Source organism: Pseudomonas sp. NFACC14, assembly GCF_900106885.1.
Taxonomy (GTDB): Bacteria; Pseudomonadota; Gammaproteobacteria; order Pseudomonadales; family Pseudomonadaceae; genus Aquipseudomonas; species Aquipseudomonas fluorescens_AA.
The window spans coordinates 112,415-223,761 of record NZ_FNOA01000003.1 but is presented as its reverse complement, the minus strand read 5'-3'; the positions used below and the strand labels follow the sequence as shown (position 1 = coordinate 223,761).

The window sequence follows — 111,347 nt, the reverse complement described above, 5'->3', positions numbered from 1 at the left end:
CGTGTGCCAGCCCGCAGCGTCGCGTCCAGCTGGAAGCCCTGCTGGTCGGTCGCGATTTGCCGGTGACGTTGCTCGACGGCCGTTCCCATGACGCGTTGGCGGCCTGTGATGCGGTGTTGATTGCTTCCGGCACTGCTACCCTTGAGGCATTGTTGTATAAACGCCCGATGGTGGTCGCCTATCGCCTGGCGCCGCTGACGTTCTGGATTCTCAAGCGCATGGTCAAGAGCCCCTACGTGTCCTTGCCGAACCTGCTGGCCCAACGCCTGTTGGTGCCGGAGCTGCTGCAGGACGATGCGACCGCCGAGGCGCTGGCCACCACGCTCTCGCCCTTGATCGACGGTGGCGAGGAACAGACGCGGGGCTTTGACGAAATTCACCGTACCCTGCGTCGCGATGCCTCCAACCAGGCGGCTGACGCGGTACTGACCCTGATTGGCGCAAAACCATGAGCAACGTAAAGCTACAGATGGGCCTGGACTTCAACCTGGTCGCCGAAGTGGAAGAACTGGTGGCCGGTGTCGATGAAGTGGGGCGCGGCCCATTGTGCGGCGCGGTGGTGACGGCGGCGGTGATTCTCGACCCGAACCGGCCGATCCTGGGGCTCGATGATTCGAAGAAGCTCACGCAAGCCCGTCGCGAAAAACTCTACGACGAAATCTGCGAGAAAGCCCTGAGCTGGTGCATCGCCCGGGCCGAAGTCAAAGAAATCGATGAACTCAATATCCTGCACGCCACCATGCTTGCCATGCAGCGTGCGGTGCAGGGCCTGCACATCACGCCGAAGTTGGCGATGATCGATGGCAATCGCTGCCCGAAACTGTCGATGCGCGCCGAAGCGGTCATCCAGGGCGACGGCAAGGTACCGGCCATCGCGGCGGCCTCGATCCTGGCGAAGGTCAGCCGTGACCGGGAGATGAGCGCCTTCGAGTTGATCTACCCGGGCTACGGCATCGGCAGCCACAAGGGCTACCCGACCCCCGTTCATCTGGAGGCCCTGGCGCGCCTGGGGCCAACGCCGATCCACCGGCGCTCGTTCGCCCCGGTGCGGCTGGCTTATGAAGCCCGTGAAGGGTTGATAGAAAGGATTTAGCGGAAACGTCGCCATGCCATGCCGTGCCTTGTAGGAGCTGGCGAAGCCTGCGATCTTTGCACTCTCGACTCAATCGGCAGCGGAAAGATCGCAGCCTCGCTTCGCTCGGCAGCTCCTACATGTTTTACCCAAGGCCCGGTACAATCCGGGCCTTGTTGTTTTCATGACTTAACGCAGGATCACTATGCCGGCTTCATTCGTTCATCTACGCCTGCACACTGAATACTCCCTGGTCGACGGTCTGGTGCGGATCAAGCCCCTGGTCAAGACCCTGGTGGGCATGAACATGCCTGCCGTGGCGGTTACCGACCAGAACAACATGTGCTCGCTGGTCAAGTTCTACAAGGCCGCCATGGGCGCCGGGATCAAGCCGATCTGTGGCGCCGACCTGTGGTTGTCGAACAAGGACCCGGACGCGCCGCTGAGCCGTATCAGCCTGTTGGTGATGAACGGCGTGGGTTATCGCAACCTCACCGAGCTGATCTCCCGCGGCTTTATCGATGGCCAGCGCAATGGCTCGATCATCATCGAGCGCGAGTGGGTGGCCGAGGCCAGCGAAGGGCTGATCATGCTGTCGGCGGCCAAGGAAGGTGAAATCGGCCTGGCCCTGCTCAGTGGCAATCCCGACGAAGCCGAGACCCTGGCCCGTGACTGGATGGCGGTGTTCCCGGACCGCTTCTACATCGAGGTGCAACGCACCAACCGTCCCAATGACGAAGAGCACCTGCATGCCGCCGTGGCCCTGGCCGACAGGATCGGCGCGCCGCTGGTGGCGACCAACGACGTGCGGTTCATCAAGCAGGAAGATTTCGAAGCCCACGAAACGCGGGTCTGCATCGGTGAGGGCCGTGCCCTCGACGACCCGCGTCGGTCGAAGAACTACAGCGACCAGCAATACCTCAAGAGCGCCGAGGAAATGGCCGAGTTGTTCAGCGACTTGCCCGAGGCGCTGGAAAACACCGTCGAGATCGCCAAGCGCTGCAACATCGAAGTGAAGCTGGGCAAGCACTTCCTGCCCAACTTCCCGATTCCCGATGGCATGACCATCGACGAATATTTCCGCAAAGTCTCCTTCGACGGCCTCGACGAACGCCTCCGCGTCCTGTTGCCCAAGGACACCACCGAAGATTACGAAGCCAAGCGCCAGGTCTATGTCGATCGGTTGAATTTCGAGCTGGATATCATCATCCAGATGGGTTTTCCCGGTTACTTCCTGATCGTGATGGACTTCATCCAGTGGGCCAAGAACAACGGCGTGCCGGTGGGCCCTGGCCGTGGATCGGGCGCCGGGTCGCTGGTGGCCTATGTGCAGAAGATCACCGACCTCGACCCGCTGGAATATGACCTGCTGTTCGAACGTTTCCTCAACCCGGAACGGGTATCCATGCCCGACTTCGACGTCGACTTCTGCATGGACGGTCGCGACCGGGTCATCGACTACGTGGCCGAGAAATACGGCCGCAACGCGGTAAGCCAGATCATCACCTTCGGTTCCATGGCCGCCAAGGCGGTGGTGCGTGACGTGGCGCGGGTGCAGGGCAAGTCCTACGGTCTGGCGGATCGCCTGTCGAAGATGATTCCGTTCGAAGTCGGCATGACCCTGGAGAAGGCCTATGAGCAGGAAGAAATCCTGCGGGACTTCATCAAGGTCGACGAAGAGGCCGCGGAAATCTGGGAGATGGCCCGCAAGCTCGAAGGCGTGGTGCGTAACGTCGGCAAGCACGCCGGGGGCGTGGTCATCGCGCCGACCAAGCTGACGGACTTCTCGCCGATCTATTGCGATGAAGAAGGCGACGGCCTGGTGACCCAGTTCGACAAGGACGACGTCGAGGCGGCGGGCCTGGTCAAGTTCGACTTCCTCGGCCTGCGGACCCTGACGATCATCGACTGGGCGCTGAAAACCATCAACCGCGACCGGGCCAAGGTCGGCGAAGAGCCGCTGGACATTGCCTTCATCCCGCTGGATGACAAGCCGACCTACAGCCTGTTGCAAAAAGCCGAAACCACGGCGGTGTTCCAGCTTGAATCCCGGGGCATGAAGGAGCTGATCAAGAAGCTCAAGCCCGACTGCCTGGAAGACCTGATCGCACTGGTGGCCCTGTTCCGTCCGGGGCCCCTGCAATCGGGCATGGTGGATGACTTCATCAACCGTAAGCACGGTCGCGCCGAGCTGGCGTACCCGCACCCGGATTATCAGTACGACGGCCTCAAGCCGGTGCTGGCCCCGACCTACGGCATCATCCTGTACCAGGAACAGGTGATGCAGATTGCCCAGGTGATGGCCGGCTACACCCTCGGCGGCGCGGACATGCTGCGTCGAGCCATGGGTAAGAAAAAACCCGAGGAAATGGCCAAGCAGCGCGGCGGTTTCATCGAAGGTTGCGCGAACAACGGCATCGATGCGGACCTGGCGGGCAACATCTTCGACCTGGTGGAAAAATTCGCCGGCTACGGCTTCAACAAATCCCACTCCGCCGCCTATGGCCTGGTGTCGTACCAGACGGCATGGTTGAAGGCGCATTACCCGGCGCCATTCATGGCCGCGGTACTGTCGGCGGATATGCACAACACCGACAAGGTCGTGACCTTGATCGAAGAAGTGCGGACCATGAAGCTGCGCCTCGACGCACCGGACGTGAACGCTTCGGAGTTCAAGTTCACGGTGAACGACGAAGGCCGCATCATCTATGGCCTCGGCGCGATCAAGGGCGTGGGCGAGGGGCCGGTGGAAGCCATCACCGAAGCGCGCCAGGACGGGCCGTTCAAGGACCTGTTCGATTTCTGCGCGCGGGTCGATCTCAAGCGCATCAACAAGCGCACCCTCGACGGTTTGATCCGCAGTGGCGCGTTGGACCGGCTCGGGCCTTACTTCCAGGATGAGCCCAAGGCCTACCAGGCCAACATCGACCGCAACCGCGCGGTGTTGCTGGCGGCGATGGAGGAGGCGATCAAGGCCGCCGAACAGACCGCCCGTACCCACGACAGTGGCCACGCCGACCTGTTTGGCGGGCTGTTCGTCGAGGAGGACGCCGATGTCTACGGCAACCATCGCAAGGCCAAGGAACTGACCCTCAAGGAACGTCTCAAGGGTGAAAAAGACACCCTGGGCCTGTACCTCACCGGTCACCCGATCGACGAATACGAAGGCGAGATCCGCCGCTTCGCCCGCCAGCGCATCATTGACCTCAAGCCGGCGCGCGACACCCAGACGGTCGCCGGCATGATCATCGCCCTGCGGGTGATGAAGAACAAAAAGGGCGACAAGATGGGTTTCATCACCCTCGACGACCGCTCCGGGCGCATCGAGGCGTCACTTTTCGCCGATGCGTTCCATTCTGCGCAGTCGCTGTTGCAGACCGACGCGATGGTGGTGGTGGAAGGCGAAGTCAGCAACGATGATTTCTCTGGTGGCCTGCGGTTGCGGGTCAAGCGGGTGATGAGCATGGAAGATGCCCGTACCAACCTGGCCGAGAGCCTGCGCCTGAAGTTGCAGACCCAGGACCTCAAGGGCGATCAGCTACGCTGGTTGGGCGAATTGTTCAAGCGCCATCGCGGTGCCTGTCCGATCACCATGGAGTACGTACGCCCCGATGCCAAGGCCGTGCTGCAGTTCGGCGAAGGCTGGCGGATCGATCCGGCGGATGCGTTGATTCAAGCCTTGCGTGACCAGTTCGGCAAAGACAACGTCTTCCTCCAATACCGTTGACGGCCAGGGGCCACTGTTGAAACCGGAATGCCCCTGATCTCGACCCGAATTTTTAATCTCGACCTGAACGCGCCTCTCCCTTAAGGTAGGCGCGAATAGACAACCGGCCGGCCCAAGCTCTCTTGGACGTCGACCCAAGACGGACGCCTATGAACCCGAATTTTCTTGATTTCGAACAGCCGATCGCCGACCTGCAAGCCAAGATCGAAGAGTTGCGCTTGGTCGGTAATGACAATTCGCTGAATATCGGCGATGAAATCTCTCGTCTGCAGGACAAAAGCCGCACGCTGACCGAAGACATCTTCGGCAAGCTGACCAGCTGGCAGATCGCCCGCCTGGCACGTCACCCGCGTCGTCCCTACACCCTGGACTACATCGAGCACATCTTTACCGAGTTCGATGAGCTGCATGGCGACCGTCACTTCTCCGACGACGCCGCGATCGTCGGCGGTGTCGCCCGCCTGGAAGACCAGCCGGTGATGGTGATCGGTCACCAGAAAGGCCGCGAAGTCCGCGAGAAGGTGCGCCGCAATTTCGGCATGCCGCGTCCGGAAGGCTACCGCAAGGCGTGCCGCCTGATGGAAATGGCCGAGCGCTTCAAGATGCCGATCCTGACCTTCATCGACACCCCGGGCGCCTACCCGGGCATCGACGCCGAAGAGCGCAACCAGAGCGAAGCGATTGCCTGGAACCTGCGCGTCATGGCACGCCTGAAAACCCCGATCATCGCCACCGTGATTGGCGAGGGTGGTTCCGGCGGTGCGTTGGCCATCGGTGTCTGCGACCAGTTGAACATGCTGCAATATTCCACTTACGCAGTGATCTCGCCGGAAGGCTGCGCCTCGATCCTGTGGAAAACGGCCGAGAAGGCGCCGGATGCCGCCGAGGCCATGGGCATTACCGCCGAGCGTCTCAAAGGCCTGGGCATCGTCGACAAAGTGATTAACGAACCCGTGGGCGGCGCCCACCGCGACCCGGCTGCGGCGGCGGCACTGATCCGCGCCGAGCTGAGTTCCCAACTGTCGATGCTCAAGAAATTCGACAACGACGCGCTGCTGGCCCGTCGCTACGAGCGGTTGATGAGCTACGGTCTCTGATCCAAGCGCTGTACCCCTGTGTGGGAGCGAGCTTGCTCGCGACAACGGTTTAACATTCAACAGATAAGTTGACTGATACACCGCCATCGCGAGCAAGCTCGCTCCCACATTTGATTGGTGTGAAGGCCAGTTTCTATGAATCAGCCCAGGATCGACCTGCCAACCCGGCTCCTCACACAGCTATCCCCCTGGCGCAACGCCGCCACCTGGCGCATCGCCTTCTCCGGCGGCCTCGACTCCACCGTCCTGCTGCACCTGCTCGCCACCCTCTCACGACACCACGCCCTGCCCGCGCTGAGTGCTATCCATGTGCATCACGGCCTTCAGGCAGTGGCCGAGGCGTGGCCGGATCATTGCCGTTCGGTCTGTGGAGCCCTTGGTGTGACTCTGGAGGTGGTGAATGTGCAAGTGCGCCCTGGCGCCAGTATCGAGCGTGCCGCCCGGGAGGCACGTTATGGCGCGTTCGTGGCGGCCCTCCAGGGCAATGAAGTGCTGCTCACCGCCCAGCATCGTGATGACCAGGCCGAAACCTTGTTGTTTCGCCTGCTGCGGGGGGCAGGGGTGAGGGGCCTGGCGGCGATGCCACGGCAGCGGCCTTTGGGGCTGGGGCATCTGCTGCGGCCCTTGCTCGAGGTGCCCCGTGCCGAGCTGCAAGCCTATGCGACGCAACAGGGCTTGAGCTGGATCGACGACCCGTCCAACGATGATCACCGGTACGCGCGCAACTACCTGCGCCAGCGGGTTTTTCCAGTGCTGGCCGAGCACTGGCCGCAAGCCTCGGCGACCTTGGCCCGAAGTGCTGCGCACATGGGCGAAGCCCAAGGCTTGCTGGACGACTTGGCGCGGATCGACTTGGCCCAGGCCGCGACGTCAGATGCGTTCGACTGGCTTGGGCTGCAATCGCTGGTGCTGGCGCCATTGCGGGCGTTGTCGCCGGCCCGTCAGCGCAACGCATTGAGCCACTGGCTGGCGCCACTGACCCTGCTGCCCGACAGCGATCACTGGGCCGGCTGGGACTCGTTGCGCGATGCCGCGGACGATGCCCGGCCAATCTGGCGTCTGGCCGGCGGCGAGCTGCACCGGGCCGCCGGGCGGGTCTGGTGGTTATCCGACCACTGGCTATGTTCGCTGCCAGGCCCCGTCGACTGGGCGGATCCGGCGCTGCCGCTGCCCTTGCCGGGCAACGGTCGGGTGGCGCTTATCGGCCAGCCGCCTGCGGGGCCGCTTAGCGTGCGCTATCGTCAAGGCGGCGAGGTGCTGGCGCTAGCGGGTCGTGGTCATCGTGATCTCAAGCGTTTGCTCAATGAAAAGGGTGTGCCGGCGTTTGTTCGCGGCCGATTGCCGCTGCTTTATCAAGGCGAGCGATTGCTGGCGGTGGCCAACCTGGCCGGGCTCGATGCACAAGCTGATGGCAGTTGGCGATTGATCTGGACGCCAGGAAACCAAGATCTGGGTTTGAGCTGAAAGGGGCTTTCCGGTAGACTACGCTCCCTTCTTGATACAACTTCTGTGGATTCGCCTGAATTGCAGGAGTTGCCGATTACCAAGCAGTCTTTGCTGGGCGATTCCAAAAAATGTGTAGCGAGCAACGTACCGGTGATTTCACTTCCGGTCTGTCCCAACGCGGCGGTTTTTTTGAAAGGTGCACTGTGATTAATGCAGGTGATCGGGGGCTTCGGCCTTCCTTCGCTTTCCCCGGCGGCTCGGACCGCTTTAACGCAGACTTCTAGGGTTTTTCATGACGCGCTACATATTCGTCACGGGCGGTGTTGTTTCTTCATTGGGGAAAGGCATTGCCTCGGCTTCATTGGCGGCCATCCTGGAGGCGCGGGGACTTAAGGTCACCATGCTCAAGCTGGACCCGTACATCAACGTCGACCCGGGCACCATGAGCCCGTTCCAGCACGGTGAAGTGTTCGTCACCCACGACGGCGCCGAGACCGACCTGGACCTGGGCCACTACGAGCGGTTCATCCGCACGACCATGACCCAGAACAACAACTTCACCACCGGCCGTGTCTACGAACACGTGCTGCGCAAGGAGCGTCGTGGTGACTACCTGGGCGCGACCATCCAGGTCATCCCGCACATCACCGACGAAATCAAGCGCCGCATCATCAAGGGTGCCGGCGACGCCGACGTGGCGATGGTCGAAATCGGCGGGACCGTGGGCGATATCGAGTCCCAGCCGTTCCTCGAAGCCATCCGCCAGTTGCGTTTCGAAATCGGCGCCAAGCGCGCGATGCTGATGCACCTGACCCTGGTCCCGTACATCGCCACCGCCGGCGAAACCAAGACCAAGCCGACCCAGCACTCGGTCAAGGAACTGCGCTCCATCGGCCTGCAGCCGGACGTGCTGATCTGCCGCTCCGACCACCCGATCGACATCTCGTCGCGTCGCAAGATCGCCCAGTTCACCAACGTTGAAGAGCGCGCGGTCATCGGTCTGGAAGACGCCGATACCATCTACAAGATCCCGGGCATCCTGCACTCCCAGGGCCTGGACGATTTCGTCGTCGAGCGTTTCGGCCTGCAATGCGCCAGCGCCGACCTCTCCGAATGGGACGCCGTGGTCGATGCCAAGCTCAACCCGGAGCACGAAGTCACCATCGCCATGGTCGGCAAGTACATGGAACTGCTGGACGCCTACAAGTCGTTGATCGAGGCGATGAGTCACGCCGGTATCAGCAACCGCACCAAGGTCAACCTGCGCTACATCGATTCCGAAGACATCGAGAACCAGGGCACCGGCCTGCTCGAAGGCGCCGATGCGATCCTCGTGCCGGGCGGCTTCGGCCTGCGGGGCGTGGAAGGCAAGATCACCGCGGTGCAATACGCTCGCGAAAACAAGGTGCCTTACCTGGGCATCTGCCTGGGCATGCAAGTGGCGGTCATCGAGTTCGCCCGTAACGTGCTGGGCTGGAAGGACGCCAACTCCACCGAGTTCGATCGCGCCAGCGGCCATCCGGTCGTGGGCCTGATCACCGAGTGGGAAGATGCCACCGGCGCCGTGGAAGTGCGCACCGAAAGTTCGGACCTGGGCGGCACCATGCGTCTGGGCGCCCAGGAATGCCTGCTCGAAGCCGGCTCCAAGGTGCACGATTGCTACGCCAAGGATGTGATCGTCGAGCGTCACCGTCATCGCTACGAAGTGAACAACAACCTGCTGCCGCAACTGATCGAGGCCGGCCTGAAAATCTCCGGTCGTTCCGGTGACGGCGCGCTGGTGGAAGTGGTCGAGTCCCCGGACCATCCATGGTTCGTCGCCTGCCAGTTCCACCCCGAGTTCACCTCCACGCCTCGGGACGGTCATCCGTTGTTCAGCGGTTTCGTGAAGGCCGCGTTGGCTCAACACCAGAAAAAGGCATAAGACGATGGCCCAGAAGATCATCCGCGTCGGCGACATCGAGATTGCCAACGACAAGCCCATGGTGCTGTTCGGCGGCATGAACGTGCTGGAAAGCCGCGACATGGCGATGCAGGTCTGCGAGGAGTACGTGAAGGTGACCCAGAAACTGGGTATCCCTTACGTGTTCAAGGCCAGCTTCGACAAGGCCAACCGTTCGTCCGTGACGTCCTACCGTGGCCCGGGCCTGGAAGAGGGCATGCGGATTTTCCAGGACATCAAGCAAGCCTTTGGCGTGCCGATCATCACCGACGTCCACGAGCCTGCCCAGGCCGCGGTCGTCGCCGAGGTCTGCGACATCATCCAGTTGCCGGCTTTCCTGTCGCGCCAGACCGACCTGGTGGTGGCGATGGCCAAGACCGGTGCGGTGATCAACATCAAGAAAGCCCAGTTCCTCGCGCCCCAGGAAATGAAGCACATCCTGAGCAAGTGCGAAGAGGCCGGCAATGACCAGTTGATCCTCTGCGAGCGTGGCTCGAGCTTCGGCTACAACAACCTGGTGGTGGACATGCTCGGCTTCGGCATCATGAAGCAGTTCGAGTACCCGGTGTTCTTCGACGTGACCCACGCCTTGCAGATGCCCGGTGGTCGCTCCGATTCCGCCGGCGGTCGTCGCGCCCAGGTCACCGACCTGGCCAAGGCGGGCATGAGCCAGTCCCTGGCCGGCCTGTTCCTCGAGGCCCACCCCGATCCGGACAACGCCAAGTGCGACGGCCCTTGTGCCTTGCGCTTGAACAAGCTGGAACCTTTCCTGTCTCAGCTCAAGGCATTGGACGAGCTGGTCAAGGGTTTTCCGACGATAGAAACCGCGTAACGCGGTTTTCTCCGGTAAAGTACCGCTCGATTATCGCTCTGGCCCGCTGGCCGCACTGCTCTTGTGGGAGCATGGCTTGCGATGGTGTCCTTCAGGGCTCATCGTCGGCAAGCCTTGCTCCTTGTGGCGAGGGAGCTTGCTCCCGCTGGAGCGCGAAGCGCTCCCCATCCAGGCTCTAGGCTGCATCGCAGCTGAGCGTGAGCAAGTTTTCTGCAACGTTCTAGTCAACTTTGGAGTGTTTACAACAATGGCAAAAATCGTCGACATCAAAGGTCGTGAAGTTCTCGACTCCCGTGGCAACCCCACTGTTGAAGCGGACGTGCTTCTCGACAACGGTATCATCGGCAGCGCCTGCGCGCCGTCCGGTGCTTCCACTGGCTCGCGCGAAGCGCTGGAGCTGCGTGATGGCGACAAGAGCCGTTACCTGGGCAAGGGCGTGCTCAAAGCCGTCGCCAACATCAACGGTCCGATCCGCGACCTGTTGCTGGGCAAGGACCCTGCCGACCAGAAAGCCCTCGATCACGCGATGATCAAGCTCGACGGTACCGAGAACAAAGCCTCCCTGGGCGCCAACGCTATCCTCGCCGTGTCCCTGGCCGCTGCCAAGGCCGCTGCCCAGGACCAGGACCTGCCGCTGTACGCGCACATCGCCAACCTCAACGGTACCCCGGGTGTCTACTCGATGCCGGTGCCGATGATGAACATCATCAACGGCGGCGAGCATGCCGATAACAACGTCGACATCCAGGAGTTCATGGTGCAGCCGGTTGGCGCCAAGACCTTCTCCGAAGGCCTGCGCATGGGCACCGAGATTTTCCATCACCTCAAGGCCGTGCTGAAGGCCCGTGGCCTGAGCACTGCCGTTGGCGACGAAGGCGGTTTCGCACCGAACCTGGCGTCCAACGAAGACGCGCTGAAAGTGATCTCCGAAGCCGTGGCCAACGCAGGCTACAAGCTGGGTACCGACGTGACCCTGGCCCTGGACTGCGCCGCCAGTGAGTTCTTCGAAGACGGCAAGTACAACCTGTCCGGCGAAGGCCAGGTGTTCACCGCCGAAGGTTTCGCCGACTACCTCAAGGGCCTGACCGAACGTTATCCGATCATCTCCATCGAAGACGGCCTGGACGAGTCCGACTGGGCTGGCTGGAAAATCCTCACCGACAAGATCGGCGAGAAGACCCAGCTGGTGGGTGACGACCTGTTCGTGACCAACACCAAGATCCTGAAAGAAGGCATCGACAAGAAGATCGCCAACTCGATCCTGATCAAGTTCAACCAGATCGGCACCCTGACCGAAACCCTGGAAGCCATCCAGATGGCCAAGGCCGCGGGCTATACCGCCGTGATCTCCCACCGCTCCGGTGAAACCGAAGACTCGACCATTGCCGACCTGGCCGTGGGCACTGCGGCGGGCCAGATCAAGACCGGTTCGCTGTGCCGTTCCGACCGCGTTTCCAAGTACAACCAATTGCTGCGTATCGAAGAGCAATTGAATGGCAAGGCCAAGTACAACGGTCGTGCCGAGTTTCGCGGTTAAGCGGTAAATGGTAAAAAGACAGCGGCTTAGGTCGGAAAAGTCGCCATGGCGGCGCTTTTCCCTCTAATCTGATGCCTTATCAAGCACAAGCCTGGTTTTTCCAGGCTTCGTGCTATCAGACGCTTCAAAGTTTGGCATGGCGGTCTTTTTTCACTGGATACCTGATATTCGATGCGCAGTCCCAATTGGTTGTTTCTTGTCTTGCTCCTGTTGCTGGCCGGCCTGCAGTACCGCCTGTGGGTGGGCAATGGCAGCTTGGCGCAAGTGGCCGACCTGACTCAGCAAATTGCCGACCAACACGCCGAAAACGAGGCGTTGCTGGAGCGTAATCGGGTGATGGACGCCGAAGTGACTGAGTTGAAAAAAGGCATGGAGACCGTTGAAGAGCGGGCTCGACATGAACTGGGCATGGTCAAGGAGGGCGAAACCCTCTACCAGTTGGCCCAATGAGTATGCGTTTGCCGGCCTTCTGGGCCGTGATTCCTGCCGCGGGCGTTGGCGCCCGGATGGCCGCCGACCGTCCCAAGCAATACCTGCAACTGGGCGGACGCACCATTCTCGAACACAGCCTCGGCTGTTTCCTCGACCATCCCACCGTCAAGGGTGTGGTGGTCAGCCTTGCACACGATGATCCTTACTGGCCGACCCTGGCCTGCGCCAGCGACACACGCATCCAGCGTGTCGACGGTGGCGAGCAACGTTCCGATTCAGTGCTCAATGCCTTGCTGCATCTGCACGGGCAGGGCGCCGACGATCACGATTGGGTGTTGGTCCACGATGCCGCACGGCCCAACCTGAGCCGGGACGACCTGGACACGCTGCTCAGCGAGTTGGCGAACGACCCGGTCGGCGGCCTGCTGGCCGTTCCGGCGCGCGACACCCTCAAGCGCGTCGACAAGCATGGCCGCGTGCTGGAAACCGTTGATCGCAGCGTGATCTGGCAAGCCTACACGCCGCAGATGTTCCGCCTCGGTGCCTTGCATCGGGCGTTGGCTGACAGCCTGGTGGCGGATGCGGTGATCACCGACGAAGCGTCCGCCCTGGAGTGGGCGGGGCAGGCGCCTAGGTTGATCGAGGGGCGAGCGGATAACATCAAGATTACCCGGCCGGAAGACCTGGAGTGGTTGCGCCAGCGTTGGGCGAATCGGCATTGAGCGGGATCTGTTCCCTCGTTAGATCTTCAGCATCTGGGCTGGCGCCATCGCGAGCAAGCTCGCTCCCACAATGGGGACCGGTGCCCATCATTCGACGATAAGACCCTGTGGGAGCGAGCTTGCTCGCGATAGCAATCGTTCAGGCAACATAAAATTCACTGTCACCCCCGATACTCCGGCCGCTGCGCCAACCCCTCCTTCAAATACTCCACCAACTTGCGCACCTTCGGTGACAGATGCCGCTGCTGTGGATACAACGCCCACACCGCCGTATTCGGCGGCTGATGGGCTTCCAGCAGCGAGATCAACGCACCACTGTGCAGATGCTCCAGCACGTAATAATCCGGCAACTGACACAACCCCACCCCTTGCAGCGCCGCATCGAGCACCGCTTGCCCACTGTTGCAACGCCAGTTTCCCTGCACCCGTTGGGAAAATTCCCGCCCGTTCTGCTCCAGTTGCCAGATGTCGGAGCTGCCGATCAGGCAATTGTGGCGGCTCAGTTCCGACACGCTGTGGGGCCGGCCGTAGCGTTCCAGGTAAGAGGGTGAGGCGCACACGTACATGCGCCGGGGGGCCAGGCGCGTGGCGACGAGACGGGAGTCCTGCAAGCGACCCAGGCGAATCGCCAGGTCCAGGCTCTCGTGCACCAGGTCCAGCGGGCGATTGCTCAGCTCGATGTCGACCCGCAACTGCGGGTAGAGCCCCATGAACCGCGTCACCAGTGGCACGATAAACCGTTCGCCATAGGCCACGGCGCAGGTCATGCGGAGCATGCCCTTGGGTTCGCTGGTCAGGTCGCCGACGGCTCGCAGTGCTTCTTCGCGTCCATCCTGCAGACGCTGGCAATGCTGCAAAAAAGTTTGTCCGGCTTCGGTCAGGGTCACCCGGCGGGTGCTGCGGTAGAGCAAGCGTGTCTGTAGACGCTCTTCGAGCCGTACGATTTGTCGACTGATATGGGAGGACGAAACCCCGAGACGCTCGGCGGCGGCGGTGAATTGGCTGCATTCGGCCACGGCCACAAATTCGTCGATGCCTTCCCAGCGGTTATCGGACATGAAGGATTATCCCTGTGCAGCAATAATGTTTTGCTTTTGGCTGGATTATTCATTGTCCGGCGGAGGATTACACTCCCGGTCTTGTATTTATTTGCTGGAGTACCCGAATGATCAAGTCGCGCGCTGCCGTTGCCTTCGAGGCCAAGAAACCCCTGGAAATCGTTGAAGTCGACGTCGCCATGCCCAAGGCGGGCGAGGTGCTGTTGCGCGTGGTGGCTTCCGGTGTCTGCCACACCGACGCCTACACCTTGTCGGGCGCCGACCCGGAAGGGATCTTCCCGTCGATCCTGGGCCATGAAGGCGGTGCCATTGTCGAAGCCATCGGCGAGGGCGTGACCTCGGTGGCGGTGGGTGACCATGTGATCCCGCTGTACACACCGGAGTGCGGCCAGTGCAAATTCTGTAAGTCGGGCAAGACCAACCTCTGCCAGGCGATTCGCGCCACCCAGGGCAAAGGCCTGATGCCGGATGGCACTTCGCGTTTTTCCTACAAAGGCGAGACGATTTTCCACTACATGGGCACGTCGACGTTCTCCGAGTACACCGTGCTGCCGGAAATCTCCGTCGCGAAGATCCCAAAAGAAGCGCCGCTGGAAAAAGTCTGCCTGCTGGGTTGTGGCGTCACCACGGGCATCGGCGCGGTGCTCAACACCGCCAAGGTCAAGCCGGGTGACACCGTGGCGATCTTCGGCCTGGGCGGCATCGGCCTGTCGGCCGTGATCGGCGCCGTGAAGGCCAAGGCCGCGCGGATCATCGCCATCGACATCAACCCGGCCAAGTTCGAAATCGCCAAGCAACTGGGCGCCACCGATTGCGTCAACCCGAAAGATTTCGACCGTCCGATCCAGGAAGTCATCGTCGACATGACCGATGGCGGCGTGGACTTCTCCTTCGAATGCATCGGTAATGTGCAGTTGATGCGCGCTGCGCTGGAATGCTGCCACAAGGGCTGGGGTGAGTCGGTGATCATCGGCGTGGCCGGGGCCGGGCAGGAAATCGCTACCCGTCCATTCCAGTTGGTGACCGGGCGCGTGTGGCGCGGTTCGGCCTTTGGCGGCGTACGCGGGCGCAGCGAATTGCCAAGCTACGTGGAAATGGCCGAGAAGGGCGAGATCCCGCTGGATACCTTCATTACCCACACCATGGGCCTGGAAGATATCAACAAGGCGTTCGACCTGATGCATGAAGGCAAGAGCATCCGCACCGTTATCCATTTCTGAGGTCGGTCATGAGTCTGGAAAACATTTCCTGCCAGAAAAGCTTCGGCGGCTGGCACAAGCGCTACCGGCACCGTTCCGAGGTGCTGGGTTGTGACATGGTGTTTGCCGTGTACCTGCCACCGCAAGCCGAGCAGGGCGGCAAGTTGCCGGTGCTGTATTGGCTGTCCGGGCTGACCTGCACCGACGAGAACTTCATGCAAAAGGCCGGCGCCCAGCGCATGGCCGCCGAGCTGGGCCTGATCATCGTCGCGCCGGACACCAGCCCTCGTGGTGCCGACGTGCCGGGCGATCCGGACAATGCCTGGGACTTCGGCCTGGGGGCGGGCTTTTACCTGAACGCCACGCAGGATCCGTGGGCGCGGCACTATCGGATGCATGACTACGTGGTGCAGGAATTGCCGGCGCTGGTCGAAGCGCATTTCCCGGCTTCTGACAAACGCGGCATCAGTGGCCACTCCATGGGCGGCCACGGTGCGCTGGTCTGCGCCTTGCGCAACCCGGGGCGTTACCGTTCGGTGTCGGCCTTTTCGCCGATCAACAATCCAATGGATTGCCCATGGGGCCAGAAGGCGTTCTCCCGTTACTTGGGAGAAGACCGCTCGAAGTGGCGGGAATGGGATGCCTGTGCATTGATTGCCGAGGCGCAGGAGAAGCTGCCATTGCTGGTGGACCAGGGCGATCGCGATGATTTCCTGGCCAACCAGCTCAAGCCCGAAGCCTTGCAACAGGCGGCCAAGTCCGCCGGCCATCCGTTGGAGTTGCGCCTGCAACCGGGCTACGACCACAGCTACTTCTTCATCGCCAGCTTCATTGACGACCACTTGCAGCATCATGCGCGCGCTCTAAACGCCTAATGCAGGTAGAATCACGCCCTGACAAAAATCGGGGCGTTTTTTTATGCGTATTGGCCACGGCTACGATGTTCACCGTTTCGCTGAAGGCGACTTCATTACTCTGGGCGGCGTGCGGATCGCACACGGCTTCGGGCTGCTCGCGCATTCTGACGGTGATGTCCTGCTGCATGCCTTGAGCGATGCCTTGCTCGGCGCCGCGGCGCTGGGTGACATCGGCAAGCACTTCCCCGACACCGACCCGCAATTCAAGGGCGCCGACAGCCGCGTGCTGCTGCGTCATGTGGTCGCGCTGATCCATGCCAAGGGCTGGAAAGTCGGCAATGTCGACAACACCATTGTCGCCCAGGCGCCCAAGATGGCGCCGCACATCGAGTCGATGCGTCGCCTGATCGCCGAGGATCTTCAAGTTGAGCTGGACCAAGTGAACGTCAAGGCCACCACCACCGAAAAGCTTGGCTTCGTCGGCCGTGAAGAAGGCATCGCCGTCCATTCCGTTGCCTTGTTGCTGCGCCCATGACCGAACTGGAACTGTTGGGACCGCGTGCCTACGGCCCATCGCTGGGCAGTGCGGTCCTCAAGGCCACCGCTGAGGATTTCCAGGTCGACGAAGTGCTCGATATCCCATTGACGGACGATGGCGAGCATTTGTGGATCTGGGTGGAAAAGCGCGGCCTGAACACTGAAGAGGCCGCCCGGCGCATCGCCAAGGCCGCCGGCGTGCCGTTGCGCACCGTCAGCTACGCCGGGCTCAAGGACCGCCAGGCCCTGACCCGCCAGTGGTTCAGCGTCCAACTGCCGGGCAAGGCCGATCCCGACCTGTCGGCGGCGCAGAACGACACGCTGAAGATCCTCAAGACCGGCCGGCATCGACGCAAGCTGCAACGCGGTGCGCACTCGGCCAATGGCTTCACCCTGCGCCTGACCCAGTTCAAGGGGGACGTGGCCGCCATCGAGGCGCGGCTGCAACAGATCATGCGCCAGGGCATCCCCAATTATTTCGGCGCCCAACGGTTTGGCCATGACGGCGGCAATGTCGCCGATGCCCGTGCCTGGGCCGTGCGCAAGGCCTTGCCGGAACAGCGCAACGTGCGCTCGCGATTGTTGTCCACCGCCCGCAGTTTCCTGTTCAACCGGGTGTTGGCGGCGCGGGTCGCCGATGGCACCTGGCAACAGGCACAGGTCGGCGACTTGCTGGCCTTCACCGACAGCCGCAGTTTTTTCCCCGCCGGTGAGGCTGAATGCAGCGATCCGCGCCTGGCCATACTCGACCTGCATCCGACCGGGCCGCAGTGGGGCGAGGGACCATCGCCTGCCGCCGGCGCGACCTTTGAGTTGGAACAGGCCATCGCCGAGGGCGAGGCCGATCTGCGGGACTGGTTGATAAACGCTGGAATGAGTCACGAACGTCGCATCCTGCGACTGCCCATTGGCGGGCTGTCGTGGCATTATCCCCAGCCTGACATTCTGCAACTGGAATTCGTCCTGCCGGCCGGATGTTTCGCCACTGTCTTGGTGCGCGAACTCGTTGATCTGGTGCCGGTGGGGCAGACGGACAGCCCATGCGTATTCTGATTTCTAACGACGACGGGGTGACAGCACCCGGTCTTGCCGCGCTTTATGCTGCGCTGGCGGATTTTGCCGAGTGCGTGGTCATCGCTCCGGACCAGGACAAAAGCGGCGCCAGCAGCTCGTTGACGCTCGACCGTCCGTTGCACCCCTGCTATCTGGATAACGGTTTCATCAGCCTCAACGGGACCCCGACCGATTGCGTGCACCTGGGTATCAACGGGTTGCTGGAACGAGCACCGGACATGGTGGTGTCGGGCATCAACCTGGGCGCCAACCTGGGGGATGACGTGCTTTATTCCGGGACAGTCGCCGCTGCCCTGGAAGGTCGCTTCCTGGGAAACACGTCGTTCGCCTTTTCCTTTGTTTCACGCCAGGTCGACAACTTGCCGACCGCCGCCTACTTCGCCCGTAAATTGGTCGAAGCCCATGGTGCGCTGGACCTGCCGCCACGTACGGTGCTGAACGTGAATATCCCGAATCTACCGCTCGATCATATCCGTGGCATCCAGCTCACGCGCCTGGGCCACCGCGCCCGCGCTGCCAGGCCCATGCACGTGGTCGACCCACGCGGCAAGGCCGGCTACTGGATCGCCGCCGCCGGGGATGCCGAGGACGGCGGGCCGGGCACCGACTTCCATGCAGTGATGCAAGGTTATGTCTCGATCACGCCGTTGCAGTTGGACCGCACCTTCAATGACGCCTTTCGAAGTCTCGATGGCTGGCTGGAGGGGCTGCGCTGATGGCTCGTGAGCAAGACGATATGATGCGCCGCGGGATTGGCATGACCTCCCAGCGGACCCGTGAACGATTGATCCAGCGCCTCTACGAAGAGGGGCTGTCCAACGCCCAGGTGTTGGAAGTGATTCGCCGCACGCCGCGGCACCTGTTCGTCGATGAAGCCCTGGCCCATCGCGCCTATGAAGACACGGCGTTGCCCATCGGCCACAACCAGACCATTTCCCAGCCTTACATGGTGGCCCGCATGAGCGAGTTGCTGCTCGAGGCCGGGCCGCTGGACAAGGTGCTGGAGATCGGCACCGGTTCGGGTTACCAGACGGCGGTGTTGTCGCAACTGGTCGAGCGGGTGTTTTCCGTCGAGCGGATCAAGGTGCTGCAGGATCGCGCCAAGGAACGCCTGGTGGAGCTGAACCTGCGCAACGTGGTGTTTCGTTGGGGCGATGGCTGGGAAGGGTGGCCGGCCTTGGCGCCCTACAACGGCATCATCGTGACCGCCGTGGCCACCGACGTGCCCCAGGCCCTGCTGGATCAGCTCGCCCCTGGTGGGCGGCTGGTCATTCCCGTGGGCGCCGGTGAAGTCCAGCAATTGATGCTGATCGTGCGCGAAGAACACGGTTTTTCGCGACACGTCCTGGGAGCGGTGCGGTTCGTGCCGTTGCTCAATGGACCGTTGGCCTGAGCATTTATAAACAGGCGCTGAATTCCGTGGCCACGCCTGTGTCTTACAGCGGCACCGATTCGCTGAACAGAGCCCAATGGCGTCGAGCAAACGTGTGCGGCGGCGCGTTGCGCTTCATTAATAGAGGCGCAGTCGTTGCCAGCTATATTTGTATGAACGCTGCCTGGACAGGCAGCCTCCAATTTTTCAGCCACCACAAAGGGAGCGGCGGGTGAGTCTCACAGTCATTGCGCAGCGTATGGGTATCACGAGCTTTCAGCGCCTGGTGACTGGCCTTGTCTTGAGCACTTTGCTGGTCGGTTGTTCCAGTACGCCGTCGAGCAATGTCCGGGTTGTCGATCGCAACAGTGCAACACCTCAACGTCCTACGGTAACGACGGGCCAATATGTAGTCCGTCGCGGCGATACGCTGTTTTCCATCGCTTTTCGCTACGGCTGGGACTACAAGGCCCTCGCGGCGCGCAACAACATTCCTGCGCCTTATACGATTCACCCCGGTCAGACAATTCGCTTCGATGGCCGTAGCGGTTCAACGCCTACCGCAGTGGTGACACAGTCGGGTTCGACGGCTTCGTCGTCGAGCAAAACCACTGTCATTCGCCGGCCGGCGGGGTCTGGAACAGCGGTAATACCGTCCGTCGCGAGCAAACCGGCCCCTGCTCCGATGCCTCCTGCGGGTCCCGCCCCGACTGGCTGGGGATGGCCTTCTAATGGCGTTCTCATTGGAAAATTCTCTTCAAACGGTAGTTTGAATAAAGGAATTGATATCGCCGGGGATTTGGGACAGCCTGTTTTAGCCGCGTCTGATGGCACGGTTGTGTACGCCGGGAGTGGTTTGAGGGGCTACGGCGAACTCGTGATCATCAAACACAGCGATACCTACGTCAGTGCCTACGGTCACAACCGCAGGCTGTTGGTTCGGGAGGGGCAGCAGGTCAAGGTCGGACAGACAATTGCCGAAATGGGATCAACGGGAACGGACCGGGTGAAACTGCACTTTGAGATTCGCCGACAAGGTAAACCAGTCGATCCGCTGCAATTCCTGCCACGTCGTTGATTTGATTGTCAGCCTGTTCCGTCACGTAGAGGGAACAGGCTCCAGCGTTGCCAAGGATAAAGGCGTCGCTTGAGCTTGAGGTCGAACTCACCAAAGGACTATAACAATGGCTCTCAGTAAAGAAGTGCCGGAGTTTGACATCGACGATGAGGTTCTCCTTATGGAGACCGGCATCGCTATGGATTCGATGTCGAATGATGAAGGGGCGACTCCACCTTCCGTTCGTGCCAAATCCAGACACTCCGCTTCACTTAAACAACATAAGTACATCGATTACACCCGGGCGCTTGACGCCACTCAGCTGTACCTCAACGAAATCGGTTTTTCGCCACTGCTCTCTCCCGAGGAAGAAGTTCATTTTGCGCGGCTGTCGCAAAGTGGCGACCCGGCCGGTCGAAAACGCATGATTGAAAGCAACCTGCGCCTGGTGGTGAAAATCGCCCGACGCTACGTCAATCGTGGGCTTTCGCTGCTGGACCTGATCGAAGAGGGCAACCTGGGCCTGATTCGCGCCGTCGAGAAGTTCGACCCCGAGCGCGGCTTCCGCTTCTCGACCTACGCCACCTGGTGGATCCGCCAGACCATCGAACGGGCGATCATGAACCAGACCCGGACGATCCGGTTGCCGATTCATGTGGTCAAGGAACTGAACGTCTACCTGCGGGCTGCCCGCGAGTTGACCCAGAAACTCGACCATGAGCCTTCACCTGAAGAAATCGCCAACCTGCTGGAAAAACCGGTGGGTGAGGTCAAGCGCATGCTTGGGCTCAACGAGCGGGTCTCCTCGGTGGACGTTTCCCTGGGGCCGGACTCGGATAAAACCTTGCTGGACACCCTCACCGATGATCGACCTACCGATCCATGCGAGCTGTTGCAGGACGATGACCTGTCCCAGAGCATCGACCAGTGGCTCTCGGAGCTGACCGACAAGCAACGGGAAGTGGTGATCCGCCGCTTCGGCTTGCGGGGGCATGAAAGCAGCACCCTTGAAGATGTAGGCCTGGAGATTGGTTTGACCCGTGAACGGGTCAGGCAGATCCAGGTGGAAGGCCTCAAGCGTCTGCGAGAGATCCTGGAGAAGAACGGCTTGTCGAGCGAGTCGCTGTTTCAATGACCTGAATGCAGCGCAGCAAGAAAAGCCCCGACTGGTTCGGGGCTTTTCCGTTTCCGAAAGATTGTTTTTTCCATAGCCGCTCTATTTGTAGGTTCGACTTGTAAGCCTTTGCCTAGTGTTGCGTAAGCGATCGGTTTCTCATTGGCGGGACAGACAGCTATAAGTGTCGTGATTTTTTTGTACTTATATGATTTATAAAGACTTTTATTTTGTGAATGTGGCGTGACAGAGCCAGCCACCTGTATCAGCCGTGTTGCACTCGCCTGGGAAAATACTAATATCTGTCCTGTGTCGACGGACAGACACACCCGTCAAGGACGATGGGAAGGAAGGACATCGCAGGACGCGATTCATCAGGACGATGAATAGGATTAAAGGGATTAGGGAAAAAATGTGGGCGGGTCAAACCGCCCCTTTTTTTTGCCTGCGATTTCTTGAATCCGGAAAAGCAAAAAGGCCCGCAAGGGGCCTTTTCAGCGAACGATGGTAATCAGCGTTCCAGGTCTGCGATCTTGCCAGTCTTGCCATCCCACTCTGCGGCGTCCGGCAGCGGGTCTTTTCTCTCGGTGATGTTCGGCCAGATGTCCGCCAGTTCGGCGTTCAGCTCGATGAAGTTTTCCATGCCGGCCGGCACTTCGTCTTCCGAAAAGATGGCGTTCGCCGGGCATTCCGGTTCACACAGGGCGCAGTCGATGCACTCGTCCGGGTGAATGACCAGGAAGTTCGGCCCTTCGTAGAAGCAGTCCACCGGACAGACTTCTACGCAGTCGGTGTACTTGCACTTGATGCAGTTGTCGGTGACGACGAAGGTCATTTCTAATTCTCTCCTCAGGCGGCGGCAGCGGAACCCGTTCACGGTGGGCTCGCCAGGTTCGGGAGCGATAGTCTGCAGACCAGGCTAATTGCCTGCAGCATCCCAAACCGCGCGAGATTCTAACAGCTTGAAAGCCTGTGCGTTAGATCCGTGTCTTCAATGTATAGAGTAAATCCAGCGCCCGGCGTGGGGTCAGGTCGTCCAGATCGAGTTTGGCCAGCTCGTCGAGCACCGGATGTGGCAGGCTGGCGAACAGGTCGCTTTGCTGCGGTGCGGCCGGTTTGCCCTTGGTCGAGCGTGGCGCTTCGTGGGGCAGGCTGGTGGTTTCCAGGCGGCTCAGGTGCTCACGGGCCCGACTGATCACTTCGCTCGGCACTCCGGCCAATTGTGCCACTGCCAGGCCGTAGCTCTGGCTGGCCGGACCAGGCAGCACGTGGTGCAGGAACACGATACGCTCGTTGTGCTCGGTGGCGTTGAGGTGCACGTTGGCCACCAGCGGCTGGCTTTCCGGCAATACGGTGAGTTCGAAGTAGTGAGTGGCAAACAACGTGTAGGCTCGCAGGTGCGCGAGGCGTTCGGCTGCCGCCCAGGCCAGGGACAAGCCGTCGAAGGTACTGGTGCCACGTCCGACTTCGTCCATTAGCACCAGGCTGCGTTCGGTGGCGTTGTGCAGGATGTTCGCGGTTTCGCTCATTTCCACCATGAAGGTCGAACGTCCACCGGCCAGGTCGTCGCTGGAGCCGATCCGGGTGAAAATCCGGTCCACCAGGGACAATTCGCAACTGGCCGCCGGGACGAAACTGCCGATGTGGGCCAGCAGCACGATCAGTGCGGTCTGGCGCATGTAGGTGGATTTACCGCCCATGTTCGGCCCGGTGATCACCAGCATGCGGGTGTTGTCGTCCAGGCTCAGGTCGTTGGCCACGAACGGTGTGGTCAGTACTTGCTCGACCACCGGGTGACGCCCCTGGCTGATGCGCATGCACGGCTCGCTGACAAAGCGCGGGCAATTCAGGTCCAGGTTCAGCGCGCGTTCGGCCAGGTTGCTCAGCACGTCCAGTTCCGCCAGGGCACCGGCGGTGTCCTGCAACGGCGGCAATTGGCTGATCAGGTCCTCGAGCAGTGCTTCGTAGAGCATCTTTTCCCGGGCCAGGGCGCGGCTCTTGGCTGACAGCGCCTTGTCTTCGAACGCCTTGAGTTCCGGAGTGATGAAGCGCTCGGCGCCCTTGAGGGTCTGGCGGCGAACATAATCGGCCGGGGCTTGCTCGGCCTGCTTGCTCGGCAGCTCGATGAAGTAGCCGTGGATGCGGTTGTAGCCGACCTTGAGGTTGGCCAGGCCGGTGCGGGCTTTTTCCCGGGCTTCGAGGTCGATCAGGAACTGTCCGGCGTTTTCGCTCAGCGCTTGCAACTCGTCGAGTTCGGCGTCGTAGCCGGTTTTCAGCACACCACCGTCGCGGATCACCGCTGGCGGGTTGTCGATAATGGCCTTTTCCAGCAGCGCGGCCAGGTCCGGGTAGGTGCTGGTGGTGCGCGCCAATTGTTGCAGGTGCGGCGCTTCAAGGTCGGTCATCGCCACTTGCAGTTCGGGCAAGGCGCCGAGGGCATCGCGCAGGCGGGCCAGGTCACGGGGACGGGCGTTGCGCAGGCCGATACGGGCGAGGATTCGCTCGATGTCACCGATTTCCTTGAGCTGCGGTTGCAACTGCTCGAAGCGATAACGATCCAGCAGGCAGGTAATGGAGGATTGACGCGCCAACAGCACGGTCAGGTCCCGCAGCGGCCGATTCAACCAGCGGGTCAACAGGCGGCTGCCCATGGCGGTCTGGCAGCGATCGACCACCGATTGCAACGTGTTGTCGCGCCCGCCGGCCAGGTTGGTGTCCAGTTCCAGGTTGCGGCGGCTCGCGCCGTCCAACACCACGGTGTCATCCAGGCGTTCGTGACGCAGGCTGCGCAAGTGAGGCAGGGCGGTGCGCTGGGTTTCCTTGGCATAGGCCAGCAAGCAACCGGCCGCGCCAATGGCCAGGGTCAGGTTTTCGCAGCCGAAGCCCTTGAGGTCCTGGGTGGAGAACTGCTGGCAGAGACTTTTCAGCGCCGAATCACGCTCGAAATCCCACGGCGCCCGACGTCGCACGCCACGGCGTTTTTCTGCCGGCAGGTCTTTGGGCCAGTCATCGGGGATCAACAGTTCCACCGGGTTGACCCGCTCCAGCTCCGCCAGCAGGTTTTCCCAGCCCTTGATTTCCAGCACCGAGAAATTGCCGCTGGTGATGTCGAGCACTGCCAGGCCGAACAGGCGCTCATCGCCCAACACCGCGGCGATCAGGTTGTCCCGACGTTCATCCAGCAAGGCCTCGTCACTGACCGTACCCGGGGTGATGATCCGCACGACCTGGCGTTCCACGGGGCCCTTGCTGGTGGCCGGGTCGCCGACTTGCTCGCAAATCACCACGGATTCGCCGAGCTTGACCAGCTTCGCCAGGTAACCTTCCGCCGCGTGGTAAGGAATCCCACACATCGGAATCGCCATGCCCGCCGATTGCCCACGCGCCGTCAGGGTAATGTCCAGCAGCTTGGCGGCCTTCTTCGCATCTTCGTAGAAGATTTCGTAGAAGTCGCCCATGCGGTAGAACATCAGCTGGTCGGGGTGCTGGTTCTTCAAGCGCCAGTATTGCTGCATCATGGGCGTGTGGCTGGAGAGGTCGTTCACGGCTGTATTCATGGGGTGTCAGGCAAGCTCGTTGAAAGGTGTGGGGCAAAAGGAGGGGCATTGGCCCGGCTTTTCCGCGATGGGCGCAAGGTTAACATGGGTGGTCTGGTGCTACCCAGCGTTTGGGATTGTGTGTATATCCGTTGCTGCGGCAACGGCTACTTATGGTTCCGCCCTTACGGCGGCTCACTTTCGAAGAGCGCGAAAGTAAGCAAAGCGCTTTTGCCCCACCACTCGGTGCCTCGCCTAGGCTCGGCATGCCTGAACGAAGGCATTGCTCCGTGGGCCGCCGCGAAGGGCCATCCATGGCCCAGCGCGGCTAACCCGGCATCCATGCCGGGTTGCCCACTGCGCAATACCTTCGTTCAGCCAGCGTGGTTAATGGGGCGCCAAGATCAACGTCCACCGCGAGGCGGCCTGATAGCCGACCTGGTTCTTGGTGGGACCGCGTTTCCCCTGTGGGAGCGAGCTTGCTCGCGATGACGACTGCCAATACAACTTGGTTGTAACTGGACTACCGCTATCGCGAGCAAGCTCGCTCCCACAGTGATTACTCGGGCTTCTCTTAGAAGGCCTACCTCACTTCAACCACATCCAACGCCCGATTCGCCAGCAGTTGGCCCAGCTCAATCATCTGCTGGACCCCCAACGCGATATGTCGTCGTGAGCCCTCCAGGTCGAACGCCAGATCACTGACCATCGCGTTGGCCGAGGCCAGGGTTTCGCTGAGGTTGGCGAGCAGGCATTCGGCGTCGATGTCGGGGGCGATGATGAAAAGGGTGTCGGGTGTGTCGCAGGTGTTTTTGTCGGCTTTCGGCTTGAGGTAATAGTCCAGGGCGCGGGTGGCTGCGTCATCGAGTTTCTTGGTGTTGCGGGAGACGTGATCGTCCGGGGGATTTGGAGTGTTCTTCGGCATTCTATGGATCCTTGAAGTTGAGCCACCACTCACTCGCGACTAAACGAGGGGGGGCAGCTGTACGCAGGTTAGTCGACCGGGGATCCAAGAAACCGGCGCGCCCGAGGGCGCCCTGCGCACAGCTACCATCAAGTGCAGGAATAGAAGTACCTGACTGAATGGAGCAATGAGCACCTTGGAATACCGGGCGACTAAACCCGATCACTGATGGGCAGTGACGAGATCAAATTACCGATGGGATCCAAGGTGGACAAGCCGGCGGATTCTGGCGCAGTTGTAGGCAGAGGCGCAAGGCGATGTAGCCTGGTGTCGCACATTTGAAGGACGCGAATCGAGGGATTTCCCAAGAAGTTGTAGGGGAAATTCCCCGTGACCAGCAAGCTCTTGTGGCGAGGGGATTTATCCCCGTTGGCTGCGAAGCAGCCCCTAGAGTCAATTCAATCTGCCTGACACGCCGGCCGCGGGATTTGGGGGCCGCTTCGCGCCCCAGCGGGGATAAATCCCCTCGCCACAATGACTGAATATGCTTCAAGTGAGCCGTATCTCATATTTATGCAAAACAGCATTTGTCTTCTGCGAAAAGAACAAGCACTATGCGCGTTATGCAAAAACGCAACGTTTCTACCGTATTAAGAGCATTGCTCGATCAGCACGGGATCTCCCCCACGGAGCTTCACCGGCGTACCGGCGTGCCTCAGTCCACCCTCTCGCGGATCCTCAGCGGCAAGATCGTCGACCCTTCGGATAAACACATCTCGAAGATCGCCGAATACTTCGCCGTGAGCACTGACCAGTTGCGCGGGCGCGCGGACGTTGCGCCCGGTGGCAATGCTCGCCGCGATGAGCCGCATTCCGAACTCAAGGACATAAGCCTGTGGGACGACGAAACACCCGTCGAAGAAGACGAAGTGTCGGTCCCTTTTCTGCGCGAGGTTGAATTGGCTGCTGGATCAGGAAGATTCGTCATCGAGGAAAGCGAGCGCTCAAGCCTGCGCTTCGGCAAGCGCAGCCTGCGCCATAACGGCGTGCAGTTCGACCAGGCCAAGTGCGTGACGGTGCGCGGCAACAGCATGTTGCCGGTGCTGCGCGACGGTGCCACGGTCGGGGTGAACGCAGGCAAATGCGGGATCGGCGACATCGTCGACGGTGACCTCTACGCCATCAATCACAACGGCCAACTGCGGGTGAAGCAGCTTTATCGCCTGCCCACCGGCATCCGCCTGCGCAGCTTCAATCGCGACGAACATCCGGATGAGGACTACACGTTCCAGGAAATGCAGGACGAGCAAATCGTCATCCTCGGCCACGTCTTCTGGTGGGGCATGTACGCCCGTTAACCCCCCCCCCGCTGTCAGATAAAACCCGCCGTCGTGCGGGTTTTTTTTCGTCTCTCGAAAGCCCTCAACCCCTGTATCTACGAGGGGCTTATGCGTCTGCGCATTTTTAGCGCATAAATAAATGCATTTACGCATTGACTGTATATGCATCCATGCATATTCTGTGTCCAAGCCGCTCGACAAAGTGGCTGGCAACGAAGCTCTTTAGTTCCACCAACAGGCAGCGATGAACCGGCCTTAACGGTTCAGAGGGTTGGCAACTGACCCGGGTGTGCAGCGTAAAGCACCAGAAGCAGTTATCCGGCGGGCAGGGACCGCGGCCGGAGGAACAATTTGAATGGATCCGTACCGCGCCAGTCGCGCCGAAAGATCAAGCGCATTACTGAAAAGCCTGGGCAACCGGGCTTTTTGGAATGCCTGCACCGTGAGGTGCGTTCAACCACATCACCGCCGCCAATGGAGGGCTTTCAATGTTGAAGGATTTCAGATGCGGTCACTGCAAACGACTTCTGGCCCGCATGGGCGAGAACATCGAACTCCAGATCAAATGTTCCCGGTGTGGGACGTTGAATCATGTGAAGGCCGTTGAGCCTCGAGTGAGCGCCGGCGAGCGAACAGCGTGCGGAATAGACCCTGCACTCCGTGCTCAATGACATCCATCGAGGTAAGAAAAATGAAATTGCTCAAAAAAATCCTACTGGCGACTGCGTTTCTGTCGTCCTTCGTGTCCCTGAACACTTGGGCTGATACGGCCATGTCGTGGAACCTGGCCCGGGACATGTACCTGATGACCGAAGCCGCGCCCCCCGGTTCGCCATGGTCATTCATGCAAAACAAATCGGGGGTGAATGCCTCGGCCAACTACACGCTCTTTCCTACGTTCAAGGCGGGGACATGCAATGGTCAGCCAACCACCTGCTGGCGGGACGATGCTACGGGAGCGTGGATTTCCATTCCCAACGCAAATTTCACCTTCACCGGCTCAGGCACCAGTTTCGTATTCAAGCAGGGCGACGTAGCCACACATCCCGGTACCAACAGCCAGAGCATCTTCCGTTGGGCCAGTCCTGTCACCGGCAACATCAACGTGCTGGGTCGGGTCAACGACCTGCATAACGCCTGCGGGGATGGTATTGGCTGGTCGCTGAACCTGGGTGACACCGTGCTCCAGTCCGGGAGCCTGGCAAACGGCGGCAGCACTACGTTCATGTTGAACAACGTCGCAGTCACGCCGACGTCTTTGCTTTATCTGGTTATCGACAGGAAGGCTAACAACTCTTGCGACGCGACCAGTGTGGACATGCTGATTACTCGGTAGGCGTAACAGGGCTCCGGAGGTATCCAGTTAAAAGAGTTGTATTAACGCGCCTCAAAAACCTATTTATCTAAGGGAAGTAAGCTAATGAAAAAATTATTCAGCATGCTGCTCGCAGCCGTCCTGGCGACCCAGGCCCTCCATGCGTCTGCCGAAACCTCGCCTGTCGGTTCCTGGCAATTCGCTTCGTACCATGTTCCGGGCGGCGGTTTTTATGCCAACCAGACGATCTGTTTCAAAGAAGACAATACCTGGTACTCGAGCTCCCAGGCCGGTTGGAAGGGCGCATGGTTCCAGAACGGGGACGATCTCCAATGGAATGGAAGTGTGCCAATGCCGGGTGCAGGGAGCGCCAACAATCTCGCGACCATTGCCATGGGCAAGTTCGATGCCGCAGGTTCGATGTCGGGTAACTACGCGGAATGGGCAGCACCCAGTGCGCTACCGCTGCCTTGGGACAGGCACTACACCTACACCATGACTTACAAAGGCGCGACCTGCGCTGCGCCAAAGTGATGTCGATCTTCAATGACCTGACAAACGCTTGAACGCCGCCTCCAGTGACTTAACGGGTTGCAATGACCCACCTCTCTTTCAACTTCAAACAACTTACCGCCCAATCTTAATCACCCCAGGAAACGAGACATGACAAACGAGCAACAAGCGTTGCTGGACATGCCGATCTGGCTGGTCATCGTGCTCGCCCTGGTGGGCGGGGTGTCCGGCGAGATGTGGCGCGCCGACAAGGAGGGGGCCCGTGGCTGGCCGTTGCTGCGCCGCGTGGTCCTGCGCTCCGGTGCCTGCGTGGTCTGCGGGGTTTCGGCAACCATGCTGTTGTATGCCCTCGGCATGTCGATCTGGAGTGCTTGCGCCCTGGGTTGCCTGACCGCCATGGCCGGTGCCGATGTGGCGATCGGTCTTTACGAGCGTTGGGTCGCCAAGCGGATCGGCGTTTGCGAAGTGCCACCGCGGGACCTTCCTCCCGACCAGCCGTGAACCCATATCGCTGATCCATACACCAGGAGGCGATCAATGCCCGTCCTTATCGAAAAACCGTCGCAGCTGTTCGCCGCCATTGCCCAGACGCTGCGCATCACTTATCCCACCTTGAAAGTCGGTAGCCCCCAGGATTTCGATGGCACCGATGACCAACCCTGGGTGCTGATTGCCATTGAACGCGATGCGTCAGGCAACCGTGCCAATGACGGGCGTATCGCCCATGTCCTGACGGTTTCCCTGCAAGTGGTCATGGCCGTTCCAGGCTGGGAGGCCTGCGATCTGGCCGGTGAATTGAAGCACCTGGTCGTGGATAACCGCTGGGGCTTGTCGGGCGATCAATGCGATCTGCCCACGGAAATCGATGGCCTCGCCTCCACGTTCATCCACGAAGCACGGGCGTACAGCGCCTGGTCCCTTTCCTTCAACCAAACCCTGTACCTCGGCCCGACGCTGCTGGAGGACCCGTTGGGCATCCCGAAATTTGCCCGTACCTGGGAAGTGTCGAACATCGACGACCCGGATCAATACACCGCACTCGAGGGCTGAGCCATGTTCGATGGGCTGTTACGGATGCATCTGGGGCCGATCATCGAGCGTCTGGCACAGATGGAAACCGAGCTGGAAGACCTGCATCGGCGTGCGGAGAGTTTCTGCCGCATTGGCGTTTGCCAGGAAGTCGATGCGGCCAGCAACACCTGCAAGGTCAGCCATGGCGGGTTGGTGACACCGGCGATCCGCTTTTTCAATCCGAGCGCCGGCGCCCAGAGCGAGTCGCGGATTCCGTCCGTGGGCGAGCAGTGTCTGCTGCTGAACCATGGCGGCGGCGAGAGCGGCGGGCAGGCGGTGGCGTTGTTCGGCCTCAACGGCGGTCAGTTCCCGCCCGTCTCGACCCAGGCCTCGCTGACGCGGCGCCTCTATCAGGACGGTACGGAAAACGGCTACGACCATGCCAGCCATGTCCTGCACTGGCAAAACGGCCCGGCGGCGTTCAGCGGTTCTCGTGAAGCCCTGCAGTTGAACATTGGCCCGTCGCGGTTGGCGATGACAGCCGAAGCCATCGAATTGCAAGTCGGCGCCGTCGGCATTCGGCTCGACGCTTCCGGTGTGCACCTGAGCGGCCCGGTGGTGGATCACCAGGGACGCGTCATCAGTACCGCATAAGAGATTTCCTCATGATTGGAATCGATCGAAATACCGGCGCCACGGTCGACGACTGGCTGCAGTTCGTGCAGCGCGCCACCCGTGCATTAACCACGCCGTTGGGCACTCGCCAGAAGCGCCCGTTGTACGGCTGCGCACTCACGCAGTTGCTGGGGCAGAACCTCGGCGACGACCTGCTGATCCTCGCCCAGAGCCACGCGGCCCAAGCGTTCTACAACCCGGACAATGGCATCGATGATTTCGAGCCGCAGGTCATTGTCGCCAGCCGGCACGGTGCCGGATTGCTGCTGCGTTTCGCCGGCACCTGGAAAAACCGCAAACAGACTTTCGAGGTGGTGACATGAGCATGTTGATACCCGGCCAGAACCAGTTGGCCGAACCGGCCATCGTCACCGTCGAAGCATTCGAGGACCTTCTCGCGGAGTTCAAGACCTTTGTGGTCGAGTACGTCGCTGCACGCTCTCCCGCCAGCGCGGCGAAGCTGGTGGACAGCCTCGAAAACGAAAGCGAACTGCTGACCCTGGCGCTTGAGGCGTTCTGTGTCCGGCTGCAAACCCACGAACGCAAATACAACGCTCGCATCAAGCAGATGTTGGCGTGGTGGGCCACCGGGACCAACCTCGATGCTCGCCTCGCGGACATGGGGCTCGAACGTCAGTTGCTCGACCCGGGCGATCCTGCGGCGTTTCCGCCCATCGCCCCGGTCTACGAGAGCGACGATGACGCTCGCTTGCGTTACTACCTGGCACCCCATGCTCCGGCGGCGGGCTCGCGCATGCAGTATCGGCGAGAGGTCTTCACCCTCGGCGAACGGCCTGCGGTGAAGGTGGAAAGTGCCACTGGCGGTGTCGTGAACGTGACCTACACGTTCGATCCGGATGGTCTCGCCGCGCAAGTCAAGGACGGCAACGGACGCCGGACGGCACCGGGCGAAGTCACGGTCACGGTGCTTTCCCGCGAGGGCGACGGCACACCGTCCGAAGCGCTGCTGAACGGTGTTCGCCAGCACTTCGCCCGGCCTGATGTACGGCCGGAAACTGATCTGGTCATCGTGCAGGCCGCGCAAATCAAACCCTACAAAATCCGCGTCGTGGCGAAGATCAACGCCGGCCCGGATTCAGGCTTGACCCAGGTTGCCGCCGAACAGCAATTGCGGGAATACGCCGAGGCGTGTCATCGACTGGAAGGTCGGGTGGACCCGAGCTGGATCGACTACACGCTGCACAGTGCTGGCGCGGTTCAGCTCCAGATTCTCGAACCACTTGCACCGATTGTGACGACGGCTTTCCAAGCCCCGTATTGCACGGGCGTCGAGGTCGAGGTGGAGACGTTATGACTGACGACACACCCCGCCTGAGCCTGCTGCCGATCAACAGTTCGCCATTGGAACGGGCGCTGGATCTCGGTTTCGCCCGGTTGCTCGAACGCATCGATCCGCCGTTTCCCGAGCTGATGAACCCGGCGGCCACGCCCCTCGCATTCCTGCCGTATCTCGCGGCGGACCGCGGCGTCGGCGAGTGGAGCTCTGCGGCGCCTGAGACTGAAAAGCGCCTGACCGTTGAACTCGCCTGGCCCACCGCGCGGCAGGCCGGGACGCGAAAGGCGCTGGAAAATGCCGCCAAGGGTTTGCAACTGATGCCTGAAGTACGCGCCTGGTATGAGCAAACGCCACCGGGCCCGCCCTACAGTTTTTCCGTCAGGGCGTTTACCGAGCAGCCCTACAGCGAAGTCATCGATGCCCGTCTCGACCGTCGCCTGGCCGATGCCAAGAGCGAGCGCGACACCTTGACGGTGTCTGTCGGCTTGAGGGCTTTCGGCAGGCACGTCATCGGCGCCGCGACGCTGTGCGGCGAACTGACCACGGTTTATCCGGTTGTCATCGAAGGGCTCGAAGCCTCGGGCCAGGCCTTCATGACCGCCGGGCTCTACAGCGTCGAAACCTCCACTATTTATCCACAGGGGTCCTAAATGGCCGACTATTACACCCTGCTCACCGATGCGGGGATCGCCTACGAAACTGCCTGCAAGGCGGCGGGCACACCCATCAAGCTGTCGCAGATTTCCGTCGGTGATGGCGGCGGCGCGGTCTACAACCCAGCGGCCACTGCCACGGCGCTGAAACGCGAAGTCTGGCGCGGGCCGCTCAATGCGCTGTTCCAGGATGAGAAAAACCCGAGTTGGTTGCTGGCTGAAGTGACCATCCCGCCTGAAGTGGGCGGTTGGTATGTACGCGAGGCCGGGATCTGGACCGATACCGGGATTTTGTATGCGATTGTCAAATATCCAGAGTCGTTCAAACCGGTGTTGGCGACTTCCGGTTCGGGGAAAGAGTTTTACATTCGGTCGATTTTCGAGACCAGCAATGCTGAGTCGGTGACGTTGCTGATTGACGATACGGTGGTCAAGGCGACGCGGGCCTGGGTGCAAAGCTACGTTGCCGATGAGCTTGCCAAGCTCGACAGGAAACAGTCTGTGCGGGTGGCGACGACCATCAATGTTGTCTTGAGTGGCGCGCAAATGATCGATGGAGTGGCCGCCGTCGCTGGGGATCGGGTGCTTGTTAAAGCCCAGACGTTGGCGAAAGACAATGGTCTTTATGTCGTCGCCAATGGCACGTGGGCACGAGCGAAGGATGCTGACGTAAGTGCCGAGGTGACGTCCGGGTTGATTGTCTCGGTGGAGGAGGGGACGACGCTTGCCAATACGATCTGGCAGTTGATTACCGATGGTGTGATCGTGCTGGGTACCACGGCGCTGACATTTCAGAATGTGACTCAGGGATTTGCACCTCTCAATTCCCCTGCGCTGTTGGGAACCCCGACTGCCCCAACAGCCCCGGTCAGCAACAACAATCAGCAACTCGCGACCACTGCGTTTGTGCAGCGTGCACTGGGCAACCACTCAAGCGTTGGCGGACTGGACGCAAGTACCGTGCTGACCGCCGATGCGTTCGGTCAGTCGCTTATCATCAACTCGGCTAATCCGGTGAATATCACCTTGCCGAAGGCAAGCTCGGGGTTCAATGGCGGCACTATAACGCTGCTGAACGTGTCGACCGGTACTGCAACCATCGTCCTGCAAGGTACGGATTATGTGGCGGGTATTGCCGCTAATCAGTTGGTGCTCAGGACGATGGATAGCATTACGTTGTCGACTGGCGCGGGTATTACCTGGTATGCGGAGAACGGATTGGTTTCCGGCGCGCTGTCTACTGCATTCAATGGTGGGGTTCGAACTGTTCTGGACAAGTTCGGACTTGGCTCGGACGCAGCGAAAATCCCCCTGATCACTGATTTCTCCGCTGATATAAAGCCTGGGCTCTACCGAGCGTTCACGCTAGGGCACCCAGAAGCATCCATCGGTGGTCCACCAGAAACCAGCGTTATTGGCGGGACCTCCATGACGGTGCTTGTGGGCGGTGGTTATCTCACGTCCAGCTATAAGACTTTCTTAGCGATCATCAACCTCAATGCAAACAGTCCGACACGGGCTTACATCGGTCACAAGGTCACTGCCGGGGAACAGCCGATTTGGAATGAAATCGCGCAAAGTGTCCATCTGCCCTATCGCGCAAAAGTCTATTACAAGGCTGCTGGCGTCTATCAATGGACGGTACCAGCGAATGTCTGGAAGGTTTTCGCAGAGGTTCGCGGTGGTGGCGGAAGCGGCGCCTTCGGGGCATTGGACACCGGTGCAGGTGGCGGCGGTGCAGGAGGGGTCAGCAATCGACTCGTCTCTGTCACGCCGGGCTCAACAATCACGGTGACCGTGGGAGCGGGAGGTGCATACGTGACAGCGGCCAACACGCTCGGCAATCCGGGGGGATCGTCTTCCTTCGGTACTCATTGCTCGGCAACAGGCGGCGCAGGAGGGCTGGTGATTGGCGGTGCTGGCGCGGGCTACGGCTCTGGCGGTGATTTCAACGGCACGCTAGGGGCCGGTAATCCACCGGTGCGCAATGCGGCGTCTAATGGCGCGATTGGCGGTGCCGGAGGGGGCGGGGAGAGTATTTTCGCCGCAGTTGACACGACCACGCTGACCCAGCCCGGTATGGGGGGAGGTGGCCGAATCGGGACTCGATCTCAGGCCGGTGCCGACGGCAGTGTGTTCATTACTTATTGAGGGGCTTTTATGTCGTGGGCAAGAATTGAGAATGGGGCAGTGGTCGAAACGACCGATCTCGACCCCGCCGAGCGCTTTCACCCAGATTTGTTTTGGCAAGTTTGCCCAGCCAACACGCGGCCGGGCTGGACATTCATCGAAGGGGCGTTTTCCCCTCCTTCGATAGACGACTCTTTGGCGCTGGCCGATGCTGAGCGGGTATGGCGCAATTTTGAACTGGGAGCCACTGAGTGGCTGGTTGCGCGTCATCGGGACGAGCAGGACCTCGGAGCCATCTCTACGCTGACGCTCGAACAATTTTCAGAGCTGCTCGCCTATCGTCAGGCACTTCGCGATTGGCCGCAAACGCCTGACTTTCCTTTGCCAAAGGCGCGACCGACTGCACCGTCTTGGCTTTCCGAGCAAATCCAATAAACGCCCCGCACCGACGGGGCGTTTTCTTAACCGTCAAACACCCGACAACACCCAGTAGCCCCTTCCTCAAAAGGGGCTTTTTCGTATCTGGAGAACCCAAAAATGGCACTACGCCAAACCTACACCGTGCTCCTTCCATTTCCCACCGGAGATGGTCACTGGTCGACCACCGGCCAGGAACTCGACCTGCTCGACGTCGAGGCCAATGCCTTGCGCAGTGCCGGTCGCCTGGAGCTGAAAAAAACCGAGGCCGGCGAATCGGTCTCCGCATCCACCCCGGCCAAAAAGGCCGTCACCAAAAAGGCTGAATAACCATGGCTGAGGTTTTGAACTTCGAGCACAACGGCATTACCGTCAATGCCACTGAATCTCCCGAGGCCATGGGTGGCCTGGGTGACAACGTCATCGGGTTGGTCGGCACCGCACCGAACGCCAACCCGCTGATTCCGAAAAACACCCCGTTCCGTATCAACAGCTTCACCACCCAGGCCCAGTTGGACCCGACCGGTGCCGAAGCGGGGACGCTGTTCCATGCCGTCTACCAGATCCTCAAAGTGGTCAAGGTGCCGGTGTACGTGGTCATCGTCGAAGAGGGCGCCACGCTGGCCGACACGCAGAACAACGTGATCGGCGGTATCGAGGCGCAGACCGGGCGCAAGTTGGGCTTGGCCGCGTTGAGTGGGGTCGCTGAAGACCTGACCATCATCGGCGCGCCAGGCTTCACCGGCACCAAGGCCGTTGCCAGCGAGTTCGCCTCGTTCGGCAAGCGCATCAAGGCCCGTGTGGTGCTCGATGGCAAGGACGCCGCGGTCGCCGACCAGGTGACCTACAGCCAGGAACTGGGCGGCGCCGACCTCGGTTTCGACCGTTGCCTGGTGGTGCACAACATGCCGGCGGTGTACTCCAAGGCCGCGAAGAAAAACGTCTTCCTGGCGCCGTCGAGCCTGGCCATCGCCGCCCTCGCCAAGGTCAAGCAATGGGAGAGCCCGGGCAACCAGGTCACCTACGCCGAAGACGTTTCCCGCACCGTGGAATACAACATCCTCGACACCTCCACCGAAGGCGATCTGCTCAACCGCTACGGCGTCAGCTACTACGCCCGGACCATCCTCGGCGGCTTCTCGCTGCTGGGCAACCGTTCCATCACCGGCAAGTTCATCAGCTATGTCGGCCTGGAAGATGCCATCAGCCGCAAGCTGGTCAAGGCCGGCCAGAAGGCCATGGCCAAGAACCTGACCAAGTCGTTCATGGACCAGGAAGTCAAGCGCATCAACGACTGGCTGCAAACCCTGGTCGCCGACGAAACCATTCCCGGCGGCAGCGTGTACCTGCACCCGGAATTGAACAGCGTCGAGAAGTACAAGAACGGAACCTGGTACGTGGTCATCGACTACGGCCGCTACGCGCCGAACGAACACATGATTTACCAACTCAATGCCCGCGATGAAATCATCGAGCAGTTCCTGGAGGATGTTCTCTAATGTTTACCAACCGCGTAAGACAGGCCATCGCGGCCACCCTGCAGGGCCTGCCGTTGTCGGCGACCGTGGAAGATTTCACCCCGCCGAAGATCGAATTCGAGATGGAAGAGATGCGTGGCGGCCGTTTCATTGGCGAGGAGATGGCCAAGGCCGGCAAAGCGCTGACGGCCAAGCTGACGCTGCAAGGCCTCGGTCCGGAAATCATGCTGGCGCTGGGTGTGAGTGTGGGCGACGACATTCTGCTGAACGTGCGTGAAGCCGGCCAGGACCAGGACGGCAACACCTGGTTCACCTACCACACGGTGGGCGGCAAGTTGAAGTCCCTTGAGGAAACCACGCTGAAGATGAACGAGAAGCCCAAGACCATCCTCGATTTGTCCTGCCGCACCTACAACCGCCTGGAAAACGGCGTCCCGGTGATCGACATCGACGTGCGCACCCAGAAGTTCGTGCTCAACGGCGTCGACATCCTCGGCGATGCTCGCCGTGCGGTGTTGTTGCCGTAAACGAATGCCCGTCAGTTGCACCCAATCCCTGTGGGAGCGAGCTTGCTCGCGATAGCGGTGGTCAGCCCACATCGATGCTGACTGATCCGACGTCATCGCGAGCAAGCTCGCTCCCACAGGTTGTCCTCTGATTCATCAAGGAACCGATTCCATGTCCTGGACGCCTCCCGTTCACGTCTTGCTGTCGCCGATCACCGGTGACGACGAAACACAGATCGAGCAACTCCCCCTCAAGCCGCTGTACTACGCCGCGCAAAAAGACGCCCTGGCCCGCGCCGGCGATGACGAAGACGATCAGTTCTTCGAGTTGGCCAAGCTGGCCACCGGGCTGTCGGTCAAGGAACTCGACCAGCTCAAGCGCCCGGACTACGTGAGCATTGCGCAGTACGTGCATGAAATGTCCACCCGTCCAACGTCCCACTTCCTGGAACAGGTGGCCGGCGCACCCGCCGACCCTGACCAGGTACAGCTGCTGCAACCGCTCGACGTCGCGGGCCGCAGCATGACTTCGCTGACCCTGGAAATGCCGGTGCTGCGGGCCACCAAGGCGATGAAAAAACTGAAGACGGCCAAGGAACGCGCCGAGTTCATCACCGCCCATTGCACCGGTCTGATGATTCCCGATCTCGACCGGCTGACCGTGCCCGACTGGACCCAGTTGCAGGTGCGCATCGACGATTTTTTAAACAAACCGGCGGACTTCTTTCGGAGCGCGACATCGAAGTGATCCTCGATGTGGTGCCGCTCATTTACTCGGTAAGTGAGGCGGAAATCCTGGAGTGGGACGCCGGCAAGGCCTTGCGCCGCTACGACATCGCGATCACTCGCCTTGGCGTGAAACAGGAGTAGAGCGGGATGGCGGACGATAGATATTCGCTCAAATACGCAGCCTTCAACGAGAGTGGGTTGACGTTCGGTAATACCAGCCTCACCAGTGGCGTGTCGGCGCAAGGCGCGTTCGCCAGGGACCAACTGGCGAGCCTCGATCTGGCGCTGGAAACACTCGGGCTCAAGCTTGGCGTGCTGACCACGGCGATCGAATCATTGACCGTAAAGCTGTCGGCGCAACGATTGTTCTCCCAAACGATGGGCACCGACGCCAAGGGCGAGTCGGCCAGTGAGCCAAAGGGCAAGTCGAGTGGCGGTATCGAACCACCGGCGCTGCTCAAACCCGCAATAGCGATGGATTCGGCCATGGCCGATCTGAAAAAGGCCACCCAATTCGGGCCGCGCCAGATTCAACAGGTGGCTGAGTCAACCCAGCAGATCGCCACCGCACCGTTGGTGGCGGCCAGGGGCACCACGGCGGTTGAAGTGGTGAGGATGCAAAGCCTGGCGGCGGGGAAGGGCATCGGTAGTGACGTGCACGATGCCTCGGAGCGACAGTTGGCGCTGTCGCGTTTTGCCTCGGATGCTGGCGTCACTGCGACGGCGTTCGAGATGCCGGCCATGAAGGCCGCCGAAATGCTGGCCGACTGGCGCATTTCCATGAAGCTCAGCGGCGCCGAAGCCTTTGACTTGGCGGATGCCACCAACCAGTTGGGCAAGTTACCCGATGGTGCGAAACCGGCTGAGATCGGTGCGGTCTTGCAGCGTGACGGTGCGGCGGCGACGACGGCAGGCCTGGCCCCGGCACAAGCCGCAGCGTTGACGGCGGCGTTGCTCAATACCGGTACCCGACAAGCTGAAGCCGGCGTGGCGCTGGATGGTTTCACGACGGCCCTGGGCAAGGGTGACCAGATCTCCGCCACCGAACAAATGGCCTGGAAACAGTTGGGCCTGGAGCCCAATGCGGTGGCGGGCGGTTTGCGTGACAAGGACACGGCGCCTGGCACGGTGATGACGGTGCTGGCGGCCTTGAACGCGCAACCGGCCGAAAATCGCTCGACCCTTGCCGCCACGCTATTCGGCAATGGCGATGAGGCGGTGCTGCGCATGGCGCAGAAACTGCCCGATGTGAACGCCGCCTTCTTGCAGGTGAAAGACCCAGGCCAATACGCCACGTCGCAATTGGGCAACGACGGCTCGGTGCGGCAGGACGCGTTGGCGCTGTCGAACACCCGGCAAGGCCAGTTGAACATCCTCAACGCCCGCAACGAGCGTTTGTCGGTGGCCACGGGAAACGCCCTGATGCCTGTGGCGGATAACTCGTTTCAGTGGCTGGGCTCGCTGGCCGATGGCCTGAGTGAGTTGGCTGAGTCTTCACCTAAAGCCACTGCGGCCATTGTACTGCTGGGGGCGGCGATCAAACCGCTGGTGGGGGCGTTGCTCAAAGCCGTAGCGGATGAGATGTCCAATCAGGTGGCCAAGCGGGTGTTGGGCAAGGCTGCTGCGCACCTTCCCGGCCGATTGGGCGAGGTGATCTCAGAAGATTTCAGGAAAAATCCTCCTGGGGACAAGTTGGATACAAGCAATGCCAGCCAGCGTTCCGAATCCGCGAGAGGGCCGAAGATACGCGTCAGTGCACGGGGCTCGCGGGGAGGCGCAGGGCGTTTTTCATTCGGGCCCACGGCCTCATTACGCTCGATGACGCGCAACGCACCCGGCCCATTGAAAGCCGTCGGCGCCGTCGCTGATGTGGCCGAGGGTGTGCTGACCGGCGACAAACGGATGATGGGCGCAGGCCTGGGCGCCGCGGGTGGCGGCTGGGCAGGCGCTGCTGCGGGGTCTGCGGCCGGTGCCGCTCTGGGCAGTGTCGTTCCGGTGATCGGCACTGCCATCGGGGGGGTGATTGGCGGGCTGTTGGGCGGCTGGCTGGGGAGCGATGTCGGCGCGTCCCTGGGTGAAAAACTCGTCGCCCCCGTCGATAGGCTCGCCGCTCCAGACCAGATCAGCAAAGACCTGGCCGGCACCCAGACAACCACACAGCAGAACACCATGACCGCGAACATCTACATCAACGGCCAGGACCAGGCCAGTGCCAGTCAGTTGGCCAACCTGGTCGTGCAGCAGCTCTCGGGCCAATTCGGCATGACGACCATGCCCAGCTCACTGGCCATGCGCACTGACGCCGCCCTGACCGACGGAGGTACTTGATGCGTCAACAAATGGCACTCGGCAGTTTCATCTTTGGGCTGTCGAGAAAGTTCGCGTACCACCAGTTGGTACACACGTCGGACGGTGGCTGGAAAAGCATCGACATTCTCACCAGCAAACCCAAGTCCAGCCAGATCGGCCAGGGGCTGCAAGGGCTGACAATCACGGGCAAGTCGATGTACGCGACCGCCATGGATCGTCTCGATGAGCTGCGCGCATTGCAGGCGCAGCGCATCCCCCTGCCGTTGGTCGATGGCATCGGCCGCAACTGGGGCCTGTGGCAGATCAACAAGGTCACGGAAACCCAGACCGAAATCATTGATGACGGTACGGCGATGGTGGTCGGCTGGGTGGTTGAATTGATGGAGTTCGCCAATGCGTAGGGTTCGAAGTATCGCCGGTGATTCGGTGAATCTGTTGCTGTACCGAGAACTGGAGCGTTGTGACGATATCGTCGAGGAGGCGCTCTGGTTGCTTAATCCGGGACTGGCTGAATGGGGCCCGGTATTGCCGGCGGGCGTATGGGTTGTCTTGCCGGAAGTGGACCTCAAGCCCGTGGCAACCCCACCGGTTTCGGCCTGGGATTAAGGAGGCGACATGTCATTGGGTTTCACGCCTGCGGTGGAAATTTACGGGGCGAACGCCGCGTTGCTCAACGAACGCCTGCTCAAGTGGGTGCATGTCGATGCGGCGGGTATCGAGTCCGATCAATTGACCCTCACCATCAGCCTGGACGGGCTCGAAGGGCTGCCCAGCCTGGGCGGCAAGATTGGCCTGCGGGTCGGCTATCTGGAGTCGGGTCTGGTGGACAAAGGCGAGTTCGTCATCACCCGGCGCACGCCGCTCCTGTTTCCCCTGCAACTCGTGCTGGTGGCCACGGCAGCGCCGTTCAGCGCGGCGGACCAGACCGGGTTCAAGCAACGCCGATCCGTCAGCCATGGCCCGATGACCTTGGGGGCGCTGTTTCGTCAGTTGACCTCCAGGCACGGGTTCTCCCCCCGGGTAGCGCCGGACCTGTCGCTGATCAAGATCGAGCACATCGACCAGTCCAATGAAACCGACATGGGGTTCCTGACGCGCCTGGCCCACCGTTATGACGCCGTCGCCAAACCGGTCAACGAGCTATATGTGCTGGCCCGGCGCGGCCAGGCGAAGTCGCTGTCGGGCAAAGTTTTGCCCGAGATGAAACTGTCGGTGACAACCAATAATCGCCCGGGCGACCACGCCTTCATTTCGGCCAAGCTGGATGAAGGCGCCCGGGCCAAGTACCAAGGCTGCAAGACCTGCTGGTGGGATGCGGCGGCGGGCAAGCTGCAGGTCGAGGAAAGCGGCATCGCGCCGTTCAAGACCCTGCGCCAGCGCTTCCAGAGCGCCGACGATGCCCGCGCCGCCGCTGAAGGAGAGGTACGTCGGATGCTGCGCGAAGCGCTCAAGGTGACGATCGAGTGCCCGGGTAACCCGGGGCTGTCCGCCGAGGGCATCGTCCTGCTGGATCCCACTTGGCCGGATTTCATGCGCGGTCGCTGGTCGATCGACAAGGTCACCGCCAGTGGCGACCGGGAAAAAAGCTATCGCTGCTTGATTGATGCAACCTGCCTGGATGCCAGGGTCTGACCTCATCGTCCCTGTGGGAGCGAGCCTGCTCGCGATTGCGCTCTGACATTCAACATTTGCACTGACTGACACGCCGCCATCGCGAGCAAGCTCGCTCCCACAGTTTTTGTTCAGCGTTGCACATACCTTTGTGCCCAACCGAGTCCTCCTGTGGGAGCGGGCTTGCTCGCGAAGACGCCGGCACATCCGACATCAATGCTGCCTGACCCACCGCTTTCGCGAGCAAGCCCGCTCCCACAGGGGAGATTCGCACCTTCAGATACGGAGTCCCCCCATGAAGATCACACCGATCCTCACGCAGTTGCGTGAGCAATGTCCGACGCTTGCCCAGCGTGTGGCCGCAGGTTTTGACCTCGCCACGCTGCAAGCCGAGACCCCGCTGCAAACCCCCTGCGCCTATGTCCTGCCCACCGCCGACATCGCCAGCAAGAACGCGGCTCAGAACGTCACGCTGCAAGCTGTGCGTGATCGCTTCGATGCCGTGCTGGTGCTCGACGCCACTGACGCGACAAAAGCGCTGGATCTGTTGCACGACCTGCGGGCCGAACTGTGGCGGGCGCTGGTGGGGTTCAAGCCGGGCGCTGAGTACACCGGCGTCGAGTACGACGGCAGCGAGCTGGTTTCCATCAACAGCCGCCGGGTGTCGTACCGGCTGCGCTTTTTCGCCGAGTTCCAGCTGGGCCGCAATCTGGCGAGCCAGCCTGCCGAAAGCTGGCACGAGCGTGAACTGGACGGCTTGTCGTCCTTTACCGGGGCCACCGTGCGGGTCGATGCCATCGACCCGGCGGACCCCAACCTGAAACGTCCCGGCCCCGACGGGCGCGTGGAACTGACTTTCTCTGGAGACGTAACCCCATGAGCAAACGTATCACCGTGCTGCCGGCCCCGGGCCGTGCCGTACCGGACCCGGAAGCGGGCGATCTGTTGCCCCTCGAGGGCCGTGAAGTGCCGGACAACGCCTGGTGGCGTCGACGTCTGGCCGATGGCGATATCACTACCAAAGCCGTGAAAGCGGCCAAACCACAGGGAGCCAAGTAATGGCGATCGGATTCAGCAACATTCCCGCGGACATTCGTGTTCCGCTGTTTTACGCCGAAATGGACAACTCGGCCGCCAATAGCGCGTCATCGGCCATGCGCCGGTTGATCGTCGCCCAGGTCAATGACAATGTCGCCCCGGCCGATGTCGGCAAGCTGGTGCTGGTGTCCAGCGTCGCGCTGGCCAAGAACATCGGTGGGCAAGGCTCGATGCTTGCCTCGATGTACGAAACCTGGCGCAAGACCGATCCGCTCGGTGAGATCTGGTGCCTGCCGCTGCACAACGTCGAAGGCGCCATCGCCAAGGGCGTGCTGACCTTCACCGGCACCGCGACTGAAAGCGGTGTGCTCAACCTGTACGTCGGCGGTGTGCGCGTCCAGGCCGCCGTCGTCAACGGTGCCACGGCGGCCCAGGCCGCCACTGCGCTGGCCTTGAAGATCAACGCCGCCGCCGACCTGCCGGTGACCGCTGCGGCCGCCGAAGGCGTCGTGACCCTCAGCGCCAAATGGACCGGCGACAGCGGCAACGACATCAGCCTGCAGTTCAATCGCCTGGGCAAGAGCAATGGCGAAGACACTCCGGCGGGGCTGACCACCGCCATCACGGCGATGACCGGCGGCGCCGGTGTGCCGGACCAGACCGCTGCCGTCGCGGCCCTGGGCGACGAGCCTTTCGAGTTCATCGCCATGCCCTGGTCCGATGTGGCGAGCCTCAACACCTGGCAAGCGGTCATGGACGACAACACCGGCCGCTGGTCCTGGGCCAAGCAGTTGTTCGGCCATGTCTACAGCGCCAAGCGCGGCACCGTTGGCACCCTGGTTGCCGCCGGGCAGGCGCGCAACGACCAGCACATGACCCTCCAGGCGCTAGAGCTGGGCGTACCGCAACCGTTCTGGGTACAGGCCGCAGCCTTGGCGGCTCGCACGGCGGTGTTCATCTCCGCCGACGCCAGTCGTCCGACCCAGAGTGGCAGCCTGCCAGGCCTGGACCCGGCACCGGCCAGCGAGCGTTTCACCCTGACCGAGCGCCAGTCGCTGCTCAACTACGGCATCGCCACGGCGTATTACGAAGGTGGCTACGTACGCATCCAGCGTTCCATCACCACGTATCAGAAGAATGCCTTCGGCCAGGCTGACAACTCCTACCTGGACAGCGAAACCATGCACCAGTCGGCGTTCATCGTCCGCCGCCTGCAAAGCGTGATCACCAGCAAGTACGGTCGCCACAAACTGGCCTCCGACGGCACCCGTTTCGGCGCCGGCCAGCCCATCGTGACCCCGAGCACCATCCGCGGCGAACTGATCGCGCAATACGCCAAGCTCGAACTGGAAGGCCACGTGGAAAACGCCGAGCTGTTCGCCGAACACCTGGTTGTCGAACGCGACAGCCAGGACCCGAGCCGGGTCAATGTGCTGTTCCCACCGGACTACATCAACGGCCTGCGGGTGTTCGCGCTGCTCAACCAATTCCGCCTGCAATACGACGCCGCCGCCTGACGGTAGCACTCAGTCGCATGCATCCAGCCCACCTTGCGTGGGCTTTTTATTTGAAGGGAGAAACACCATGGGTCAACTGATTGCGGGCACCTGCTACGTCAAAGTGGACGGCGCTCAACTGACCATCAATGGCGGCTGCGAAGCGCCTCTGATGTTCACCAAACGCGAAACCGTCGTACCGGGTTTCTACAAGGAAACCGACATCGCCCCGTCCTTCAAGGTGACGGCCCTGCACACCGCGGACTTCCCACTCAAGCAACTGGTCGCCGGCACTGATATGACCGTCACCTGCGAATTCAACAACGGCAAGGTCTACGTGCTGGCCGGCGCCTACCTGGTGGAAGAGCCGGTGTCCAAGGGCGACGACGCCACCATCGAGCTGAAATTCGAAGGCATCAAGGGGACCTGGCAATGACCGATGTCGTGACGCTGCGCGTGGCCATCGAGGCCCACGGCGAGCCGCTGAGCGAACTGACCCTGCGCCGTCCGACGGTGCAAGAGGTCCGGGCGATCAAGGCGCTGCCCTACAAGATCGACAAGAGCGAGGAGGTGAGCCTGGACATGGACGTCGCGGCCAAATACATCGCGGTGTGCGCCGGCATCCCGCCGTCGTCGGTCAACCAGTTGGACCTGGCTGACCTCAACGCCCTGAGCTGGGCCGTCGCGAGTTTTTTCATGAGTGCGGCGTCGCAGCCATCGGCGACCTGATCGCCGCCGCCTATGACCTGGCCTGGTTCTGGAAGGTTGACCCCGAACAGATGATGGCCAGGCCACTGGACGTGCTCCGCGAATCCCTGGAGCACGCGCAACGGATCAATGCGATGCAGCAGGTGCAGTGATGGCAGACACACAAAAGGTAGAGAGAAAGGCGGTGCTGCTGACAGGCATCGACGAGCTGTCACCCAAGCTCGCCGGCCTTCGTGCGAAGGTCGCGAGTTTCAAGCAGAACCTCGACGCCACGGGCCTGGGCAGCCTGGATGTTTCCGGTCTGCTGCCCAGCGGCGGGCTGGCCCAGCCCTTTATGGACGGGCTCAAGTCGGCGCTGGCCTTCAAGGACGAAGCGGGCGCCGCGAGCGCGGCGGCCAGCGCCGTCCAGTCTCCTGAAGCGCCCCGTATGGCGGCACAGAACCTGGATGGATTGAAGACTTCCATCAGTAACGTGTCGGTGCAGTTCGGCTCGGCCTTGGGACCTGCGGTCAACGCCGTGGCGGTCAGTTTGCAGCCCATGGTCAGCGGCGTGGCCCAGGTGCTGCAGGACAACCCGCAACTGGTACAGGGCCTGGCGAATGGCGTCGTGGCGTTCAACGCGATTCAGATGGCGGTCAGCGGCGCGAGCCAGGCATTCGAAGTGGTGAACCTGGCCTTGAAGATGAACCCCATCGGCTTGATTGCCATGGGCATCGCCTTGGCGGCAGGGATGATCATTGCCCACTGGGCGCCGATTTCAGCGTTCTTCGCCGGGCTCTGGCAGAAGCTTGCGCCGATCGTCCTGCCGATGGTCGAGTTCTTCAAGACGATGTTCGCCTTTACCCCGATGGGGCAGGTGATCAGCAACTGGGGGCCGATCAGCAGCTTTTTTGGCGCCCTCTGGAATGTGATCGTGGCGGCGGCAACGCCGGTCATCGGTTTCATGCAGGCGCTGTTCGCCTGGTCACCCTTGGGTTTGATCGTTGCCAATTGGGCGCCCCTGACCGGGTTGTTCGCGGCGATCTGGGACCTGCTCAAGGCCTTGACCGTGCCGGTGATGGACGCCTTGAAAGGCCTGTTCGACTGGACGCCGTTGGGACTGATCATGGCCAACTGGGGCTCGATCGGTGAAGTCTTCGCCGGGATCTGGGAGGGCGTGCGCAACCAGGTGTCGATCATGCTGGCGGTGTTCAGCGGCCTGTTCGACTGGTCACCCATCGAGGGCCTCGTCAAGCAGTGGGGGCCGGTGGGCGAGTGGTTCAGCCAGTGGTGGAACGAGTTGCAGGCGGTGATCGCGCCGATCAAGGCGTTTTTCAACGGCGGCTTTGGCGAGATGATCACCTCGTTCACCGGCAAGGTCGTGGGCTTGACCGAGGCGCAGCGCGCCACCAACGCCGAAGGCAAAGGCGAGTTGGCGCCGGCGTTTTTTGGCGGGGCCAGCGAGCGGTCTCCGGACCTGTCGTCCGGCCTGGCGCCAGCGTCCGCCAACGTTCCAGCGAAAACCTCGCTGGCGCCGGGTTCGTTGCCGCAAACCTCCAGCGCCCTGGTGCAACAAAGCGCCGCCAATAACCGCACGCAACTCGACGGCGGCCTGACCGTGCGTTTCGAAAATGCGCCGGCCGGGTTGCGCGCCGATCCGCCCCAGACCAATCAACCGGCCCTGGCGGTGAGTTCGCGCATCGGCTATCGCTCACTGTCCACAGGAGGCTCCAATGAGCTGGCGTGATCGTTTGTTGCCGGCGTCGTTTCGTGGCGTCGGGTTCTGGGTCGACCAGGCGAAAACCCCGGTCGGCCACAAAGGCCAACTGCATGAATATCCCCAGCGTGACCAGCCGTTTTTCGAGGGGCTCGGCCAGCAGGCGAAGATTCATGAGCTGACTGCGTTCATCGTCGGCCCCGATTGCCTGGAGCAGCGCGACAAGCTGCTCAAGGCCTTGGAGCAGGGTCGCGGCGAACTGGTGCACCCGTGGCTGGGGCGCCTGCAGGTCAAGGTCGGCGAGTGCGACATGACCCAGACCCGTCAGGACGGCGGGTTGGTGACGTTCGCCCTGAAGTTCTATCCCGACCAGCCGCTGCAATTCCCTTCGGCCACGATCAACAGCCAGAAACTGCTGCTGGTCTCGGCCGACAGCTTCCTCGGTTCGGCGGTGCGGCGCTTCGAAGACGCCATGACCTTGATCAAGGCCGCACGGATCGGCATCGCTGACCTGCGCAACAGCCTCAAGGAGATCTACGGCGTGATCGAGCAGGAGCTCAAGCCGTTGATCGAGACCTATCGACAACTCAGCGATCTGGTCAAGGCGGTGAAAGCGTTGCCCAAGGAGGTGGTGGCCGAGTTCAAGGGGTTGCTGGGCGATATTCGGGAGCTGAAGGACTTTGCCCGTGACGGCTATCGCGGCGTGATCGCCAGCGTGTCGCAACAGGTGGAGGCCATTCGCAAGACTGACGCGCCCAAACTCACGACGGGCAAGGACACCACGGCGGCGGCCCAGGCCGTGGCCGACCTGGTGCAGGACACCCTGCTGGTGCAGGCCGCGCAATGGATTGCGGCGATGCCGGTAGCAGCGCCTGCGGTCAAGTTGGGCGCCACGCCGTCGGTGGCGCAACAGGCCGTGCAACCGGTCCGGCGCCGGGACGTGCCGGTGGCCGACGATGTGCTGGCCCTGCGCGATGCCCTTAACGATGCGATCTGGCAGGCCTCCCTCAAGGCCGATCCGGAGCACTACCAGGCGATGAACAACCTGCGCCAGCAAATGGCCGCGCACCTGACGGCGGTGGCGTCTTCGGGCGTCAGGCTGATCAACCTGTCGTTCAAGCAAAGCCTGCCGGCGCTGGTGGTGGCGTATCAGCAATTCGCCGATGCCACCCGGGTGACGGAAGTGACCCAGCGTAATGGCGTCGCCCATCCTGGTTTCCTGCCGCCCAATGACCTGAAAGTGTCGGGGGAGTAAGCCATGAACGAGCTCGACAACGCTGTCTCGCTTACCGTCGACGGGTTGGATTACGGCGGCTGGAAAAGCGTGGAAATCAGTGCGGACCTGGAGCGCCAATTCCGCACCTTCAAACTCGATATCACCTGGCAATGGCCGGGGCAGACCCAAGCGGTGCCGATCCGGCCAGGCGATGAATGCCAGGTGCGCATTGGTGCCGATCTGGTCCTCAGCGGTTATGTGTTCAAGGCACCGGTCAGCTATGACGATCGGCAGATCAGCCTGAGCATCGAAGGCGGTTCCAAGACCCAGGACCTGGTGGACTGCGCGGCGATCAACCGCCCGACCCAATGGCGCGGGCAAACGCTGCTGAGCATCGTCCAGGCCCTGGCATCGCAATACGGCGTGGGGGTTGTCAGCGAGATCCCTGAAACCGCGCGGTTGAGCGAACACAGCATCGTGCCGGGGGAAACGGTCTTTCAATCCATCGACCGTTTGCTGACGTTGTTCCGAGTGTTCTCCACCGACGACGCGCAAGGACGTGTGTTGCTGGCCAAACCCGGCAGCGGTGGGCGGGCCAGTGATGTATTGGAACTGGGCAAGAACATTCTGTCGGGCAACGCACCGATGGACTATAGCCAGGTGTTCTCCGAATACCGGGTCATCGGCCAGCACAAGGGCAATGATCAGCAGAGCGGGGCGGCGGTGAGTGAAGTCTCTGGCACTGCCACCGATCTGGGCTTCAAGCGCAAGCGGGTGACGGTGATCAGCGAGGGCGCGCAATTGACCTTCGAACTGGCCCAGCAACGGGCCGATTGGGAAAGCGCCATCCGCACTGGCAAGGCCCTGACCACCACCTACCGCGTGCAAGGCTGGCGCCAGGCCAATGGCGACTTGTGGCGGCACAACACCTTGGTACGGGTGATCGACCCGGTGCTGGGGTTCGACGGTGACATGCTGATTTCCAAAGTGACGTACTCGCTGTCGGCACAGGGCTCCGTCACCACCCTGCAAGTCGCGCCGCCGCATACCTTCGACGCCAACCCGGTGCCGCCAAAACCCTGAGCCCCACGCCGACGCCTGCCCACCACAGCCCCTTGTGGGAGCGAGCCTGCTCGCGATGGCGGTGGGTCAGCTTGCATGGATGTCGGATGTGCTGCCGCTATCGCGAGCAAGCTCGCTCCCACAGTGTTTCGAGAGCGCCCCAAAGTGTCCGCCCATCACAGATCCCTTGTGGGAGCGAGCTTGCTCGCGATGGCGGCAGTGCAGCCAACAGAGATTTGATCCGAACACCGCGTTCAAGTCCCCGATTCTCAAGGAAACCTCAATGAGCCTACTGACCCGTCTCCTGGCGCGCGGCACTGTCGTGCTCGCCAATTCGGCCACCAAGCTGCAGTCGCTGCAAATGCGCCTCACCGCCGGCGAAGTGAACGACGACATGGAGCACTTCGAACCCTACGGCTTCACCAGCAACCCGCTGGCCGGTGCCGAGGGCATTGCCACGTTCCTGGGGGGCGACCGCTCCCATGCCGTGGTCCTGGTGGTCGCCGATCGCCGCTTCCGTCTCCAGGCCCTGGCCCCCGGCGAAGTGGCGCTCTACACCGACGAAGGCGACAAACTCCACTTCAAGCGCGGTCGTGTCATCGACATCGAGACTGCAACCCTGAACATCCGCGCCAGTCGCGCGGTGAACATCGACAGCCCGGTCATCAACCACACCGGCAAGATCGTCTCCCAGGGCGACCAGATCGCCGGTGGCATCAGCCAGATCAAACATGTGCATGTCGGCGTACAGCCCGGCAACGGCCAGACCGGCGCGCCGGCGGGAGGCCAATGATGTTCATCAGCCAGAACCTGCACGCCGCGCTGACCCGCTCGGTGCTGATCAGCCTGTTCACCTGGCGCCGCGCCGCCGCCGACGATGCCGTCGATGATGACGAACGTTTCGGTTGGTGGGGCGACACCTTTCCCACTGTTGCCGACGACCGCATCGGCTCGCGGCTGTGGCTGTTGCGCCGGGTCAAGCTGACCCGCCAGACCCAGCTCGACGCCGAATTCTATGCCCGCGAAGCCTTGCAATGGCTGATCGATGACGGCCACTGCAGCGCCATCGACATCATCAGCGAACGCCTCGACGCCCAGCGCCTGAACCTGCGCACGGTCCTGACCCTGGCCGACGGCGAGCGCCTGGACATCAACCCCGATAACAGTTGGCAGGTGACCTATGCCGTTTGAAACCCCTTCGCTGCCGGTGCTGATCAAACGCGCCCAAAGCGACCTGGCCAGCGATTCGCTGCGCCAGTCCGATGCCCAAGTGCTGGCCCGTACCCTTGGCGGCGCCGCCTACGGCCTGTATGGCTACCTGGATTGGATCGCCGAGCAGATCCTGCCGGATAAAGCCGATGAGTCCACCTTGGAACGCATCGCGGCCCTGCGCCTGAACCAGGCGCGCAAAGCGGCCCAAGTCGCCAGCGGCAGTGTCAGCTTCAGCGCTACGGCAGGCGCCGTGCTGGATGTCGATACGCTGCTGCAATCGACTGATGGCCGCACTTATAAAGTGACCACCGCCCGCACCACTAGCAATGGCCTGAACACCGCCACCGTCGCGGCGCTGGAAGCCGGTAGCCTGGGCAATGCCGACGCCGGCCTGGTGCTGACACCGGTGCAGCCGCTTCTGGGCATCGACAATCGCTTCACCGTGCTGGCGCCGGGGCTGACCGGCGGTGTTGCCAGGGAAAGCCTTGAGTCCCTGCGGGCCAGGGTGATCCGTTCCTATCGCGTGATTCCCCACGGCGGTTCGGCCCAGGACTATGAAACCTGGGCCCTGGAGTGCCCCGGCATCACCCGTGCGTGGTGCCGGGGTAGCTACCTGGGGCCCGGCACTGTCGGCCTGTTCGTGATGCGGGACGACGATCCTCAACCGATCCCCAACGCCGAGCAACTGGAAGAGGTGCGGGGCTACATCGAGCCCTTGCGCCCGGTGACCGCCGAGCTGCACGTGCTGGCGCCGACGCAGGTACCGGTGAACTACCGGCTGCGCATCACGCCGGACACCAGCGCCGTGCGGGCGGCCATCGAGGCCCAACTGCGCGACTTGCACAATCGTGAAGCCGGTCTCGGCGAAACGCTGTTGCTCAGTCATATCGCTGAAGCCATCAGCAGCGCCACCGGTGAAACCGACCACAAACTCAGTGCGCCAGTCGACGATGTCGTCGCCGCCAGCAACCAGTTGCTGACGTTCGGAGGCTGCACATGGCTGGAATAAGAACCGCCGAACAGTACCAGGCCCAACTGCGCAGCCTGTTGCCCAGCGGCCCGGCGTGGGATCCGGAACGCGTGCCGGAACTGGACGATGTGCTGCAAGGCATCGCCCAGGAACTGGCCCGCCTCGACGCCCGTGCCGCCGACCTGCTCAACGAGATGGACCCGGCGGGCGTGAGTGAGCTGGTGCCGGACTGGGAGCGGGTGATGAACCTGCCGGATCCGTGCCTCGGGGCCACGCCGTTGTATGACGATCGCCGTCTGGCGGTGCGCCGACGGTTGTTGGCGGTGGGCAGCCAAGCCATTGCCTATTACGTGGAAATCGCCAAGAGCCAGGGTTACCCCAACGCCACCATCACCGAACTGAAGGCGCCGCGCATGGGCCGCGCACGGTTCGGCGAAGCGCATTTTGGCACCTGGCAGGCGCAATTCATGTGGACCCTCAATACCGGTGGCCGGCTGCTGCTGGGGCGGCGTTTTGGTGCGAGCTATTGGGGGGAGCGTTTTGGCGTCAATCCGGGCTCGGCCCTGGAGTGCCTGGTCCACCGCAGTGCACCGGCGCATACCAAGGTTCACATCAATTATGACTAGGGAGTAGACGATGGATTATCCGAAGAGTGTGCCCAGCGCCGGGCTGGTGAATGGGAAGTTCGTGGATGAAAACCCGCTGACCGGGACGCCGGGGTCGTTGATTCCGGCGGCATGGGGAAACGGGGTGACGCAGGAAATCGTGAATGTCATCAAGGCGGGAGATCTGACGCCGGATGAAACCCAGAGCGATCAGTTGCTCGAGGCGATTCAGTCGGTCACCGCCAAGGGCTGGAACCAGGACCTCGCGCTTCCGATCACCGCCTTGCCGCTGCCGACGATTGCGACGGCGGACGCCCGTCTGGCGATAACGCCAACGGCACTGTCAACCAGCGGCGGCCGTGTCTCGATTCCGGCGGGGGTGTACATCAGCATCGGACAAGAGGTGGTGAGTGGACGGTTGGGTCGGTCACGTACCTACGTGACGGCGGGCTGGAGCAGCGCCGATTTGTTGCCCAGCGCCAGTTACTTTCTACGAGCCCAGGTCATAGACGGTGTGCTGACGTTTTATATGCAGCGTGGAAGCCTGTATGACACCCCGCCGGAATCCTTGAAGGGTACGGCCAACGGAGCGTCCGGCGGCGGGTTTGCGTCCACCCCCCTGGACATGTGCCTGGCCTGGGTCATGACTGGGGCGCCGGGTTCCTTGCCAACGATTCGCACGATTTACAACCGTGCTCAATTGACCTGGACGCAAACGGTGAATGGCACCGGAGTGGTGTATCTGCCGCTGGATCCGCATGCGCGTGCGGCGCGGCTTGTGGCAGGGAATCCGACACCCGCGCCGAACGTCGTGACCTCGCTGGCGTTTGTTCAGGCTGGGTGGCTTGGGGGCAATTACAGCTACCTGTCACCCGTCGCTAGCACTCCCGGTAACAATGCCGTGGGCTGGGCGAATACCGCAAGTCCGTATATGTGCGTGCTGTTCTCCAGTAACGTCGTCAATGACGTGAGCGTCTCCACGGTCACGGCCAGTTTTGACCATACACAGCTGCGTTCGCTTTGGCAGTCGTACCAGGCCGAGCACACACTCGGCGCAACCAATGCAGACAGTGATGAGTTGCTATTGAGCATGGGGATCAAGGGACACCAGGCATTGACGGATTACAGCGTGGGTATCGCCGTCAACTTTACCAATGCAATCAATGTTCACCTGTCCTGGGAGCTGATCCGATGAAAGTCATTCAAGAACTGCATCAGTACGAAGATGGACTTCGCCCGCCTTCGCCTTCTCTCGCTCATACCTGGGAGGAGGGACAGTGGGTGCTTGATGAAGGGAACGCTGCCGAGCTGTTACGCCAGGAAGCCGAACGCCTGTGCGCCAACGTCGATGTCGCTGCCGACAGCGCGCGTCGCACGTTGGCCGGCGATCCGTTGCGGGCCTTGGAGTACCAACAAGCCGCCCTGCAGGCGCAGGCCTTCAAGGATCAGGGCTATCCGAAAAAAGCCGTCCCATTGGCCGTTTCCGCGTGGGTCGTCAAAGGCCGCACAGCCAGGCAGGCGGCGGATCAGATGCTCGCCAAGGCCGCCGAATTCGAAGCGAACCTGCTGGCGCTTCGTGAACTGCGCCTCAAGGCCAAGGCGCAGATTCGCGCGTACGTCGCCAAAGGTAACGCGGATCTTGCCGCCCAAGCCGCTGATGACGGGATCGAGGCCATCCGGGCGCTACGCCTTCGCGCGTGATATCCATCTCATAGAGAGAAACAAACATGGATTATCCAAAAAGTGTTCCCAGCGTCGGTCTGGTGAGCGGTCGGTTCGTGGACGAAAATCCGCTGGCGGGCACGCCTGGATCGCTGATTCCGGCGGTCTGGGGCAACAGTGTCACCCAGGAAATCCTTGGCGTGATCTCGGCGGCCGGTATGACACCCTCCGAAGCGGATACCGGGCAGTTGATCAAGGCGTTGCAAACCATCCTTGGACGCAGCAGCCCGATGCGTTCGGTGATTACACGGTTGTCGGCTTCAAAAGTGTTGACTGCCGAGGAGTTGGGGCTTGTGCTGATCGATGCCAGTGCTGGTGTGAACACTGTAACCCTGCCGGCAGCCAACGCGGCGCTTGGTGTTCGCGATGTGATTGTGCGACGTGTGGATAACAGCGGTAACCGCCTGACGGTGCGCGCTGCCGGAACTGACAGGATTAGGTTCCACACTCACTTGGCAGCCAGTGGTTATCCATTCTTGGTGTTGATGGGTAGCGGTGACTGGTGGCATTTGCGCAGCGACGAAGCTGGGGTCTGGTGGCCGGTAAATCGCTTTGATTCGACGGCGCTGGGACGCATTTCCTTCGAGAGCACACGCCAGGTTATCCCCGGTGGGTATGCGGTGCTTAACGGTAATCTGCTGGTGCGTAGCGATTGGCCGTGGCTGTGGGACTTTGCGCAATCGTCCGGTGCGCTAGTGACCGAAGCTGCCAGAGCGGGGAACGAAGGTGCGTGGACTAGCGGTGATGGTGCGACGACCTTTCGACTTCCCGATATTCGTGGCGAGTTCTTGCGCGTTTTGGATGAGGCCCGAGGGGTGGATATTGATCGTTCGGTGGGCAGCAGACAAATGTATGCCCTTGAAAGCCACAACCACTTTTTGCCTACCAGTTCGGGTAGTGCCAATCGTCCGGGGCCTGGTATTGCTGATGGCTCCTGGGACGTGACTCGTGACGTTAATGCTGCTCCTGCAACGGGGATAGTCGGGACGACGTATCCCAATCCGCTTTTCTTTTCCAGTGGGGAACTTGTAGGCAACATCGGCACTTTCAGCACTGAAACTCGCCCTAGAAACATCGCCTATCCCGCCCGAATCAAGCTGATCTGAGGCCATTATGTTTATTTATCTGTTTGACGGCTCCGGTGTTCTATCTGGCCCGATAGAACTTTTCGTAACCCCCGGCATGGGCATTCAAATCCCAAGTAACGGCATTCAGCTTTCCTTCGAATTACCCGCTGCCCAAGAGCATCATTCATGGGTCATGGTGAACGGCGTTCCGCGAGAGATGGTGGACTGGCGGGGGGCGGTTTATCGCAAGGACAACGGCGCTCATTTGCAATGGAACGAGTTCGGCGAATTGCCGGAAATGTACACCGCCGAGCCCTGGCCCGGTAACTATTACGTATGGCGTGATAACGCCTGGGTCTTTGATGAAACGCTGAAACTGGCCGACCTCAAGCGCGAAGGGTTATCCAAGCGCGACAAACTGCTGCGGGACGCGGTTCAGAAAATAGCTCCCCTCCAGTACGCCGAAGACATCGGCGACGCCAGTGACCAGGAACAGCTGACGTTGATGGAGTGGAAACTCTACAGCGTCGAATTGAACCGCATTCAACATCAAGCCGGTTTTCCAAAAGACATCATCTGGCCAATCGCGCCTGAGCCTGTCGCTTAAGCAATCAACAGAAAACTCTCAATTTTCCGTGCCATCGCTGAATGAACAACAGGCGAGTTTTTTATCGCCTTCGTTTTGGGCGCTGGCCAATCAGGAGCGAAAATTTGGATTATCCAAAAAGTGTTCCCAGTGCGGGTCTGTCGAACGGCAGGTTTGTGGACGAAGACCCCCTGGCAGGTAAGCCGGGGTCCTTGATTCCCGCCAGTTGGGGCAATGGCGTGACGCAGGAATTGCTCAATGTCATTCAAGCCGCCGGGATAGCGCCGTCGGAAGTCCTCTCCAACCAATTGCTCACAGCCTTGCGGGGTAGCGGGTTGTTTCTCACCGCACCGCTATTCGATAACAGCCGGGCCGTCGCCACGACTGAATACGTACTCCGCAGAGGGGTGCAATATGGTGGGTTCGATGTCTACAACACCGCTGTGACATTGACAGTGTCGGATATTGGCGGAATTGCCAGTTTCGCCAGTAATACTCCGGTTACCGCCAGACTGCCGGCCACCGCCGAAATCATACAGGGCGCCACAGTGACGATTGTCAATGCGGGAACCGGCATGGTCACCGTTTCAACGGCATCCGCTATTGATGTGCTATGCGCTTCGAATGGTGCGCAGGGGACAATCACTATTGGTCTGGGCGAAACGGCGGAGTTCATTAAACTCACTAACCAATGGCGTCTTATTGGCGGTACTGTGACCTTGAAGTATTCGGCCATGTCCATTTCGTCATTGCAACCCAATGGCTGGAAGCGCACGCCTGATGCAACGAGTCCGACGGGATATGTTATCGAGCAGTGGGGTATTTCTTCCAGCGGAGCGGATGCCAACGGCGTTATCGTAACGTTTCCAATGTCTTTCCCTAATGCCGTCAGAAACATCGTAGTGACCGATGGGGGCCCCACTTGTGCGTCTTTTGGTGTCTCTACAGGCTCGCTGAGCCAATTCAGGCTTTATGGGCGGGACTACAATGGCGCCTATTCAAATTGGACTGGGCTATGGCGAGCGATAGGTTATTGAAGGGGAGGTGAATATGTTGATTTATTACGCTCAATCCACGGGTGGGTTCTACAACTCTATAGATCACGCTGACAATCTTCCTGAAGACGCGATCAAGATCAGCGATGAAGAATATAGAACGTTATTTGCCGCCCCCTTTCTGAACAAATGTATCGAGTCCGACGATAAAGGTCGCCCGGTGCTCTCGGATATATCCGTTAATGAACTCACGGTACGAATGACCAGTGAAAAGAATTGGCGTGATGCATTGCTCACAGCAACCGACCGCCTCATAGCGAGAGATCGCGACGAAATGGATGACGGCGGCGGTACGACGCTGGATCAAACACAGTACACGCAGCTTCAGGCTTATCGCCGGGCTCTGAGGGATTGGCCGCAGGATGAGCGCTTTCCAGCCACTGCATATCGTCCGGTTGCGCCGTCCTGGCTGCTCGGACATCTTTGATCATGCACTTGCGATGACCTGAACATGGACCTTACGCAGCAGTAACTCATCAACATCGTGCACGACGCCTGGGAGCAGAACGGCTTGAACGAACTGGCCGACCGCGATCATCAACACTATTACCCGCCGTATCAACGGCGCCTTTTTTATCTGGACGCAAGCAGTCGCTTCGCATCATCGACGCTGACTTTCTGGATGATGTGCGTGGGAACCCGGGAGGTGGCGGATAAGTTGTAGACCTGGAAGCGTTCGTCGATGACGGCGTCCGCCATCAGCTTCAAGGACGGCAGGATTCGGGTGTGATAGTGCTGGTCCAGGCCGCAGGGGGAACGTTTGCCTTGGGCCGTTTCATAGAATCGGCCTGCGGCCTGGTTCAAGTCGAAGCCTACGAGGAACACCTTGTTGAACCCCAGGTGGTAGGCGATCTGCAGGGCCAGGTACATGACGGTTCGCGCATCGAAGCAGCCGGCGGCGATGTTTTTGCTGAAGCCGATGTCTTTGCTGCGCTTGCTCAGGAAAGATGTTTTCCGGACGAACGACTCCTCTCTGTCAAATAACGTCGCCATGAAGGAGGCCCTCGGGGCTTTCTTCAGGCTCAGGGTGCGTCCGCGTGGCTGGGTTTCAATGACTTCGAATTGGTCTTCCCATAAGGCAACGTTTTCGCTGAGCCCCATGGCCTTGGCAAACAGCTCGGGTTGCTGACGGGGAAAGTCATTATCGGAGCAGACATAGAAGAACGGTTTTATATCGGTGTCGGCGAACATCGATATGGCGCCATTCATGGTGATCATCGGGATGTCTGCAAACTCATGGATGGGGAAACGCTTCGCCGAATTGCCTGAGGCGATAATAAAGACCGGCCCGCTTTTTGTGTTTCTCAATTCACCAGGTGAGATTCGCCTTGGCAGGGAGGCGGGAGGATCCTTGCTACACGATCTATCTGAAATTTCCTTGCTCATCTGTCTTTCCTTGTTCAGATCATCGTTTGTGCGGTGACTATTCGAGTACGTGGCCTTGCCGTTGAAGGGTAGGGTTGGATGCTGGGAGGTTTCCAGATTTTCCTCGATATCTCAAGGTGTTTCTGGCGGTTACGATCTGCTAATCGACTGAAATCATTGCTTTTTGTTCAGCGCAGCTTCGTGCAGTTTCGCTCTGAATACAGTGCCGGTTCAACATCGCCATCGCCAAGATTGGATTTTTCGACGATGTTCGTCAAACGCGTCAAGGAGAACGCCATGCCCATCACGCCAGCACAACTGCTGCGTATCCTCCCCAATGCCGGCGCGAATGCCGGCATTTTTACACCTGTCCTCAATGCAGCCATGGGCTGTCGCCAGATCGTCGGTCCCAAGCGTGTCGCCGCGTTCCTCGCCCAGGTTGGTCATGAGTCAGGGCAGTTGCGTTATGTACGAGAGTTGGGCAACGCCGCCTACCTGGCGAAATATGACACCGGCCCGCTGGCCCTGCGCCTGGGTAATACGCCCGAGGCAGATGGCGATGGCCTGAAGTACCGCGGCCGGGGTTTGATCCAGATTACCGGCCGGGCCAATTACCAGGCCTGTGGTGAAGCGCTGGGCCTGGATCTGGTCAAGACCCCCGAGCTGCTGGAGCAACCCCAGTGGGCTGCACATTCGGCGGCCTGGTTCTGGTCGATCAATGGGCTCAATGCCCTGGCTGATGCAGGGCACTTCGACAAGATTACCCAGCGGATCAATGGTGGCCAGAATGGCGCGGCAGATCGTCGAGCACTGTATGCACAAGCGCTGAAGGTGCTCGAATGAGCCCGCTCCTGCTACGGCTCGCTCCGGCGGTCGGGCTGGCGCTTTCGCTGGCGGCCGCTGGTGTGGCGTGGAAAGTCCAGGACTGGCGCTATGGCAACACCTTGGCGGAGCAAGCCAGGCTACAGGCCGAGACCCTGAATCGATTGACCCTCGCAACGGCCGCTTCGCAGCAGCATGAAGCCGACAGGCGCCTGGCCCTGGAGCGGCAGCTGTCCGCCAGTGAACAAACCCATTACCGAGCCTTGAGCGATGCCCAACGTGACCAGGATCGCTTGCGCGATCGCCTTGCTACTGCCGATGTCCGGCTGTCAGTCCTCCTCGACGCCAACGATGTTGCCGCCGGTTGTGCAGTGCCTGCCGCCACCGGCGCCGGCGGCCTGGATCATGGCGCCCCACGCGCCCGACTTGACCCGGCGCATGCTCAACGAATTATCGCCATCACCGACGCCGGTGATCGCGGACTGATTGCCTTGCAGGCCTGTCAGGCCTATATCAGAGCGCTGGTCGGTAATCCGGCGAGCCTTGCAAGCGTCGACTGCTCGTGTACGGTAGGCCTCAATCGCGTGGAATCAGGAGAGCACCATGGACGACATTACCGAACTGGCCGCTGAATTGGGCAGACGCCTGCAGTTGCTCAATGCCCACGTCACCACGGCCGAGTCCTGTACGGGCGGGGGGATTGCCGAGGCGATTACCCGGATTCCCGGGAGCTCCGCCTGGTTCGAGGCCGGTTATGTCACCTATTCCAACCGCCAGAAGAGCCAGCAACTGGAGGTGCCAGCCCAGTTGTTCGAGAAGGTCGGGGCGGTCAGCCGCGAAGTGGTCGAGGCCATGGCACAGGGCGCCCAGCGCAAAAGCCTGGCGCGTTTTGCCGTGGCGGTCAGCGGGGTGGCCGGGCCGGACGGGGGTTCGCCGAGCAAACCGGTGGGCACCGTATGGCTCGCCTGGGCCGTTGGCCAGACGCTGATCAGCGAGCAGCGCTTCTTTTCAGGCAACCGCGACGAGGTCCGCCGACAAACGGTGAAGGCCGCGCTAGAGGGGCTGCTGCAACATGCCGCTGTAGAAATCTCAAATCAGGGGTAGGCGATCCTCGATCGCTGTGGAATAATACTGGCTACTTATACAGGTGTTGGCCGTCAGGCCTTATTGATTACGTGAGGACTTTAATGGACGACAACAAGAAGAAAGCCTTGGCTGCGGCCTTGGGTCAGATCGAACGTCAATTCGGCAAGGGTGCCGTAATGCGTATGGGCGATCAGGACCGTCAGGCTATTCCTTCCATCTCCACCGGCTCCCTGGGCCTGGACATTGCGCTTGGCATCGGCGGTCTGCCAAAAGGCCGAATCGTTGAAATCTACGGTCCTGAGTCGTCCGGTAAAACCACACTGACCCTGTCCGTGATCGCCCAGGCCCAAAAAGCCGGCGCGACCTGCGCCTTCGTCGACGCCGAACACGCCCTGGACCCGGAATATGCCGGAAAACTGGGCGTCAACGTCGACGACCTGCTGGTTTCCCAGCCGGACACCGGCGAGCAGGCCCTGGAAATCACCGACATGCTGGTGCGTTCCAACGCGGTCGACGTGATCATCGTCGACTCCGTGGCGGCACTGGTGCCAAAGGCTGAAATCGAAGGTGAAATGGGCGACATGCACGTGGGCCTCCAGGCTCGCCTGATGTCCCAGGCCCTGCGCAAGATCACCGGTAACATCAAGAACGCCAACTGCCTGGTGATCTTCATCAACCAGATCCGTATGAAGATCGGCGTGATGTTCGGCAGCCCGGAAACCACCACCGGTGGTAACGCACTGAAGTTCTACGCCTCGGTTCGCCTCGACATCCGCCGTACTGGCGCGGTGAAAGAAGGTGATGAGGTTGTCGGCAGCGAAACCCGCGTCAAGGTCGTGAAGAACAAGGTGGCTTCGCCGTTCCGTCAGGCCGAGTTCCAGATTCTTTACGGCAAGGGCATCTACCTCAATGGCGAGATGATCGACCTGGGTGTGTTGCACGGTTTTGTCGAGAAGTCGGGCGCCTGGTATGCCTACAACGGCACCAAGATCGGTCAGGGCAAGGCCAACTCGGCCAAGTTCCTGGCGGATAACCCGGAAGTTGCCGCTGCCCTCGAGAAGCAACTGCGTGACAAACTGTTGAGCCCGGTTGCAGACGTCAAGTCCGTGGCTAATCGCGAGACTGCTGACGATCTGGCTGACGCTGACATCTGATCGATCCGATGACCGCCGTACTCGATACCCTCGTCGCGGTGCGGCGAGCCGCGATGGACCTGCTCGCCAGGCGCGAGCACGGTCGGGTCGAGCTGACGCGTAAACTGCGTCAGCGCGGCGCGCCCGATGAGTTGATCGACACGGCTCTCGACCGTTTGACTGAAGAGGGCCTGCTGTCGGAGTCCCGTTACCTGGAAAGCTTCGTCGCTTATCGCGCCCGATCCGGCTATGGTCCTTTGCGCATTCGTGAGGAGCTGGGCCAGCGCGGTTTGCAACGCCCGGATATCGAACTCGCCTTGCGCGAAAGCGGTATCGATTGGCAGGAGCAACTGACGGACACCTGGCGTCGCAAGTTCTCAGGGCATTTGCCTATCGATGCACGAGAGCGAGCCAAGCAAGGGCGTTTCCTGGCGTACCGAGGCTACTCCATGGAAATGATCAACCGCTTGTTCAGCGGTCGCGGCATGGATGATTAATTAAAAAACGGCCCGCTATTTCGATAGCGGGCCGTTTTTTATGGGCTCAGGTTACCTTGATCGGCTCCCAGGTAAGGGGATGGGTCTTTTGGGCGGGTTGGGCCCAGTTTTCCGGCAGGTTGATGTAGTCCACCAACTCCCTCAAGCGACCATGATTACGGGCGTTGAAGGTGAACGTCAGACGTGTCAGGTGACTGAACCGGGCCTCGTCGTGCTCTTCACCGCTGTAGTCATGTTGATGAAAACAATCGTTCAGGCACAGGTCGGCGAAATCTACCTGCATCCGCTGCAGTGCCTGTTCGCTTAGCTTGTGATTCATGCGGATCACGAACTGATGCTTGAGCCAGCGACTGGAGTGGAAGTTGCGGTAGAACTGATTGATCTCTTCCACGGCCTCTTCGGCGTTGTACACCAGGCGCATGAGCTTCATGTCGGTGGGCAGGATGTAGCGATTTTCTTCCAGCTGTTCGTGGATAAAGTCCAGGGCGCTTTGCCAGAACCTGCCCCCGGGAACATCCAGCAGGACCACCGGTACCAGTGGGCTTTTGCCGGTCTGGACCAGCGTCAGGACTTCCAGCGCCTCGTCTAGCGTGCCGAAACCGCCAGGGCAGAGCACCAGTGCATCGGCCTCCTTGACGAAAAACAGCTTGCGGGTGAAGAAGAAGTGGAATGGCAGCAGGTTCGACGTGCCTTCAACGGTCGGGTTCGCGTGCTGTTCGAAAGGCAGGGTGATATTGAAGCCCAGGCTATGATCACGCCCCGCGCCTTCATGGGCAGCGGCCATGATGCCACCGCCGGCACCGGTGATGACCATCATGTCCGAGCGGGCCAGCGAAGCGCCCAATTCTCGGGCCAGGCCGTACAGTGGATGTTCGATAGGCGTTCGGGCCGAGCCGAAAACCGTGACTTTGCGTCGACCCTTGAATTGTTCGAGCGTACGGAAGGCGTGCTCCAATTCCCTCAGGGTCTGCAGCGTGATCTTGGCATTCCAGCGGTTGTGATCTTCCTGTGCCATGCGTAGCACAGTCAGGATCATGTCACGGTAAATGGGGAGGTTGGGGCTGTTGGGAGACACCAGGTTGAGTTGTTCTTCGACCTTGCGGGTAAGGTCGTGGCCGAGGTTCTCAAAATGACGACTGAGCAGGTCATTCGGTTTATAAGGCATTCAACTTCTCCTTCTTAACAGGACCCTGGCCCGGATGAGAGATTCATCAGGGCCACGACACTTCGTGTGTCGTCGTCAGCCCAGGCAGCGGCCTGGAAGTTGACCTGGCTTGATGCGGTCTGCAGCAAGGCGACCAAGCCATCCAGCGGGTTCTGTTTTTCCCTTTTGATAAAAACAAGCACGCCAAGGTGTTGGCCGGGCAGCCTCTTTCTGCCCGATGCAAATAGTCAGAACACTTCTGAATCTAGCCGATCTTTGCTGTCCTGATCATGGCGCTCAAAAGTGACCGTTGGCAACCGCTGGATAAGTGCACCGCCCTATAGCGCCGCTCGTCAGATTGCCGGCCGGGTGCGTGCCGCTCTGATTTACTGATAACAAGCGTGGCAATGCAATTTGGCGCTCAGGGCTGGTGCTACGTGATGGATTGAAGCGGATCGGGCATGGAGGCGGGAGAGATGACCAGGGTGACTCTGGAGCTCGACAGGCAGTTGTACTTGATGCTGTTGGAATCGGCGCAGGCCAATCGAGTGAGTCTTGAGGAGGAATGCTGTCGTCGACTGGGAGGGCGGGCATGGCGCTCGCGCTACCTTCAGGCGCTGGTGGCGGAACTGCGCGCCGACGATGAGCAGCGGCGCGCAAGCTCGGGTTGATTACTTCTTCGTCTTGGCAGGTTTCGGGCAATCCGATTCCTGGAAGCGCTCGGTCGCGACCGGGCGGTTGGTCTTAACCTCGGTGAATTCGTAGCGCATTGTCGCGCCCTTGGCCATCAACTTGCGAAAGCCCGGATTGGTGCACACCGTGGAACCCAACTGGAAATACACGGCCTTGGGGTCTGCGCGCATTTTCTGGGCATGGCTGCTTTGCACGCTGAGGTGGTTGATCAGCTCGGTGCCTTCGACGGTATACCCCTGGTCGAGAATGTCTTCGTTGATCGCCCGTGGCGTACCGACGCTACTTTCCTTGGCAACGTTCTGCAGCATCTTGTTCAGTTCGAGTTCTTTCAGCGACGCAGCCTGAGCGCTGAAGGACGTCGCCAGCAGAACGGCAACGGTAGGGACGATAAGGCGCAGCATGAAACTCTCCTGGTTCAGTGACTGGTGGTTCGACCGATCACATGACTGTGCGTTCAGTGGCCGGGGATTATAGGTGAGCCTGGGTGGACGGTACAGGCTCGTGCGCTCTGGTAGACTGCCGGCCTTTATTGCCCTGCCGAGTGTTGTTCGTGTCGAGTTTTCCTGTCTGCCGGCGTCGCCCGCGATGAATCACGCCCCTAACGCCGTAGCCCGCCTGCGCGATCAGCGCATCGATGAAGGGATCAAGCCGATCCAGGCCCGAGGCTGGCGCGCGCCCCGGTGCAGCGCCTGCCGGGTGATCGAGAGCCATTGCCTGTGCGCCTGGCGTCCGAGCGTCGAAACCCGTTCCGGGGTCTGCCTGATCATGACCAACAAGGAAGTGTTCAAACCGAGCAACACCGGTTGGCTGATCGCCGATGTGGTGCGCGACAACCATGCGTTCATCTGGTCGCGCACGGAGATCGATGAGCAACTGCTGGCGTTGCTGAACGATCCGCAATGGCAGCCGTACCTGGTGTTTCCGGGTGAATACGTCGAGCCATCGCGGGTCACCCACACGGTGGACCTCGATCAATCCAGGCGCCCGTTGTTCATTCTGCTGGACGCGACCTGGACGGAGGCGCGGAAGATTTTCCGCAAGAGCCCGTATTTCGACCGGCTGCCGATCCTGAGCCTGCTGCCCGACAAACTGTCGCGCTACCGTTTGCGTCGTTCGACCCGCAGCGAGCACCTGTGCACTGCGGAAGTGGCGGCGTTGTGTCTGGAGTTGGCGGGGGACAGCGACGCCGCGTCGGCCCTGGATGCCTATTTCGATGTGTTCAGCCAGCATTACCTGGGCGCCAAGGGTCAGCAGCAGGTCAACGTATCGACCCCGGCCCATGCCGAGTTGCAACCCTTCATTCGTACACCGCACACGGTATTGGCTCAATAGTGGCCCATACTGGACTCAGGGGCGGCCGTGCTGCTTGACCACCCCGGCTTCGCTGGGCATGCTTGGCGCCGACCAGGTCGCCGCCGTGTTTGAAACGTCATGTCTGGCGCTGCACGTGCCCCTGTGGATGGCGCCGCAGGGTGGTGTCTTGAGTTGTCTTGGCGAGGCGCGAATGCATCGAGCCTGCCATAAAAAAACAGGATCATTTGAAAAATGGCCACATACGAAATCCTGATTGCCGATGATCACCCGCTCTTTCGCAGCGCGTTGCATCAGGCAGTGACCCTGGGCCTCGGCCCGGATGTCCGATTGACGGAGGTGGCCAGTATCGCGGAACTGGAGGTCCAGTTGACGGCGAAGTCCGATTGGGACCTGGTGCTGCTGGATCTGAACATGCCCGGTGCCTATGGTTTTTCAGGGCTGGTGCTGTTGCGCGGCCAATACCCGCAGATCCCCGTGGTGATGGTCTCGGCCCAGGAAGAAGCGTCAGTGATGGTCAAGGCCCGGGAGTTCGGCGCCAGTGGCTTCATCCCCAAGTCCAGCTCCCTTGAAATGATTCAAAAGGCCGTGAAGGCGGTCCTGGACGGCGATGTCTGCTGGCCGCCCCAGGCGTTTGAAGCCGTGAGCGTGTCCGAAGAGGCCAAGGCCGCCAGCGCGGGCCTGGCCAGCCTCACGCCGCAGCAGTTTCGAGTGTTGACCATGGTCTGCGAAGGCCTGCTGAACAAGCAGATTGCTTATGAGCTGAACGTGTCGGAGGCCACTATCAAGGCCCACGTCACAGCGATATTCCGTAAACTGAACGTACGGACCCGGACCCAGGCGGCCTTGCTGCTGCAACAACTTGAGTCAATTTCGCCGCAGGCTTAAAGCGCCGCTTCACGCTTTTTTGACCGGGTTTGAATTAGTTTCTCCACTCCTTTTCGATCAGTTGCCCACTCTATGTCACCTTTTAAAGGCCAGACCGGCCTGAAACGCATCCTCAACGCCTCCGGCTATTCCTTGGACGGGCTGCGCGCGGCTTTTGTCGGCGAAGCGGCGTTCCGTCAGTTGGTGTTGCTCAACGTCGTACTGATTCCGTTGTCCTTCTTCCTGAACGTCAGCCGTGTCGAACAGGCGCTGCTGATTGCCGTGTGCCTGCTGGCATTGATCGTGGAATTGCTCAACTCGGCGGTGGAGGCGGCCATCGACCGCATCTCCCTGGAGCTGCACCCGTTGTCGAAAAACGCCAAGGACATGGGCAGCGCTGCCCAGTTCGTCGCCCTGACGATGATCGCATTGGTGTGGGGCCTGATCCTGCTGTAACGGCTCAGGCAATGGCCGGCAGCACGATTTCGTCGCTGCGCTGGGCCCCGGCGGTGAACGCCCGGCACAATTCGAGAAATTCGCGCATGGCGGAGGTCTGGTACTTCTGTTTGTGCCAGATGAAATAGAACTGCCGCGCCAGGTCCATGTCCGGTGTTTCCACCGCGACGAGGCTGCCGCGGCGGAAGGCGTCGCGCAGGGCCAGGCGTGAGATGCAGCCTATGCCCAGGCCGGATTCAACGGCGCGCTTGATCGCTTCGGTGTGTTCCAACTCCAGGCGGATGTTCAACGCGCTGCGGTGGTGGCGCATGGCCTGGTCGAAAGTCAGTCGCGTGCCCGAACCCTGTTCCCGCAGAATCCAGGCTTCACGGGTCAATTCCTCCATGGTCGCCTGGCCGCGCTCGGCCAGCGGGTGTTGAGGGGCGCAGAACACCACCAGTTCGTCCTCGACCCAGCTTTGCACTTCGATGTCCGGATGGCTGCAGTCGCCTTCGATTAGACCCAGATCAATTTCATAGTGGGCAACCTGGTGCACGATATTGGCAGTGTTCTGCACGTGCAGCTTCACCTGGCTTTCCGGATGGCGCTGCATGAACCCGCCGATCAACAAGGTCGCCAGGTAATTGCCGATGGTCAGCGTCGCGCCGACCGCCAGTGAGCCGAAACCGGACTTGCCATTGAGCAGGTCTTCGATCTCCTTGGCCTGGTCCAGCAGCGCCACTGCCTGGGGCAGCAGCTGTTTGCCCAGGGCATTGAGGCTCAGGCGTTTGCCGGCGCGGTCGAACAGCTGGCAGCTCGATTGCCGCTCCAGTTCGGTGATGGAGGTGCTGGCCGCCGACTGCGACAGGTTGAGCTGGCCCGCAGCGCGAGACACGCTTTCCTGCTGGGCGACGGCGACGAAGACTTGAAGTTGACGTAGAGTAAATCGCATATCGATATAACCGATAACCCTTATCTTAATAATCCATTTAACAGATATTGTCGCCGCCATTAGAATGCGATGCAATTGCGCAGGTTATCGGCGCAGGCATCATTCCCAGGAGTCCCCGTACATGAGCAACATGAACCACGAGCGTGTCCTCAGTGTTCATCACTGGAACGACACTCTGTTCAGCTTCAAGTGCACCCGCGATCCGGGCCTGCGCTTCGAGAACGGTCAGTTCGTGATGATCGGCCTGCAACAGCCCAACGGCCGCCCGCTTATGCGCGCTTACTCGATTGCCAGCCCGAACTGGGAAGAGCATCTCGAATTCTTCAGCATCAAGGTGCCCGATGGTCCGCTGACTTCCCAGCTGCAGCACCTGAAGGAAGGCGACGAGATCATCATCAGCAAGAAACCCACCGGCACCCTGGTGCTGGACGATCTCAAGCCGGGCAAGCATTTGTACCTGCTCAGCACCGGCACCGGCCTGGCGCCGTTCATGAGCGTCATCCAGGACCCGGAAACCTATGAGCGTTTCGAAAAAGTGATCCTGTGCCACGGCGTGCGTTACGTCAATGAAGTCGCGTACCGCGAATTCATCACCGAGCACTTGCCGCAGAACGAGTTCTTCGGCGAAGCCCTGCGTGACAAGCTGATCTACTACCCGACCGTGACGCGCGAGCCGTTCGAGAACGAAGGCCGCCTGACCGACCTGATGCGCAGCGGCAAGCTGTTCCGCGACATCGGCCTGCCACCGATCAACCCGCAGGACGACCGCGCCATGCTGTGCGGCAGCCCGAGCATGCTCGACGAGACCAGTGAAGTGCTCAACAGCTTCGGCCTGACCGTTTCGCCGCGTATGCGCGAGCCGGGTGACTACCTGATCGAGCGGGCGTTTGTAGAGAAGTAGGCCTCGGCATCTGCGGTGGCCTATAGACCGCCATCGCGAGCAGGCTCGCTCCCACAATGGAATCTGTGTGAACACAAATCTCGTGCTCACTGCGGATCGAATGTGGGAGCGAGCCTGCTCGCGATGGCCGCGACTCGGTCCAACTGACAGAACGTAAAAAAGCCCGCGCCGCCTGAAGAAGGCCATGCGGGCTTTTTCGTTTCCGGGTTTTATTGAACGGCAGGAACGACTTCCAATACCCGGATCATCCCCGGTTGCGGGTAATGCCAGCGAACGTCCACATCCCAGAACTGCGCGCCATATTCCCGTTCGGCTGTGGGAATCTGGTACGCCGGGCGTGGGTCTTGGGCCAGGCATTGTTCGATCAGCTCCACCAAGGGTTCCTGCAGACGTATGGCATGGTCCTGGGCTTGTAGCAGGGCAGTGTCCGCCCATTGCACGGAGATCAGCTCAGGCGCCGCACTGGCGATGCTGTTCGATGCCGAGCCGATGATGTCGGCGTAGGGCACGTAGGGCTTGATGTCGAGCACCGGCGTGCCGTCCAGCAAATCGATACCCGAGAGCCACAGGCGCCCGGCTTCGACCCGTTCCAGCTTCACGACCGACTGGCCAATGCCGTTGGGGCGATGGGTGGCGCGGGTGGCGAACACGCCCATGGACTTGTTGCCGCCCAGGCGTGGCGGTCGCACTTTCAAGCGTGGCTTGTCCTCCAGGGCCTGGTGGAACAGGAACAGCAGCCAGACATGGCTGACCTGCTCCAGGCCTTGCACCGCCTCGCCCTGGTCGAACGGCGCCACCAGCTCCAGCACACCGCGTGCGGCCGGAGCCAGTTGCGGTTGGCGGGGGATGGCGAACTTCTCCTTGAAGCAGGAGCGGACGAAGCCGATGGGAGAGACGCTGTAGGTCATGGGTTGGGATCGAGGCGGGATGGAGAGGGCATGATAACGCGAGAGCTGAAATCGACACGGTCCTCTGCGGCGAGGGAGCAAGCTCCCTCGTCACAAAAGCCCCCAGGATTCAGCTGTCCTTCAAAGTCAGCCGCGAACGCGCAGCGTCAGGCCCTTGAGGAAGTTGCGCAGCAATTGGTCGCCACACGGGCGGTAGTTGGTGTGGCCGAACTTGCGGAACAGCGCGCTCAGTTCCGGCTTGGACACCGGGAACTCGGCGGCCTTGAGGATGGCGTGCATGTCGTCTTCCTTCAGCTCGAAGGCCACCCGCAGTTTCTTGAGGATGATGTTGTTGGTCACTGGCACTTCGATCGGCTGGGGCGGACGGCTTTCGTCCTTGCCACGCTTGAAGATCACCAGGCCATCGAGAAAATGCGCCATGACCTCGTCAGGGCAGAACACGAAGCCTTCTTCCTCGTCTTTCTTGAGGTAGCCCGCCAGGTCCGCCAGGGAGACGTCCAGGCCACCCAGCTTGATGATCTCGATGACTTTCTTGTCGCTGATGTCGAGCATGTAGCGCACGCTGCGCAGTACGTCGTTGTGAATCATGTGTGCAGTCCTGATCAATCGGCAGTGGGCGCCTGCGTTCGGTGCGGCGCCGGAAAAAATTAGAATTTCTCTTTGGCGGACAGATAGCGCCACTGGCCCAGCGGCACCTTGCCAATGGACACGCCGCCGATGCGGATACGGCGAATGGCGACGACCTTGAGCCCGACCGCCTGGCAAAACAGAGCGATCACGCCGGGCTGCGGGTTTTTCATGGCAAAGCGCAGGCGGTTCTCGTTCTGCCAGCTGGCCTTGACCGCCGGCAGCTCCTTACCCTTGTAGGTCAAGCCATGGTTCAGGCGATTGAGGCCATGGGCGACCATGTCACCTTCGACTTCCACCACGTATTCCTGCTCGATCTTGGCGGCGTCGGCGGTAAGCTTGCGCAAGATCTTCCAATCCTGGGTGAACACCAGCAGCCCGCTGGCGTTGGCTTGCAGGTCGGCACTGGCGGTCAGGCGCAGGAAATGGCCCTTGAGCGGCCGCTTGCCGAAGCGATGTTCTTCGCTCAGGGTCTGCGGGCCAAGGGAGGCCATCGCGGCGTCTGCGTCCATGCCTGCCGGGGCGTTCAGCAGGAGTGTCACTGGCTCCGGCGCGGTGGCCTTGGCCCCGGGGTCGAGTTCGACCTTCTGGGTCGTTACCTTGAACTGCGGTTCGTCGATCACTTCGCCATCCACGGTGACCCAGCCGCCCTCGATGAACAGCTCAGCCTCGCGACGGGAACAGCCGACGAGTTCGATGAGGCGTTTGGAGAGACGAATCGGGTCAGTCATGACGGGGGCCGTAACAAAAAGAGGGTGGGCATTGTACCTGCCTGGGGCCGGTTAATCGCGGGTCCATTTGCCTCATGCAACTTTTAGCCGCGTCCGGCCTTCAGATCGGGCTGCTTGTAGCGCATGTGCAGCAATGGGTAGGGCTGGTTCATGCCATCTTTTGCCGAGCGCCCGACCACTTCGAAGCCTTGCTTGAGATAGAAGCCCAAGGCTTGCGGGTTCTGTTCGTTGACGTCCAGTTGATTGGCGTTCAGGTGTTCCATGGCGTAGCGCAGCAACAGCTTGCCCAGGCCCTGGCCACGGTGTTGCGGGGCGATGAAGAGCATCTCGACCTTGCCAGCCGCGACACCGGCGAAGCCGGTGATCCGCTGGCGCGCGTCCCGGGTGCAAATGAGCATCACCGCATCCAGGTAACGGGTGAGCACCAGGTTTTTCAGCAGTTCGATGTAGCTGTCTGGCAGAAACTCATGGGTGGCCCGAACCGACGCCTCCCAAACCTGGGTCAGTTCCTGGTAATCGCTCGGTTTCGGTGTATGGATGACCGAATGCTGGCGCATGTCCGCCTGTTCCTTGTGCTGGATGTGCTGGGTTTCTCCATACGATAGCCGTAAAAAAGCCCCGCATCCTGTGAGGATGGCGAGGCTTTTCAATTTTTTGGCGATGAACGAACCTGTGGGAGCCGAGCTTGCTCGCGATAGCGTCGTGTCAGCCAACATTCATGCTGATTGATGCACCGCCATCGCGAGCAAGCTCGGCTCCCACAAGTATTGCAGCAGCCTGTAAAGCGCGGCAGATCAACCGATCTGTTCAGCCCACAAGTCATACTCATCGGCATCGGTCACCTTGCACCAGACCTTGTCCCCTGGCTTGAGGTTGCTGCCGTTGTCGATGAAGACGTTGCCGTCGATTTCCGGCGCGTCGAAGAAGCAGCGGCCCACGGCGCCTTGCTCGTCCACTTCATCCACCAGCACTTCGATTTCACGGCCGATGCGCATTTGCAGGCGCGCCGAGCTGATGGCCTGCTGGTGCGCCATGAAGCGTTCCCAACGGTCCTGCTTGACGTCGTCCGGCACCACGTCCAGGTCCAGATCGTTGGCCGGTGCGCCTTCCACAGGGGAATACTGGAAGCAGCCAACACGGTCGAGCTGGGCTTCGGTCAGCCAGTCCAAGAGGTACTGGAAGTCTTCTTCGGTTTCCCCGGGGAAGCCGACGATGAAGGTCGAGCGGATGATCAGGTCCGGACAGATTTCGCGCCAGTTCTTGATGCGGGCCAGGGTCTTGTCTTCGAAAGCCGGGCGCTTCATGGCCTTGAGGACTTTCGGGCTGGCGTGCTGGAACGGGATGTCCAGGTACGGCAGGATCTTGCCGGCCGCCATCAGCGGGATCAGCTCGTCGACATGCGGATACGGGTAAACGTAATGCAGGCGGACCCAGACGCCCAGGGTGCTGAGGGCTTCGCACAGTTCGGTCATGCGGGTTTTCACCGGCGCGCCGTTCCAGAAGCCGGTGCGGTATTTCACGTCGACGCCATAGGCGCTGGTGTCCTGGGAGATCACCAGCAGCTCCTTGACGCCGGCCTTGACCAGGCGCTGGGCTTCGTCGAGCACATCGCCCACCGGGCGGCTCACCAGCTTGCCGCGCATCGACGGGATGATGCAGAAACTGCAGCTGTGGTTGCAGCCTTCGGAAATCTTCAGGTAGGCGTAGTGGCGCGGGGTCAGCTTGATGCCCTGTGGCGGCACCAGGTCGATCAGCGGGTTGTGGTCCTGGCGTGGCGGCACCACGTCATGCACGGCGTTGACCACCTGCTCGTACTGCTGCGGCCCGGTCACGGACAGCACGCTTGGGTGCACGTTGCGGATGTTGCCTTCTTCCACGCCCATGCAGCCGGTGACGATGACCTTGCCGTTTTCCTTGATGGCTTCGCCGATCACTTCCAGGGACTCGGCCTTGGCCGAATCGATGAAGCCGCAGGTGTTGACCACGACCACGTCGGCGTCCTGGTACGTGGACACGACGTCATAGCCTTCCATGCGCAGCTGGGTCAGGATGCGCTCGGAGTCGACCAGAGCCTTCGGGCAACCCAGGGATACGAAGCCAACCTTCGGATTGGCTGGCGTGGTAGTGGTGGACATGTCTAACCTCGGTGTAGGGGGATCGTCTCTTGCCGAGACAGGGCGCCTGGCGCGCCTCTGATCAAAAAGTGCGCAATTCTATCCAGGGTCGACGCACTTGACCAGCTTTATACCGGGAAATGCGACGAGTGCTGCGCTATGCTTCGCGCCTTTGCGTTCTGGCGATTGCTACAGTCAATAAAACGTCTGTAACAATGCGTAAAACAGCGCATGCTGCCTCAACAAAGCATAGTGCTTCGTTCGAGAAGACAGGTCTGGGAAACGGGAGTGTTGGATGGGTCATGCAAGTAGTCAGGTGGCAGGTGCCGAGCATTCGGCAGCGAAGCCGCTGAGCATGCTGGTCGCGGCGGTCGGAGTGGTTTATGGCGACATCGGTACGAGCCCGTTGTACACCCTCAAGGAAGTGTTTTCCGGTGCCTATGGCGTGCCTGTCAATCACGATGGGGTGCTGGGGATCCTGTCGCTGATTTTCTGGTCGCTGATCTGGGTCGTGTCGATCAAGTACATGATGTTCGTGCTGCGCGCCGACAACCAGGGCGAGGGCGGGATCATGGCGCTCACCGCCCTGGCGCGGCGAGCCGCGGCGGGAAGGGCGCGACTGCGGACATTCCTGGTGATCTGCGGCTTGATCGGCGCGGCGCTGTTCTACGGCGACAGCATGATCACGCCAGCGATCTCCGTGCTCTCGGCCATTGAAGGTCTTGGCCTGGCGTTCGAAGGCATCGATCACTGGGTGGTGCCCTTGTCGCTGGTGGTGCTGGTGGGGTTGTTCCTGATCCAGCGCCACGGCACTGCACGGATCGGCACCCTGTTTGGCCCGATCATGGTGACCTGGTTCCTGGTGCTTGGCGCCCTGGGCGTGTACGGCATCGCTCAACATCCGGAAGTGCTGCAGGCGGTGAACCCGGCCTGGGCCGTGCGTTTTTTTATGGTTCACCCGGGCATGGGGGTGGCGATCCTCGGTGCCGTGGTGTTGGCGCTGACCGGCGCCGAAGCGCTGTACGCCGACATGGGGCACTTCGGCCGCAAACCGATTGCCCGTGCCTGGTTCATCCTGGTGTTGCCGGCGCTGGTGCTCAATTACTTCGGCCAGGGTGCGTTGTTGCTGGGCGACCCGGAAGCGGCGCGCAACCCGTTTTATCTGCTGGCGCCGAGCTGGGCGCTGCTGCCGTTGGTGGGCCTGTCGACGCTGGCCACGGTGATTGCCTCGCAAGCGGTGATTTCCGGCGCGTTCTCCCTGACGCGCCAGGCGATCCAGCTCGGTTACATCCCGCGCATGTACATCCAGCACACCTCCAGCGCCGAGCAGGGCCAGATCTACATCGGTGCGGTGAACTGGTCGCTGATGGTGGGTGTCGTGCTGCTGGTGCTGGGTTTCGAATCTTCCGGCGCACTGGCTTCGGCCTACGGCGTGGCCGTGACCGGTACGATGCTGATGACCACGGTCCTGGTGTCCGCCGTGATACTGCTGTTGTGGAAATGGCCGCCGCTGCTGGCTGTTCCGGTGCTACTCGGTTTCCTTTTGGTGGACGGCCTGTACTTCGCCGCCAACGTGCCGAAAATCATCCAGGGCGGTGCGTTCCCGGTCATCGCCGGTATTGCCTTGTTCGTGCTGATGACCACCTGGAAGCGCGGCAAGCAATTGCTGGTAGAGCGCCTGGATGAGGGGGCGTTGCCGCTGCCGATCTTCATCAGCAGCATCCGCGTGCAGCCGCCGCACCGGGTCCAGGGCACCGCCGTGTTCCTGACCGCGCGTTCGGACGCCGTGCCTCACGCGCTGTTGCACAATCTATTGCACAACCAGGTGCTGCATGAGCAGGTGGTGCTGCTGACCGTGGTGTACGAAGACATTCCCCGGGTGCCACCGCAGCGGCGCTTCGAGGTCGATGCCTATGGCGAGGGGTTCTTCCGGGTGATCCTGCACTTCGGTTTCACCGACGAACCGGACGTTCCGCAGGCGCTCAAGCTCTGTCATCTCGATGACCTGGACTTCAGCCCGATGCGCACCACCTACTTCCTCAGTCGCGAGACCGTCATCGCCTCCAAGCTTGAGGGCATGGCCCGCTGGCGCGAGATACTGTTCGCCTTCATGCTGAAAAATGCCAACGGTAACCTTCGCTTCTTCAACCTGCCGTTGAACCGGGTGATTGAACTGGGGACGCAGGTCGAGATGTAGCATCAGGAAAACAAAAGCCCTCGTTGCCTTGCGGCGGCGGGGGCTTTTTTGTGGGCGACACACAGGCTGATGCCAAAGTGAAGCCCCTGTGGGAGCGAGCTTGCTCGCGATAGCGGAGTGTCAGTTTGCAAAGATGTTGAATATGCCACCGCTATCGCGAGCAAGCTCGCTCCCACAGGAGGGGCCTGTGTAAATCCCGCAGCGACAAAAAAGCCCCGGCAACCGCAAGGCTGCCGAGGCTTTTTGTCAGGCGTGTATCGACTTACTGTTCGGCAACCTTGTTCTGCCGCTCGTTGATCTCGTCCACCAGGCGCTTGGCCAGGGCCGGGTAGTTTTCGTCGAAGTGATGGCCACCGGGCAGCTTGATGGCTTCGCCAACGGCTGTCTTGTCGGTGCAGCCGCTTTCGTCGGCTTCTTCACCGCCATAGATGCACACCACTTTATCGGCCGGCAGCTTGGCCATTTCCGGGCCGGTGGCGGCTTCGGTGCCGGCGTTGCCAAGCCAGCCTTCGACTTCGATCTCGAAGCTGCCGGTGCGGGCGAAGGCCAGCAGGATGATCGCATCGACTCGTTGTTGCTCGGTGGCCGGCAGGCGATTGTAGATGGCCGGCAACACGTCGGCGCCGAAGGAATAGCCGGTCAGGATGAAGCGCTTGGTGCCCCAGATCTGCCGGTAGTGCTGCATCAGCTCGGTCAGGTCCGCCGCGCTCTGCTCCGGGCTCTTGTGTTGCCAGTAGTAGCGCAGGGTGTCGATGCCGACCACCGGGTAGCCGATCTTGGCCATTTCATCGGCGACGTCGCGGTCCAGGTCGCGCCAGCCGCCATCTCCGGAGAGAAACAGGGTGACGGTGTCCCGTGTCTGGCTGGCCGGGACTTCCACTACCGGGATGCTCAGGCCGCCCTTGGCCTTGTCAGTGCCCACCAGGATCTTGCGCAGTTCGTTGTTCAGCACTTGTGGCAGGTTGATGTCGTAGTCGCTGATGCTGGTCTCGGCATTCGATTGGTCCCGTACGAAACCGGCGCTGGTGTCGTCAGGGTTATCGTTCCAAGCCACCAGCCAATGGCCGTGGGTTGCCTTTTTGGGCAGCAGATGGGTGCAGCCGGGTTTTTCCAGGGCCAGGTCCACTGAAACGGCCTTGGCCTTGTCGTCCTTCTGTTCAGCCAGCCAGCGCCAGGCCAGCACGGCGCCAGGGCCGATGCCGCTGACCAGCGTGGCCGGGCCCTGGAGCTCTCTCAGGCCGGCCTGCAGTGCACGGCCTTGCAACATGCAGTCCTTGGGCAGGATCACCTGGACGATCTGGGCCGAGCCGCTGCGGCTGAGGGTCGTCAATTGCGTGTCGTTGAGCTTCTGGTCTTCATTGACGGCCACCAGCACCCGGGCACGTGCCTTGGTGCCGGGAGTGACCCGGGTCAGCGCTGCGCCATCGGCGGGCGCCAGTTGTTCAAGGGTTGGTTGCGGGGCCGGGCGGTTCCAGTACCAGTAACCGCCACCGAGAATCACGGCCAGCACCAGCAGGGCGGCCACTACATATCGCCAGGAGCGTTGCATCATCAGCGTTTCACCAGTCCGGTCAGGCCGCCCGCAATCAGGGCGGCAGTATCGGCCAGCGCCACCAGCGGATCGAGTCCGGCGGGCACGGCCATGTAACGAGGTTCCCAGTCAGGCTGGAATTTGTCTTTGAAGCGGCGCAGCCCCTGGAAGTTATAGAGCTGCTCGCCACGGCGGAACACCATCGAGCCCAGGCGCTGGGTCAACGGCGCACCGCGTCGCGGTTGCAGGCCCGACAGCGGGACCATGCCGAGGCTGAAGCGGGCGTAATCATGGTTTTTATAATGCTGGATGAGGCCGACCATCATGAACTCCATGGTCAGTTTCGGCGCCTCGGGGTGGGCGCGCATCAGGTCGAGGCTGGCCAGTTCGTGGCTGTGGGTTTCCAACAGATTGGCGAACGCCACCGGCCGGCCTTCGAAACGAATCACCGCGATGCGGAAATGCTTGAGGTAGTCATCGCTGAAACGCCCCAGGGAGAAACCTTTTTCCCGCACGTTCTTGCCAGTCAGCCAGGCATCGGAAATGACCTTGAGCTCATCCATCGGCGCCTGGCCCGGTTCGTGGATCTCCAGCGACAGGCCGTCACGGGTGCCGCGGTTCCAGGTGTAGCGCAAGTCCTTCATCTCTTTGCCCTTGGCTTCGAGATCGAAACGCTTGAGGTCGACCCGTGCTTCCTCGCCCAGCTTGATGGCCGTCAGGCCGATGTCCATGTAGTACGGCAGGTTTTCGGCGCGCACCTGATAGAACACGGGACGGGCATGGTAGATGTCGCACAGGTCGCGGAACTGCCAGATCATTTCGGCCCGTTGCTGGGTCGGACCGATCGGGTCATACAGCGCCACCAGGCTGCGACCACGGCGGGCATACATCAGGAACGCCTCGTCGTTGGGGTGGAACAGCAGCGCCTTGTCACCGGTCAGCGCCAGGCCGCCGTCGGGTTGCGAGGAGGCCATGAGAATCGTCTTGGCCCGCTCCAGTTCCTCTGCCGTCGGCAGATGGATCACCGGACGCGCGGTGCGCAGCAGCCAGGTCAGGGATACCACCACCAGCAGCACCGCGGCGCCCAGTAGCGAGCGCAGGCCGCGAGGGGCGTCGGCATCGAGGGTGAACTGCCACCACAGTTGATGGCTGTAGGGCACGTCCTGATAGGCAAACAGCAGCAGCCAGATCGACGCGCCGAGCACGCAGAGGCTGGCGATCAGGAACAGCGGGGAAAACGGCAGTTCAGTCAGGCGGCTCGGACGATAAAAGGAGCGCCGGAATACCGCCAGCAGGGCGGCCGTCAGGGTCAGTAGCGTGGCTTCTTCCCAGTCGAAGCCCTTGAGCAGCGAGAGCAGGGCGCCCACCAGCAACAGAACCGTGGTCAGCATCCAGGCGGCCGACAGGCGACGGCGCAGGCCCTGGGCGAGCAACAGGCACAACACGCCCACCAGGCTGGCGCCGAAGTGCGAAGCGTCCACCAGTCGATGGGGGATCAGGAAGCCGATGTGCTCCAGGCGAGTGTCGATTTCCGGTGTCACGCCGGAAAACAGCAGCACCACGCCGGAGAGAAACACCAGCACCGCCAGGATCGGCGCGGCGAAACCCGACGCCGCCCGCAGGCTCTGGCGGGTCTGGAACAGCCGTTGCGCCTCGTTGATCAGCAGCAACACGCAGGCCACCAGCATCGGCAGCAGCACGTAGATCAAGCGATACAGCAACAGCGCGGCGGCCAGCGGTGCGGCACCGAGTTTGTCGGCGAACGCGGCCAGCAGGATCGCCTCGAATACCCCGACCCCACCCGGTACATGGCTGAGTACGCCGGCAGCCAGGGCCAGCAGGTACACCAGCAGGAAAGCGCCGAACGGCGGTGCCTCGGGCAGCAACAGATACAACACGGTGGCGGCCGCGGCGACATCCAGCGCGGTGATCACCAGTTGCAGGAAAGTCAGGCGTCGACCCGGCAGGCGCAGCGTGCGACGCCCGGCCTTTACCAGAAGGCTGTCCCGATGCGGCTGTTCCGGCAGGCGCCGGCGGTAAATGCCGATGGCCAATACGCTGGTGAGCAGCAGCACCGCCGCGGCAATGGTCCCCAGCAAGGCGGCAGGCAAGTGCAGCGCGGCAGACGCGGCGGGCAGGTTGCTGAGTGTCGCCAGGGCCGCCAGCGGCGGCAACGCGCAGCCCAGGGACAGGCTGGCGAACAGCGTCATATGGGCGACATCCGATGCCCCCAGGCCATGGCGCGCATACAGGCGGTAGCGAACCGACCCTCCCGACAGCAGCGACAGGCCAATGGCGTTACCGATGGCGAACGCGGTGAACCCGCCCAGGACCATGGTTTGTGGCGGCAGCGTCACACCGGCGTAACGGCTGGCGGACCATTCATAGCCCAGAAGAATGATGAAGCCGACGACCGTGGCGGCGATCGCACCAAGCAGGGCGGGCCGGGGCACTTCAAGAATCGAGTCGTGCAGAGCGTACAGATCGAGTTCGCTCAGCAGATGGCGGCAAGCAATCAATGCAATCGCAAACAGCAGCAGCGTGACCGCGAGGCCGATGGGCTGGCGGTACTGGCTGATCCGATCCAGCCAGCGCAGTCGCTCGGCTTTGATCGGTTGTGTCGCAGTAACGGAGTCTTGCGGGTCAGACGAGTGGGCGCGCATCAATCACCTCTTGAGCTATGCGCGACAGGATGGGGGTATCCAGCCAAGTTACCAATCCCCGCGAAGGAAAATAATTACAAAATCTTTGTAATGTAGAGCTTTTTTCGCCAGACGCAAAAAAGGCCACTCTTTCGAGCAGCCTTTCTTGGTGTTTGGTTGCGGGAGCCGGATTTGAACCGACGACCTTCGGGTTATGAGCCCGACGAGCTACCAGACTGCTCCATCCCGCGTCTGTGTGGCGGCATTCTACAGAGGAACGAGCCGCTGTCAACCCCGGCGTCAAAAAAACCTGTTCCGCTTCAAGCGCTTAGCCTTGCGTATGGGCATTGTGACGACGCTGTGACGCAGGCCTGGCAAGGGCTGAAGCTCTATTGGAGGGGGCGTTGCGATTGAAGAAGTAAATATGTGTAGGTGTTTTCGGAACCCGACGAAGGATCTTTCAAACTACTGGTGCTATATACAGGTGCCGGTGCGATACTGGTGGTCCGATTCGTCCCACACCCCTGTTTTTCTATGACTCAACGTAAAATCATCCATGTCGACTGTGACTGTTTCTATGCCGCTATCGAGATGCGCGATGATCCACGGCTGGCCGGCAAGCCCATGGCGGTGGGGGGATCGGCGGATCGACGGGGTGTGATTGCCACCTGCAACTACGAGGCGCGGGCCTACGGCGTGCGCTCGGCCATGTCTTCCGGCCACGCCTTGAAGCTCTGTCCGGACCTCACCATCGTCAAGCCACGGATGGAGGCCTATCGGGAAGCGTCGAAGGAAATTCATACGATTTTCAGCGATTACACCGACCTGATCGAGCCACTGTCTCTGGACGAGGCCTACCTGGATGTCTCTGCCAGTGCCCATTTCGGCGGTAGCGCCACCCGCATCGCCCAGGACATTCGCCGACGTGTTTCCAACCAGTTGCACATCACCGTGTCCGCCGGCGTCGCGCCGAACAAGTTCCTGGCCAAGATCGCCAGTGACTGGAAAAAGCCCAACGGATTGTTTGTCATCACCCCGGACCAGGTCGAGGACTTCGTCTCGGCCCTGCCGGTCAGCAAGCTCCACGGTGTAGGCAAGGTCACCGCCGATAAGCTGAACCGGCTCGGTATCGTCGATTGCCTGCAGTTGCGTCAGTGGGACAAGCTGGCGCTGGTGCGCGAATTCGGCAGTTTCGGTGAGCGGCTCTGGAGCCTGGCCCGTGGGATCGATGAGCGTCTGGTGCACAACGACAGCCGACGGCAGTCCATCAGCGTCGAAAATACCTACGATGTCGACTTGCCCGACCTGGTGAGTTGTCTCGACAAACTGCCGGAACTGATGGAAACCCTCAAAGGGCGCATGGCGCGGATCGACAGCAGTTATCGACCGGGCAAGCCGTTCGTCAAAGTGAAGTTTCACGACTTCACCCAGACCACACTGGAACAGGCCGGGGCAGGGCGGGACCTGGGCAGTTACCAGTTGCTGCTGACCCAGGCGTTCAACCGGGGCGGCAAACCGGTGCGGTTATTGGGGATCGGGGTGCGGCTGGAAGATTTGCGGGGAGGGTTCGAGCAGTTGGAGTTGTTCGAGCGGCGAGACTGATGATGAGTGTCCTGTTTGGCGCGGTCCTTGTGGCAAGGGAATCCTGTGGGAGCAAAGCTTGCTCGCGAAAGCGTCCTTGAGAACGTCATCGCGGGCAAGCCTTGCTCCCACAGGTCTTGCCCTCACACAATCCCCTTGTCGCAGGGGATATTTCAGTTAGTGCCAGGATCCGCCACCAACCGCCCGCCATCCTTGGTCAGGGCTTTCATGAACTCGGTCTGCAACTCCGGATCGTTGCGCGTCAGTTCGATCAGGCTCTGCTCCAGTTCGCTGGCCTCTTCTTCAAGCCCCAGCTCCGACAGGCGCTTGACTCGATGAACCCATTGGCTCACCTCGTCGTCTTCCAGGTCGTCGTAGATCAACGCATGAGCTTCCACCAGCTTGCTGCGCAAGGTGCTGCTGATGCTCAGGGATGAGTCGGTGTGCACTTCGTCCTGGGCATCCGTCACGCTGATCTGCAATTTGCCGAACTGGCTCAGGTCCTGCTCGGCGAACGGACTTTCCAGCAGGTTCAAGCGCAGCACGCCGTTACGGTCAGTGCTCAGCTCGAAGGTCTGCCGGGCGGCCTTGACCTCCACCGGGCGTTCGCTCCAGGGCAGGCTCGAGTGTTCCGTACGCTTGTCGCGCTGGACTTCGTCGATGCCCGCCAGGTTCTGCTGGGCACGGCCATGGGAGGGGACGTTCATGAACGGGTTGAGCCCGGCGAAACCGTAGCTGATCCAGTCACGGGTCGCCGTGTCCGGCAGGTTGCCGAGGGCGAACACATTGACCACGTTCGCACCGATGCCAGCCACGACGGCCACCGCGCCCAGGGGAATCTCGTAGAGCTCCCGCCAGGGTTGGTACGGTGTGTAGCGATCGTAATGGCGGGTAACCTCGAACTCGGTGACTTCGAAGGTTTTCTGCTCGTTGATGCGCACCCGACGCTGCGGCAGGTCGAGCACCTTGGGTTCGCCCACGTCGATTTGCAGGTTGTGGTCGAGCAATTTGCGCTCGACCCGCTCTTCGTGCTCGCTGCGTTGTGACATTTGGTTGGCACAGCCGCTGACCAGCAGGGCGCCGCACAGGGCGGCGCCACCGAGGCCTAAGGTGTTTCGCTTGAACATGACGTCTCTATCTGGTGTCAGCGGCGGATACGGGCCTGGAGGAACGACAGCACGTCGGCGACCGGCAGCGCTTGCGGCTCGGCCTCGGTGCGGCTCTTGTATTCCAGGTTGCCTTCGGCCAGGCCACGGTCACTGACGACGATCCGGTGGGGGATGCCGATCAGTTCCATGTCCGCGAACTTGATGCCGGGGCTGGTTTTCTTGTCGCGGTCGTCCAGCAGCACTTCGAAGCCGGCGGCCGTCAGTTCGGCGTAGAGCTTGTCGGTGGCTTCGCGCACCAGGTCGGTTTCATAGCGCAGCGGCACCAGGGCCACCTGGAACGGCGCCAGCGTGTCGCTCCAGATGATGCCTTTCTCGTCGTTGTTCTGCTCGATGGCGGCGGCCACCACGCGGGAAACACCGATGCCGTAGCAACCCATTTCCAGGGTGACCGGCTTGCCGTTCTCGCCCAGCACTTCGCACTTCATCGCCTTGCTGTACTTGTTGCCCAGCTGGAAGATGTGCCCGACTTCGATGCCCCGCTTGATTTCCAGGGTGCCCTTGCCATCGGGGCTCGGGTCGCCGGCCACGACGTTGCGCAGGTCCGCGATGGTTGGAACCGGCAGGTCGCGTTCCCAGTTCACGCCGAAGTAATGCTTGTCGTCGATGTTGGCACCGATGGCGAAGTCGCTCATCAATGCCACCGAACGGTCGATGATGATCGGCAGTGGCAGGTTCAATGGGCCCAGGGAGCCGGCGCCGGCGCCAATGGCGTCGCGCAGGTCGGCTTCGGTGGCCATGACCAGCGGGCTGGCGACGCCTGGCTGATTGGCGGCCTTGATTTCATTCAGTTCGTGATCGCCACGGACGATCAGGGCAATCAGCTTGCCGGCTTCCTCCGCCCGCACGATCAGGGTCTTGATGGTGCGCTCGATCGGCAGGTTGTAGCCTTCCACCAACTGGGCAATGGTCTTGGCGTTCGGCGTGTCCACCAGGCGCAGCTCTTCGGTCGGTGCGGCGCGGGACGTTTCCCGAGGGACGGCTTCGGCCTTCTCGATGTTCGCGGCGTAGTCGGAGCCGTTGCTGAAGACGATGTCGTCTTCGCCGGACTCGGCCAGTACGTGGAACTCGTGGGAACCGGCGCCACCGATGGAACCGTTGTCGGCTTCGACCGGACGGAATTTCAGGCCCAGGCGGGTGAACACGTTGCAATACGCCTGGTGCATGCGGTCGTAGGTGACTTGCAGCGAAGCCAGGTCGGCATGGAACGAGTAGGCGTCCTTCATGATGAATTCGCGACCGCGCATCAGGCCGAAGCGTGGACGGATCTCGTCACGGAACTTGGTCTGGATCTGATACAGGTTGATCGGCAGCTGCTTGTAGCTGCTCAACTCGTTGCGCATCAGGTCGGTGATCACTTCTTCGTGGGTCGGGCCTGCACAGAAGTCGCGACCGTGACGGTCTTTGATGCGCAGCAGTTCAGGACCGTATTCTTCCCAGCGCCCCGATTCCTGCCACAGCTCGGCTGGTTGGGTGCCCGGCATCAATACTTCCAGGGCGCCAGCGGCGTCCATCTCTTCACGAACGATGGCTTCCACCTTGCGCATGACGCGCAGGCCCATCGGCAGCCAGGTATACAGGCCAGAAGCGAGCTTGCGGATCATGCCGGCACGCAGCATCAGCTGATGGCTGATCACGACGGCGTCGGAAGGCGTTTCTTTCTGTGTGGCGAGCAAATATTGACTGGTGCGCATGGTTGACCGTTGTCGGTTGCTGATGACGAGAAGTGACGGAGCATTGTACGGGCGAGATGCCCTGGCGTACAGGCGCGTGGCCGGTCGCCAGGTGCGAACGTCGGTTTGCCCGGCGTTTGCTGAAGTTTCCTACGACTCTTCCGCGGACCGGGTAGGCACCGGTTCTTCGGTAGGCGTCGAGTCCTGGCGACGGTTCTCCTGGAACCAGTGCAAGGCGATCAGCAGCAGGGTCGGCACGCCCAGCAGGGCGGTGATCAGGAAGAAATTGTGGTAGCCGAACTTTTCCACCATCACCCCTGAATAACCACCGATCAAGCGCGGCAGCAACAGCATGATCGAGCTGAGCAGGGCGTATTGGGTGGCGGAGAATTTCAGGTTGGTCAGGCTCGACAGGTAGGCGACGAACGCCGAAGTGGCCAGGCCGGAGCTGAAGTTGTCCAGTGAGATGGTGACAATCAACATCTTCAGGTTGGCGCCCATGTCGGTCAGCATCAGGAAGAGGATGTTGGTGGCGGCCGAGGCGACACCGCCGATGAACAGGATGGGCAGGATGCCGAAACGTACGATCAGCAGGCCGCCCATGCCGGCGCCGACAAGGGTCATGATCAGCCCGAAAATCTTGCTGACGCTGGCGATCTGGTCCTTGGTGAACCCTTGGTCGATGTAGAACACGTTGGCCATGACGCCCATGACCGTGTCGGACATCCGATAGGTTGCGATCAGCCCGAGCAGCAGCAGGGCCTGCCAGCGATAACGCAGGATGAAATCGTTGATCGGCGTCAGCACCGGCGCCAGTCCGCGCCGGCCCATGGTCGACAGGCACAGGGTGGTCAGGATGGTATAGAGGATGGCCCGCAGGAAGGCGCGGTCTTCGAGCAGCAGGTCGAGCAGGCTGACGCCCTCGAACAGCACGCTGGCGAAGTCGGTGTTGAACAGCTGGGTGAACATCGCCGGGACGGAGACCAGCAGCACGATCAGCACGAATACCGACGCCAACTGATGAACGAAGGTGTAGCGCCCTGCCTGCAATTGGGTGCGCAGCGGCACCGGCGGCTCGCGCATGAACAGTGAGGTGAGGAGCGCCGGGATCATCAAGACGCCGAACAGCAGGTAGGTACCGGCCCAGGCCGAGTGTTTGTAGCTGAAACCGGTGGAGCCAAAGCCTTCGGCGAAGAACAGGGCGCCGGCGGTGGCCAGTAGCGCGGCGATGCGGTAACCGGACATGTAGCTGGCGGCGAGGGCGGCCTGGCGGGTGTCGTCGGCGATCTCCAGGCGATAGGCGTCGACGGCGATGTCCTGCGTCGCGGAGGCGAAGGCCACGATCACGGCGATGGCGATCAACCAGGACAGGTGTTTTTGTGGGTCGCAGAAACCCATGCCGATCAGGCCGAGGATCACCAAGGCCTGGGAGAGCACCAGCCATGAGCGACGGCGCCCCAGTTTACCCAGCAGCGGCAGGCGCCATTGGTCGAGCAGTGGCGACCAGACCCATTTAAAGGCGTACGCCAGGCCGATCAGGCTCGCGTAGCCGATGGTTTCGCGGGCCACGCCGGCTTCGCGCAACCAGACCGAAAGCGTGGAAAACACCAGCATGTAGGGCAAGCCGGCGGCGAAGCCAAGCAGCAACAGCACGAGCGTTGAGGGACTGGCATAGGCGGCGAGGGCGGCGCGCCAGGTTTTACGGGGCATGGGCTGGAGTCTGCCTCAAAAATTGCGAAAACAAAGCGCGCACTCTAACCGCTGTGCTCTACCGGGCGCCAGCCATGGCGCTGAATATCAACACGATTGTTCAGGACACTGATCCCTTCCAGGCGCAGGCGTGCGCGCTGTTCATCCCCTGAGGCGCTGCCTGCCGGCAGGCTGATCCGACCACCGGCACCCAATACCCGATGCCAGGGCAGCTTGGTGTCGCCTGGCAGTTGGCTGAGGGTTCGCCCGACCCAGCGCGCCGCACGCCCCAGGCCGGCCATTTCGGCGAGCTGGCCATAGGTGACCACCTTGCCGGCCGGCACTTGTGCCAGGGTCAGGTAAAGGGTGGTGCGGCGGATTTGCGCGGCGTTCTCGGTGGCCGCTGGGGTGTCACGCATAAAAGGTTCCCAAGGATGTCCGTCCGTAGATTAATTCCTACAAGGCTGGTTGAGAAATGAACTCATCATCCATATGCAGGTCAGTCGTTGCTGAGGTGTCATCCTGGGGGATAATGCCGCCTTTTCACTGAAAACTTGAGCCCATTATCGCTTATGTTGTCTAGAACCCTGCTATGCCTAGCTGTCACCAGCGCCTCCATGCCTTTGCTTGCCGATACCGTCTGGTTGAAGAACGGCGACAAGCTCAGCGGTAAAATCACCGTTTTCGATGGCGGCAAATTGCTGATCCAGACCGATTACGCCGGCGCGGTTCCTATCGATTGGAAACAGGTCAAGACCCTCGAGAGCGACCAGCAATTGCTGGTCAAGCAGGATGCCTACACGGGTGAGAAAGCCAAGGCCCTGCATGCCGCCGAGGACGGCAAGGTCACGCTAGCAAACGGTGATGCGCCCAAGACCGTCGAACTGGCCAGCATCCAGCAAATCCTCAAGCCCAAGCCGGTGGTCGAGGATCTGGTATGGAAGGGCAATATCGATGCCGCACTGGATTACAAGCGCGCGGAAAACGATACCGACGATTACGACGTCGACTTCAAGACCTCGGCGCGCCACGGCAGATGGCGGCATAACGCTGAAGGCGAATACAACCGTGAATTCCAGGACGACGTGGTGTCGACCGACAACTGGCGCCTGGAGTATTCCCTCGACCGGTTTTTCACGGATAAATGGTTTTGGCAAGGTCGCTTGAATTACAAGCGCGACAAGGTCGAAGACCTGGCGCGCCAACGCGTCGTGGGTACCGGTCCGGGCTACCAGTTCTGGGATGACGAGCTGGGGGCGTTCTCCCTGGGGTCGCTGCTCAACCGCACCGACTACGAATACCGCGATGGCGGCAAGGACAACTTCTATTCCGTAGCCATGAAGTGGGACTACAACCGCTACCTGATTGGCAAGCGCGTGGAGTTCTTCACCAACGGCGAAGTGGGCAAGCCGCTGTCCGGCGTGGCGGAGTACGCCTATGACGCTGAGATGGGGTTGCGCTACAAGGTCACCGACTGGGCGTCGCTCAACCTCAAGGCCGAGAAGGATGTCATCGAGGGCACTGAAGACAGCGACTTGAGCAAGACGCGGTACACGGCCGGCTTCGGCGTGACCTGGTAATTCGGGCTCACCCACACACACCTGTGGGAGCGAGCTTGCTCGCGATAGCGGTCGTCAGCCAACGTTGTAGTTGCTGATCCACCGCTATCGCAAGCAAGCTCGCTCCCACAGTTTTTTGTGCGCTGGGAAAAACTGACAGGCACAAAAAAGCCCCGCTTTTGAGGGCGGGGCCTTTTACTAAAGCAAGTGCAAGTTAGATAACTTGAACTTCTTCAGCTTGCATGCCTTTCTGACCGCGGGTAGCGATGAAAGAAACCTGTTGGCCTTCTTTCAGGCTTTTGAAGCCGTCGGATTGGATAGCTTTGAAGTGAACGAACAGGTCGTCACCGGATTGTGGGGTGATGAAGCCGAAGCCTTTTTCATCGTTGAACCACTTAACGGTACCGGTTTGGCGATTAGACATGGTGTAACTCCTTGAACAAAGATAACTGCGACTCAGGAAGAACCCTGGCCGAGACTGAGTGCAAAGAGCAGGAAAAATTCTTGTAGATGGTTGGATCGAAATTCAACATATCGTGTAGAGATTCTCAGTGACACAAGCAACACAGTGGCGCCACCTTAACCCTTTTTCCAGAATGTGCCAATGGTCTTTGCGAAGGTTTCTCTTAATTGGTGACTGACGGCGCGGGCGATAGCCGGCAGGACCCGGAAATCAAGGTGGATCGGCGAGATTTGCGCGCCGCGCTTTGAACCCGGCCCCGTGCCCCGGTAAGATGCCGGACGTATTTTTTCCACCTCGCTATTTCAGGAAACCGCCATGAGCATCAAATCGGACAAGTGGATTCGCCGCATGGCGCAAGAGCACGGCATGATCGAGCCCTTCGTCGAGCGCCAGATGCGTGGCGAAGGCGCCGACCGGCTGATCTCCTTCGGTGTCTCCAGCTACGGCTACGACGTGCGCTGCGCCGACGAATTCAAGGTGTTCACCAACATCAATTCGGCCACCGTCGACCCGAAGAACTTCGATGAGAAGAGCTTCGTCGACGTCAAGAGCGACGTTTGCATCATCCCGCCGAACTCCTTCGCCCTGGCCCGCACCGTCGAATACTTCCGCATTCCGCGCAACGTGCTGACCATCTGCCTGGGCAAGAGCACCTATGCCCGTTGCGGCATCATCGTCAACGTCACGCCGCTGGAACCCGAGTGGGAAGGCCACGTGACCCTGGAATTCTCGAACACCACGACCCTGCCGGCGAAAATCTACGCCAACGAGGGTGTGGCGCAGATGCTGTTCCTTGAATCCGATGAAGAATGCGAAGTCTCCTACAAGGATCGTGGCGGCAAATACCAGGGCCAGCGCGGCGTGACGCTGCCGCGTACCTGAATCTGACGAGCTGTTTGGAATTCCTGGGCGGGCAGACACTCTATTGCGTGTACTGCCCGTTTTTTGCGTCAGCGCAGCGGGCCTTCGCTCAGGAGTTGCTCTATGAAGATCGATCCGCGAATCAGTGCCGAACTGGCAAGGCTTGAGCCCAATCAGATCGGCGTCATGGCCTGGTCATTGCTGGCCCATCCTGCCGAAGCGGCAGGCGGCATCCCCGGCCAGCCCGATCCCGATACGCCCAACGAACAGCCTACCGAACCCGGCGAACCCACTCTGCCGGACGAGCCGCCTCCTGCGCCTGTCGCCTGATGAGGCGCTGGCCCGCCAGCGGAAGCACAGAGTGCTTCAGTTGACGGGCCATATTTCGTTATCGCCGATGACAAAAATCCTGCAGTCGCTGTCTTGCTCGACTCGATAGCCGCCCGTGAACGCGCCGAAGGCCGGTAGCAGGCTGATCTCGCTGCCCAGCCGAAAGCAAGCCAGGCGCAGCCGTTGCCGGCCCTTGCCGCTCAGGTGGTAGACCGGATGCACGTGGCCGGCCAGCACATGGCGGCTGGGGTGGGGCCTGGGCTCGTGTTGCACGGCGAAAGGGCCCAGTAGCAACGGCTCCGGTACGACGCGAATGTTCAGCGCTGGAGGTGGGTCGCCGGCGCGTTTGTCGTGGTTGCCACGAATCAGCGTCATGGCCAGGTGCGGATGTCGCTCACGCCAATCGGAAAGTGCCTTCAAGGTGCCGGGCGCATGGGAGCCGGGACCGTGGAGAAAATCTCCGAGAAAGATCAACTGTCGACACGCCAGCCTGGCCAGCAATGCATCCAGCACCGCGATGTTGCTGGCGGTGGTGCCGTGGGGCACCGGTTGCCCGAGGCGGCGATAAGCGGCGGCCTTGCCGAAATGAACGTCGGCCACCATCAAGGTTTCCTGGGCGGGCCAATACAAGGCTTTTTCCGCAAGCAGCCAGAGCGCTTCGCCGGCCAGGCTGACAGGATACGGCGCTGGCATCAGGCGTCACCGCGATCGGCAGTCTTTTCCAACTCGCTGACCATCCGCCGGATGCGGTCGGCGAGTTTTTCCGAACTCATGCTTTCCCGGAACCGCTCCACCAGCAGCGGGAACCCGAGTGGGGTGGGGCGCTTGATCATGTGCAGGTCCAGCTTCAGGGTATTGAGGCGTTGCAAGGTCTGCTCCAGTCGACGGATATCCAATTCTTCACGCAAGACTTCCTCCCCGGCCTGGGCCAGCAACAGATTGTCGGCGTCGTATTGCTTGAACACTTGGAAGAACAACCCGCTGGAGGCCTGGACTTGCCGGGTGCTTTTGGGCGCACCGGGGTAGCCGGCGAACACCAGCCCGGCGATCCGGGCGATTTCGCGAAAGCGCCTCAGGGCCAGTTCCCCGGCATTGAGGCTCGCCAGCACGTCGGCCAGCAGTTGATCGACGCTCAGCAGGCTCGGGGTCAGGTAGTGCGACCAATCCACTGCCGTGGCGCTGAGCAGTTCCAGGCCGTAGTCATTGACCGCAATGGAAAACGTCAGCGGCTGTTGCCGACTGACGCGCCAGGCCAGCAGGCTGGCCAGGCCCAGATGCACCTGGCGCCCGGCAAACGGGTACAGGAACAGATGCCAGCCCTCCCGGGACTTGAGGGCTTCGGCCAGCAAGGTGTGCTGCGTGGGCAAACCGGACCAACGTTGCTGGGTCAACAGCAGGGGCTGCACGGCTTGCATCTCCGGGCCCTCGAAGCGGCCCGCGGCGGCTTCGCTCAAACGGGCCACGACGGCGGCCGCCAGTTCGCTGGAAAGTGGCATGCGCCCGCCGTTCCAGCGTGGCACAGCGGCCTTCTTGGCCTGGCTGCGTCGCACATAGGCGGTCATGTCTTCGACCCGGACCAATTCCAGCAGTCGCCCGGCAAACAGGAAACCGTCGCCGGGTCGCAGGCGGGCGATGAAGCCTTCCTCGACGCTGCCCAGGGTCTTGCCACCGCCGCCCTTGCTCCAGAACTTCAATTGCAGGCTGGCATCGCTGACGATGGTACCGATGCTCATGCGGTGACGCCGGGCCAGGCGGGCGTCGGGCACGCGCCAGACCCCGTGTTCGTCCGGTTCGACCCGTCGGTAATCGGGGTAGGCGGTCAATGACAGGCCGCCGTGGCGTACAAAAGCCAGGGCCCAGGCCCATTCGGCCGGGTTGAGGTCGCGGTAGGCCCAGGCACCCCGCACCTCCTCGAACAATTGGTCGGGAACGAAGCCGCCGCCCAGGGCCATGCTCACCAGGTGCTGCACCAGGACGTCCAGCGGCTTGTGCGGCGATTCGCGAGGTTCGATGCGCCGCTGGGCCACGGCGTCCTGCGCGGCGGCGGCTTCGATCAACTCCAGGCTATGGGTCGGCACCAGCGTCACCCGTGAGGTCCGCCCCGGTGCGTGACCAGAGCGCCCGGCCCGTTGCATCAGCCGCGCCACCCCCTTGGCCGAGCCGATCTGCAGCACCCGTTCCACCGGCAGGAAGTCCACCCCCAAGTCCAGGCTGGAGGTGCAGACCACCGCTTTGAGCTGGCCATCCTTCAAGGCCTGCTCCACCCAATCCCGGGTGTCACGCGACAGCGAGCTATGGTGCAGGGCGATCAGCCCGGCCCAGTCGGGTCTCGCCTCAAGAAGCGCCTGATACCAGATTTCCGACTGTGCCCGGGTGTTGGTGAAGACCAGGCAACTGCGGCTGGCGTCGATTTCAGCAACGACCTGGGGCAGCATCTTCAGGCCGATGTGCCCGGCCCACGGGAAACGTTCGAGGGCCGGGGGCAGCAACGTGTCGACCTGCAGCGCCTTGCTGTCGGCCCCCTGCACACTGATCCCGTTGCCTTGCGGTATCAATACCTGCCCGGCGTGGGCTTGGTTACCGAGGGTTGCGGACACACCCCAGACAATGAGTTCGGGATGCCAGTGCCGCAAGCGCGCCAGGGCCAGTTGCAACTGCACGCCACGTTTGTTGCCGAGCAATTCGTGCCATTCATCCACGACCACCATGCGCAGGGTCGAAACGGCAGCTTGCGCATCGGCCCGGGCGAGCATCAGTGTCAGGCTTTCGGGCGTGGTGATCAGCGCGGTGGGCAGGCGACGGCCCTGGCGGGCGCGCTCGCTGGCGCTGGTGTCGCCCGTGCGCAGACCGACACTCCACGGCACTTGCAGGTCTGCCAGGGGCGCTTCGAGGGCTTTGCCGGTGTCGGCCGCCAATGCGCGCATCGGCGTGATCCACAGGACAGTCAGTGGTTCGGCCGGCGGCTTGCGTTTGCGCGGTTTGTCCGGCGGCGGTGTCGAGCGGGCGAAGCGGTCGAGGGCGGCGAACCATACGGCGTAGGTCTTGCCGGCGCCGGTGCTGGCGTGCAACAGCCCGGACTCCCCCCGCCTGACCGCGGCCCATACCTGTTTCTGAAAGGCAAACGGCTTCCAGCCGCGGGCGCCGAACCACTGGTTTGCGAAGTTGTTGGATGTCCCCATGCCTGCCGGTGCGCCCTGAAAGTCCTTCTTCAGTGACCACGGCGGGATGTGAAAGGTTTTAACGCATCATGTAGGAGCTGCCCTGTAGGAGCTGCCGAGTGAAACGAGGCTGCGATCCTTCCACTGCAATTGAGTCCCGAGCGAAGCATCAAGATCAACAGATCGCAGGCTTCGCCAGCTCCTACGGGTTGCGTCGAGGTTTATTTCAGGTTGCCACTGAGGAACTGCTTGAGCCGTTCGCTCTTGGGATTGCCCAGTACGTCTTCCGGCGCGCCTTCTTCTTCCACCAGGCCCTGGTGCAGGAACAGCACCTGGTTCGAGACTTTACGGGCGAAGCTCATTTCGTGGGTCACCATGATCATGGTCCGGCCCTCTTCGGCCAGGCCCTGGATCACCTTCAGCACTTCGCCCACCAGCTCCGGGTCCAGGGCCGACGTGGGTTCGTCGAACAACATCACCTCAGGCTCCATCGCCAGCGCACGGGCAATGGCCACGCGCTGTTGCTGGCCGCCGGAAAGGAATGCCGGGTACTGCTCGGCAACCCGCGCCGGCAGGCCGACCTTGTCGAGATAACGACGCGCACGCTCGTCGGCTTCCTGCTTGCTCACACCCAACACCCGGCGCGGCGCCATGGTGATGTTTTCCAGCACGGTCATGTGGCTCCACAGGTTGAAATGCTGGAACACCATGGCCAGGCGCGTGCGGATGCGTTGCAGTTCGTCGGCGTCGGCCACGTGCATGCCGTGGCGGTCCTTGATCATCTGGACCGGCTGGCCGTCCAGGGTCATGGCTCCGTCGTTGGGTTGCTCCAGGAAATTGATGCAACGCAGGAAGGTACTTTTGCCCGAGCCGCTGGCGCCGATGAGGCTGATGACGTCGCCGGTCTTGGCCTTGAGCGAAACGCCCTTGAGCACTTCATGTTCGCCATAGCTTTTGTGCAGGCCTTCAATGGTCAGTTTGTACATGGAGCATGCATCCTCAAGGCGAAAGTAGGTAGCCGCTGCGGTAGGCTTCGGTGCCGGCGACATGGGCGATCACCATGCCGGCCGTGGCCATGCGGCGCAGCGAACGGGCGTACAGCAGCCCGGCGTTACGGCAATGAACGGGGGTGACGGTGTCGTTGACCGGATCGATGACTTCCGCGATCAGTTGCCCCGCCTCCAGGTATTCGCCGGGCAGGGCGCTGTAGACCAGCAACCCGCCCACGGGTGTGGCCACCGGCTCGACCGCGGCCAGCGGCGTGGCCGGGTAGGGCAGTTCGGGCATGGGCATAGGTTCGCCGTCGATGGCGCCGAAGCGGATCAGGTATTCGATCAAGGCCTGGCAGTCGAGGCTCGCCAGGCCATGGTTGACGTCACCCTGGCCACGCAACTCCACGGTCACCGAAAAACTGCCCAGGGGAATCTCGAAGCGTTCGCCGAAGCGTTCCTTGAGTTGCCACCAGAGCAGGGTGAAGCATTCGTCGAACGACTGGCCGCCTGAATCGGTGGCGAGCAAACTGGCCTCGGCACCGATGTAGCGCGCCAATGGCTCGACCTGCGGCCAGGCTTCCGGTGTGGTGTACAGGTGGGCCACGGCTTCGAAGTCGCAATGCAGGTCCAGCACCATGTCGGCGTCGCAGGCCAGCCGTTGCAGGGCCAGGCGCAGGGATTGCAATTGCGTGCCGGGGGTCTGCCGGGCGAGGGCATCGCGCAGGCTGGTGCGGATCAGCATCAGGTTGTGCTGCGGATCGTCGGTGAGCAGCTCTTCGATTTCATTGCCGATTTCTTCGCTCAGGTCGACGAAGCGGCGGTTGAAGTTCTGCCCGCTTTCGGTTTCGTAGCGACCCAGGGGCACGTCCATCAGCACTTGTTCGAGGCCGATGGGGTTGGCGACCGGCACCAGCACGATCTCGTGGCGCAGGTGGCCCGACGCCTCGAGCTCGGCCAGGCGTTGCTTGAGGTGCCAGGCGACCAGCATGCCCGGCAGTTCATCGGCGTGCAGGGACGACTGGATATAGATTTTGCCGACGGCTTTTTCCGGGCCGAAGTGGAAGCTGTGGATCTTGCGTGCAGTCCCCGGTACCGGCGACAGCAGGTCATGGATCAGGTGGCGCATGTGCGTGTGTGTCCTGGAACAAAAGCCCTAGTGGGTCGGCCCGAGGAAGGCCAGCCATCGGCGTTCGGCGAGGCGGAAGAGGCCCACCAGCGCAAAGGTGACGGTCAGGTAGATCAACGCGGCGATCCCGAACGACTGGAACGTCAGGAACGTCGCCGAGTTGGCATCCCGGGCGACTTTCAACACGTCTGGAACGGTAGCGGTGAACGCCACGGTCGTCGAGTGCAGCATCAAGATGACTTCGTTGCTGTAGTACGGCAGCGAGCGGCGCAGCGCCGACGGCATGATCACGTAGGCGTACAGCTTCCAGCCGGTCAGGCCGTAGGCCTTGGCCGCTTCCACTTCGCCATGGTTCATGCTGCGAATCGCCCCGGCGAAAATTTCCGTGGTGTAGGCGCAGGTGTTCAAGGCGAAGGCCAGGATCGTGCAGTTCATCGCGTCGCGAAAGAAACTGTCGAGCATGGGCTGGGCGCGCACCGCCGCGATGCTGTAGATACCGGTGTAGCAGATCAGCAACTGGATGTAGAGCGGCGTGCCCCGGAACAGGTAGGTGTAGAACTGCACGGGCCAGCGTACGTAGAACTTGGGCGAAACCCGGGCGATGGACAGCGGGATCGACACCACGAAGCCGATCAGCAGCGAGGCGCTGAGCAGCCACAGGGTCATGGCCAGGCCGGTGATGTTGACGCCGTCGCTGTACAGGAATGGCCGCCAGTATTCTTGCAGGAGTTCGATCATCGCACCGCCTCCCGGGCTCCGGCGGCGTAGCGGCGTTCAAGCCTGCGCAGGATGAAATTGGACGCGCTGGTGATCAGCAGATAGATCAATGCCGCCAGCACCAGGAAGTAGAACAGCTGGTAGGTGCTCTTGCCCGCATCCTGGGCCGCCTTGACCAGGTCGGCCAGGCCGATGATCGACACCAGCGCGGTGGCCTTGAGCATCACCATCCAGTTGTTGCCGATACCCGGCAGGGCGAAGCGCATCATTTGCGGGAACACCACGAAGCGAAAGCGTTGGCCACGCTTGAGGCCATAGGCCGTGGCGGCTTCGACCTGGCCCCGGGGGACCGCGAGGATCGCGCCGCGAAAGGTTTCGGTGAAGTACGCGCCATAGATGAAGCCCAGGGTGATCACCCCGGCGCCGAATGGGTCGATCTCGATGTATTCCCATTCCATGAAGTCGGTAAACGAGGTCAGCCAGGTTTGCAGGCTGTAGAAGATCAGCAGCATCAGCACCAGGTCTGGCACGCCGCGGATCAGCGTGGTGTAGAGCTGGGCAGGGATTCGCAGCAGTTTGACGCGCGACAGCTTGGCACTGGCGCCCAGCAGGCCGAGCAAGACGCTCAACAACAAGGACAGGGCCGACAGCTTGATGGTCATCCAGGTGCCTTGCATCAGCAGCGGGCCGAAGCCCTGCAGGCTGAAGGCGGAGAGCCCCAGATTTTGTAGGAGTTGTTCGAACATGAAAGAGGCCTTTGGCAGGAAAAAAGCGCCCATCCGAGACCGGATGGGCGCAGCGCATTATTTGCCGCTGTACAGATTCAGATCGCCAAAGTGTTTTTTCTGGATCTCGGCGTACGTGCCGTCGTCGTGTAACGCTTTGATACCTTTATCCAAAAGGGCCTTCAGCTCACTGTTACCTTTCTTGATACCGATGGCGGTCTTGGCGGGCAGCAGTTCGCTGTCCACTGGCTTGCTGATTTCATAGCCTTCGCCTTTTGGCGACTTCAGGAAGCCCAGCTCAGCCTGGAGCATGTCCTGGATCGCCGCGTCGAGGCGGCCGGAGGTCAGGTCAGAGTAAACCTGGTCCTGGTTCTGATAGGCCTGGGTCTTGACGCCGGCCTTGTCCAGCACGGCCTTGGCGTAGGCTTCCTGGATGGTGCCTTGCTCGTAGCCGATGGTCTTGCCTTTGAGCGAGGCAACGTCTTCGCTCAGGCCCGAGCCCTTCTTGAAGACATAGGCCGTTGGGCCGGAGAACAGCTCGTTGGAGAAGTCGATGACTTTTTCCCGGGCCGGGGTAACGGTCATGGAGGAGATCACGCCGTCGAATTTGTTGGCCTTCAGGCCCGGGATCATGCCGTCGAAATCGCTTTCGACCCATTTGCATTTGACTTTCAGCTCTGCGCAGATCGCATTGCCCAGGTCGATGTCGAAACCGACCAGGCTGCCGTCGGCGGCTTTGGATTCAAACGGGGCGTAGGACGGGTCGACACCAAAACGCAATTCCTTGTATTCCTTGGCCGTGGCGACGCCAGCGGCCATGCACAACGCCAGTGCAGAAAGGGTCAGCAGTGCTTTTTTCATTATTCAATCCCTAAAACCAATATGAGCGCTTGTGGCGCGTAAGTATTGTTACCGGTGAAGGCGAGAACGGTATGACGGCATAAAGGTAGCAATTTCCGAACCAGAGTGCCGAACAAGTGTTTTAAAAGCATATGCGGCAGATGGTGGAACGCGGTGGTGCGCGGAGGAGATCGTACAACAAAAAGGTGCCCCAGGATGGGGCGGGCATGATAGGTCTTTGTGGGAGCAAGGCTTGCCCGCGATAAAGGTGACGCGGTCTACCGGAAAACGAGGCGCCTGCTTCGCGAGCATACTTTGCTCCCACAGAGTGTTCGCCACCGAGGTGCTATTTCAACAAATCCTGTAGCGTCGCCAACGTGTCGGCTTCATCGACGCCCTTGTCCTGGCGCCAGCGCAGCATCCGTGGAAAGCGCACGGCGATCCCGCTCTTGTGGCGCTTGGACAGGGCGATGCCTTCGAAGCCCAGTTCGAACACCAGGGTGGGGGTGACGCTGCTCACCGGGCCGAACTTCTCAACGGTGGTCTTGCGTACGATGCTGTCGACCTGGCGCATTTCCGCATCGGTCAGTCCTGAGTAGGCCTTGGCGAATGGCACCAGGGTGCGCTCGCGACTGCCTGGCGGGTTGTCCCATACGGCGAAGGTGTAGTCGCTGTAGAGGCTGGCGCGTCGGCCGTGGCCGCGCTGGGCGTAGATCAGCACCGCGTCGACGCTGAACGGGTCGATCTTCCATTTCCACCACACGCCCATGTCCTTGGTGCGACCGACGCCGTACAGCGCGTCGCGGGCCTTGAGCATCATGCCCTCGACACCGAGTCTGCGAGACGCTTCGCGCTGCCGGGCGAGGTCCAGCCAGTCCTGCCCGGTGACGATCGGCGACGGCAACAGCACCGGGCTGTGGATACGGGCGATCAGTGCTTCCAATTGTTCGCGGCGCTCGGTCTGGGGGCGGCTGCGCCAATCCTCGCCTTGCCATTCCAACAGGTCGTAGGCCATCACCGCCACGGGGGCGTCGTCGAGGATTTTCTTGCCCAGGGTCTTGCGCCCGATGCGCTGCTGCAACAGGGCGAAGGGTTGCACCGCCGGCTGCAACGGTGCGTCCGGGTCGAAGGCCTCCTCGGTGACCGACTGGGGGGCTTTCCAGACCACAATTTCACCGTCGATCACCGTGCCGTCAGGCAACGCCTGGGCCAGCGAATGCAATTCCGGAAATCGTTCAGTGACCAGGTCCTCGCCTCGCGACCAGACCCACAAATGGCCGTCGCGCTTGATCACCTGGGACCGGATGCCGTCCCATTTCCATTCCACCTGCCAATCGCTGGCCGGCCCCAGCAGCGCGTCGAATTGCTCCACTGGCGCAGACAACGCATGGGCCAGGAAAAACGGATAAGGCTGGCCGCCGCGCTGGGCATGTTCATCGTCGGACTCGGCCGCGATCAGTTTGAGGTAGCTGGCGGCCGTGGGACGATGGGACAGGTCGGTGTAGCCCACCAGGCGTTGGGCCACCCGTTTGCTGTCCAGCCCGGCCATGGTCGCCAGGGCCCGGGTCACCAGCAGTTTGGATACGCCCACCCGGAAACTGCCGGTGATGAGTTTGATGCAAAGCATCAGGCTCGGCCGGTCGAGCTGCGCCCACAGCGCCGGAAGCCGTTCTGCCAGGACGTCGGGCGACTTACCGCGCAACGGCAGCAGTTTCTCTTCGATCCACAGCGCCAGGCCTTCATCGGAGCTGTGGGGCGATTCGGGTAATACCAGCGAAATGGTTTCGGCCAGGTCGCCCACGGCCTGATAACTTTCTTCGAACAGCCAGAGCGACAACCCGGATACCTGGACCGCCAACTCCCGCAGGATTTTTACTGGCACCAGTTGCCGTGGACGCCCGCCGGACAGGAAATACACGGCCCATGCCGCGTCCTGGGGCGGGGCTTTGCTGAAATAGTCCTGCATGGCCGTGAGCTTGGCATTGCTGGAGGTGGTGGCGTCCAGTTCGGCGTACAACTCGGCGAAGGCTTTCATGGCGCTTCCTCAGCGCTGTCGGTGGCCGTAGCGAAGTCTTCTTCGTCGTCGCCGTATTCGGTGGTGAACCCTTGGGCATCGAGGCCTTGCTCGCACAAGTGGCGTACCAGTACGGCGACTGATCCATGGGTGACCATCACCCGTTCGGCGCCGGTCTGTTCGATGGCCCAGAGCAGGCCAGGCCAGTCGGCGTGGTCGGACAGCACGAAACCCCGGTCCACGCCACGCCGCCGACGCGTACCACGCAGGCGCATCCAGCCGCTGGCGAAGGCGTCGCTGTAGTCGCCGAAGCGGCGCATCCAGCTGCTGCCTCCGGCAGAGGGTGGGGCGATGACCAGCGCCTGGCCCATGATCGGGTCGTTCTTCTTGATATCGCCGGCATAGATCGTGGGCGGCAGATGAACCCCGGCCTCGCGGTAGACCCGGTTCAGCGGTTCCACCGCCCCGTGGGCCAGGATCGGGCCGAGGCTTTCATCGATGCCGTGGAGAATCCGCTGGGCCTTGCCGAAGGAATAGCAGAACAACACGCTGGCCCGGCCGACGGCGATGTTCCCGCGCCACCACTGGTTGATCTCGTCGAAAATCTGCCCCTGGGGTTGCCAGCGGTAGATCGGCAGGCCGAAGGTCGATTCCGTGATGAAGGTATGGCATCTCACCGGCTCGAACGGGGTGCAGGTGCCGTCAGGCTCGACTTTGTAATCCCCCGACGCCACCCAGACCTCGCCTTGATATTCCAGCCGTACCTGGGCCGAGCCCAGCACATGGCCGGCGGGGTGAAAGCTCAAGGTCACGCCATGGTGCGACAGGCGTTCGCCGTAGGGCAGGGTTTGCAGGTTGATGTCCTGGCCCAGGCGTGATCGCAGGATGCCTTCGCCGGGTGCCGCTGCCAGGTAATGTTGGTTGCCGCTGCGGGCATGGTCGCCGTGGGCGTGGGTGATGACCGAGCGTTCAACCGGACGCCACGGGTCGATGTAGAAATCCCCGGGTGGACAGTACAGGCCTTCGGGGCGGGCAATGACAAGATCCATGCAATCACCGGGACGATGGGCTTGTCAGGTAGAGGCGCTGGCGAGGGGGGAAGTTCTATCGGATTTGGGGGGACTGGCGCCATCGCGAGCAAGCTCGCTCCCACATTGGCTTTGTGTCGAATCGCAATACGGATTCAACACCGGCCCCTGTGGGAGCGAGCTTGCTCGCGATCGGGTGCGTAGCGCCCGCAAAAAAAAAGCTGCAGTTACTTGCCGGGCACCAACGTCAACCGCGTCTTGCCATACGCCCGATCGAAGTTCTGCGACTGCAACGGCAGACTCTGGTACTGCCCCTTGATCCACGGATCGATGCCATTGGCATAGTGCGGGCTGACCGGGTTGCCGGACTGGCCGGCGCCGTCCTGGATCATCAACGGTTCGGGCTGGCCGAAGTCAACGATAAAGCGCATGGCCGGCGCCAGGGTGGTGGTGAAGTCCTGGCCCCAGGCGAACGCCGCCGAGTTGAGCGTAGTGGCGTCGCCACCGGCCGGTAGCGGGCCGCGTACGATCTGGCCGGTGCTGTTCTTCCAGGCGTAGCGATGCAATTGGCCCCATTGCCAGGCCTTGTGGTCACCGCCCAACTGGCTGTCACCGGCGTTGATGGTGGCGGCCAGGCTGCGGGCGAGGATAACGGCCTTGTCTTCTTTCTGGGGTGTGCGCACATCGTCCCAGAACGGGCTGTCTTCACGCCCCAGCAGATGATCGGCCTGGGCCGAGTAGGACAATTGGCCGTTGGCGACCAGCGCCTGCCACGCCGGGCTGCTGTCCGGACCCAGTTCGTCGAGGAAAATCTGCTTCATGCTTTCCTGCAGGAACAGCTCATAGATCGTCGCGTCGGCGGAGGTCGGGCTGAGCCGGCCATCGAATGCCATCAAGCGGCTATAGGCTTCGCGAGCCTTGGCCCGGTCAGCCACCGGCAGGGCTTCGATGGCCTGTTTGAGCGGTTGGCTCATGCCCGGCGCTTCGAAGACTTGCTTGAGCTTGGCCGCGAACGTCGTGGTCTGGTCGTATTGCATGGCGGTCAGGCTGCGGGTGTCGTGCTTGCCTGCGCCGGCCAGTTCGGCCATGCGTTCACCACGCTCCGGCGAAGCCCAGGAGTTGGACAACTGCATGCCGTAGCCATGGGGGATGACCCGTTGGTTGGCCGTGCCGAGCCAGCCTTGGGCCGGGTCTTGATCGTAAGGGTGCAGCATCGGGTCGGCGTAACCGTCCCAATCGTAGCGACCGTCCCAACCCGGCGATGGCAACAGGCCCTCGCCTTCACGGCGGTTCGGGTAGCGCCCGGTGACTTGCCAGCCGATATGGCTGGCGTCGGCAAAGACCAGGTTCACCGCCATGGCGCGGATTTCCCGGCTGGCGTCGGATGCTTTCTCGACGTTCTGCGCCCGGGACAGGTCGAAGAAGGCGTCCAGGGTCTTGTCGTCGCTGAAACTCGGCGTCTGCAAGGCCAGGCCGAAGCCGTTGGCCCTGGCGGTGCCTTGGGCGCTGTTGAGCAACGGGCCGTGGCGGGTCTCGAAGACCGCTTCACGAATCGGCCGCTGGCCTTTGATGAAGTAGGTTTCGTTGCGCACGATCGCCGGTTGCCATTTGCCGTTGACCTCGTAGGACAGGCCATTGCCCTGGCGGCGGATTTTTTCCAGGAACAGATCCTGGTTGTCCCCCAGCACGCTGGTCATGCTCCAGGCCACTTTGCCGTTGAACCCGGCCAGGATCATCGGGATGCCCGCCACGGAAATCCCGGCCGCCTGGTACTTGGGCGCACGGATCTGTACCGGGCTCCACAGCCCCGGCATGCCCAGCGGCCCGTGGCTGTCGCTGGCCAGCAGGCTCTTGCCGCTGCGGCTGCGTTGTGGCGCGATGGCCCAGTTACTTGAAGACGCAGCACCCAACAGGTTCAACCCGGCCAATTGCTGGGTGGCCTTGCTGATTTCGTTCAGGCCCGGGATCTGGCCATTGAGGCGCAGGCCCTGGAGCTTGTCGGCCTCGGCCACGGGCAGTTGCTCGTCCGGATAGGACGGGCTCAGCCAGGCGAGTTTGTCGTTGGTGACGGTCTGGGCCAGCACCAGGCTGGCGATTTCTTCCGGCAGGTTGGCTGACTGGCTGAAGTTCAGCAGACAGAACATCAGCGCCGAATCTTCCGGTTTCCAGTATTCAGGTTTGTAACCGGTGGCGGCCAGGTCCGACGGCAACTTGTCGCGGTAGCGGAACAGGTAGGCGTTGACGCCACGGGCATAGACTTCGAAGAAACGCTTGAGCCGAGGCGAAGACGCCTTGTACAGCTCGTCGGCGTTTTTCTTCAGGTTGACGGCGCGCATGTAGCGGTCGACCTCCAGCCGTTCGGCGCCGGACATCTCTGCCAACCGTCCCTGGGCCAGCAGGCGCAGGGTCACCATCTGGGTGATACGGTCGCTGGCGTGGACGTAGCCGAGGGTGAACAAGGCGTCATGGAAGCTGTTGCTTTCGATCAGCGGCATGCCTGTGGCGTTGCGGCGGACCGAGACGTTCTGCGCCAGCCCCTTGAGCGGTTGCACACCGGACGTGGGCGGGACCGTGTCCTGGGCATTCCAGGTCTGGCATCCGCTCAAACCGAGCACACTGGCCACCGCGGCGGCAACACCGAGCCGGGGGATGAAGGAAATAGAGGCTGGCGAGGCCATGGCAAAAGCTCCTGCGGGAGGGGGGTGGCACCAATAAAGGCGCTACGTTAGTGAGCAGGCGGAGGCCGCGCAAGCGGGGGCGAGGGTTATTTGTTGATTTGGCGATGAAAGCCCGGGACCGGGTCATCGCTTTTGTTCGAAGGCTTGCCTGTTGGAAGGGGTGATGCTCAAGTGTGCAACAGACAAAGACCAAGCAAGAGAAACCGGCATGGAGCTACAGAACGACGCGGCGCTGATCCTCATCGATCAACAAAAAGGCATCCTTCACCCCAGGCTCGGCCCTCGCAACAACCCCGAGGCAGAGCTGCGCATGCTGGAACTGCTGGCTTTCTGGCGACACACGGCGCGCCCGGTGATTCACGCCCACCATCTGTCCCGCTCGCCGGACTCGGTGTTCTGGCCGGGGCAGTCGGGGGTGGAGGTCCAGCCACGGTTCGAGCCGAAGGCAGGGGAATGGTTGGTGCAAAAGCAGGTGCCGGATGCGTTCAGTGGCACCCACCTGGAGCGAGACCTGCGCCAAGCCGGAATCAGGCAACTGGTGATCGTCGGTGTGGCGACGCATAACTCGGTGGAGTCCACGGCGCGTACGGCCGGCAATCTGGGATTCGACACCTGGGTGGCCGAGGACGCCTGCTTCACCTTCGACAAGAACGATTACTTCGGCAACGCCCGTTCGGCAGCCGAAGTGCATGCCATGTCCCTGGGCAACTTGCACGGTGAGTATGCGACGGTGGTGGGGGTGAAGCGGATTCTGCAGGCGGGCTGATGGACAGGTACTGACAGCGCCGGCCTCATCGCGAGCAAGCTCGCTCCCACAGGGCAATTGCGCTGAGGCGCAGAACTCTTGTGGGAGCGAGCTTGCTCGCGATGACGGTCTAACAGGCGAAAAGCTTTTTCGCCCAGCCCTTCAGGCCCCGTGGCACTTCTTGAATTTCTTGCCATTGCCACATGGGCAAGGGTCGTTGCGACCGACATCCTTCAGGGCGTTGCGCACCGGTTCCTGGTGGGCGTGGCCGCAGTTCGGGCCGTGGACGTGGCCGTGGTCATGGTCGTGATGATGGTCGTGATCGTGGTTGCAATCAGGGCCGTGGACGTGGGGTTGCTGGGTCATCGGGGTTACTCCGCAATTAAATCGGCGGCGATTATCACGCCATTGCGTTCAAGGTGCACGTAGTGGGCGATGAATAATCCGGTTTCCAGCTCACCTTCCAGGCGATAGGGGATCTGTTCCCGGGGTTTCTCCAGCAGCTTCACCACTTCCCGCACCTGTGGCCACAGGTTGGTGCGCACCGGCACCTTGAAGTAGGCGCTGTGCTTGGGGCGCACGGTGAACCAGTGCTCATGCTCGCCTTCGGTCAGCAACAGGTCGCCCAGGTGGATGCGGTAGGTCAGGCCGCGAACGGTGAGGTCGCTGTCGCCGGGGTTGTCGACGCGAAAGTGCAGCGTGAACCTCTGCTCCACCAGCCGGGCCCGCACCACCTCGACTTTGACCAGGTGCACCTGCGGTTCCGGGGCTTCTTCACCTCGCCAGGATGCACAGCCGCCGAACCCAACGAACAGCAGCAGGCAGGTGATGCGCAACAAGAATGATGGAGGGGTCATGTCCGTGCCTCTGGTTTATCCCCAGTCTAGCCCCTTGGGGCGATGGGCGAGCGTCGGACGTTTCCTAAATCAGCGATTGAAGTAGCCGGCGCAGCACTTCTTGAATTTGTGCCCGCTGCCGCACGGACAGCTGTCGTTGCGTCCGGTCTTGACCGGCACGGTCGGATCGATGAAGTACCAGCGCCCGTCGTTCTGCACGAACGAGGACTGTTCACGGTGGCTGTGCTCGCCCTGGCCGTCGTGCCAGCGTGCCGTGAACGTGACGAAAGCGTGTTCCGGTTGACCGCCGAACACTTCGCTGCTTTCCACGTCCAGCCCCAGCCAGGTGCTGTTGGCGCTCCACTCGCGGATGGACTGGCGATCGAGGCCTTGTTGCTGGGCGGGCAGGGTGGTGGCGACCAGATAGTCCACCAGGCCCAGCACATAGGCGCTATAGCGCGAGCGCATCAAGGCTTCGGCGCAGGGCGCCGGATGACCGTCGTGGTAGTGGCCGCAGCAGGCCTCCAGTGAGTTGCCACTGCCGCAGGGACAAATGGGCGAGTGCGAGCTTGTGTTCACGGTTACCACCAATATTTTCCAAAGTTTTCCGGGTTGGCCCAAAAACGTGAGTTGAGCCAGTCGGGGACCTGTTTGTATTCAAGCAGATCGTAGGTGAACAGGGTCAGCACCTGATCTTCGCGCTGGAATCGCTCACTGGCTTGCAGGGCCAGGGAAAAAAAGTCCGTCTCCTGCCAGCCGCAGGCGTTGAGGTCGGCGAGCACGGCGATGCGGCTGGCGTTGAGATTACGGATGCCGCCCAACAGGTTCAGACCCTCGCGCTTGGGCAAATGCTCCAGGCAATCGAGCGCCAGGGCCAGGTCAAAACGTCGCGCCGCCACGTCCGCCGGCAGTGCACCGGGGCCGGCGTGGACCACTTCGGTGTCGGGGTGGGCCTGCTGGAATGCTTCGAGTGCGGGAAAGCCGCTGGCACCGATCAGCAGCAGTTTTTGCGGGGCGTAACGGTCAAGTACGGCCGCCAGGGCTTGCTGGGGGGTACGCGAAGAAATGGCAACGGTCATCGAAGTTCCTCAGTCAGAACCACCACGATAGCCTGCCCGGACAGCATGGCCTAGAGCGGTTTGTCTCTGAACGTGCGGAATCTTCGCAAACACGGGGCGAAAACCCGCGATTGCTCAGGCTGGCGCAGATACGAAGACGGGTCTTTACTCCCCTGAATCGGCGCCAAGCCGATCCCTCAAGGAGAAAACCCGATGAGCATAGTTCGGACAGCGTTACCCCTGGTTCTGCTAACCAGTGTGTTGACTGGTTGCGCAGGTTTGCAGAAAACCGACTGGCCGATCTGTGCGGCCACTGGCGGTGTGGTCGGCGCGGGATTGGGCGCCATCGAAAGCAGTTCCTGGATCGGCCCGGGAGCGCTGGTGGCCGGCACTGTGGCGGCGGGCTGGTGCTGGGCCCATGGCGACGGCGACGAAGACGGCGATGGCGTGCCGGACAGCCGCGACAAGTGCCCGGGCACACCGAAGGGCGTGCAGGTCGATGCCGACGGTTGCCCGCCACCCGCCCCGGCGCCGGTGGTTGTTGAAGAAGTCGCGGTGGTCAAGGAAGAAACCATCGTGATCCGCGACGTGCACTTCGAATTCAACAAAGCCACGCTGACCCCGGCCGACAAAGAGGTACTGAGCACGGTCGCCACCCGGCTGAAACAGGAAACGTCCACCGCGCAATTGCGGGTCACCGGCCATACCGATAGTGTCGGCAGCGATGCCTACAACCAGAAACTGTCGGAGAAACGGGCCAACTCGGTGGTGCAATACCTGGTCGAAAACGGCGTACCGCGCGCCAGTTTCGTCTCGGTGTCCGGTGCCGGCGAGAGCCAGCCGGTGGCCGATAACAAGACCGCCGATGGCCGCGCGATGAACCGTCGCACGGAAATCAAGATAAACCGCTGAAACCCTTGTCATCCGCGGCTTGTCGAGTTGCGGATGCGGGTCTTTACTCCTGTGTGACCGGTATGGGCCGGTGACACAGGAGCCTTCACCATGAACCTTCTAATCAGGGCCGCCTTACCGGTACTGCTGGCAAGCAGTCTGTTGTCCGGCTGCGCCACTCACAGCGACGGCAGCGCACCGCTCAATCAACGCACCTGGCCAATCTGTAGCCTGATCGGCGGCGTCGTCGGCGGCGGGTTGGGGGCCATTGAAAGCAGTGGTTGGGCCGCCGGCGGCGCCGCATTGGGGCTGCTGGGCGGTGGCTTGATCTGCTACGCCCAGGATGGCGATGAAGACGGCGACGGTGTGTTCGACCGCCGCGACCGTTGTCCCGATACCCCGGCCAATACGCCGGTCGAGCATCACGGTTGCCCGGTGCCGCAATACCCGGCCAGTGCGCCGCCGGTCGAACCGCCAGCACCGGCGAGCGAGGTCATCACCCTCAACGACGCGGGCAAGGTGCTGTTCGATTTCGACAAATCCGACCTCACCGCAGACGCTCGAAGCCAGCTCGATGGGCTAATGGGCAAACTCAGCCATGCCAATGTCGCCAGCATCCGGGTGGTGGGCCACACCGACAGTGTCGGCACTGATGCCTATAACCAAGGGCTGTCCGAGCGTCGGGCCAGCAGCGTCGTGGAGTATTTGCTGAGCCAGGGGCTGGCCCCCGGCAAACTCACCAGCGAAGGCAAGGGTGAAAGCGAGCCGGTGGCCGACAATGAGACCGATGAAGGGCGGGCGCAGAACCGTCGGGTTGAATTGCATATCCAACGCTGAGGCGCGGCCCAGGGCTGCCGGGTCGTCGGGAGGGCGATCCGGTGGGCCAGGGCCCGGGCTAGATTAAATTTACCGGACCCCCTGGCTTATCCTGCGCGCAAGCCGTTACTGTGCGGGCAAAGAATAATGCTCGATCAGGGGGGCGTATGAAGGTGTTTTGGGGGCTGGGGCGCTTGCTGACCCTGCTGTTCTGGCTGGTGGTGCTGGTCAATCTGGTGGTGCCGTTCGTCCATCCGCTGCATTTGCTGGTCAATGTCGCCGGCGCGTTTCTGCTGGTACTCCATCTGCTGGAACTGTTGTTGTTCCGGGCCAGTTTCCGTGGCCGCCCCGCGCCTGGCCGCGATCGCCTCAGAGTGCTGCTGTTCGGCATCTTCCACGTGCAAACCCTCCCGACCGCACCAGAGGCTTCCCATGCGTAAACTGTGTCTGCTTGCCGCACTCATCTGCCCATGGGCTTCGGCCCAGGTGCTCCAGGTCGAAGGCCATTCGTTGATGCGCCTGCCCAATACCACCAGCACCCTGACCCTGGAACGACTGGAGGTGGCCGATTACGGCACGTTGCTGGTGCCTTCCAATGTCACTGAATTGACCATCGATCAGTTGCACCTGGGGCGTGAAGCGCGGATCGCCATCGTGCCGGCGCAGCAGGTACTGGAAATGAAAGTGGCCCAGGCTGAATTGGCCGAGGGCAGCCAGATCACATCACGCGGCGCCCCGGGGACCTACACCAAGGCCGCGCGGCCGGGGCGTGATCTGAACCTGCATTTCACGGTGTTGAATGCGCCGTTGTTGTCGGTGGACGCCCGTGGCGGCACCGGTGCACCGGGTTTTGTCGGTCTTGACGGTGCCAATGGCCAGGCGCCGGGTTGCACCTGGGGTTCGGCCGGTCGCGGTGCCGACGGCAGCAATGGCAGTGATGGCCAGCCGGGAGCCGCTGGCGCGCAGGTACGCCTCGAACTGCCCCGGGCCTACCCTGCCGAGCAGATCAAGGTGACGGTGGACGGCGGTGCCGGTGGCGCGGCGGGGCACGGCGGCAAACCCGGGGCGGGAGGCAAGGCCAAGGGGTGCCTGGTCTACACCGCCGATGGAGGCAAAAGCGGCCGTCCTGGCGCCGATGGCCAGCCAGGGCCTGCCGGGGCGGCGGGGACGGTGACGGTGCAGCGGTTCTGACGAAAAATCTGATCTGAACCTGTGGGAGCGAGCTTGCTCGCGATGGCGTTGTGTCAGTCGGTGAAGTATTGCCCGACATGCCGTCATCGCGAGCGAGCTCGCTCCCACAGGGCTTTATGTGATTTTCAGAACATCGGTCGCGCCGCACCAATCGCCACCACCAGCAACCCGATCAACAGATTGCTTCCCACCAACCGCCGGATCTTCCCCAGCACCGCCGCACCCGTCGGCCAGTCCTGAGCCGTCACGGCGTTGCGCAATGCGGGCAGCTGCAAGCCCTGGATGCGGATAAACAGCGCCGTCATCACCACATACAACCCCATCATCACCTGCACATAACGCGGCGCGGTTTCGAAACCGGCGAAGCGCAGATGGATCAGGCCTACGCCGCTGATCGGCAAAAGCACGACCGCGACCCAGACCCAGACGAAAAAACGCTGAAACACTTCTACCCACAACTTGAGCCGGGCAGGGCCCTCAAGCGCCGTCATTGCGGCGGGGCGCAGGATCATCCAGGCGAAGAACATGCCGCCAACCCAGACCAGGGCCGCCAGTAAATGCAGGGTGTAGACAAGGGCAAAGGGTGTCATTGGGTTACTCCGTTCTGCGCAGGATTCATTAGCGGGGTATGATAGCCGCCGATCCGAACCACTGAAAATTTATCCAGCGTTTTTAGCGCCCGACCATTCATGATCAGCACCGAACTCAAAACCACGATCCAGGGCGCCTATTCGCGTTTTCTCGAAGCCAAGAGCCTCAAGCCGCGATATGGCCAGCGCCTGATGATTGCCGAAGTGGCAAAAGTCCTGGGCGACATCGACACCGACGACGAAGGCCGGCGCAGCGGCGAGCCTGCCGTCGTGGCGGTGGAGGCCGGCACCGGTACCGGCAAGACCGTGGCCTACAGCCTGGCGGCGATTCCCACCGCCAAGGCCGCCGGCAAGCGCCTGGTGATCGCCACGGCCACCGTCGCCCTGCAGGAGCAGATCGTCTACAAGGACCTGCCCGACCTGATGCGCAACAGTGGGCTGAACTTCACGTTCGCGCTGGCCAAGGGCCGCGGGCGCTACATGTGCCTGTCCAAGCTCGACATGTTGCTCCAGGAAGGCCAGGCGCAGACCGCCACGGCCCAGTTGTTCGAAGAAGAAGGCTTCAGGATCGAGGTGGATGAAGCCAGCCAGAAGCTGTTCACCAGCATGATCGAGAAACTGGCGGGCAATAAATGGGACGGCGACCGCGACAGCTGGTCCACGGCGCTGGAAGACGCTGACTGGTCCCGCCTGACGACCGACCATAGCCAGTGCACCAACCGCCATTGCCCGAACTTCGGCCAGTGCGCCTTCTACAAGGCTCGCGAAGGCATGGGCAAGGTCGACGTCATCGTCACCAACCACGACATGGTCCTGGCCGACCTGGCCCTGGGCGGCGGTGCGGTGCTGCCGGACCCGCGCGACACGATCTACGTGTTCGACGAAGGCCATCACCTGCCGGACAAGGCCATCGGCCATTTCGCCCATTACACCCGGCTGCGTTCCACCGCCGACTGGCTGGAAACCACCGCCAAGAACCTCACCAAGCTGCTGGCCCAGCATCCGTTGCCGGGTGACCTGGGCAAGTTCATCGAGCAAGTGCCCGAGCTGGCACGGGAAATCAAGACGAATCAGCAGTTCATGTTCACCGCGTGCGAGCAAGTGGCCGATTTCAAACCCGGCGAAGACGTCGAGGGCCGCGAGCGGCCACGCCATCGCTTCGTCGGCGGTGTGATTCCTGAGCACATGCGCGAAATGGGCATCGAGCTCAAGAAAGGTTTCGCACGCCTGACCGACCTGTTCACGCGCCTGACCGACCTGCTCAAGGAAGGCATGGACGGCGAGGTCAACATCGGTATCGCCAGCAACCAGGCCGAGGAGTGGTACCCGCTGTTTGGCAGCCTGTTGTCCCGATCCCAGGGCAACTGGGAGCTGTGGACGGCATTCACCGCCGAAGACCCGGAGGACAACCCGCCGATGGCGCGCTGGCTGACCCTGGCTGAAAGCGGTTCGCTGTTCGACATCGAGGTCAATGCCAGCCCGATCCTGGCCGCGGAAATGCTGCGGCGCAACCTGTGGAACGTGGCCTATGGCGCGCTGGTGACGTCCGCCACGCTGACCGCCCTGGGCACGTTCGACCGCTTCCGCATGCGCGCTGGCCTACCGAAGAAAGCCGTGACCGCCGTGGTCCCGAGCCCCTTCCATCACGCCGACGCCGGCGTGCTGCGGGTGCCCGACCTCAAGGCCGACCCACGGGATGCCGCCGCCCACACTGCGGCGATCATCCGCGACCTGCCGGAACTGGTGGAAGGCTCACGGGGCACGCTGGTGCTGTTTTCCTCGCGCAAACAGATGCAGGACGTGTTCGATGGCCTTGATCGTGACTGGCGCAAGCAGGTGTTCATCCAGGGCAACCTGTCGAAGCAGGAAACACTGAACAAGCACAAGGCACGGGTCGACGGTGGGGACTCCAGCGTGCTGTTCGGCCTGGCGAGCTTCGCCGAAGGCGTGGACTTGCCCGGTGCCTATTGCGAACACGTGGTGATTGCCAAGATCCCGTTCTCGGTTCCCGACGACCCCGTGGAGGCGGCGCTGGCCGAGTGGATCGAGGCCCGCGGTGGCAATCCGTTCATGGAAATCTCCGTGCCGGACGCTTCGCTGAAACTGGTCCAGGCGTGTGGCCGCTTGCTACGTACCGAAGAGGATCGCGGCACCATCACTTTGCTTGACCGACGGCTGGTCACCCAGCGCTATGGCAAGGCAATCCTCAATGCATTGCCGCCATTTCGGCGGGAGATTTCCTGAGGCTGCTGCGATTTCACGGTGAAACCATGTATTTGTGGGAGCAAGGCTTGCCCGCGATGAAGGCACCTGGGTCTCAGAAAGACCTCACAGGCCTCGTCGCGGGCAAGCCTTGCTCCCACAGGTTCTTCTTGCCACAGGGGCATGCTTAGCCAGCCGTCCTGTGGCGGTTCCCAAATGACCTAATGCCTGAAACAATGCCAGCCACTCTAAAAAGTCTTTGTTTCAAGGGAGTTGCGGGTGCAGATTCAAGGCCATTATGAGCTTCAGTTCGAGGCGGTGCGTGAAGCGTTCGCGGCGCTGTTCGATGATCCCCAGGAACGTGGCGCGGCGTTGTGCATCCAGGTGGGTGGTCGCACGGTGATCGACCTGTGGGCCGGTACCGCCGACAAGGATGGCCATGAAGCCTGGCACAGCGACACCATCGCCAACCTGTTTTCCTGCACCAAGACATTCACCGCCGTCACCGCCCTGCAACTGGTGGCCGAAGGCAAGTTGCAGTTGGACGCCCCGGTAGCCCGCTATTGGCCAGAGTTTGCTGCGGGCGGCAAGCAATCCATCACCCTGCGCCAACTGCTTTGCCACCAGGCTGGGCTGCCGGCGCTGCATGAATTGCTGCCGCCCGAAGCGCTTTATGACTGGCAAGCCATGGTCGATGCCCTGGCTGCCGAAACACCTTGGTGGACGCCGGGCGAAGGCCACGGTTATGCCGCGATCACTTACGGCTGGCTGGTGGGTGAGCTGTTGCGCCGGGCCGATGGGCGAGGCCCGGGGGAGTCCATCGTCGCCCGCGTCGCCAAGCCGTTGGGCCTGGATTTCCACGTTGGCCTGGCCGACGACGAGTTCCATCGCGTGGCCCACATCGCCCGTGGCAAAGGCAACGCCGGCGATGCGGCGGCCCAGCGCCTGCTGCAGGTGACGATGCGCGAACCGACGGCCATGACCACACGGGCCTTTACCAACCCACCGTCGATCATGACCAGCACCAACAAGCCGGAATGGCGGCGCATGCAACAACCAGCGGCCAATGGCCACGGCAATGCCCGCAGCCTGGCCGGGTTCTATGCGGGGTTGCTGGACGGCAGCCTGCTGGAAGGTGAAATGCTCGACGAACTGACTCGCCAGCACAGCTTTGGCGAGGACAAGACGTTGTTGACCCAGACCCGTTTCGGCCTGGGTTGCATGCTCGACCAGCCGGATGTGCCGAACGCGACCTACGGCCTCGGCCCGCGGGCGTTCGGTCATCCGGGGGCCGGGGGCTCCATCGGGTTTGCCGATCCCGAACATGATGTAGCGTTCGGTTTCGTGACCAACACGCTTGGGCCTTACGTTTTGATGGACCCGCGCGCGCAAAATCTTGCGCGGGTGCTTGCCACTTGTCTATAAAGCGCCATTGAAGGCCATGGACACAGGAACCTCGTGTCCTTTTAAGTTTCGAAGCGTCTGTTTATGCGGCCAAGACATGGCCTTGTTTTTTCATTTAGATCATTTTGTGGATATCCAATGTCATCGAATAAAACCCTCGCTCTGGCGCTGTGCTTCGCTATCACCGGTTGCGCACAAAACCCACAAAATGATGCCGAGGGCAGCGGCGGCTGGTGGCCGTTCGGCTCTTCCGACAAGGTGGCGGCCAAGGAAACGGCGCCAGCGGCGCCCCTGAAGCCTGCCGCTGTCGCACCGCAAGCCAAGGCCGAGAGTGCCAGCCACTGGTGGTGGCCGTTCTCTTCCGAGGAAACCGCCGCAGACGCCGCCAGAAAAGTCGAAGCAAAGGCAGACGCGCAAGCCAAGCCTGAGGCCAAGGCACCGACAGCTGTTGCCAAGGCCGAAGCCGAAAGCAATGGCAAGTGGTGGTGGCCGTTCGGCGGCAAGGACCAGGAAACCGCCAAGGCGGTGCCGATGCCCGATCCGAAAGTCACCCAGGCCTGGCTCGACGACTACGAGCCGAAGCTGCGCACGGCGATCCAGGACAGCAAGCTCGAACTCGAGCGCCGCGACAATGTGCTGGTGGTCACCGCGCCCGTGGACAGTTCCTTCAACCCGGACCGTCCGGCGATGCTGCTGCCCGTGACCCTCGGCCCGTTCACCCGCGTGGCGAAGCTCCTTGAAGCCGACCCGAAGACCGCTGTGCTGATCCTTGGTCACGCCGACACCTCGGGCGCCGTACCGGCCAACCTCAAGCTCAGTCAGGAGCGTGCCCAGGCCGTGGCGGCGATTTTCCGCCTCAGTGGCCTGCAGCGTGATCGCCTGATGCTGCGTGGCATGGGCGCAGTGGCGCCACGCGCGGCCAACGACAGCGTTGAGGGCCGCGCCTTGAACCGTCGTGTGGAATTGCTGGTCACGCCGGCCAACACCATGGTTGCGCTACTGAGCAAGTACAACATGCCGGCCCCGGCTCCAGTGACGATGGTTGCCGCCCAGGATGTGAAGCCTGCGGCCCCGGCGCCTGCGCCTGCGGCTAAAAAAGCGGTGGCCTCGACCACCAAAGCCGCA

The 111,347-nt window shown here is 61.6% G+C and carries 113 protein-coding genes, 1 tRNA gene and 1 pseudogene (2 of these 115 running past the window's edge); 79 read left to right on the top strand and 36 right to left on the bottom strand.

The features are described 5' to 3' along the window. The 10 genes from lpxB to ispD form a co-directional block, all read left to right on the top strand. Positions 1-452: the 3' end of a lipid-A-disaccharide synthase gene (gene lpxB / locus BLU85_RS07660; RefSeq protein ID WP_092202191.1), read on the top strand. Its footprint begins 679 nt before the window's first position; the window shows 452 of its 1,131 coding nt (coding positions 680-1,131); the start codon falls outside the window, past its left edge; the stop codon is at positions 450-452. Then, positions 449-1,093, top strand: a complete 645-nt coding sequence (gene rnhB / locus BLU85_RS07655; protein ID WP_092202189.1) for a ribonuclease HII — start codon at positions 449-451, stop codon at positions 1,091-1,093. The genes lpxB and rnhB overlap by 4 nt, the downstream gene beginning before the upstream one ends. Positions 1,094-1,277: 184 nt before the next feature. Next, positions 1,278-4,799, top strand: coding sequence for a DNA polymerase III subunit alpha (gene dnaE / locus BLU85_RS07650; protein WP_092202187.1), 3,522 nt, complete (start codon positions 1,278-1,280; stop codon positions 4,797-4,799). Positions 4,800-4,948: 149 nt separating this feature from the next. Next, positions 4,949-5,896: an acetyl-CoA carboxylase carboxyltransferase subunit alpha gene (locus BLU85_RS07645; RefSeq protein ID WP_047701999.1), complete on the top strand. Its 948-nt coding sequence runs from the start codon at positions 4,949-4,951 to the stop codon at positions 5,894-5,896. Between the two features lie 135 nt (positions 5,897-6,031). Continuing rightward, positions 6,032-7,360 (top strand): tRNA lysidine(34) synthetase TilS, encoded by a 1,329-nt coding sequence (tilS, locus tag BLU85_RS07640; protein ID WP_092202185.1) that lies wholly within the window; start codon positions 6,032-6,034, stop codon positions 7,358-7,360. Between the two features lie 274 nt (positions 7,361-7,634). Beyond that, entirely contained in the window at positions 7,635-9,266 is a 1,632-nt protein-coding gene (locus BLU85_RS07635) for a CTP synthase (RefSeq protein WP_058542194.1), read from the top strand. A 4-nt stretch (positions 9,267-9,270) separates the two neighbouring features. Beyond that, on the top strand, positions 9,271-10,116 hold the full coding sequence (gene kdsA, locus BLU85_RS07630) for a 3-deoxy-8-phosphooctulonate synthase (RefSeq protein ID WP_053152762.1): 846 nt from the start codon (positions 9,271-9,273) through the stop codon (positions 10,114-10,116). 247 nt (positions 10,117-10,363) lie between these two features. Next, the gene (gene eno / locus BLU85_RS07625) at positions 10,364-11,653 is read left to right on the top strand and encodes a phosphopyruvate hydratase (protein WP_063322753.1); all 1,290 of its coding nucleotides are present in this window, start codon (positions 10,364-10,366) and stop codon (positions 11,651-11,653) included. 171 nt (positions 11,654-11,824) lie between these two features. Next, a complete protein-coding gene (gene ftsB, locus BLU85_RS07620) occupies positions 11,825-12,103 on the top strand; it encodes a cell division protein FtsB (RefSeq protein WP_003184873.1) in 279 nt (92 codons plus the stop codon). Continuing rightward, positions 12,100-12,807: a 2-C-methyl-D-erythritol 4-phosphate cytidylyltransferase gene (gene ispD, locus BLU85_RS07615; protein WP_092202183.1), complete on the top strand. Its 708-nt coding sequence runs from the start codon at positions 12,100-12,102 to the stop codon at positions 12,805-12,807. The genes ftsB and ispD overlap by 4 nt, the downstream gene beginning before the upstream one ends. Positions 12,808-12,968: 161 nt before the next feature. Here ispD and BLU85_RS07610 read toward each other — a convergent pair whose 3' ends face one another. Further along, complete coding sequence (locus tag BLU85_RS07610) at positions 12,969-13,865, bottom strand: LysR substrate-binding domain-containing protein (protein ID WP_092202181.1); 897 nt, start codon at positions 13,863-13,865, stop codon at positions 12,969-12,971. A gap of 107 nt (positions 13,866-13,972) precedes the next feature. On the opposite strand from BLU85_RS07610, the gene BLU85_RS07605 reads away from it, so the two are divergent. The 8 genes from BLU85_RS07605 (at position 13,973) to rpoS (ending at position 21,096) form a co-directional block, all read left to right on the top strand. After that, positions 13,973-15,085: an S-(hydroxymethyl)glutathione dehydrogenase/class III alcohol dehydrogenase gene (locus tag BLU85_RS07605; protein ID WP_060738985.1), complete on the top strand. Its 1,113-nt coding sequence runs from the start codon at positions 13,973-13,975 to the stop codon at positions 15,083-15,085. Positions 15,086-15,093: 8 nt separating this feature from the next. Continuing rightward, positions 15,094-15,939, top strand: coding sequence for an S-formylglutathione hydrolase (gene fghA / locus BLU85_RS07600; RefSeq protein ID WP_092202179.1), 846 nt, complete (start codon positions 15,094-15,096; stop codon positions 15,937-15,939). 43 nt (positions 15,940-15,982) lie between these two features. Then, positions 15,983-16,456 carry a 2-C-methyl-D-erythritol 2,4-cyclodiphosphate synthase gene (gene ispF, locus BLU85_RS07595; RefSeq protein WP_072408310.1) on the top strand — a complete coding sequence of 158 codons (474 nt, stop codon included), beginning with the start codon at positions 15,983-15,985 and terminating at the stop codon, positions 16,454-16,456. Continuing rightward, positions 16,453-17,511, top strand: a complete 1,059-nt coding sequence (gene truD / locus BLU85_RS07590; protein ID WP_092202177.1) for a tRNA pseudouridine(13) synthase TruD — start codon at positions 16,453-16,455, stop codon at positions 17,509-17,511. The genes ispF and truD overlap by 4 nt, the downstream gene beginning before the upstream one ends. Further along, entirely contained in the window at positions 17,499-18,248 is a 750-nt protein-coding gene (surE, locus tag BLU85_RS07585) for a 5'/3'-nucleotidase SurE (RefSeq protein ID WP_092165870.1), read from the top strand. Before truD ends, surE begins: the two co-directional genes overlap by 13 nt. 41 nt (positions 18,249-18,289) lie before the next feature. Then, positions 18,290-18,925, top strand: a complete 636-nt coding sequence (locus BLU85_RS07580) for a protein-L-isoaspartate(D-aspartate) O-methyltransferase (protein WP_161796107.1) — start codon at positions 18,290-18,292, stop codon at positions 18,923-18,925. 211 nt (positions 18,926-19,136) lie between these two features. Beyond that, positions 19,137-19,982 carry a peptidoglycan DD-metalloendopeptidase family protein gene (locus tag BLU85_RS07575; protein ID WP_060738980.1) on the top strand — a complete coding sequence of 282 codons (846 nt, stop codon included), beginning with the start codon at positions 19,137-19,139 and terminating at the stop codon, positions 19,980-19,982. A 106-nt stretch (positions 19,983-20,088) separates the two neighbouring features. Then, the gene (gene rpoS / locus BLU85_RS07570) at positions 20,089-21,096 is read left to right on the top strand and encodes an RNA polymerase sigma factor RpoS (protein ID WP_047227588.1); all 1,008 of its coding nucleotides are present in this window, start codon (positions 20,089-20,091) and stop codon (positions 21,094-21,096) included. 490 nt (positions 21,097-21,586) lie between these two features. On the opposite strand, the gene fdxA is transcribed toward rpoS, so the two are convergent. The 3 genes from fdxA to BLU85_RS07555 form a co-directional block, all read right to left on the bottom strand. Next, positions 21,587-21,910, bottom strand: a complete 324-nt coding sequence (fdxA, locus tag BLU85_RS07565) for a ferredoxin FdxA (RefSeq protein ID WP_092202175.1) — start codon at positions 21,908-21,910, stop codon at positions 21,587-21,589. Positions 21,911-22,052: 142 nt separating this feature from the next. Beyond that, positions 22,053-24,620, bottom strand: coding sequence for a DNA mismatch repair protein MutS (gene mutS / locus BLU85_RS07560; protein WP_170847603.1), 2,568 nt, complete (start codon positions 24,618-24,620; stop codon positions 22,053-22,055). Positions 24,621-25,194: 574 nt separating this feature from the next. Then, entirely contained in the window at positions 25,195-25,536 is a 342-nt protein-coding gene (locus BLU85_RS07555) for a DUF6124 family protein (protein WP_092205056.1), read from the bottom strand. Positions 25,537-26,138: 602 nt separating this feature from the next. On the opposite strand from BLU85_RS07555, the gene BLU85_RS07550 reads away from it, so the two are divergent. The 38 genes from BLU85_RS07550 (at position 26,139) to BLU85_RS07365 (ending at position 56,360) form a co-directional block, all read left to right on the top strand. Further along, positions 26,139-26,873: a LexA family transcriptional regulator gene (locus BLU85_RS07550; RefSeq protein WP_092205059.1), complete on the top strand. Its 735-nt coding sequence runs from the start codon at positions 26,139-26,141 to the stop codon at positions 26,871-26,873. Between the two features lie 470 nt (positions 26,874-27,343). Further along, positions 27,344-27,526, top strand: a complete 183-nt coding sequence (locus BLU85_RS07545) for a Com family DNA-binding transcriptional regulator (protein WP_092205055.1) — start codon at positions 27,344-27,346, stop codon at positions 27,524-27,526. 20 nt (positions 27,527-27,546) lie between these two features. Next, positions 27,547-28,191: a hypothetical protein gene (locus BLU85_RS07540; RefSeq protein WP_092205054.1), complete on the top strand. Its 645-nt coding sequence runs from the start codon at positions 27,547-27,549 to the stop codon at positions 28,189-28,191. An 84-nt stretch (positions 28,192-28,275) separates the two neighbouring features. Continuing rightward, the gene (locus tag BLU85_RS07535) at positions 28,276-28,704 is read left to right on the top strand and encodes a hypothetical protein (RefSeq protein ID WP_092205053.1); all 429 of its coding nucleotides are present in this window, start codon (positions 28,276-28,278) and stop codon (positions 28,702-28,704) included. Positions 28,705-28,833: 129 nt separating this feature from the next. Next, positions 28,834-29,184, top strand: coding sequence for a phage holin family protein (locus BLU85_RS07530; RefSeq protein WP_025212143.1), 351 nt, complete (start codon positions 28,834-28,836; stop codon positions 29,182-29,184). Between the two features lie 36 nt (positions 29,185-29,220). Next, a complete protein-coding gene (locus BLU85_RS07525; protein WP_092205052.1) occupies positions 29,221-29,733 on the top strand; it encodes a hypothetical protein in 513 nt (170 codons plus the stop codon). Between the two features lie 3 nt (positions 29,734-29,736). Beyond that, positions 29,737-30,348: a phage baseplate assembly protein V gene (locus BLU85_RS07520; RefSeq protein ID WP_092205051.1), complete on the top strand. Its 612-nt coding sequence runs from the start codon at positions 29,737-29,739 to the stop codon at positions 30,346-30,348. An 11-nt stretch (positions 30,349-30,359) separates the two neighbouring features. Continuing rightward, positions 30,360-30,692 carry a phage baseplate protein gene (locus tag BLU85_RS07515; protein WP_014336817.1) on the top strand — a complete coding sequence of 111 codons (333 nt, stop codon included), beginning with the start codon at positions 30,360-30,362 and terminating at the stop codon, positions 30,690-30,692. Continuing rightward, positions 30,689-31,684 (top strand): baseplate J/gp47 family protein, encoded by a 996-nt coding sequence (locus tag BLU85_RS07510; RefSeq protein WP_092205050.1) that lies wholly within the window; start codon positions 30,689-30,691, stop codon positions 31,682-31,684. The genes BLU85_RS07515 and BLU85_RS07510 overlap by 4 nt, the downstream gene beginning before the upstream one ends. Beyond that, positions 31,681-32,316, top strand: coding sequence for a phage tail protein I (locus tag BLU85_RS07505; RefSeq protein WP_092205049.1), 636 nt, complete (start codon positions 31,681-31,683; stop codon positions 32,314-32,316). The genes BLU85_RS07510 and BLU85_RS07505 overlap by 4 nt, the downstream gene beginning before the upstream one ends. After that, the gene (locus tag BLU85_RS31335; RefSeq protein WP_256572901.1) at positions 32,317-34,470 is read left to right on the top strand and encodes a phage tail protein; all 2,154 of its coding nucleotides are present in this window, start codon (positions 32,317-32,319) and stop codon (positions 34,468-34,470) included. It abuts the gene before it with no gap. A gap of 9 nt (positions 34,471-34,479) precedes the next feature. Then, the gene (locus BLU85_RS07495; RefSeq protein WP_092205048.1) at positions 34,480-34,884 is read left to right on the top strand and encodes a phage tail assembly chaperone; all 405 of its coding nucleotides are present in this window, start codon (positions 34,480-34,482) and stop codon (positions 34,882-34,884) included. Between the two features lie 102 nt (positions 34,885-34,986). Then, on the top strand, positions 34,987-35,196 hold the full coding sequence (locus BLU85_RS07490) for a hypothetical protein (RefSeq protein WP_092205047.1): 210 nt from the start codon (positions 34,987-34,989) through the stop codon (positions 35,194-35,196). Positions 35,197-35,198: 2 nt separating this feature from the next. After that, positions 35,199-36,365 carry a phage tail sheath protein gene (locus BLU85_RS07485; protein WP_092205046.1) on the top strand — a complete coding sequence of 389 codons (1,167 nt, stop codon included), beginning with the start codon at positions 35,199-35,201 and terminating at the stop codon, positions 36,363-36,365. Next, positions 36,365-36,871: a phage major tail tube protein gene (locus BLU85_RS07480; protein WP_092205045.1), complete on the top strand. Its 507-nt coding sequence runs from the start codon at positions 36,365-36,367 to the stop codon at positions 36,869-36,871. Before BLU85_RS07485 ends, BLU85_RS07480 begins: the two co-directional genes overlap by 1 nt. A 151-nt stretch (positions 36,872-37,022) precedes the next feature. Continuing rightward, entirely contained in the window at positions 37,023-37,598 is a 576-nt protein-coding gene (locus BLU85_RS07475; RefSeq protein WP_092205044.1) for a phage tail assembly protein, read from the top strand. Between the two features lie 128 nt (positions 37,599-37,726). Next, complete coding sequence (locus tag BLU85_RS07470) at positions 37,727-39,907, top strand: phage tail tape measure protein (protein WP_092205043.1); 2,181 nt, start codon at positions 37,727-37,729, stop codon at positions 39,905-39,907. Beyond that, positions 39,907-40,290, top strand: a complete 384-nt coding sequence (locus BLU85_RS07465; RefSeq protein WP_072410629.1) for a phage tail protein — start codon at positions 39,907-39,909, stop codon at positions 40,288-40,290. The genes BLU85_RS07470 and BLU85_RS07465 overlap by 1 nt, the downstream gene beginning before the upstream one ends. Further along, entirely contained in the window at positions 40,283-40,495 is a 213-nt protein-coding gene (locus BLU85_RS07460) for a tail protein X (RefSeq protein ID WP_058542798.1), read from the top strand. Before BLU85_RS07465 ends, BLU85_RS07460 begins: the two co-directional genes overlap by 8 nt. A gap of 9 nt (positions 40,496-40,504) precedes the next feature. Continuing rightward, positions 40,505-41,521, top strand: coding sequence for a contractile injection system protein, VgrG/Pvc8 family (locus tag BLU85_RS07455; protein ID WP_092205042.1), 1,017 nt, complete (start codon positions 40,505-40,507; stop codon positions 41,519-41,521). Positions 41,522-41,795: 274 nt separating this feature from the next. Next, positions 41,796-42,380, top strand: coding sequence for a phage tail terminator protein (locus tag BLU85_RS07450; RefSeq protein WP_092205041.1), 585 nt, complete (start codon positions 41,796-41,798; stop codon positions 42,378-42,380). Next, positions 42,377-42,559 (top strand): DUF2635 domain-containing protein, encoded by a 183-nt coding sequence (locus BLU85_RS07445; protein WP_003198311.1) that lies wholly within the window; start codon positions 42,377-42,379, stop codon positions 42,557-42,559. The genes BLU85_RS07450 and BLU85_RS07445 overlap by 4 nt, the downstream gene beginning before the upstream one ends. After that, positions 42,559-44,055: a phage tail sheath subtilisin-like domain-containing protein gene (locus BLU85_RS07440; protein ID WP_092205040.1), complete on the top strand. Its 1,497-nt coding sequence runs from the start codon at positions 42,559-42,561 to the stop codon at positions 44,053-44,055. The genes BLU85_RS07445 and BLU85_RS07440 overlap by 1 nt, the downstream gene beginning before the upstream one ends. 67 nt (positions 44,056-44,122) lie before the next feature. After that, positions 44,123-44,470: a phage tail tube protein gene (locus tag BLU85_RS07435; protein WP_003198314.1), complete on the top strand. Its 348-nt coding sequence runs from the start codon at positions 44,123-44,125 to the stop codon at positions 44,468-44,470. Next, entirely contained in the window at positions 44,467-44,763 is a 297-nt protein-coding gene (locus tag BLU85_RS07430) for a phage tail assembly protein (protein ID WP_045155211.1), read from the top strand. The genes BLU85_RS07435 and BLU85_RS07430 overlap by 4 nt, the downstream gene beginning before the upstream one ends. 130 nt (positions 44,764-44,893) lie before the next feature. After that, positions 44,894-46,468 (top strand): phage tail tape measure protein, encoded by a 1,575-nt coding sequence (locus BLU85_RS07425; RefSeq protein ID WP_092205039.1) that lies wholly within the window; start codon positions 44,894-44,896, stop codon positions 46,466-46,468. Continuing rightward, positions 46,455-47,693 carry a DNA circularization protein gene (locus tag BLU85_RS07420; RefSeq protein WP_092205038.1) on the top strand — a complete coding sequence of 413 codons (1,239 nt, stop codon included), beginning with the start codon at positions 46,455-46,457 and terminating at the stop codon, positions 47,691-47,693. Before BLU85_RS07425 ends, BLU85_RS07420 begins: the two co-directional genes overlap by 14 nt. 3 nt (positions 47,694-47,696) lie before the next feature. Then, entirely contained in the window at positions 47,697-48,737 is a 1,041-nt protein-coding gene (locus BLU85_RS07415; protein WP_092205037.1) for a phage baseplate assembly protein, read from the top strand. 262 nt (positions 48,738-48,999) lie between these two features. Further along, positions 49,000-49,509: a phage baseplate assembly protein V gene (locus BLU85_RS07410; RefSeq protein WP_092205036.1), complete on the top strand. Its 510-nt coding sequence runs from the start codon at positions 49,000-49,002 to the stop codon at positions 49,507-49,509. Continuing rightward, positions 49,509-49,907, top strand: coding sequence for a phage GP46 family protein (locus BLU85_RS07405; protein ID WP_092205035.1), 399 nt, complete (start codon positions 49,509-49,511; stop codon positions 49,905-49,907). Before BLU85_RS07410 ends, BLU85_RS07405 begins: the two co-directional genes overlap by 1 nt. Further along, positions 49,897-50,937, top strand: coding sequence for a baseplate J/gp47 family protein (locus BLU85_RS07400; RefSeq protein ID WP_092205034.1), 1,041 nt, complete (start codon positions 49,897-49,899; stop codon positions 50,935-50,937). The genes BLU85_RS07405 and BLU85_RS07400 overlap by 11 nt, the downstream gene beginning before the upstream one ends. Then, complete coding sequence (locus BLU85_RS07395) at positions 50,925-51,524, top strand: YmfQ family protein (RefSeq protein ID WP_092205033.1); 600 nt, start codon at positions 50,925-50,927, stop codon at positions 51,522-51,524. Before BLU85_RS07400 ends, BLU85_RS07395 begins: the two co-directional genes overlap by 13 nt. Positions 51,525-51,534: 10 nt before the next feature. Then, complete coding sequence (locus BLU85_RS07390) at positions 51,535-52,698, top strand: phage tail protein (protein ID WP_092205032.1); 1,164 nt, start codon at positions 51,535-51,537, stop codon at positions 52,696-52,698. Further along, the gene (locus tag BLU85_RS07385) at positions 52,695-53,204 is read left to right on the top strand and encodes a phage tail protein (protein WP_092205031.1); all 510 of its coding nucleotides are present in this window, start codon (positions 52,695-52,697) and stop codon (positions 53,202-53,204) included. The genes BLU85_RS07390 and BLU85_RS07385 overlap by 4 nt, the downstream gene beginning before the upstream one ends. Positions 53,205-53,230: 26 nt before the next feature. Continuing rightward, positions 53,231-54,331 (top strand): phage tail protein, encoded by a 1,101-nt coding sequence (locus tag BLU85_RS07380; RefSeq protein ID WP_092205030.1) that lies wholly within the window; start codon positions 53,231-53,233, stop codon positions 54,329-54,331. 7 nt (positions 54,332-54,338) lie between these two features. Continuing rightward, positions 54,339-54,899, top strand: coding sequence for a tail fiber assembly protein (locus tag BLU85_RS07375; RefSeq protein ID WP_092205029.1), 561 nt, complete (start codon positions 54,339-54,341; stop codon positions 54,897-54,899). Positions 54,900-55,003: 104 nt separating this feature from the next. Continuing rightward, entirely contained in the window at positions 55,004-55,915 is a 912-nt protein-coding gene (locus BLU85_RS07370) for a gp53-like domain-containing protein (RefSeq protein ID WP_092205028.1), read from the top strand. A 13-nt stretch (positions 55,916-55,928) separates the two neighbouring features. Then, positions 55,929-56,360, top strand: coding sequence for a phage tail assembly chaperone (locus BLU85_RS07365; protein WP_092205027.1), 432 nt, complete (start codon positions 55,929-55,931; stop codon positions 56,358-56,360). A 146-nt stretch (positions 56,361-56,506) separates the two neighbouring features. Here BLU85_RS07365 and BLU85_RS07360 read toward each other — a convergent pair whose 3' ends face one another. Then, complete coding sequence (locus BLU85_RS07360) at positions 56,507-57,319, bottom strand: lipopolysaccharide biosynthesis protein (RefSeq protein ID WP_256572900.1); 813 nt, start codon at positions 57,317-57,319, stop codon at positions 56,507-56,509. A gap of 276 nt (positions 57,320-57,595) precedes the next feature. On the opposite strand from BLU85_RS07360, the gene BLU85_RS07355 reads away from it, so the two are divergent. The 5 genes and pseudogenes from BLU85_RS07355 to recX all read left to right on the top strand — a co-directional run bounded on the left by BLU85_RS07355 (position 57,596) and on the right by recX (position 60,836). Then, on the top strand, positions 57,596-58,141 hold the full coding sequence (locus tag BLU85_RS07355) for a glycoside hydrolase family 19 protein (RefSeq protein WP_092205057.1): 546 nt from the start codon (positions 57,596-57,598) through the stop codon (positions 58,139-58,141). Next, positions 58,138-58,644, top strand: a pseudogene (locus tag BLU85_RS07350) (lysis system i-spanin subunit Rz); the annotation flags it as partial. The gene BLU85_RS07355 and the pseudogene BLU85_RS07350, both read left to right, overlap by 4 nt. Positions 58,645-58,723: 79 nt before the next feature. Continuing rightward, a complete protein-coding gene (locus tag BLU85_RS07345) occupies positions 58,724-59,224 on the top strand; it encodes a CinA family protein (protein ID WP_092205025.1) in 501 nt (166 codons plus the stop codon). 83 nt (positions 59,225-59,307) lie between these two features. Next, positions 59,308-60,360, top strand: a complete 1,053-nt coding sequence (recA, locus tag BLU85_RS07340) for a recombinase RecA (protein ID WP_003198351.1) — start codon at positions 59,308-59,310, stop codon at positions 60,358-60,360. An 8-nt stretch (positions 60,361-60,368) separates the two neighbouring features. Continuing rightward, positions 60,369-60,836 (top strand): recombination regulator RecX, encoded by a 468-nt coding sequence (gene recX, locus BLU85_RS07335; protein WP_092205024.1) that lies wholly within the window; start codon positions 60,369-60,371, stop codon positions 60,834-60,836. Between the two features lie 46 nt (positions 60,837-60,882). On the opposite strand, the gene BLU85_RS07330 is transcribed toward recX, so the two are convergent. Further along, positions 60,883-62,001, bottom strand: coding sequence for an LOG family protein (locus BLU85_RS07330; protein ID WP_092205023.1), 1,119 nt, complete (start codon positions 61,999-62,001; stop codon positions 60,883-60,885). Positions 62,002-62,456: 455 nt separating this feature from the next. Between BLU85_RS07330 and BLU85_RS07325 the strand changes: the two genes are divergently transcribed. After that, the gene (locus BLU85_RS07325) at positions 62,457-62,651 is read left to right on the top strand and encodes a hypothetical protein (RefSeq protein ID WP_003198357.1); all 195 of its coding nucleotides are present in this window, start codon (positions 62,457-62,459) and stop codon (positions 62,649-62,651) included. Here the strand turns inward: BLU85_RS07325 and BLU85_RS07320 are convergent, their stop codons facing one another. Continuing rightward, the gene (locus BLU85_RS07320; RefSeq protein WP_003198359.1) at positions 62,652-63,074 is read right to left on the bottom strand and encodes a quorum-sensing-regulated virulence factor family protein; all 423 of its coding nucleotides are present in this window, start codon (positions 63,072-63,074) and stop codon (positions 62,652-62,654) included. A gap of 184 nt (positions 63,075-63,258) precedes the next feature. On the opposite strand from BLU85_RS07320, the gene BLU85_RS07315 reads away from it, so the two are divergent. From BLU85_RS07315 to BLU85_RS07305, 3 genes are all read left to right on the top strand, one after another. Further along, positions 63,259-64,005, top strand: a complete 747-nt coding sequence (locus BLU85_RS07315; RefSeq protein ID WP_092205022.1) for a tRNA-uridine aminocarboxypropyltransferase — start codon at positions 63,259-63,261, stop codon at positions 64,003-64,005. Between the two features lie 213 nt (positions 64,006-64,218). After that, positions 64,219-64,872, top strand: a complete 654-nt coding sequence (erdR, locus tag BLU85_RS07310; protein WP_092205021.1) for a response regulator transcription factor ErdR — start codon at positions 64,219-64,221, stop codon at positions 64,870-64,872. 72 nt (positions 64,873-64,944) lie between these two features. Next, positions 64,945-65,307, top strand: a complete 363-nt coding sequence (locus BLU85_RS07305) for a diacylglycerol kinase (RefSeq protein WP_053118952.1) — start codon at positions 64,945-64,947, stop codon at positions 65,305-65,307. A gap of 4 nt (positions 65,308-65,311) precedes the next feature. On the opposite strand, the gene BLU85_RS07300 is transcribed toward BLU85_RS07305, so the two are convergent. Next, positions 65,312-66,238 (bottom strand): LysR family transcriptional regulator, encoded by a 927-nt coding sequence (locus BLU85_RS07300; protein WP_170847663.1) that lies wholly within the window; start codon positions 66,236-66,238, stop codon positions 65,312-65,314. Positions 66,239-66,359: 121 nt separating this feature from the next. On the opposite strand from BLU85_RS07300, the gene fpr reads away from it, so the two are divergent. Beyond that, positions 66,360-67,139 carry a ferredoxin-NADP reductase gene (gene fpr, locus BLU85_RS07295; RefSeq protein ID WP_003184787.1) on the top strand — a complete coding sequence of 260 codons (780 nt, stop codon included), beginning with the start codon at positions 66,360-66,362 and terminating at the stop codon, positions 67,137-67,139. Between the two features lie 209 nt (positions 67,140-67,348). On the opposite strand, the gene tsaA is transcribed toward fpr, so the two are convergent. The 5 genes from tsaA to rimO all read right to left on the bottom strand — a co-directional run bounded on the left by tsaA (position 67,349) and on the right by rimO (position 71,540). Next, a complete protein-coding gene (gene tsaA, locus BLU85_RS07290; protein WP_092205019.1) occupies positions 67,349-68,047 on the bottom strand; it encodes a tRNA (N6-threonylcarbamoyladenosine(37)-N6)-methyltransferase TrmO in 699 nt (232 codons plus the stop codon). 126 nt (positions 68,048-68,173) lie between these two features. Beyond that, on the bottom strand, positions 68,174-68,635 hold the full coding sequence (locus tag BLU85_RS07285; protein ID WP_053182473.1) for a YehS family protein: 462 nt from the start codon (positions 68,633-68,635) through the stop codon (positions 68,174-68,176). Positions 68,636-68,694: 59 nt separating this feature from the next. After that, the gene (locus BLU85_RS07280; protein WP_092205018.1) at positions 68,695-69,405 is read right to left on the bottom strand and encodes an rRNA pseudouridine synthase; all 711 of its coding nucleotides are present in this window, start codon (positions 69,403-69,405) and stop codon (positions 68,695-68,697) included. Positions 69,406-69,488: 83 nt separating this feature from the next. Continuing rightward, positions 69,489-69,962: a GNAT family N-acetyltransferase gene (locus tag BLU85_RS07275; RefSeq protein ID WP_072410535.1), complete on the bottom strand. Its 474-nt coding sequence runs from the start codon at positions 69,960-69,962 to the stop codon at positions 69,489-69,491. A gap of 237 nt (positions 69,963-70,199) precedes the next feature. Next, positions 70,200-71,540 carry a 30S ribosomal protein S12 methylthiotransferase RimO gene (gene rimO, locus BLU85_RS07270; RefSeq protein ID WP_092205017.1) on the bottom strand — a complete coding sequence of 447 codons (1,341 nt, stop codon included), beginning with the start codon at positions 71,538-71,540 and terminating at the stop codon, positions 70,200-70,202. Between the two features lie 334 nt (positions 71,541-71,874). Between rimO and BLU85_RS07260 the strand changes: the two genes are divergently transcribed. Further along, positions 71,875-73,716 (top strand): potassium transporter Kup, encoded by a 1,842-nt coding sequence (locus BLU85_RS07260; protein WP_371128527.1) that lies wholly within the window; start codon positions 71,875-71,877, stop codon positions 73,714-73,716. 262 nt (positions 73,717-73,978) lie between these two features. On the opposite strand, the gene BLU85_RS07255 is transcribed toward BLU85_RS07260, so the two are convergent. The 3 genes from BLU85_RS07255 to BLU85_RS07245 form a co-directional block, all read right to left on the bottom strand. After that, entirely contained in the window at positions 73,979-75,268 is a 1,290-nt protein-coding gene (locus tag BLU85_RS07255) for a virulence factor family protein (RefSeq protein ID WP_092205015.1), read from the bottom strand. Continuing rightward, positions 75,268-77,910, bottom strand: a complete 2,643-nt coding sequence (mprF, locus tag BLU85_RS07250) for a bifunctional lysylphosphatidylglycerol flippase/synthetase MprF (protein ID WP_092205014.1) — start codon at positions 77,908-77,910, stop codon at positions 75,268-75,270. The genes BLU85_RS07255 and mprF overlap by 1 nt, the downstream gene beginning before the upstream one ends. A gap of 153 nt (positions 77,911-78,063) precedes the next feature. After that, positions 78,064-78,140, bottom strand: a tRNA-Met gene (locus tag BLU85_RS07245). Positions 78,141-78,423: 283 nt separating this feature from the next. Between BLU85_RS07245 and dinB the strand changes: the two genes are divergently transcribed. Then, complete coding sequence (gene dinB, locus BLU85_RS07240; RefSeq protein ID WP_092205438.1) at positions 78,424-79,491, top strand: DNA polymerase IV; 1,068 nt, start codon at positions 78,424-78,426, stop codon at positions 79,489-79,491. Between the two features lie 152 nt (positions 79,492-79,643). On the opposite strand, the gene BLU85_RS07235 is transcribed toward dinB, so the two are convergent. From BLU85_RS07235 to BLU85_RS07220, 4 genes are all read right to left on the bottom strand, one after another. Further along, positions 79,644-80,597: a YceB family lipoprotein gene (locus BLU85_RS07235; RefSeq protein ID WP_092205439.1), complete on the bottom strand. Its 954-nt coding sequence runs from the start codon at positions 80,595-80,597 to the stop codon at positions 79,644-79,646. 17 nt (positions 80,598-80,614) lie between these two features. Further along, positions 80,615-82,330 carry a proline--tRNA ligase gene (locus BLU85_RS07230; RefSeq protein WP_092205440.1) on the bottom strand — a complete coding sequence of 572 codons (1,716 nt, stop codon included), beginning with the start codon at positions 82,328-82,330 and terminating at the stop codon, positions 80,615-80,617. Between the two features lie 129 nt (positions 82,331-82,459). Beyond that, a complete protein-coding gene (locus tag BLU85_RS07225) occupies positions 82,460-84,019 on the bottom strand; it encodes an AmpG family muropeptide MFS transporter (RefSeq protein ID WP_092205441.1) in 1,560 nt (519 codons plus the stop codon). Between the two features lie 44 nt (positions 84,020-84,063). After that, on the bottom strand, positions 84,064-84,417 hold the full coding sequence (locus BLU85_RS07220) for an MGMT family protein (protein WP_092205442.1): 354 nt from the start codon (positions 84,415-84,417) through the stop codon (positions 84,064-84,066). A gap of 153 nt (positions 84,418-84,570) precedes the next feature. Here BLU85_RS07220 and BLU85_RS07215 point away from each other — a divergent pair, with 153 nt between their 5' ends. Beyond that, entirely contained in the window at positions 84,571-85,578 is a 1,008-nt protein-coding gene (locus tag BLU85_RS07215) for a DUF481 domain-containing protein (protein ID WP_092205443.1), read from the top strand. A 193-nt stretch (positions 85,579-85,771) separates the two neighbouring features. On the opposite strand, the gene BLU85_RS07210 is transcribed toward BLU85_RS07215, so the two are convergent. Then, the gene (locus tag BLU85_RS07210) at positions 85,772-85,981 is read right to left on the bottom strand and encodes a cold-shock protein (RefSeq protein WP_002554837.1); all 210 of its coding nucleotides are present in this window, start codon (positions 85,979-85,981) and stop codon (positions 85,772-85,774) included. Between the two features lie 354 nt (positions 85,982-86,335). Between BLU85_RS07210 and dcd the strand changes: the two genes are divergently transcribed. Together dcd and BLU85_RS07200 are read left to right on the top strand one after the other, a co-directional pair. Beyond that, positions 86,336-86,902, top strand: coding sequence for a dCTP deaminase (gene dcd, locus BLU85_RS07205; protein ID WP_003184751.1), 567 nt, complete (start codon positions 86,336-86,338; stop codon positions 86,900-86,902). Positions 86,903-87,004: 102 nt separating this feature from the next. Then, positions 87,005-87,211: a hypothetical protein gene (locus tag BLU85_RS07200; protein WP_041022879.1), complete on the top strand. Its 207-nt coding sequence runs from the start codon at positions 87,005-87,007 to the stop codon at positions 87,209-87,211. A gap of 36 nt (positions 87,212-87,247) precedes the next feature. Here the strand turns inward: BLU85_RS07200 and pdeM are convergent, their stop codons facing one another. From pdeM to BLU85_RS07145, 10 genes are all read right to left on the bottom strand, one after another. Beyond that, positions 87,248-87,904 carry a ligase-associated DNA damage response endonuclease PdeM gene (pdeM, locus tag BLU85_RS07195; protein WP_092205444.1) on the bottom strand — a complete coding sequence of 219 codons (657 nt, stop codon included), beginning with the start codon at positions 87,902-87,904 and terminating at the stop codon, positions 87,248-87,250. Then, the gene (locus tag BLU85_RS07190; RefSeq protein ID WP_092205445.1) at positions 87,904-90,390 is read right to left on the bottom strand and encodes a ligase-associated DNA damage response DEXH box helicase; all 2,487 of its coding nucleotides are present in this window, start codon (positions 90,388-90,390) and stop codon (positions 87,904-87,906) included. Before BLU85_RS07190 ends, pdeM begins: the two co-directional genes overlap by 1 nt. 200 nt (positions 90,391-90,590) lie before the next feature. After that, positions 90,591-91,355 carry an ABC transporter ATP-binding protein gene (locus tag BLU85_RS07185; RefSeq protein ID WP_092205446.1) on the bottom strand — a complete coding sequence of 255 codons (765 nt, stop codon included), beginning with the start codon at positions 91,353-91,355 and terminating at the stop codon, positions 90,591-90,593. 13 nt (positions 91,356-91,368) lie between these two features. Then, positions 91,369-92,487 carry a succinylglutamate desuccinylase/aspartoacylase family protein gene (locus BLU85_RS07180; protein WP_092205447.1) on the bottom strand — a complete coding sequence of 373 codons (1,119 nt, stop codon included), beginning with the start codon at positions 92,485-92,487 and terminating at the stop codon, positions 91,369-91,371. Between the two features lie 27 nt (positions 92,488-92,514). Further along, entirely contained in the window at positions 92,515-93,225 is a 711-nt protein-coding gene (locus BLU85_RS07175; protein ID WP_060738926.1) for an ABC transporter permease, read from the bottom strand. Continuing rightward, positions 93,222-93,950 carry an ABC transporter permease gene (locus BLU85_RS07170; RefSeq protein WP_092205464.1) on the bottom strand — a complete coding sequence of 243 codons (729 nt, stop codon included), beginning with the start codon at positions 93,948-93,950 and terminating at the stop codon, positions 93,222-93,224. The genes BLU85_RS07175 and BLU85_RS07170 overlap by 4 nt, the downstream gene beginning before the upstream one ends. 57 nt (positions 93,951-94,007) lie before the next feature. Continuing rightward, on the bottom strand, positions 94,008-94,790 hold the full coding sequence (locus tag BLU85_RS07165) for a transporter substrate-binding domain-containing protein (RefSeq protein ID WP_092205448.1): 783 nt from the start codon (positions 94,788-94,790) through the stop codon (positions 94,008-94,010). A gap of 325 nt (positions 94,791-95,115) precedes the next feature. After that, a complete protein-coding gene (locus BLU85_RS07155) occupies positions 95,116-96,804 on the bottom strand; it encodes an ATP-dependent DNA ligase (protein WP_092205450.1) in 1,689 nt (562 codons plus the stop codon). Continuing rightward, positions 96,801-97,832, bottom strand: a complete 1,032-nt coding sequence (locus tag BLU85_RS07150) for a ligase-associated DNA damage response exonuclease (protein WP_092205451.1) — start codon at positions 97,830-97,832, stop codon at positions 96,801-96,803. The genes BLU85_RS07155 and BLU85_RS07150 overlap by 4 nt, the downstream gene beginning before the upstream one ends. A 206-nt stretch (positions 97,833-98,038) precedes the next feature. Continuing rightward, the gene (locus BLU85_RS07145; RefSeq protein ID WP_092205452.1) at positions 98,039-100,489 is read right to left on the bottom strand and encodes a penicillin acylase family protein; all 2,451 of its coding nucleotides are present in this window, start codon (positions 100,487-100,489) and stop codon (positions 98,039-98,041) included. Positions 100,490-100,697: 208 nt separating this feature from the next. On the opposite strand from BLU85_RS07145, the gene BLU85_RS07140 reads away from it, so the two are divergent. Next, a complete protein-coding gene (locus tag BLU85_RS07140) occupies positions 100,698-101,255 on the top strand; it encodes a cysteine hydrolase family protein (RefSeq protein WP_092205453.1) in 558 nt (185 codons plus the stop codon). Between the two features lie 141 nt (positions 101,256-101,396). On the opposite strand, the gene BLU85_RS07135 is transcribed toward BLU85_RS07140, so the two are convergent. The 4 genes from BLU85_RS07135 to BLU85_RS07120 form a co-directional block, all read right to left on the bottom strand. Further along, positions 101,397-101,600 carry an SEC-C metal-binding domain-containing protein gene (locus BLU85_RS07135; RefSeq protein ID WP_003198420.1) on the bottom strand — a complete coding sequence of 68 codons (204 nt, stop codon included), beginning with the start codon at positions 101,598-101,600 and terminating at the stop codon, positions 101,397-101,399. Between the two features lie 5 nt (positions 101,601-101,605). Then, the gene (locus tag BLU85_RS07130) at positions 101,606-102,091 is read right to left on the bottom strand and encodes an LEA/WHy family protein (protein WP_060738920.1); all 486 of its coding nucleotides are present in this window, start codon (positions 102,089-102,091) and stop codon (positions 101,606-101,608) included. 69 nt (positions 102,092-102,160) lie between these two features. After that, on the bottom strand, positions 102,161-102,649 hold the full coding sequence (locus BLU85_RS07125) for a YchJ family protein (protein WP_092205465.1): 489 nt from the start codon (positions 102,647-102,649) through the stop codon (positions 102,161-102,163). Between the two features lie 2 nt (positions 102,650-102,651). Continuing rightward, on the bottom strand, positions 102,652-103,149 hold the full coding sequence (locus BLU85_RS07120; protein ID WP_060738918.1) for a DUF6231 family protein: 498 nt from the start codon (positions 103,147-103,149) through the stop codon (positions 102,652-102,654). A gap of 192 nt (positions 103,150-103,341) precedes the next feature. Here BLU85_RS07120 and BLU85_RS07115 point away from each other — a divergent pair, with 192 nt between their 5' ends. The 4 genes from BLU85_RS07115 (at position 103,342) to BLU85_RS07100 (ending at position 106,026) form a co-directional block, all read left to right on the top strand. Further along, on the top strand, positions 103,342-104,040 hold the full coding sequence (locus BLU85_RS07115) for a PA1041 family peptidoglycan-binding anchor lipoprotein (protein WP_092205454.1): 699 nt from the start codon (positions 103,342-103,344) through the stop codon (positions 104,038-104,040). Between the two features lie 90 nt (positions 104,041-104,130). Continuing rightward, the gene (locus BLU85_RS07110; protein WP_092205455.1) at positions 104,131-104,856 is read left to right on the top strand and encodes a PA1041 family peptidoglycan-binding anchor lipoprotein; all 726 of its coding nucleotides are present in this window, start codon (positions 104,131-104,133) and stop codon (positions 104,854-104,856) included. A gap of 146 nt (positions 104,857-105,002) precedes the next feature. Then, a complete protein-coding gene (locus tag BLU85_RS07105) occupies positions 105,003-105,275 on the top strand; it encodes a DUF1145 domain-containing protein (RefSeq protein ID WP_092205456.1) in 273 nt (90 codons plus the stop codon). Further along, complete coding sequence (locus BLU85_RS07100) at positions 105,268-106,026, top strand: hypothetical protein (RefSeq protein ID WP_092205457.1); 759 nt, start codon at positions 105,268-105,270, stop codon at positions 106,024-106,026. The genes BLU85_RS07105 and BLU85_RS07100 overlap by 8 nt, the downstream gene beginning before the upstream one ends. Positions 106,027-106,151: 125 nt before the next feature. Here the strand turns inward: BLU85_RS07100 and BLU85_RS07095 are convergent, their stop codons facing one another. After that, on the bottom strand, positions 106,152-106,616 hold the full coding sequence (locus BLU85_RS07095; protein WP_092205458.1) for a CopD family protein: 465 nt from the start codon (positions 106,614-106,616) through the stop codon (positions 106,152-106,154). 99 nt (positions 106,617-106,715) lie between these two features. Here BLU85_RS07095 and dinG point away from each other — a divergent pair, with 99 nt between their 5' ends. The 3 genes from dinG to BLU85_RS07080 all read left to right on the top strand — a co-directional run. Further along, positions 106,716-108,860 carry an ATP-dependent DNA helicase DinG gene (gene dinG / locus BLU85_RS07090; RefSeq protein WP_092205459.1) on the top strand — a complete coding sequence of 715 codons (2,145 nt, stop codon included), beginning with the start codon at positions 106,716-106,718 and terminating at the stop codon, positions 108,858-108,860. A gap of 237 nt (positions 108,861-109,097) precedes the next feature. Beyond that, positions 109,098-110,243 (top strand): serine hydrolase domain-containing protein, encoded by a 1,146-nt coding sequence (locus tag BLU85_RS07085; RefSeq protein ID WP_092205460.1) that lies wholly within the window; start codon positions 109,098-109,100, stop codon positions 110,241-110,243. A 117-nt stretch (positions 110,244-110,360) separates the two neighbouring features. Then, positions 110,361-111,347, top strand: partial view of an OmpA family protein gene (locus BLU85_RS07080; RefSeq protein ID WP_092205461.1) — the 5' portion only. Its footprint extends 150 nt past the window's final position; 987 of the gene's 1,137 nt are visible here — the first part of the coding sequence; the start codon lies at positions 110,361-110,363; the stop codon falls past the right edge of the window.

Coding starts and splice junctions, on each gene's coding strand:
- BLU85_RS07305 (WP_053118952.1), top strand. CDS start 64,945: ATGTCACCTTTTAAAGGCCAGACCGGCCTGAAACGCATCCTCAACGCC.
- BLU85_RS07535 (WP_092205053.1), top strand. CDS start 28,276: ATGAAAAAATTATTCAGCATGCTGCTCGCAGCCGTCCTGGCGACCCAG.
- BLU85_RS07375 (WP_092205029.1), top strand. CDS start 54,339: ATGTTTATTTATCTGTTTGACGGCTCCGGTGTTCTATCTGGCCCGATA.
- fpr (WP_003184787.1), top strand. CDS start 66,360: ATGAGCAACATGAACCACGAGCGTGTCCTCAGTGTTCATCACTGGAAC.
- dinB (WP_092205438.1), top strand. CDS start 78,424: ATGACTCAACGTAAAATCATCCATGTCGACTGTGACTGTTTCTATGCC.
- rpoS (WP_047227588.1), top strand. CDS start 20,089: ATGGCTCTCAGTAAAGAAGTGCCGGAGTTTGACATCGACGATGAGGTT.
- BLU85_RS07135 (WP_003198420.1), bottom strand. CDS start 101,600: ATGACCCAGCAACCCCACGTCCACGGCCCTGATTGCAACCACGATCAC.
- BLU85_RS07435 (WP_003198314.1), top strand. CDS start 44,123: ATGGGTCAACTGATTGCGGGCACCTGCTACGTCAAAGTGGACGGCGCT.
- BLU85_RS07460 (WP_058542798.1), top strand. CDS start 40,283: ATGCGTAGGGTTCGAAGTATCGCCGGTGATTCGGTGAATCTGTTGCTG.
- BLU85_RS07320 (WP_003198359.1), bottom strand. CDS start 63,074: ATGCTGCGCCTTATCGTCCCTACCGTTGCCGTTCTGCTGGCGACGTCC.
- BLU85_RS07415 (WP_092205037.1), top strand. CDS start 47,697: ATGAACGAGCTCGACAACGCTGTCTCGCTTACCGTCGACGGGTTGGAT.
- ispD (WP_092202183.1), top strand. CDS start 12,100: ATGAGTATGCGTTTGCCGGCCTTCTGGGCCGTGATTCCTGCCGCGGGC.
- BLU85_RS07220 (WP_092205442.1), bottom strand. CDS start 84,417: ATGCGTGACACCCCAGCGGCCACCGAGAACGCCGCGCAAATCCGCCGC.
- BLU85_RS07465 (WP_072410629.1), top strand. CDS start 39,907: ATGCGTCAACAAATGGCACTCGGCAGTTTCATCTTTGGGCTGTCGAGA.
- BLU85_RS07100 (WP_092205457.1), top strand. CDS start 105,268: ATGCGTAAACTGTGTCTGCTTGCCGCACTCATCTGCCCATGGGCTTCG.
- BLU85_RS07470 (WP_092205043.1), top strand. CDS start 37,727: ATGGCGGACGATAGATATTCGCTCAAATACGCAGCCTTCAACGAGAGT.
- tilS (WP_092202185.1), top strand. CDS start 6,032: ATGAATCAGCCCAGGATCGACCTGCCAACCCGGCTCCTCACACAGCTA.
- BLU85_RS07360 (WP_256572900.1), bottom strand. CDS start 57,319: ATGAGCAAGGAAATTTCAGATAGATCGTGTAGCAAGGATCCTCCCGCC.
- fdxA (WP_092202175.1), bottom strand. CDS start 21,910: ATGACCTTCGTCGTCACCGACAACTGCATCAAGTGCAAGTACACCGAC.
- BLU85_RS07430 (WP_045155211.1), top strand. CDS start 44,467: ATGACCGATGTCGTGACGCTGCGCGTGGCCATCGAGGCCCACGGCGAG.
- ispF (WP_072408310.1), top strand. CDS start 15,983: ATGCGTATTGGCCACGGCTACGATGTTCACCGTTTCGCTGAAGGCGAC.
- BLU85_RS07260 (WP_371128527.1), top strand. CDS start 71,875: ATGCTGGTCGCGGCGGTCGGAGTGGTTTATGGCGACATCGGTACGAGC.
- BLU85_RS31335 (WP_256572901.1), top strand. CDS start 32,317: ATGGCCGACTATTACACCCTGCTCACCGATGCGGGGATCGCCTACGAA.
- BLU85_RS07190 (WP_092205445.1), bottom strand. CDS start 90,390: ATGGGGACATCCAACAACTTCGCAAACCAGTGGTTCGGCGCCCGCGGC.
- BLU85_RS07345 (WP_092205025.1), top strand. CDS start 58,724: ATGGACGACATTACCGAACTGGCCGCTGAATTGGGCAGACGCCTGCAG.
- BLU85_RS07315 (WP_092205022.1), top strand. CDS start 63,259: ATGAATCACGCCCCTAACGCCGTAGCCCGCCTGCGCGATCAGCGCATC.
- BLU85_RS07185 (WP_092205446.1), bottom strand. CDS start 91,355: ATGTACAAACTGACCATTGAAGGCCTGCACAAAAGCTATGGCGAACAT.
- BLU85_RS07130 (WP_060738920.1), bottom strand. CDS start 102,091: ATGACCCCTCCATCATTCTTGTTGCGCATCACCTGCCTGCTGCTGTTC.
- BLU85_RS07530 (WP_025212143.1), top strand. CDS start 28,834: ATGACAAACGAGCAACAAGCGTTGCTGGACATGCCGATCTGGCTGGTC.
- BLU85_RS07520 (WP_092205051.1), top strand. CDS start 29,737: ATGTTCGATGGGCTGTTACGGATGCATCTGGGGCCGATCATCGAGCGT.
- truD (WP_092202177.1), top strand. CDS start 16,453: ATGACCGAACTGGAACTGTTGGGACCGCGTGCCTACGGCCCATCGCTG.
- BLU85_RS07105 (WP_092205456.1), top strand. CDS start 105,003: ATGAAGGTGTTTTGGGGGCTGGGGCGCTTGCTGACCCTGCTGTTCTGG.
- BLU85_RS07150 (WP_092205451.1), bottom strand. CDS start 97,832: ATGGATCTTGTCATTGCCCGCCCCGAAGGCCTGTACTGTCCACCCGGG.
- BLU85_RS07480 (WP_092205045.1), top strand. CDS start 36,365: ATGTTTACCAACCGCGTAAGACAGGCCATCGCGGCCACCCTGCAGGGC.
- recX (WP_092205024.1), top strand. CDS start 60,369: ATGACCGCCGTACTCGATACCCTCGTCGCGGTGCGGCGAGCCGCGATG.
- BLU85_RS07365 (WP_092205027.1), top strand. CDS start 55,929: ATGTTGATTTATTACGCTCAATCCACGGGTGGGTTCTACAACTCTATA.
- BLU85_RS07300 (WP_170847663.1), bottom strand. CDS start 66,238: ATGCGATTTACTCTACGTCAACTTCAAGTCTTCGTCGCCGTCGCCCAG.
- rnhB (WP_092202189.1), top strand. CDS start 449: ATGAGCAACGTAAAGCTACAGATGGGCCTGGACTTCAACCTGGTCGCC.
- BLU85_RS07450 (WP_092205041.1), top strand. CDS start 41,796: ATGAAGATCACACCGATCCTCACGCAGTTGCGTGAGCAATGTCCGACG.
- erdR (WP_092205021.1), top strand. CDS start 64,219: ATGGCCACATACGAAATCCTGATTGCCGATGATCACCCGCTCTTTCGC.
- BLU85_RS07395 (WP_092205033.1), top strand. CDS start 50,925: ATGGCTGGAATAAGAACCGCCGAACAGTACCAGGCCCAACTGCGCAGC.
- BLU85_RS07355 (WP_092205057.1), top strand. CDS start 57,596: ATGCCCATCACGCCAGCACAACTGCTGCGTATCCTCCCCAATGCCGGC.
- kdsA (WP_053152762.1), top strand. CDS start 9,271: ATGGCCCAGAAGATCATCCGCGTCGGCGACATCGAGATTGCCAACGAC.
- BLU85_RS07405 (WP_092205035.1), top strand. CDS start 49,509: ATGTTCATCAGCCAGAACCTGCACGCCGCGCTGACCCGCTCGGTGCTG.
- BLU85_RS07610 (WP_092202181.1), bottom strand. CDS start 13,865: ATGTCCGATAACCGCTGGGAAGGCATCGACGAATTTGTGGCCGTGGCC.
- BLU85_RS07445 (WP_003198311.1), top strand. CDS start 42,377: ATGAGCAAACGTATCACCGTGCTGCCGGCCCCGGGCCGTGCCGTACCG.
- BLU85_RS07175 (WP_060738926.1), bottom strand. CDS start 93,225: ATGATCGAACTCCTGCAAGAATACTGGCGGCCATTCCTGTACAGCGAC.
- BLU85_RS07545 (WP_092205055.1), top strand. CDS start 27,344: ATGTTGAAGGATTTCAGATGCGGTCACTGCAAACGACTTCTGGCCCGC.
- eno (WP_063322753.1), top strand. CDS start 10,364: ATGGCAAAAATCGTCGACATCAAAGGTCGTGAAGTTCTCGACTCCCGT.
- BLU85_RS07115 (WP_092205454.1), top strand. CDS start 103,342: ATGAGCATAGTTCGGACAGCGTTACCCCTGGTTCTGCTAACCAGTGTG.
- BLU85_RS07095 (WP_092205458.1), bottom strand. CDS start 106,616: ATGACACCCTTTGCCCTTGTCTACACCCTGCATTTACTGGCGGCCCTG.
- BLU85_RS07140 (WP_092205453.1), top strand. CDS start 100,698: ATGGAGCTACAGAACGACGCGGCGCTGATCCTCATCGATCAACAAAAA.
- rimO (WP_092205017.1), bottom strand. CDS start 71,540: ATGTCCACCACTACCACGCCAGCCAATCCGAAGGTTGGCTTCGTATCC.
- BLU85_RS07200 (WP_041022879.1), top strand. CDS start 87,005: ATGAAGATCGATCCGCGAATCAGTGCCGAACTGGCAAGGCTTGAGCCC.
- BLU85_RS07425 (WP_092205039.1), top strand. CDS start 44,894: ATGGCAGACACACAAAAGGTAGAGAGAAAGGCGGTGCTGCTGACAGGC.
- BLU85_RS07390 (WP_092205032.1), top strand. CDS start 51,535: ATGGATTATCCGAAGAGTGTGCCCAGCGCCGGGCTGGTGAATGGGAAG.
- BLU85_RS07165 (WP_092205448.1), bottom strand. CDS start 94,790: ATGAAAAAAGCACTGCTGACCCTTTCTGCACTGGCGTTGTGCATGGCC.
- dcd (WP_003184751.1), top strand. CDS start 86,336: ATGAGCATCAAATCGGACAAGTGGATTCGCCGCATGGCGCAAGAGCAC.
- BLU85_RS07210 (WP_002554837.1), bottom strand. CDS start 85,981: ATGTCTAATCGCCAAACCGGTACCGTTAAGTGGTTCAACGATGAAAAA.
- recA (WP_003198351.1), top strand. CDS start 59,308: ATGGACGACAACAAGAAGAAAGCCTTGGCTGCGGCCTTGGGTCAGATC.
- mprF (WP_092205014.1), bottom strand. CDS start 77,910: ATGCGCGCCCACTCGTCTGACCCGCAAGACTCCGTTACTGCGACACAA.
- BLU85_RS07120 (WP_060738918.1), bottom strand. CDS start 103,149: ATGACCGTTGCCATTTCTTCGCGTACCCCCCAGCAAGCCCTGGCGGCC.
- BLU85_RS07540 (WP_092205054.1), top strand. CDS start 27,547: ATGAAATTGCTCAAAAAAATCCTACTGGCGACTGCGTTTCTGTCGTCC.
- BLU85_RS07605 (WP_060738985.1), top strand. CDS start 13,973: ATGATCAAGTCGCGCGCTGCCGTTGCCTTCGAGGCCAAGAAACCCCTG.
- BLU85_RS07555 (WP_092205056.1), bottom strand. CDS start 25,536: ATGCCGAAGAACACTCCAAATCCCCCGGACGATCACGTCTCCCGCAAC.
- BLU85_RS07285 (WP_053182473.1), bottom strand. CDS start 68,635: ATGATTCACAACGACGTACTGCGCAGCGTGCGCTACATGCTCGACATC.
- BLU85_RS07215 (WP_092205443.1), top strand. CDS start 84,571: ATGTTGTCTAGAACCCTGCTATGCCTAGCTGTCACCAGCGCCTCCATG.
- BLU85_RS07550 (WP_092205059.1), top strand. CDS start 26,139: ATGCAAAAACGCAACGTTTCTACCGTATTAAGAGCATTGCTCGATCAG.
- BLU85_RS07385 (WP_092205031.1), top strand. CDS start 52,695: ATGAAAGTCATTCAAGAACTGCATCAGTACGAAGATGGACTTCGCCCG.
- BLU85_RS07505 (WP_092205049.1), top strand. CDS start 31,681: ATGACTGACGACACACCCCGCCTGAGCCTGCTGCCGATCAACAGTTCG.
- BLU85_RS07645 (WP_047701999.1), top strand. CDS start 4,949: ATGAACCCGAATTTTCTTGATTTCGAACAGCCGATCGCCGACCTGCAA.
- BLU85_RS07420 (WP_092205038.1), top strand. CDS start 46,455: ATGAGCTGGCGTGATCGTTTGTTGCCGGCGTCGTTTCGTGGCGTCGGG.
- BLU85_RS07170 (WP_092205464.1), bottom strand. CDS start 93,950: ATGTTCGAACAACTCCTACAAAATCTGGGGCTCTCCGCCTTCAGCCTG.
- dinG (WP_092205459.1), top strand. CDS start 106,716: ATGATCAGCACCGAACTCAAAACCACGATCCAGGGCGCCTATTCGCGT.
- BLU85_RS07280 (WP_092205018.1), bottom strand. CDS start 69,405: ATGACTGACCCGATTCGTCTCTCCAAACGCCTCATCGAACTCGTCGGC.
- surE (WP_092165870.1), top strand. CDS start 17,499: ATGCGTATTCTGATTTCTAACGACGACGGGGTGACAGCACCCGGTCTT.
- ftsB (WP_003184873.1), top strand. CDS start 11,825: ATGCGCAGTCCCAATTGGTTGTTTCTTGTCTTGCTCCTGTTGCTGGCC.
- BLU85_RS07440 (WP_092205040.1), top strand. CDS start 42,559: ATGGCGATCGGATTCAGCAACATTCCCGCGGACATTCGTGTTCCGCTG.
- BLU85_RS07515 (WP_014336817.1), top strand. CDS start 30,360: ATGATTGGAATCGATCGAAATACCGGCGCCACGGTCGACGACTGGCTG.
- BLU85_RS07400 (WP_092205034.1), top strand. CDS start 49,897: ATGCCGTTTGAAACCCCTTCGCTGCCGGTGCTGATCAAACGCGCCCAA.
- BLU85_RS07330 (WP_092205023.1), bottom strand. CDS start 62,001: ATGCCTTATAAACCGAATGACCTGCTCAGTCGTCATTTTGAGAACCTC.
- tsaA (WP_092205019.1), bottom strand. CDS start 68,047: ATGACCTACAGCGTCTCTCCCATCGGCTTCGTCCGCTCCTGCTTCAAG.
- BLU85_RS07180 (WP_092205447.1), bottom strand. CDS start 92,487: ATGCGCCACCTGATCCATGACCTGCTGTCGCCGGTACCGGGGACTGCA.
- pdeM (WP_092205444.1), bottom strand. CDS start 87,904: ATGCCAGCGCCGTATCCTGTCAGCCTGGCCGGCGAAGCGCTCTGGCTG.
- BLU85_RS07235 (WP_092205439.1), bottom strand. CDS start 80,597: ATGTTCAAGCGAAACACCTTAGGCCTCGGTGGCGCCGCCCTGTGCGGC.
- BLU85_RS07275 (WP_072410535.1), bottom strand. CDS start 69,962: ATGCGCCAGCATTCGGTCATCCATACACCGAAACCGAGCGATTACCAG.
- BLU85_RS07525 (WP_092205052.1), top strand. CDS start 29,221: ATGCCCGTCCTTATCGAAAAACCGTCGCAGCTGTTCGCCGCCATTGCC.
- BLU85_RS07145 (WP_092205452.1), bottom strand. CDS start 100,489: ATGGCCTCGCCAGCCTCTATTTCCTTCATCCCCCGGCTCGGTGTTGCC.
- BLU85_RS07325 (WP_003198357.1), top strand. CDS start 62,457: ATGACCAGGGTGACTCTGGAGCTCGACAGGCAGTTGTACTTGATGCTG.
- BLU85_RS07230 (WP_092205440.1), bottom strand. CDS start 82,330: ATGCGCACCAGTCAATATTTGCTCGCCACACAGAAAGAAACGCCTTCC.
- BLU85_RS07490 (WP_092205047.1), top strand. CDS start 34,987: ATGGCACTACGCCAAACCTACACCGTGCTCCTTCCATTTCCCACCGGA.
- BLU85_RS07410 (WP_092205036.1), top strand. CDS start 49,000: ATGAGCCTACTGACCCGTCTCCTGGCGCGCGGCACTGTCGTGCTCGCC.
- BLU85_RS07155 (WP_092205450.1), bottom strand. CDS start 96,804: ATGAAAGCCTTCGCCGAGTTGTACGCCGAACTGGACGCCACCACCTCC.
- BLU85_RS07255 (WP_092205015.1), bottom strand. CDS start 75,268: ATGATGCAACGCTCCTGGCGATATGTAGTGGCCGCCCTGCTGGTGCTG.
- BLU85_RS07495 (WP_092205048.1), top strand. CDS start 34,480: ATGTCGTGGGCAAGAATTGAGAATGGGGCAGTGGTCGAAACGACCGAT.
- BLU85_RS07510 (WP_092205050.1), top strand. CDS start 30,689: ATGAGCATGTTGATACCCGGCCAGAACCAGTTGGCCGAACCGGCCATC.
- dnaE (WP_092202187.1), top strand. CDS start 1,278: ATGCCGGCTTCATTCGTTCATCTACGCCTGCACACTGAATACTCCCTG.
- BLU85_RS07580 (WP_161796107.1), top strand. CDS start 18,290: ATGACCTCCCAGCGGACCCGTGAACGATTGATCCAGCGCCTCTACGAA.
- BLU85_RS07485 (WP_092205046.1), top strand. CDS start 35,199: ATGGCTGAGGTTTTGAACTTCGAGCACAACGGCATTACCGTCAATGCC.
- BLU85_RS07380 (WP_092205030.1), top strand. CDS start 53,231: ATGGATTATCCAAAAAGTGTTCCCAGCGTCGGTCTGGTGAGCGGTCGG.
- fghA (WP_092202179.1), top strand. CDS start 15,094: ATGAGTCTGGAAAACATTTCCTGCCAGAAAAGCTTCGGCGGCTGGCAC.
- BLU85_RS07475 (WP_092205044.1), top strand. CDS start 37,023: ATGTCCTGGACGCCTCCCGTTCACGTCTTGCTGTCGCCGATCACCGGT.
- BLU85_RS07225 (WP_092205441.1), bottom strand. CDS start 84,019: ATGCCCCGTAAAACCTGGCGCGCCGCCCTCGCCGCCTATGCCAGTCCC.
- BLU85_RS07455 (WP_092205042.1), top strand. CDS start 40,505: ATGTCATTGGGTTTCACGCCTGCGGTGGAAATTTACGGGGCGAACGCC.
- BLU85_RS07110 (WP_092205455.1), top strand. CDS start 104,131: ATGAACCTTCTAATCAGGGCCGCCTTACCGGTACTGCTGGCAAGCAGT.
- BLU85_RS07635 (WP_058542194.1), top strand. CDS start 7,635: ATGACGCGCTACATATTCGTCACGGGCGGTGTTGTTTCTTCATTGGGG.